This is a genomic window from Bacillus sp. 204(2023) (assembly GCF_037027505.1).
In the GTDB taxonomy this organism is placed as follows: domain Bacteria; phylum Bacillota; class Bacilli; order Bacillales; family Bacillaceae; genus Bacillus; species Bacillus subtilis.
The window spans coordinates 57,672-173,014 of record NZ_JAXCHE010000008.1 but is presented as its reverse complement, the minus strand read 5'-3'; the positions used below and the strand labels follow the sequence as shown (position 1 = coordinate 173,014).

Here is a 115,343-nt window from a genome sequence, read left to right as displayed (position 1 = left end):
TCTGTTCGTAATGGTTTAAATGTCTTCTATGTCGTATTCTTATATAGGGATAAAGGACTTATTTTTATGTAGTGAATGATAAAACAAATAGATAAATGCAGAAAGAGGGGTTCTTCATTGGGTATTTTTTCTGTTAGCAGATCAACGGACGCAAAGAAGCTTGAGGCTTTGCTCGTTGAAGGGGAAAGAATAGAATCGATTTATAAGCTCCGAGTGGACCAAATTTGCTTTACAAATAAGCGGATCATTTTCTTTGACAATAAAATGTTTTCCAAAAAGAAGGTTCGTGTATTTCTTCCATATAAAACAATTGAAAGCTTTGCCATCCAAGAAGCGGGAATGTTTGATCCGGACACTGGGCTTTTATTGATGACAAGAAGCAAAACGTTCGAATTAGAATTTGCGAAAGACACCGATTTAAGCGAGGTTCAGGCGGTGCTGACAAAGCATTTGTGCAGCTGAATATTTGATGAGCCAGCCGTTCAAAAAATGGTTAGGCTTTTTTTATATAAAAACGAGAACAGGGCATGTGCGCCCTGTTCTTATTACTTATTACACCACACTGTTTTTCGCTGAGTTCGAATCAACAAGATCTGCATCTAATACATTTGAAATCGGTACGACAAGAGGAGTAAAGTCGCCATTTTCTTCTCCAAACCCTTGATTTATTTTAGCTGATAAAAAGTAATCGACCTGCTGATATGGACCGAGTGTTAAAGAGGAACCACGGTCCATCGTATTGATTTTAAATCCGCCGACATTCACGACGGAGGGTGAAAAGAACATCTCATCACTTCCTTTTGATTGAGGAGTTAACCGCTTCACTTTCAAAAGAGGCCGGAGAATCAATTTGGTCTCTGTCATCCACATGGCTTCTCGTGCCCATAAATCCGCTCGCATCTCCAAAATTCTGTCCGTAGCCTTGATTTTTTTTATCTGAATTTTGCCATTCTGCCAATAAATTTTGTCCTACGTTAACCGCTGAAGCATTTTCAAAGGAATTAATTTTCAGCATGAAAATATTAATATTGATATACGGAGTTGGTTGAACCACAGGCAAACCTCCTTTCTATAGTTGTATGCTGGCGGTTATAAAGTATGTTAAGACAGGGGGCTTCAAATGGATTTCGAAAAGATGAAGCAGTGGATGGAATTCGCACAGCAGATGTACGGCGGTGACTTTTGGAAACAGGTATTTGATGAAGACCAAAAAACCCCTTTTATGACAAATGGCCAATCTCCGTTTCCGTTTGCGCAGCAAGATCAGCGAGGGAAAGGAGATGCTTCATTTCCGAGCATGGATATTGTAGATACCGTTGCGGAAGTGCAGTTTTTAATTTATCTTCCAGGCTACCGTAAACAAGACGTTCACATATTATCGTACGGAGATTATTTAGTGGTGAAGGGGCAGCGCTTTTCCTATTTTAATGAACAGGACTTTCGCCAAAAAGAAGGGAAATACGGAAGTTTTGAAAAGAAAATTCCGCTTTCCGATCATCTTCATGGAAAGATGAATGCCATTTTTAAAGACGGAATCCTATACATCACTATTCAAAAAGACGAAGGTCAAGCGAAAACCATTGTTATTGATGATTGATTTTCATACTGAGTGCATCTGCCCCATCACGGTCATCAATTGATTCAATCGGAATGACCATGACAATAACATCTGCATTTTGTTCCCCAAAACCGTTATTTCTTTTGATAGCAGAGCGCCTGTTCCTTAACTCCGCAGAACCAAAGGTAAGGGATGAGCCGGTGCCTATCGAGTTAGTCTTGAGATGAGAAATATTGATGTTAGTCGGAAGCATGAAAACCTCTCCTTTCTATGGGATATACCTCATTATATATGTAGACGAAAGAGGAGTATGCAAAGGATCGTGATGTCATGAAAAAAATGTTCCGGTCGCTGATCAGGCATTGCTTGAAACCAGAACTTGACAAACTGCGTGAATGTGAAGAAAGACTCTCAGTGATTGAGAAACAAAAACAAAGCAGCAAACAGGAGTCTGAAGAAACCTATATACATATTGAAACGCTGAATGTCGAAAAAATTGACTATCATCTTGAATTCGGCGAGCTGACCATTGATGAATTGAGCGGCAGATTAAATATAGGCGCAACCTATTATATACCGCCAGAAGAGAAGAACAAAAAGTGCCAACGAAAACCCGAAGCACCATCGACGCCAGCGGTCACGATCCGTTCAAAAAGGCAGTAGCTCATCTTTCCATCGATGTTCCCATGTTTGACAGAAGGCAAAACGGGAAACAGGATAGAAAGGAGAGGATATACATGGCACTGACAAAAGAACAAACACAGCATCTCTATCATAAATTGCTCGATATGCAAAAAGAATTGTCTGGCGAGAAAAAGGAAACAGAATCAATGACGGAAGAAGTAGGGGAGCTTTCCAACGGGGTTGACAACCATATGGCAGACCACGGGACGCTCGTCACAGACCGGATGACAGACCAAACAGTGAGAGAGATTGACCGGGAGCTGTTAGAGGAGGTCAACCGTGCATTACAAAAGATGAAAGACGGAACTTACGGCGTGTGTGAAAAAACCGGCCAAGAGATTCCTTACGAAAGACTTGAAGCTGTTCCTTATGCAAGAATGACAGTTGAGGCCCAAGCTGATGTGGAGGATGATCTGGAGACAGATGCTCCTTCTTATGAACGAGAGTTTCATGAACAGGTAAAAGACTTATCCAACAAAGAAACAATTGATCAAAAAAGCTCGCAGACATATGAAATCTTGGATCGTGAACAAGATTCGAAGTAAAAATGGCAAGCAAGTACACCGATATTAGATGTACTTGCTTTTTTTTTGAAAAAAATCTCATATTCAAAATAAAGTGATTGACTTTGCGTAAAAAAGAAAGTAACATACTATTTGTAAGTAAATATAAAAAGTTTACCGGGAGGAATACAAATGTCTACAGTTTTATTTGTAAAATCAAGCGACCGTACAGCTGAAGAAGGCGTTTCAACTAAACTTTACGAAGCTTTCTTAGCTGCTTATAAAGAAAACAACCCTAATGATGAAGTGGTTGAATTAGATCTTCATAAGGAAAACCTTCCTTACCTTGGCAGGGATATGATTAACGGAACATTTAAAGCAGGTCAAGGAATGGAAATGACAGAAGATGAGAAAAAACAAGCAGCAATTGCTGACAAATATCTGAACCAGTTTGTAAAAACTGACAAAGTTGTTTTCGCATTCCCGCTTTGGAACTTCACAGTGCCAGCAGTGCTTCATACTTATGTTGATTATCTGTCTCGCGCAGGCGTTACATTCAAATACACACAAGAAGGACCAGTCGGTTTAATGGGCGGCAAAAAAGTTGCGCTTCTTAACGCTCGCGGCGGTGTCTACTCAGAAGGACCAATGGCTGCACTTGAAATGTCATTAAACTTCATGAAAACAGTTCTTGGTTTCTGGGGTGTTCAAGACTTGCACACAGTTGTCATCGAAGGACATAACGCAGCACCTGATCAAGCGCAAGAAATCGTTGAAAAAGGTTTACAAGAAGCAAAAGATCTTGCTGCAAAATTCTAATAAAGCCAAGACTCCTATCGTTTCAAATAGGAGTCTTTTTGTATATACACATTAATATAGAAGAAAATAATCATTCGCTTTTAGCGAAAAAGGCTGTTTTTTTTATTGTAATATATTTTTTGTTTGTCGAATTGTCAGGTATTTTGGAGAAAAAGCAGTTTTATTCACTGGAAAAAGTTTTTCTAAACAATTGTTTTGGCCTCTTGATTAAAACCGCCTGATGGTGTACTATATTAAAGAAGCTACTTTGTGCGTATTGTTAATTAAGTTTTAACCTTTAAGCTGTAATAGGGAGTTTTATATCGAAGCCGGAATGTCATGCCTCCATTGCAGAGGACGACAGGAACGTTTCTGCAAACACCCACTTTGAGGAGTGGTGGTTTAAAACTTTCTTACTTGCATACGGCAAGACGTAGCGAAAGCCATTTCCTTTTCGGAAATGGCTTTTTATTTTATCTAAAAAGGTTGGTATAGTGAATATTCCATTTTTGTGTGAAATAAATGAAGGCCGCTTTTTTATGATATGATGGGAGAAATTCAAGGAAAAGCGAGGTTTACACGTTATGTTACATAGAGCCCAATCCCTTCTGGCTCATTATTTTGGTTATGAGAAGTTTCGGAGCGGCCAAAATGAAGCGATCCGCTTGGTGACGGAAGCGAGGCAAAATACGGCCTGCATTATGCCGACGGGAGGCGGCAAATCGATTTGCTATCAAATTCCGGCATTAATGTTTGAAGGGACGACGATCGTCATATCACCGTTGATTTCCTTGATGAAGGATCAAGTTGATGCGTTAGAAGAAGCGGGGATTAACGCCGCCTACATTAACAGCACACAATCCAATCAGGAAATATATGAGAGGCTGAACGGACTCAAAGAAGGGGCTTATAAGCTTTTTTACATTACACCAGAGCGACTAACGTCCACAGAGTTTATCCGGATTTTGCAGGGCATAGATGTTCCTTTGGTCGCAATAGACGAGGCGCACTGTATTTCTCAATGGGGCCATGATTTCAGGCCAAGCTACAGGAATATTGAAATCTTGTTCCGTGAATTACACGACAAGCCTGTCATCATGGCGTTAACAGCAACAGCCACACCCGAGGTTCATGATGATATTTGCAAACAGCTGCATATTCAAAAAGAGAACACGGTATATACCGGATTTTCCCGAGAGAATTTAACCTTTAAAGTAGTAAAAGGAGAAAATAAAGATCGGTTTATAGACGAATATGTGCAAAACAACAGGCACGAAGCAGGAATTGTCTATACAGCGACCAGAAAAGAAGCTGATCGGATATATGAGAGATTGAAACGAAATCAGGTCAGGGCAGGCCGGTATCATGGAGGTTTGGCTGATGATGAGAGAAAAGAGCAGCAGGAAAGGTTTCTTAATGATGAGCTTCAAGTGATGGTGGCAACCTCTGCTTTTGGAATGGGTATTGATAAATCAAATATTAGATTTGTTCTGCATGCACAAATTCCGAAAGATATGGAAAGCTATTATCAAGAGGCAGGACGAGCTGGACGGGACGGCCTTGCCAGTGAATGTGTTCTCCTGTTTTCACCGCAGGATATTATGGTGCAGCGCTTCTTAATTGAGCAATCAGAACATGAAGAGAAACAAAAGCAGGATTTAAAAAAGCTGAGACAAATGGTCGACTACTGTCATACCGAAGATTGTCTGCAGCGTTTTATCCTTATGTATTTCGGAGAAAAGGAGCCTGATGCGTGCGGTCAGTGCGGAAACTGTACCGATACAAGAGCGGCCCATGACGTGACGCGGGAGGCGCAAATGGTCTTATCTTGTATCATTCGCATGAAAGAACGGTTTGGCAAGACGATGGTTGCCCAGGTACTTGCCGGCTCCAAAAATAAAAAAGTTCTTGAAAACGGCTTTTCAGACCTTTCAACATACGGGATATTAAAACACCAATCCGTTGGCGAAATCAGCGATTTTATCGAATTTCTTATTTCTGACGACTTCATCAGGATGTCAGACGGAACGTTTCCGACTCTTTTTGTCAGCAGTAAAGGAAGGAATGTGCTGAAAGGAGAATTATCAGTAGCGAGAAAAGAAGCGTTAAAAGCGGCAGCGATTACTGAAAATGACGAGCTATTTGAACGATTGCGCATGGTTCGGAAAGAAATTGCGGCTGAGCAGGGTGTTCCGCCATTTGTTGTTTTCTCTGACCAAACGTTAAAAGAAATGTCAGGAAAACAGCCCGTAAATGATGATGAACTTTTGTCTATAAAAGGAGTCGGAGAACAAAAAAGAGCAAAATACGGCCGGCTTTTTTTACAAGAAATACAAGCTTATGCAAGGATGACAGACTAAAAAAACAGAAAAACAATCTTTTTTTCTATAAAAAACACATTTTATTTTCTCTGTTTCGCCTCAAAATAAAAAGACCTGCGAAGCCTATTATATCAAGGGTTCAGCAAGTCTTTCCATCAGAGAGAAATCCTTCATGTAAAGGAACTGTAATCTAAATCATATCTTTTTGTTATTGATTTGACATTTACGTGTGTTACGATATCACCTGTTAGCCGCCAATAAAAAGCTAACAAGGGAGGATTTACTTATGAAGAAGACGATTATGTCCTTTGTGGCAGTTGCTGCACTTTCAACAACTGCATTCGGAGCTCACGCTTCTGCAAAAGAAATTACGGTGCAAAAGGGTGATACGCTCTGGGGAATCTCTCAGAAAAATGGAGTGAACCTAAAGGACTTAAAAGAATGGAACAAGTTAACTTCTGATAAAATCATTGCAGGAGAAAAACTGACCATTTCTTCAGAAGAAACAACCACGACTGGGCAATATACAATTAAAGCGGGAGATACGCTTTCTAAGATTGCTCAAAAATTCGGCACGACAGTCAACAACCTGAAAGTTTGGAATAACTTAAGCTCTGACATGATCTATGCTGGATCAACTCTTTCAGTAAAAGGTCAGGCAACAGCAGCAAACACAGCTACTGAGAATGCGCAAACAAACGCACCTCAAGCTGCGCCAAAACAAGAGGCTGTGCAAAAAGAGCAACCTAAACAAGAAGCTGTACAACAGCAACCTAAACAAGAAACAAAGGCTGAGGCAGAAACTTCTGTTAACACAGAGGAGAAGGCTGTTCAATCAAATACAAATAATCAAGAAGCTTCAAAAGAACTAACAGTTACTGCTACTGCTTACACTGCTAACGACGGCGGCATTTCCGGCGTTACAGCTACAGGCATTGACTTAAATAAGAACCCGAACGCGAAAGTTATTGCGGTTGATCCTAATGTAATTCCGCTAGGTTCTAAAGTCTATGTTGAAGGCTACGGGGAAGCAACAGCAGCAGACACTGGCGGCGCTATTAAAGGAAATAAAATCGACGTATTTGTACCAAGTAAAAGTGATGCTTCTAATTGGGGCGTCAAAACTGTAAGTGTTAAAGTCTTAAACTAATAATATAGATTGTGATAAAAGACATAAGCTTTTGGCTTGTGTCTTTTTTTGTTCTGCTTAGAGCTGTTTATATCATATGCTGATAAAAGAAAGTGGTCCCGTTTTTCTCTTTATGTGCGATTCAGGGGCTCTCGGGTTAAAAGATTGATTCCACATTACAGAGACATTCGGCATCATGACATTTATAGCTGGTTGTTACTATCTTTGATCAGCGAAACGAGCTGGTGTTGTATCTTTTTTGGCAGATAATAAGCAGTTGGATGTAGCAGATGCCATTGACGGATTCGGATTGATTTCAGACGGTTCTTTATTGTGTTATTAGGCTCTTGCAGTTGGGCATGGCAGCTTCGGGAGCGAAGTGGCACAACTTTGTCATACTGAAAATACAATATAATCAATATCTGAAATTCTGCTGATGTGCAATGGCCGACCATTTTAATAGGGATAGCATTCAATCCTGTCTTTTATTGGGCTGTTAACCAAGCAATCGTTCAGCGGGCATAGGAGCGAGATATGGATCAGTTTAATTCTTCTGGTTGCGGCGAGGTTCTCAAACGGGAATTTCAGGTTAAAAAAAGGATCCTGGCAGATGCCAAGATCCTTTTTTATTTAAACCAGCCTTTTTCCTTTGACCGGGTAATGGCTTCAATTCGATTTTTCACTTCAAGCTTTTCTAGAATCATTGAGATATAATTCCGCACCGTCCCGCTTTTGATGCTGAGTTCCTGAGCGATTTCTTTTGTGTTTTTACCGTCAGCCACAAGTTCGAGCACTTCTTTTTCTCTATCAGTTAGAGGGTTAGCTTCGCTGTATAAGTCCTCCATCAGCTCAGGTGCATAGATGCGCTTTCCGTTCATGACGCTACGGATGGCGTTGGCCAGCTCTTCACTCGGACTGTCTTTTAACAAATAGCCTTTAACGCCAGCTTTAATAGCTCTCTGAAAGTAACCGGGTCTGGCGAAAGTGGTTAAGATGATAATTTTGCAGCCTGTATCTTTTAGCTCCTCAGCAGCTTCAAGCCCTGTTTTTCCGGGCATTTCAATGTCCATAATACATACATCAGGCTGGCGTTTTTTGACAAAATCAACAGCATCTTGGCCGGTTGTACCTTTGCCTACGACTTCCATATCGTCTTCGAGGTTTAGAAGTGATCCTAAAGCGCCCAGCAGCATTTGCTGATCTTCTGCAATAAATATACTAATCATATAAGCCATCCTTTATGTTTATTTTGAATTATTAGGAATTGCCATGGTAAGCTTGGTTCCGTTTTCGGTATCGATGTGAAGGCTTCCGTTTGCAAACTCAAGCCGTTCTCTCATCCCGAGTAAGCCATGTCCTTTTGAAAAGGAATTTTCTTCTCCTTTGAATGTTCCATCGTCAGACACTGTTATCACAACTTCCTTCCAGAGCTGCTGAATGTCAACTCGGCAAGTTTTAGCCTGGCTGTGTTTGACGACATTTGTGACAGCTTCCTTTAAGCACATGCTCAAAATGTTTTCATTCAGCAATGAGATATTTTCGGGCCATTTCTCTTCTTCATAGATAAACATAATGTCAGCTGCTTCGAGAATTTGTTTGATGTTGATCAATTCATCCTTGAGCCGTATGCCCTTCATAGAGGAAACGATTTTTCTTACTTCATTTAAAGAAGTTCGCGCTGTTTGCTGAACACTTTTCAGTTCACGAGCTGCTTGTTCGGGATCTTTGTATATCAATTTTCTTGCTAAGTCGCTTTTTAAACCGATAAGAGAAAGCTTTTGCCCAAGCGTATCATGGAGATCGCGGGCAATTCGCTGACGTTCTTCTAATTTTACCAGTTCTGCAATCCGTTCATTTGCATCCTCGAGCTTTTCTTCAAGCCGTTCGCGCTCCTTGCGGCTTCTTATACTAAAGGGCAATAAAATTGCGCTGATGAGGGTAATGACGACAAAAGGAATTTGTGTCAGAAAGAATTCCTTTTTTAATACGAGACTGAAATTGGCTGCGACGGCTGCGCTAATTAAATGGACATAATATAAAATATGAAAAGGGACGCGTTCCTTAATGTTTCCAATAAAATACGCGATAAAAAAAGCAAAATAAATATAACTGAACAGGGTAATGGAAGCGGTTGAAATGCCAATTAATAAAAATCCCCACAAATAAATGGTCCAGCCTTTTGAGACAAAAGCAAATCGATATACCGAAAAAAATAAAAGCGTCAAAATGATGCCGACAATAATAACAAATGTAGATGATGATTTCCATATAAAGTAGAAGGGGAGGATGAAAAATATCGTCCATATATACGGCGTAATCCCGTTTAGTTTTTGAAATGTTAAATGCTTTTTAATCATGATCTTACCTCATTTTCAGCTTTTCATCTTACTTGTAACTTTATCATTGTGAAAGCCAGAATGCACCCTCCAACAATAAAAAGGAAGCCTTCTAGTATATTAGAAGACCTCCTTTATCATCAGGCATTCTTCCGCAGCTTCTGTTTTTCTGGTGAATCAGGCGGAAGGTTTACAGGTATATGTTTTATAGCCCGAAATGACACAAACTGTTTGTTATCTTCATCCCAAAGACGGAACGCGAGTGATTGCAGGCTTGTTTTTAAGGTGATTGTCGGTACGTTTTTTAAAGGTTCGTGATGTTCATGAGCAACTTCAAGCTTATAGTTAGGCACCTTTGGACTCAAATGATGAACGTGGTGGTAACCGATATTGCCTGTTAGCCATTGAAGCAGTTTCGGGAGTTTATAAAATGAACTGCCTTCAACAGCAGCCTGAACGTAGCTCCAGTTTTCATCCGCTTCAAAATAAGAATCTTCAAAGGTATGCTGCACATAAAACAGCCAAACACCGATTGAACCTGAAATCAGAAATATCGGGCCTTGCACCAATAAAAACGATTGCCAGCCAAAGATCAGACAGCAAGCAGCAGCCAACGCGACAATTGCCAGATTCGTAAGGTATGTGTTTACACGTTCCTTGCGTCTTGCGCCTTTTTTGTTAAAACGGTTCGTGATCAGAAAAACATAAATCGGTCCGAGAATAAACATGATAAACGGGTTTCTATAAAGTCTGTATGCAAGCTTTGTTCGTCTGGATGCAGCTTTATATTCGTTTACTGTTAACATCCAGATGTCTCCTGTTCCGCGTTTATCCAGATTGCTGCTAGTCGCATGATGAATCGAATGGCTGTGCTGCCATTGAAGATACGGGAATAAAGTCAGGACACCTGTCAGAAAACCGAGAATGTGGTTATAGCGTTTTTGTTTGAAAAAAGATTGATGGCAGCAGTCATGGAAGATGATAAAAATTCTTGTCAGAAAACCTGCGGCAATCACCGTTAATGCTAACGTAAGAAGATAGGAGACATCGAGGCTGAGATAAGCAAGAAACCATAGGCCGAAGAATGGTATAAACGTGTTTAAAAGCTGAATCAGGCTGTTTTTTGTTTCAGGCTGAGCAAATGCAGCGACTTGCTTTGTCAGCTGTTTTTGTTTATGTGCAATGGTTTGTTCAGTCATAGTAAGTATCCTCTCATTGTGTGTCTCGCTTAAGTATACGAAAGAGGAAGATATCTTTGTAGTAGCACACATCATGCCTCCTATATGACATTTGTCATGTCGCGTGCGGCTTGCATAACCGATTACGCTAAAAAAGCTTGTAAAAAAATTTACAAGCTGATTAATGTTTATCAATCCATATTCGTGATGTGCCCGAAATAGCTTCAATCCTGCATGTTCCTCCTATAGGGAACGTGGCAATTGGCGAGGTATGTCCGGCATTTATATTTGCGATGATCGGGATGCCGGATAATTCTTTTTTTGTTTCGATCATGGCTTTTACAAGATCCATTGATACGTTTGATGCTTTCTGAAATCTGCCGATCAAAATCGCCTTTACATGTGAAAAAGCGGGGAGGTGGATGAGTGATTGCAGATCGCGGTCAAACATGTGGATGTCTGACATATAATCATCTTCAATCAATAAAATAGTATGTTCTGTTTCAGGAAAATACTCCGTACCCTGCAGCAAATTAAGCGTGCATAAGTTTCCGCCAATTAAAGTGCCTTCCGCATAACCTTCTTGGATTACAACAGGGCCGTTATTAGAATAAAAACGCCTGTTTTCTTGATCCAAAAACCAGCGGTCATCGCTCCACTCACTTGAAGGGTGAATTTCAAACGGGTCGTCTGAAGCGCAGCAAGAAAGAAAATACTCTTGTGTATAATCAAGCCCTTTTTTCATTGCAAATGTTGAGAAGTGGGGACCTGAATACGTAACAAGACCCGTTTTTTGATAAATAGCGTTGCAAAGAGCGGTTATATCGGAATAGCCGCACAGGATTTTAGGATGTCGTTTGATTTTCTCGTAATCAAGATAGCGCAGCAGCTGATTTGAATTAAACCCTCCGAGTGTCGTTAAAATCGCTTTGACGCCTGGATCAAAAAAGGCAGCGTGCAGATCATTGACTCTTGACTCGATAGAGGATGAATCAAATTCATTACATTCATTTGCGTGTTCAGCGATGGTTACCCGATAACCTAAACGTTCTAACGCCGTTTTTGCTTGGATTTTTGCTTCATTTGATAATATAGACATGCTGGTCGCGGGAGACACGATCCGGATTTCGTCTCCCTTTTTCAGTTTTGAGGCGTACATAGAACCCTCCATCAATGGTTTTATACCATTACAGCATATCTTGGCTCTTTCTTCCAGACTTTTTTTACAAATCAACCCACTTAATGCTGCCGGATTGGGTATCATGATCGATACAAACTTTGAAGTGATGTTTTTCATAAAAGTGAATCAGCCGGTCTACATGATTCCAATCCCGTTTGGCGATGTCTCCGGTGACTTTCGGTATATTATGGTCTCTTGCAATATCTTTTAAATATTTCATGCAAATGGAGCCAAACCCGTGATTCGGAGGGCCTTTTATATCCCCTATATGAATGGCATCGTCCTTGTAAGACGCTACAAGTGAAAAACAGCCTTTTCCTCGGTATGCCGTTTTACAATCAGTTAGCATAATTTTGCATGTTTGGCCATCATCAATCGAGGAAACAATCATCCACTCATCATGTTTCGATTGATCAATACCAAGCACTTTGGCATCTTTAGATAAATCCTTCATATTCTCCTGCATGCGATAAATTTGAAATTCTAAATCATTTAGTTCTTCTTCAAGCTCTTGACGATTTTTTTCTTTAATAGTAAACAAGATCAAACTCCTTTCAAAAAACAGCTTAGAAACACAGTTACCAATTGTATTAGAAGAGAGGCGTATTGTAAACAACAATTCCATTATTACTAGAAATTAGCGGAAAGTCAGGTTTGATCGTTTTTAAGAGAGGAAAAAGAAAACTAACCTGTGAAAAAGGAGGAATCGGAATGGCGATTGATTCATTGATTAACAAATTACAGTATGTCCAATTGGAACCGCCGGATAAAATTCTCTCTCTGTATCTCAATACAGACATGAGAGATCCAGAGCAGCAGGGGGGAGAATGGAAGATTGCCCTAAAGTCAGGATTCAGCCGATTAAAAGAGTATTTGGCAGCTAGTGATCCAGAGGAGGAAAAGTGTCTGGATGGAATCAGGGCTAAAATGAATCAATACTTGAATGCAATGGGAAAAGACATGCCCCGCAGTCTCGTGTTTTTTGTTTCCGACAGCGGCATATGGGAACCTATTAAGCTTCAAGTCCCTGTAGATACAAGATTTTACTGGGAAGAAACAGCTGTCCTGGATCAGCTGAAGGAATTGCGCAAGGCATACCCAAGTACGGCGTTTATTTTAACTCAGCAGCATGAAGTGAAAATTATTGAAACCGTTTTAGGAAAAATTGAGGCGGTGGAGCGTTATGAGTATGATATGATCAATGAGTCTTGGAAGAATAGCCATTCCGCTGTAGACAAAGCGCCACCATTTGAAGAGAACCGGATGAGGGAACATGTAACAGAGAACCAATCGAGACTGTATAAGCGGCTGGCTGCCAGCCTTGATCAAAAAGCTGCCGCGAAAAGATGGGAACGAATGGTTATTGCCGGGGATAAAGACACGGCCGATATCTTGGATCAGCATATGAATAAACCCATTCATTCGAAAATTCAAAAGAACCTGCTGAATGAAAATGAACATAAGGTCATTGAACATTTGATAAAAGAGGCGTAAACCTAACAGGCCGGGGCTAATAGCCTCCGGCCTTAGAAGTGTGTCTAATTTCTGACGAAGCAATCGAAACCGTTGACATCTTCTTTGAATTTGCATACGATTTGGATAGCCAGTACAAATTAGGAGAGGTCACCAAATGAACCAAACAGAAAATAAACCGAAAAATTACACGGGGATTGTCCTTACGCTGACAGTTCTGATTAACGGTTTAATCGCAGTGCTGTTTTTTATGCCTAAATTAGATCAGTTCAGCCATGCGAATATTCACATTTTGCCAATGCTGAATGCGATATTCAACAGCTTTACGTTTATCTTCTTATTGGCCGCGCTGATTATGATTAAACAGAAAAATATCAAAGCTCACAAACGCTTTATTTTGGCCGCATTCACAACAACATTACTATTTTTGATTTGCTATGTGACGTACCACTCGATTGCGGAAAACACGCTCTATGGCGGAGAAGGTATTATGCGCCCGATTTATTTCTTTATTTTAATTACACATATCTGCCTTTCTGCAATTATTGTGCCGCTTGCGCTGTTTACGCTGATCAGAGGCTTCAGCATGCAGGTAGAGCGCCACAAAAAAATTGCGAGATGGACAATGCCTCTATGGCTGTATGTAAGCCTTACAGGTGTTATTGTATATTTGATGATTTCACCGTATTATTAAAAGCCATACTCAGTATGGCTTTTTTTACGTGTAAACATGACAAAAGCCCAAATTCATTTTTGGGCTTTTGTCAGTAAATTGATAGACTCTTATTCATGAGCCTTGGATTCCGTGGTTTCAAGTGTTGCAACCTGCAAAGATTCTTCAACAGTTTTTGTTTTTTCTTTTACTTTTTCTGCATACGTATAATCACCGTAGCAATACGGATAGCGGAAATTTTTCGCATTTCCCCCGCAAGTATACAGATCAGGATTTTTTTTGACTTGCTGCTCGGAGTATTGTTTTGCCAATTCCTCAGTATGCGTTCCTCCATGTTCAGCTACAAAATCAATGTAACCTGCCCCCATGTTGTAGCTTTGAATAATGGTATCCAAATCCACGCCTTTTTCCTTACCGGTCTTGTACATGAGGGTAAATTGCTTGATGCCTTGTTTAACACTGAGTTGAGGGTTTGTTATCTCATTGCGTTTTAACCCCAGAGATTCAGAGGACTGCATGGGATCATTGCCTTTTCCTTTTGACTCCTGATACATCATGCCTAATATGAGTGATGTATAATGAGAGAGTCCTTGGCTTTCAAGCTCTTCTTCCACCAAGGGTTTGTAATCGGTTAAACGTTCTAAAACAATCGTTTTCGTATCGATCGGAAGTTTTTTGATTAAATCCCGGTTGAAAAAAAGCAGGACCAATAAAAAAGAGGCGATGACAAAGACAAAAATCATCATAAAACCCGCAGCAGCGAAACAGCCTTTTCTCTTTTTCTTCACTGTGTTTCACCCTCAATGTTTGGAGCAGTATGACCTTTTTTATTATGACATAAGACGGTATATCAGACCAAGTAAAAACCTGATTTGAAACATAAATTTAAACTATGAGATTGAAATGGAATACAAGCAGGCTGGTTTGCACTCAAGCGCATTTGTTATAAGATAAAACTATGAATAAAGAAAGGTGATACATATGACTGAATTTAGAGAAACAGAACAATCGGCTGCTGATCTGGACGAGGAGACGCTGTTTCTAGTCGCGCAAACATTCAAAGCGCTTTCTGATCCTACCCGAATCAGAATTCTCCATTTATTGTCCCAAGGTGAGCATGCAGTAAACGGAATTGCAGAAAAGCTGAATTTACTGCAATCCACCGTGTCCCACCAACTTAGATTTTTAAAAAATCTCCGGCTTGTCAAATCGCGCAGAGAAGGAACATCGATTTATTACTCTCCGGAGGATGAACATGTTTTAGATGTTCTTCAGCAAATGATCCATCATACACAGCATGATTGAAAAAGACATCCTTGCTTAACTCGCTGTTAGCGGGCAAGGATGTCTTTTTCTTTATTGTATTCGTGCTGTTCGAGTTCGTTTCTGCTGAGCTTGATGACAAAAGAAGAAAAACCGATATAATAAACGGCTATCAGAAAACAGACGCCAATTGTCAGAGGGTCCGTTCCGATTGACTGACTGTATGATCCAAGGCTGTTTAGATCAGGTGAGGTAAGATAAAGCTCCGTCACTCGATACAGAAATCTTGATAGAAATAAAGTTAAGAGAATCACCTCTACCCAAATATGAGTCCGAAAATAGATCTTTCCTCTGCGTTTTTCAAAGGAGATGTTTTTCTTAGCGAAAAAGACAAGGAGCCATCCGCCAAGAATGCCCAAAATGAGATATCCATATAAAAAAGGGTGAATGGCGCTGAAGATTGAAAGGCCAAAAGCAAACAGCGAGAAAAGAATGATACGGGTGAACAGCCAGCGGGGCTTCAGCGGCTGGTATCCGATGGACCTTTTAATTTTTTTATACAGAAAAAAGATGATGATCATGGCAGGATAAACGCTCTGAAGTGTAAGATGCATGATGTGAAATCCCCTCCGTTGAGAAGTGTATGCTTATCCGGTCAGAAATAGTAGCTGAAATAAATACTGAACACAAAAAAGAAGGGGAAACCCCTGTTTTCATAGCATATGCAAGGTGTATTCCGCCGCATAATAGATATGCCCAAGCTTTATCAAAATGTTATGATTGTTTTGTTGGAAAATACAAGAAGAAAAGGTGCGCAGAATGAAACTGGAACGTTTGTTAGCGATGGTTGTGTTATTGATCAGCAAAAAACAAGTGCAGGCTGCAGAGCTTGCTGAGCTGTTTGAAGTATCTGTCAGAACAATTTACCGTGATATTGAGACGATCAATAGGGCTGGTATTCCGATTGTGACCTCACAGGGTTCCGGGGGCGGAATTGGCATCATGGAAACGTATCGGCTTGAAAGAGAGTGGCTGAAGGAAGAGGAATTGTTTGCAATTGCTTCCGCTTTGCAGAGCGTTTCATCTATGTATGAACCCGTTTCTCACAGCACAGCCTATCAAAAAATCAAACACCTTATACCTGAGCAATCTGCTCAAGCATTTAAGCACCAAACAGAAAAATGGTTTATTGACATGACGGCTTGGGGCCATACCGAGGATCAAAAGGCGCTTCGCGAGAAAATAAGCGCCGCCATCGATCGATTGTCAACGATATCATTTACATATACAAGCGCAAGCGGGGAAACACTTCTTCGTGAAACTGAACCTTATACATTGGTTTGCAAGGCGGGGCACTGGTATTTATATGCCTACTGCCTGGTAAGAAATGATTTTCGTTTTTTTAAACTGAACCGGATGAAAGATCTGGCCATCTTACATCAGACCTTTATCAGAAAAGACATTCAGCTGGACACTTTGCCATGGGATAAGAGTTGGTACCAAAAGGACCGTTTAACTGAATTGGTTATTCTTGTTCAGCCGGCAGCACGTCAGCGCATAGGTGAATGGTTCGGATATGATGTCCTTCACTGTGATGAAGATGAAATCTGCCGGGCAGTGATTTCACTTCCAGAAGATCAATGGCTGATCGGTTTTTTACTGCAGTTCGGAAAGGATATTGAGGTTCTGCAGCCTCTTTATATACGGGAGAAAGTAAAAGAAACCATTCATCACATGCAAAAAATATATGAAACCTGACACACTGCTGTCAGGTTTCTTTGTCTATAATCTTAAAAAAAGGAGGAGATCGTATGGGCTTTTCACATATAACACACTTAGACCGGAAACGATTTGCCGGACTGTCACAACGGACAAGCAACGCACTGGAAATGACGGAAGAAAGGAGGATTCCGGCACTGTGGGACCAATTCTGGAAGCAGGATATGAGCGCTCTTTTATCACAGGCTGAAAAAGACAAGAGCATTATTGCCTTATATTCGAATTATGAACAAGAGACGAATGGGTTTTATACGTTTTCAGTCGGAACGTTTCAGGAATACGACGACATTCTTCCGGGACCATATGAAAACATTGATTTGCCGGCTTCCGCTTACGCCGTTTTCACTTCCAGAATCGGCCCTATTGAAGAGATTGTGCTTGAAACGTGGAAGGAAATTTGGACTTGGGATAAGCGGCATCTGCGCACGTTTACAGGTGACTTTGAGATGTATGATCAAAGTGCCGCAGTGCCACAGCAAGCACAAGTTAACATTTATGTAGCGATAAAAAAATAATAAACTCTTGAAAAACTAATGGTGTTAGTTAATAATAAAACTAACACCATTAGTTTTTGTTAGGAGGAATAAAAAGATGAGAATGACTCAGTACCAAACGGTTTGGCAGCTGACTTTTTTTCCAGCATTGTTTCCGGTTAATTGCTATTTAGTAGAGGAAGAAAACGAAGTCACCCTTATTGATGCCGCACTGCCAGGCAGCTATAAAGGGATTATTCAAGCTGTGAATCAGCTTGGAAAACCGCTTCAGCATATTTTACTGACTCATGCACATGGGGACCATGTCGGATCACTGGATACATTGGCACAAACATTTCCGCATGCAAAGGTCATGATCTCGGAACGGGATTCATTCTTGCTCCAAGGTGACACATCCTTGCGGCAAGATGAGCCGCAGACGCCTATAAAAGGAGGTATTCCGAAACACATACAAACAAAGCCTCACCAACTGCTGACGGGCGGTGAAACAATTGGTTCCCTGCTTGCCATTCCAACACCGGGCCATACACCGGGCAGCATGTCATTTCTTGATACAAGAAACGGCACTTTAATAGCAGGAGATGCGCTCCAGTTACGCGGAGGAATCGCTGTATCAGGTCAGATAAAATGGGCGTTTCCTTTTCCCGCCTTCGCTACATGGAATAAGGAGGAGGCCATCAAAAGCGCACAATTGCTCGCCGATAAGGCGCCTACCTGTCTCGCTGTCGGACATGGAAAATTCCTGCGATCACCTTCAGAGCGGATGAGACAGGCGATCCAAAAAGCAAAGAAAGGATGATGAGCATGTCACCGAGAATAGGTTTGACCCAAAAAATGATTGTAGACGCTGCAGCGGAGATTGCCGATCAGGAAGGGGTAAATGGTGTCTCACTTGCCGCACTTTCTAAAAAAATGAATGTGCGCCCCCCGTCATTGTATAATCATATCAACGGGCTGCAAGCGATCAGAGCAGAACTTGCTGTCAGAGGACTGACAAAGCTTTTTGATCAAATGGCGGACTCCGTAACCGAACGAAAGGGAGATTCCGCTATGCTTTCTTTAGCTCATGCATATGTTGATTTTGCAATTGAAAATCCCGGATATTATGAAGCGGCTCTGCTTAAGGTTCAGGACAAACGGACGGAAATCGTCTCTGACCAAATTGTCTGTCTTGTGACGAAGCTGCTCATTGAAAACGGCTATGCAAGTGAAAAGACTGCCATTCATGCGACAAGGGGGCTTAGAAGCCTGCTGCATGGCTTTACTGCTTTAATCGCAAAAGAAGCATTTGAACGTGAGGAGGACATTTTAGAAAGCCTGTCATTTTCAATTCGGACATTTTTGTCAGGATTATTAATAAACAATAAAAATATTATGTAAACAAATAAATGGATGTCTTATATTTCTGAATATTGTATAATATCAAGGGAGTATACATAGGGGGGAGGCATTATGCAATGGATGACATTCACAAGATTGAACGGTTAGCGGCAGCTTCATGGCCGGCTTATTTTCAAAAAAGCATAGGGCAATGGCTTCTCAGAGCGAATTTTGGCGTAACCAAAAGGGTAAATAGCGTATGGACGTCTGCGGATATGCCAGAAGGGGATTTTCAGCTAGAGGCCGAACTTTTTTATCAAAGTTTAGGTTTACCTGTTTGTTTTCATATTAGCAACGCATCACCGAAAGGGCTTGATGACGCTTTGGCAGACAGCCGTTATGAAAAGGTAGACGAGTGCTTTCAGATGACAGCGTTGTGCCGGTCAATTATGAGCCGAACAAATGACAACAGCCGATTTACATACAAGTGGGAACAAGAGCCATCATCTGTTTGGATAGGTGAATTTATTCAATTAGAAGGGTTTTCACCCGAGCGTCACAAAGGTTACAAACACATTTTCGAACGCATGCCGCCGTGTAAAACTTTTTTCAAGATGTATGACAAAGAAAGCCTGACAGCGCTTGGCACGGTTTCTGTCATTGATGGTTATGGCGGACTTAGTAATATCGTTGTAGCTGAGGAGCACAGGGGAAAAGGGGCAGGAACCCAAGTGATCAGGGTGTTGACTGAATGGGCAAAAAACAACGGAGCGGAACGCATGTTTTTACAAGTGATGAAAGAAAATCTGGCGGCAGTTTCTTTATATGAAAAAATCGGATTTACGCCTATATCGGAACACCATTACCGGATTAAAAGATGACCAAAGGAAGGGGGTTGCTGATGGATTCGCTTCAAGAGATGATTTGCGAAAAACGGACATACACACGCCTTTATCATTCACATAAGCACGCATACAGCCAATTTCTTTTTCCGCTTGAAGGGAGTATTGATCTTGAGACTGAAGAGCACCAGGTGAAATTAAAGCCAGATCATTTTTTATATATTCCGCCGGAGTGTGAGCATCGTTTCCGTTCTATCGGAAGAAATGAATGTCTTGTACTGGATGTTCCGCTTCATGCAATGAAAATTGATGAGTATCGTGCAGGATCGGGAATTGAAGCTGCACTCGATCCTTTCTGGTCTTCGATCAGGTACTTGCTGACAGAGGAAGCAAAGGCCGGAACAGCCAACTCGCTTCATATGCTAGTACAATACATAAAAGAAAAGCTTCAATCCCATAGCTATGCCTCAATTGCATACATTCACAGCCATTTATTTGAGCGGCTGACGATTAAGAAGCTGGCAGAAATCGAGCATTATCACCCAGCTTACTATTCAAGCTGGTTCAAAAAACAGACAGGGAAGTCCCCGCAGAACTATATTGCCGAACTTCGCCTTGAGGAAGCAAAAAGAATGCTGATGGAGAGAAATGAAACTCTTACCGTCGTGAGCGAGGCGCTGGGCTTTCAAAACCTTTCTTCTTTTACAAGATGGTTCACGAAAAGCACAGGAATGCCGCCCCGCCTGTATCGAAACACCTTATATTCAGATAAAAAATAATGGCTATTTGGTTAAACAAATCTTGAATATCTCCTTTACAATAGGAGAAAAAGGAGTTATTGATATGGCAGTCATTGAAGACTTTGAGAAATTGGATATCAGAACGGGAACAATTGTAAAAGCGGAAGAATTTCCTGAAGCAAGAGTACCGGCAATCAAGCTTGTGATAGATTTTGGGACTGAAATCGGCATAAAACAATCGAGCGCACAAATCACGAAGCGTTACAAGCCAGAAGATCTCATCAACAAGCAAGTCATAGCAGTCGTGAACTTTCCGCCCCGCCGGATCGCCGGATTTAAATCGGAAGTCTTGGTCCTCGGCGGCATACCCGGCCAGGCCGACGTCGTCCTTTTGCAGCCGGATCAGCCTGTCCCAAACGGCACAAAAATCGGCTAACGCAAAAAAAGACGTTTGCCTAAGGCAAACGTCTTTGCGTATTGAGGCGATGCACCACACGCCACATTCGTGTGTGCCGTAAGGCATGTACATCGGCTTACACAATTCAGCTCATCGCTATATGAATATAGCATGGAGGGCGAAGGAATGCAAGGATTACTTTTAGTAACGGTGAAATGAATTTATAATGGAAAGGGTTTTCATTTTATTTGTAAGAAAAACTCAGTGAGATTTAGGTGTGATCTTAATGCAGTTTGTATCGACTTACAGATGATAAATGAACAATACTTTTAATAAGCCTCATGAAACATTTTCAATTTGTAAATACTTAAAGGATATATATGGTGTATTTGCTATAGAAGTCTAATATGATATCCATTTACTCATTTCAATAGCAACTTTCATGAATAACGAGAAGGAACAGCTGTCAAAATTTTTTTGATTATAATATAAGTTAATTACGATAGTATATTAGGGGTATTTTGGTAGATATTGAAAATTGATAATAACATACAAGGAATAACGAACCTAGAAAAGAGATCTAATTATTTGGATAAACATATATTGAACTGGTCGGCGTATCCACTATTTGATGACGGTTAGAGCGATACCATACCCTTTTTCTGATGTGTAAGCAGAGGTTATTTTCATTACTTTCCAGCTTCCTTCAGCGGCTTTTGTTCCTATTCCATTATGTGCCGTAAGATAATCTCCTTGATTGACAGTTTCGTCAATACGAACATAATGTTGGCCTACCAACCCTACTACGTGCCATTCGTCTCTTGCTGCCCGTGAATGATAATTTGCCTCCAGCGCTGTATCGTAGTCTGGATTTTGTTTGGGAACACGTATGAGTTCACCGCTTTCCTCATCAGTCACCGTTTCATAAATAAATCCGCCGAACTCATTTGTCAAATAACGCCCCTGCCAGACGAAACTGGAGGCTCCTGAAATGAAAGCTGAAGTTTCTGAAATAACGCCAAGCATATAATCTCCAACATTCGCGGGCACAATTTTTTCACCTCTTAAAGTCACGATTGTACCAGTATGGATTAACTGTCCAGTTGAAGTCTCAAAATACTCTCCATATCCACCTAAAGAAGAACTGATTGCACCGTAAAACGTCCCGTTTCCCCGAACAGAGTCAAGAAGCCACTTTATTGATTGATGACCTCCTGCCACGGTGTATGGTTCCTCAAGTGTAATATTTTCAGAAGACAGTATTGTTCTTGACGCTTGGTTTCCTCTAATATGTGCGTTATTTGAAGAAGCGATTAATGCGCGAGAGCCTTCAGTACTGGAGCCTCCAGAAGAGCTAATGACCGCATTTCTTTCTCCGCGGGCCGTAATGTCGCCGGTACCTGCTATAACTGCGCTTGTTTGGTTAACGGCAAAGCCAGAGGTCGTTGCAAGCTGTATGCCTCCTTTCAAATTGATTGGAACTTGTTGGTATGTTTGACCTTTGATTGAGGCTGCCACACTATAACCTTCTGATTGTACACCGAGAATTGTGGCCTGATTATTGGGTGACTGAATTCCAACTGTCCCATTGTCAGTAATCATCGTTCCATTTAGAATATTGACATTGTAGAGGCCTCCACCGATTGAAATTCCTTTTGGAGCAGATTTATAAATATCAAAATTTGAAATTTTAATATAATCAGTTTTATTTGATCCGCCTGATAAATTAATATCAACACCGGCTTTTTTAAACCCGCGAATTTTAATACCATTAATGGTTATATTTTGGCTGCGATATTGCAAGGCTACGACAGGGTTTTCTTTATAATCATAGTCTGGATCACCAATCGCTGTGAATCCGCTTACATTAACGTTTTTATATGCCGAAATAACCAGCGCTCTTGGGGTCACAGCATCGTAAAGCGAGTTGAAAACTGGTTCAACTGCTGAACAATCAATGAGTGTGACATCGTATGCTGTTGTGCTTTCAGGATCTGTAATTTGATGGTGACCAATATGACGAAGATCAAATGCACGAACATCGCGATAAGAAATATGGCCTATGATATGGACGTTTTGAGAGGCCGGCCACAGTTCATGGGCTTTTACTTCAACTCCGCGGATGTTGCCGCTTGTAAAGTTATTCAAAAGCCACACATGCCTAGAGCCGTCGTCAATTTCTATTCCGTTGGAGTTTGAAACACCTTCAGCAAATTCTGTTCCCCGCGGATTTCCTGAGTGGCAGTTTGAAATAAAGATGTATTCGCTATAATGGGTGGTAATGCCGTCGTCTCCTGAACCATATGTCACACAGTTATCGATCCAAATATATCTTGATCCGTCTTTTGTCCAATCGGTATCAGGCAAATGGTCATACGTTGGCGATGTAATATCAATACCATGAAGACCTGCGTTAATCGCTTCCACATCTTTGATCCACCCATATTCAACCTTAGCAAAAGTTAAACAACTGGAGAACTGTCCCCCTGGATTCCTCACACCGCATTGTCTACTTGGATTCCAGTCTAATGACATTCCTTGGACAAAAATATTACGATTTCCATTTTGATAATCATCATTTGTAATCACCCATTCATGCGCTGGAGTGTCTTCATGCAATTTAATCACTGTGATTCCTTTACCTTGTCCAACAATTGTTGTCCAAGATGGAAGTTTAATCCCTTGAACGAGGTATTCTCCCGCTGGAACATGTACTTTGACTCGGCCATTCCCGATTGCTTTTCGAAAAGCTTCAGTATTGTCTCTTCCATCTGGAACAGCGCCGAAGTCAGCCACATTTACTTCCCGGGTGATTTTAGATAAAAGCCTATAGTATTCCTTGTCGAGACGTTCTTTTAAAAGAGAGGTTACCTCTCCTTCGGCCGTCACCCTTGCGTCAGTAACTTCGATATTTTGGTCTGTAACCGAGTGCTTAATAAAGTTTTGCATTCTTGTCTTAATATGTTCTAATTCGGATGAAAATTCGGGGTGAGACTGAGAATTGGCGTTTAGAGAAGGATCAGGGCAGTTTTTAAAATGAACCATTCTAAAGACACCTCTTTCTTTTAATATAAGCGCAGTTTTGTCTTTGAGATGAGGAGTTAGCATTTTTTGGCGCTTCTCTTTCCAATTCTGTATTTGTTACAAAATTCCTTTAGGATTTATACTGGTTTTCAAGAAATGTAAGTCAATGAAAAAAAGAGAGGACAAGTAAAGGATAAAAAGCAACATTAAGAATCGTTATACAGTGAAAGAAAGTTCGCCCGATGGTTAATTAAAACGTTTTCTATGGTTGGGTATTTATTAATGATTATGGAAGAAATGGGAGGTCCGCATTCAAAACGTGTATAAAAATAATAAAGAACCGAATGTTGAGACATCCCATATTTGAATTAATCTTTTAAACAAAGGAGTATAAATTCTTCACTTCTTTTTATATCAACCAGTTTTAACAAGATGTGAGCATGATCTAAGGTAAGCGATTGACCTCATAAGCAACACGTATTCCAGATTCAATCGCGCCTTGCATCCACGCATGAGTGAGTGAGGCGTGTTCTCCGGCGAAATGAACTCTGCCCTCAGGGACAGGAATATAGCGATACAGCTCTAATTCTTGTCCTGGTTCGAAAGCTGTAAAACCTCCCGCAGAATACGGGTACTGGCTCCAGCTAAAAGAAGTGCCAGACACAAATTCAGACCACACAATATCACCATAGATTTCAGATAAATTCAGTAAAGTATACTGGATTCGCTCTCCTTCTGAAAGACTGTCCCATATCAGTGCCTCATCAGCCCAAGTATAACTTGCCAGAATGACGGCATGTCCATTTGCTCCAATATTTCTGCTTGGATAATACGAAAAACGAATCGGTAGATCAGTAATAGATTTGCCGCCGCGCTGCCCGGCTTTTTCCCAAAATCGGCTTTTAAACTCTATGCCGATTTTTGTTGCACTGATATAGTTTAGCTCACGGATGGCCCTCCGTTTATAGTAAGAGAATGAATGGTATGGTTCGACTTTTACAAATCGCAATGTTGAAAAAGGAATGGTTACAATAGCGAGATCTGCTGTGAACGATGCAAATTCTGCCGTTTGTTGATGCTGACAATGGATCGTAACACTATTTTCCCCCTGAGACATTTTCATCATTTTTTGATGGTATAGAATGTTTGTTTTTAATTGAGGAAGAAACGCGTGAGGCAGCAGATCCATGCCGCCAGTTATCTCATAGAAGTGAGCGGGCGATGAAAAAAAGATAGATTCCCGCAATACTTCAACAAGGGACATCCCCATATACGCTTCCATATCCAAAAGTACACCAATCATATCGATCGCGCCATATGAAAAATACGTGTTTAAAAAAGAGCTTAACGAATGATTTTTGTATTGTTCTTCGACAATCCGCCAATTTCTCGCTGGATTTTGATTGATAAAATTTAGAATAGGCTGCAGTAAAGAAAGCATCAGCTCTTCAGACGTTTTCCCTTGTTCATTTGGTGCAACTGGGTATCTCAATATTCCAGGAGCTCGTTCAAAAACTTGGAGACGTGTTTTGATTCCATTTGCATAAATGATGTCCATCGGGGTTCTGTTGATAAATACATTTGTTGGCAATTTGAATTTTTTGATATATTCTAAGGTTAACGAATGGTTATTCGGTATGCGCATCGGGCCAGCGTTGAAATACAAATCATCACTAAAGGGAGATCTCAAAGTGCAGACACGGCCGCCCGCTCTGCCGCTCGCTTCGAGAATCGTTACTCTGTGACCGGCATTTTTCAACAAAGATGCTGATACAAGCCCGGACAATCCAGCTCCTATAACAAGAATGTGCTTTGGATGCTGCGATGCGCTAAGGCCATTTCTAATGATCTTTACCATGTCATCATTCATTAGAGAATTCAATTTTTAGAGACACCTCTTTTTAGAATTTATTGCATTATATTCACTGAAAAGAGCACCTATCACGATCTGTTCACATCTTTTGGAATTTGAAAGGTTATTGTTAAAAGGAAATAAAGGGGTGATGTATGTGACTAACTTTGTTCATAAGACGGTAAATGGCTTGAAAAGTCTTTTAGACGAAAAAGGAGCCATTCAATTGTTTTGTTCTGAAGGGGATATCATGGAGTTCCTTGTTACATTTTCACAGGACAAAGCAACCCTTAACGACATTCAAAGTTTTGAAGCTAAACATCAGATTACCCTTCCAGAGGATTATCAGAAGTTCATGACACTGCATAACGGTGCGAAAATTTTTGAGATTCTTTCTGATGGGGAGAATATAGGTGGAGGACTTTATTTATTTAGCCTTGAAGAGATTGAAGAAGAATTAAAATATGAGGATTTGTTTGAAGGCATCAATGGTATCCCAATTGGTCACTTATTAGAAGGGTGCCATTTGATGATCGACAAAGATAAATTGGATAAAGGGGATCCCAACTATCTTTTTATATTAGAAATAGGGGAATATACACCATTAAATTTAAATTTTGAGATATTTCTAGATCGGTATATAGAATCCAATGGGGCAACTTTTTGGGAATGGTGCTACTATACCGCAGAAAATTATTATAGAACACGATCGCACGATGTATAAGACAGTCAGTTCTGGCTGTCTTTTTCTGTTATTCAAGCAAATAATTGTGGTGAAATTTACATAGAGTAGGCTTGAAAGGAGAATGAAATGAAGGTATTTGAAGCTGATTCATTGCTCTCTGAAGCGGATAAAAGAGCCAAAGAGTACAAGGGACTAAGGTCACAAATGGTGAAGCTAAGAAAAACATTTAAAGCTGTAGCTGATATGATAGTTTGCGAATCGCAAAATTCAAGGCGTAGTCCTAAATTCAACTATTGAGTAGGTGTTGTTTTTAAAACGAAAAGTGAGGATTGTAAATGAAGATTGTTAGCCAAGAAATTCAAGATTTGTCCATTAAATCTTTAGAGTCAACTTTTAGTAAACTTTCAAATGCTTATAAAAGCACGACAGAAAAAGGTTCAAACACAACTGTTGTCAAAAAGAGACTAAACGCTGTAAAAATTGGTTTAGAAAGCCTAAAAGGTACCTGGAACTATGGTTTCCTTTTATTTTTGCGTATTTATCAACATTAAAATTTGACATAACCTTATTAAATGATTTGAGGGATTGTCGATATTTAACATGTGTAAAAATGGAAAAGGTAATACAATTATAAAAAGCTCTGAGAGGATTGTGATTATCTGTGATGAATGTAAACTCAAGCGATCTTATTTATGATCCGAAATTCTTAGCATTTTGCAGTTTGGCTACAGAAGGGTATGGAGGGGATAATCCTACTCTTTCATCAATTAGTTTTAGTGAATTCTGTGAAAAACTTGAGAAAAATGAAGTAGTTAAACCCGAGAACAAAAAAAGCTCACTTGACCTAAATAAGTCTTTAGATTATTGGAAATCAAGATTTAATCCGGGAGGTAATCTCTCTGCATTAGATTCACAGGTATTAGATATTATCAAAAAAGCTTACAACATAGGCATGGTTAACAAAAATAATATGTTGTTGCGAAACGAAGCTATTAATGCTTATAAAAATTCAATTTAAATATGAAACAGTGCCCAGCTCAATAAGTGCTGGGCGTTTTACTTATTGAGATTATTTTCTTGCAAATATTCTTGATGCTCTTTCTCAAGCTTAACAATATCGTCCTTGAATATATAAATCTTATATTTTTCCTTGGCTTCTCTAGACAGATTATCTTTTAAATATTCACGAAGTTTTGCTTCACTTTTGGTTTGATCCATGCCTATTGTAATTGCCGGATCTGTTATTCCAATTTCAAAACTAAATAACCCAAATTCATCCCAAGCACTTTCTAAAACTTCTACAGGGGTCTTTTTGTTTGATTCGATTAAAGTTATACCCGACATAATCAAAGCAGGAACTAAGACCAAAAATCCAATTAACCTCTTCTTCATTCACCATCACACTCTCCCTCGTCGAAAAGAATCTCTCCTTTATTAATACTACGGATATCATTATTGACCTTTATATTTTATTACCAACATTTACATCGAACGTTTGTTCTTATCTGCATTGAATAAGGAACATTAGTTCTGTTGATATTAGATCAATCAAGGAGTGAGTCGATATGTTTAGGGATCGAGGAACAATCAATGGACATCAATGATGCTAGAACATTTAATACAGCTTAAACAAGATTTGATTGATGGATCAAAAATTGAGATGATGGACGTTCTCGTTTCTGAAGCACTTAAATTTTGAAATTCAAACTTTACAACTATGGATTTGTTTGAAAATGCCGCCGGAAGAGTTCATTACATTAATTTTGAACAACACAAGCTTCACGTTAAAGATCAACATAACAACACAGTATATATAACAAGGAGTTACATACAATGATTGATTACTCACAATTTCTACGTAAGAATATACTTTGTGTTTTATACTTCTGTATCGGCTGTTGTAAGAAATATCGAGAGACAGGTAAGTGTAGTATTAGCCGCATCTCCTGCACTTAAAAAAGATTTTGGAATCAAAACAGGATCGAGACTATTTGAGATACCTGAAGATCCAAGAATATACATTGTAAATCCACAAATGAAGCTTTTCATCAGAGTTTCAACTGAGATTACAAAGCTGTTTTACAGATTTGTTCCTGAAAAATGTGTCCACACGTATTCAATTGATTAATCTTTTTTAGATGCAGGAAAAGAGAATCCTGAAGAAATGGCCAAAGCAATCCAAAGCAGCATGTGGAGAGAATTTGGTTTGATGTGCACAGTTGGAATTGGTGACAATATGTTGCTTAGTAAGCTTGCGCTTGACCTGGAGAGTAAGAAAACAAAGAGTGGTATTGCACGTTGGAGATATGAAGATGTGCCAAATAAACTCTGGAAGGTTCACTGTCTAAAATATGGGGAATAGGAGGGAGGATGGAAAGAAACCTGAATCGGATGGGAATATCAACTGTAGGCCAGTTAGCTAAATTTCCTTTAGAGCTGCTTGAAAAGAAGTTCGGAATAATGGGAAACCAGTTGTACTATCATGCGCATGGAATTGATTTATCAGAAATAGGTGCTCAGTTGATACAAGGTCAGATTAGTTTTGATAAGAGTCAGATTTTACTGAGGGATTATACAAGGAGAGAAGAGATTAAGGCTGTTCTTTTGGAAATTTGTGAGGAAGTCGCAAGAAGGGCATGTACACATAATAAAGTTGGTCGAACGATCAGCCTTGGAATTGGTTACAGTAAAGATGAGCTTGGTGGTGGATTTCATCGATCCAAAACAATTGATTTTCCCACAAATATCACGATGGATATTTATAAGTGTTGCTTGATGTTCTTTAATAAGTTTTACTCGGGCAAAACAGTGAGAAGTATCTCAGTTACGTTTGCAGGTACAGCGCTTCACAGAGCTGGGTTGACTGGTGGACATAAATCATAAAATAAAAGCCCACTCAAGTGTATGAGTAGGGCTAAATTAATTAATCAACCTTTTTTAACCTCCGACAGGCCTTTCAGCTACCTGGATGTTAGATGGTGAATCTGTACTCAATTGCGTTAAAGCTACTCCACTTAAAATCACAGCTAAAATAGATACGCAAAGCACAAGTTTTTTCATAAGATTCCCTCCACCTGATTCATTTTCTGTTCAGCCCAAATTTTCGCATTGAAAAAGCTCGTTGCTTCTTCAAAAGCACCTATTGATTCAAACCTTTTTGCAGCTATGTAGGACAATTCATCTACACTTTCAAGTTCATTTTGTTGCTTTAAAAACTCAATATTACTAATACAATTATTGAAATTATTTTTTAATTCACCACAATAAAGGTTGTATAAGATGCTAATTTTGGCTTCGTATACTTTATTCTCCATTAATATGAGTCTTTCCTGTGCTTTATTGTAAAAATTAATGGCTTTCATTTTTTCGTCAATTTTAAAGAGTTCTTTAATTATCATGAATAAAGAATTTATATAATAAATTGAATGTAACCAAGATTCATTTCCTATTGCTTTTTCAAGAGATTCGATGCATTTATCAGGTTTATTCCAATCAGAATAAACGATGCTAAGATTGTGAAATAATTGAGCTTTCAAAAATTCATCTTTTGTCTCTTTTGCAATATCAATTGCTTCTAAGTAATATTTTTCTGCTTCCTCAAATCGTTTCATATCAGCATAGTTCGCAGCTGCAATCATTGTTGATGTAGCAAGTTTGCATTTGTAATCAGGGTGTCGCTTATATATCGAAATTGCATTTTTTATATAATGTTGTGCCACAATGCTTTGTTTAACAAGAGTGTATAAGTAAGAGACTTTAGAGTAAAATTCAGCTGCTTCAATTTCGTCTGGAATTTCTGCAAGCTTTTTCTCAGCTAATCCATATAAGTTAATTGCTCGATCATAGTTTTTGTTGTATGCCTCATACATTGCTTCAAATAGATAAAAGTTGTATTCTAATTTATCATTTGTTTTTTTAATGAAGTTTTGATTGTCTTCAGTAAAATAGGTGTGCTTTTGCAAAGGTTCTCCTCGTGAGGAATGTAGCAACATTTTATGTCTTTCTTCTAATAAACTATAATACGCAAGAACTTCTTGATCTTCTTCCATTTCATCAAAAAGTTTCTTTATCTCTGAATAATATTTTATTGACTCATCAACCTTTTGCTTTTTTATAGCAATGTACCAGTCATTCAGTGTAGTAGCGACAACTTCTGAAGCGATCTTACTCATCCAAACCCCTCTTTCTGAAAATTTCAAAAATCTCTCGAAAACAATCATAACATAGTCATTGAAAAAATTGTAAAAGGATGTAAAGTTTTCTGCAATTTTTTCATTACGAAAAAAATACCCTCCTCAATTAAGAGAAGGGGAGGGGGTTTATCATAATCCATTGCTTGTTCACTATCAGAAATACCTTGAGTTGTTGGGTCAACAATGATTCCCATTGCAGTTAAAAAAGTTAGAAGTGCATTAAATATCTCTGTTAAATCGTCACCAATTACAGTCAAGTCGTATATCGTACACGAATAACATGCTTATCGTAAAAATTTATAATGAGCTAAAAAAGACAGTAAACATAAGGATTTTTGATACTTTAATTAGTGAATAGGGGGTAAACGATCGTAAAACATAAGCGGGAGTAGGGGAAAGTGGTTGTTTTAAGGAGATATTGATAAAAAAGGAAAATTTTTAGAAGGAAAAACGTTGATACTATAGGCTTTTACGATAACGATTATGATGTGAAAAAAGACGATCTAATGTAAAATTAGGAAAATGAAAATTTGGAAAGGGTGTGGAAATGGAAGTGCATGGGTACTTTTGAGTATTTGGATGTTAATAGACCCCCACGTTTTGGTAGTTAAATCCCTATATAATAAGTCTTATACTGCTTTTTAGTAACAAATATTGGATTTCGAGTTTTTTTCGGCTGACTCACAAATTCGAATGAAAATCAAGGGCAAAATTAAAAAAATGAATAATTAAGAGGGTGTATAAGGCTTAATATTATTAATCGTTACCGTAACAGCAAAAAATGAATCGAAGACTTATTTTTATGCAAATTGGCGAATATCAATAACGTCTTAGTCATAATACTTAATAACCTAAAGCAAAGGCTGAATTTATGAAAGGGTTATTTTAGATGGGTACATATAATAGAAGAAACTCGTCACAGATAAATCATTTAGATGGACGGTGAGGAACTTAAATAAGCTGCAGAAGGAAGATATGAAGTTGTTCTAATACCTGCTCATTTACAATTATGGCTTTCAATCAGGGGCACTGATACCCAAAAGATCAAAGACATGCTCATAATTGTTTCGTTTATACTCTCTGAATCCAAATCTTAAGTACATCTTATGTAACACCTTATCAATGTCGCAATCCGTAATGACATTATGCTCTTCAATCTTTCCTTTAAAATAAGTATCCATTAGGTGTTTATTATAGTACAACCGCTTGCTAATCTGTTCTTTTGCGGTGATCATTTCATTTGAAAAGAAGTCGCAGCAAATGGATGTCACGATATCCGCTCATGATACAAAATGCAGACGTCAGACTTTAAAAAGTAAACACGCTCACCGATATTTCTATGTAGAGCTCTAGCCTTATCAAACAGTTCTTCCGTAAGACATCGAAGGACATAAGACTGAGTATATTTGTATCAAATGGTGAGCTCATAGATAGTCCTAGATCCTTTAAACCAGAATTTTCAAAAGGAGCTTTTCTTGGAGCTTTTCTTGAAGAAGAAAAGACAGAGATAGTGAGTATATTAGAAGGTATCAAACGACGATTTGATCCGATTAGAAACAAGAAGATACTCAAGCAAAAAACGTTCTCTGTCATTAAGCAGCAATCTCTGTCATTAAGCAGCAATCTAAATTCCTCCATTATTAAATTTCTGTATGCAATTAATTTAATGAAAAAGATGGTCAGCAACTCCTCTCCAAAAGTTACTAACCGAGTCAAAACCTCAACGTACCTTTAAGACCTAAAGGTGATATAAGCTTTCCATTATTAATTATAAGTACTACTCGTGAATCAGGAAATATTGTAAGTAACTCATTTAACAACAACAAAAGGATTAAGCAGCTTGAAGAATAAAAGAAAGCAGCTGCTTTTAATAATGAATTTGAAAACGGAACAAGAGTAAGGGTTAGGTTCGAAGATCAACATATAAAAACGTTTGAGAAAGAACAAAAGGAAGTCTGTGGAGTAGGAGAATGGATTCTGAAGAATGCTGCTGCTACTGAATTGCAAAAGGAAGTGGATCGTTTGGAAAAGACATATTTCAAGAAGAAAGAGTTGTTAGACACTATTAGACAAGCTGATGAAGTCTAAATAAAAGCTGCATTTTAATGTGATTAAAAGGGAGTGAGAATAATAAAGGAATCAAAACATGGAATGAGTCAATATCGCTTAAATAGAGCAAAAAGTTATGCCCAGTCATTTCTAGAAACAGTATCAAAGATTGAATTTATGTACCAACTTTCTCTTCAAAAGTTGGTTGATCCAGACATTACAGAAACCTATATTGCTAGGAATATTAAAGAAATTGATAGGGAATGGGAGGACTTTAAAAGTTATATTGAGCAGCAGGAGGACATGAGGGAATTAGATTAAAAGTAAAAGAGAAGAGGAGGTTAAAAAAATGAACTTGCTAAAAGAAATAACAGTATTTGATTTAAATAAAATCAAACCTAGCACAAAGGTTAAGGTAACTTGGTACAAGGGATCAGAGATGGAGTACATACATCATGGCGAAGTCATCATCAATAATGGGGAAAAGTTCTTCTATAATTACGTTGATAAAGAAGAAAATGTAGGTCACTGTCATGTAAACGCACTTGATTTAAAAAACTATCCAGACAGTTTAACTGTTGAAATTAAATCAAAATAAAATTGAAGTCCAGATCAAATACATATGAATAATCGATCCAGAAATAAGGGAAATTAACCAAAAAAATATGAGGAACTCTCCATGAGACGATTTATTTTGGTTATATCCTTATTGGCAGCTGCTGTTGCCTATCCAATTCAAGTAAAAGCAAGTACAATGCCTTGTAGTGTAATAATGGAACCTGTTGATCAGAGCCTTAGAAATGTAAAAGGCGTGGCATTAATTTATAAGGTGCAATTAAATCCGCCTAGTGCTCCAAGAACCAATATAAGTATTCTTGCTGTTCATCTTCCGGAACCATCTTCATATGGAAATTACGATACCTACGAAGGTTTTGCTTCTAAACCAGGTGAGATTAGTTGGCGATTTAAACTTTATCCTACACCTGAAGACAGTCCTAGTTGGGCTGGAAGGATTGACTCAATTACAGCCGAAATGAAGAATGTTAAAGTTCAAGTGCGTCTTTCTAATGCTAGAACAGAAAAGTTGGGACCAAGTGTATTAACGAATAAGGTTCAATCTTGTGACTAGATGTTACTTGAAGCACAACGGTGCAATACAAACCTTGATTGGATTGAAGTGAATGATTAAATCAATTATTTTGCCTGAAGATAATATAAAAATAACTGTCAGAAAGTCAGTGAGTGAAGAATCAAATACAAAGGTAGTCGCAATTTATGACTATAGAGATGAACCAGAGGAGGCTTTTTGGATACACTTGTCTGATGGCAGCGAAATGTTTGTTGATGATCATAATGTCTTTGTTGTTTATGAGTAGCACTACACTTGATAAAAAGACTGTTTTAAAGAGAGGGAGATGTATTAATGGGGATGTATACAAAATTGGTATGTGCTTTTGAACTATGTTTAAAAGGATTACTTTAACCAGATAGAGCTGGCAAACTATGAATTTAAAAAGGGAGCTAGATGCCCCCCCCATTTTGATCTTATATTCGTACACCTTCATAGTGGCCAATCCAATTTCCTTCCGAGACTTTTGTAATACCTTTTAAATACCAGCGGATACCGTCTTTTTCAAAGGTATTGGCAAAAATACCAGTAGTACTAGGTAGATCCCATTTGATAGCTTGAGCTTTAAAATCATCACTTGCAACATTTACTATTTCCTTATCGGGACTAGTACTTGCAGCGAACGCTGGAGATGCTGAAACAAGTAAACCTACAGATAATGCAACACCTGTTATTACTTTTTTGTAACTCATGTAAATCCCCCATTCTTATAATTTTTTCTTACAATTACATTATATGGATTTATCTATTGGGGAAATAGCGAAATTACTCCCATATATATGGAAATTGTGTGTCGGTTAATGTCGTGATAGAGGAGAGGGCAAATGGAGAGATGGATTATAGGATGAAATCATAAAAAAAATAAAGAATAAAAATAAAATAAGTGGAGGTTTTTCAGGTGATAAAGAGGAATCTGCTTAGTAACCACGTTGATGAGATTATCGGAGAATATTACGGTTCTAAAGGATATTCAGTTAAGAGTATTGATCGTCAAGAAAACGGTCAACTTATTGTTGTTACTCAGCGAGTAACAGAGGAAAGGGAACCAGAGAAAGTTGATTTAGCATTTGATTTCATACATAAAAGACCGCATAGAAAGAAGCATTTAGCATAAAAAAGGCAAAGAGCTATAACTCTTTACCATTAGTCGATTTCCTTAACCGATTCGCAATGTACTTCATTACATTTACTGCAATCGTTACCAATGCAATAATTAATGCTATTTCAAATAAGAGGGTATATCTAAAATTCACATTAAGCTTTTCAAAGTAATCGCTGGTAAATGAGAGCAGTTGATAAACTCCTAGCATCAAAAGAATAAAGGTAACTCCTAAAATAACAAGTGACTTTTTAGAATAATCCTTAGCATGTTCAAAATTATAAATCATTATTGATACCAATAACAAAGCCGTAGCAATCTTATGCGATAGCGATTCATCGGCCGAAAAAGTTTGCACTAGTATGCTGATAATTAATCCAACAATTCCGATTGTTTTATTCAAGGCAACACCCACTTGTATATAAAAAGTTAAGTATGAGTTTACCAATTAAAGGGGATTTTCTCAAGATGGTGCATATTAAAGTTAAATTAAAATCGTGGTTTTATCATTAAATTAATGAATACATATGAAGTGGATAGTTAATGAGTGGAAAAGTGCAAAATCAAGAAACTTTAACTATTAAAGAGGTGAGACAAGTATTTTTCAAAAGAAGAGGAATGACATGTACAGGAAGATTTTCGATATGGTTAACGGTAGTGAAGAGCAATCAAAAATAACTGATTGGCTATATAAATTAATGATTGAGGATGAAAATTCACTTTACAAAATCGACATTAAAGTTTCGAAAAGGAGGATTTCTGAACAAGGAGATATTTATAGAGAGGAGGGAGAATACATAGAGAACGCAGATCTTCAAACTTTACCAATCGGGACAAAATCCTTTGTGCAAAACGGTTGTTGGAAGGGTGAAATTGTTTCTAATGAAAAGAAACATTTATATATGCCACAGATTGGAGAGATGAGGGAAATCAAAGTTGGATCAACTGGGTTGAATATAGAGATTGAATAAAAGATAGTTTTTAACTAAAAATAAGATAAGGGACTAGTCGCCCTTCATTTATTATTGTCCTAAGTAAACAGTCCCTGTATATTCAACTCTAACTCTAAGATCAGATTGCTGTTTCCAATTAGTTGCAGTCAAGGTTCCGTACCAACCATTCTCTGCATATTGAATCGTATAAGGGATACTACGGGATTCTTCTTGGGTGTAGTATCTCACGACAGTCATTTCCATTTGATCTCCTTGGATTCGGATAGCATCATGACTTTTAACAGAGGTAGCAGGTGTAGCATAAGCGGTAGCAGCGGAAATAAATAAAGACGTTAATAAGAGGGAACTTGTAATAACCTTTTTAATTTTCAATAAAATCATCTCCTGATTTTTTAATGAAATACACTGTAATTATATGTAAATAGATTAGTGTATCCAAGTTACAATTATACTGTATTTTAAGTGGAGGGTATTAAGAAGAGATTATAAAATAGTTATTCTATTTAAAAGCAGTGAGTGAACAGATGAACTTTCAACGAGAGTACTTAGGATATTACATACATAATACTGCTGACATGCTCTGGTTGTGGTATGACTATGACACTGAGATCTTTGACAGGTCATTACCATATACGGTAGCAACTCCAGATGATGAAACTGCTGTAATTCAAACTCGGTTTCCATACACAATCTGGTCATATAATAATGCACAAAAACTGTTAAAAGATATTTATTGGATCGCTAAAGCTCATGAAGTATCTGCAGAAGAAATGTTTCAAGCAAAAATGAGTGAAGAATGAGTAAAGTTAGAGGAAGAAGTAGTTCACAAAATCGGATTGATTTGTTTTTAGAATTAGATAAAAAAGGACAATTCAAATTTATAAAAGACATGAGCAATTAATTCACTAAAGTTCTTATTCGATAGTAACTAATTGATCCATGTACTAAATTTTTACTCGGATTTTAAAAGCTAGGCTCTAAGGAGTTATGTAACGGAGAGATTACACTCTCCAGGATTCGAAGGAAGGTATGCGGAGTTTACCGTGCTTAGTCTTAAATTTATGCTTAACCTTACATAAAATAGGCTCAAAAAATACATATTCTTCAGATTCAGACTTTACTTGTTTCATAGAGTGGACTTCACCACCTCCTTTATCATTAAGAACCTTAACATCGAATAATTTCACTTGAGGAGATATTCCTTGCACTGTTTGTTTATTTAAAGGAGCCATAATAACACCCGCTATGGCTGTATCATGGCCTAAAGAATCTTTTGTAGTGGAATTGTTTTTTATTGCATCATATGAGGTTATTGAACTATTTTCAAAAATAGACAGAGAGTTATTAATCCCACTATCTAATACAGCTACCTTTATAGGACTCTTTGGAGAATAAAGTTTAACTTCTTTACTTGGGAACACAATACATAGTCCCCAGCTTGTTTTGCAGTCATCATTTGACAAGGTAGCTAGAGAATACTTACTAGTGCAACCTTTTTAAGGAGATTAGCACAAGAAAAGTAACAAATAACTTTTTCATTTAATAACCTCTTTCTGCTACTTTTTTAACTATTTTTCATTTAGGTAAATAATACTTTTTTCCATATATAAGTAAAGAGGGAAAGGATAAATTTCGAATATTAAAATTTCTAAATATAGAAAGGTTGAATTTACAAGAGAATGCACGTAGTCGTTTTATGTTCATATATTAAGAAAGAAAGCGTACCAGCATCTGAAGTTAGGAAGCTTTTTTTGTTATGGCATCTAATTAAGTAAACAACAATTTCACACAGAATGGAGAGATTAAAGTGTCATCTGAAAAAGACGTTACCCGGGAGAATGGTTAGGCAATGAAACAAAAACTTGGAAAGGAGAATGTACTGAAACGCCCATGGAATTTTTAAAAATGTTGAGGGGGCGTTCAAGCGGGCAAAAAATCACCTTTTTTCATGAAGCTTTTATTATTAAAACTATATTAAAGAAACTATGAAGTGGCTAGCATCTGCAATGGACGGAAGAGGGAAAGGAACAAAGGACATTATTTTCTGTATAAAACAGCAGTTTTAATTAGATAAGATCACGCTGTATAATAAAGGAAACGGTAAGGTGGGGGGGGTGTCTGAAAATCTTAAACTTTAAATTTGATAATTCTTTCTTTGAATTACATACAGCGTTTACTATTAATTTGGACCTTCTAACTGATAATGATATCCAGATGGATATGCTCATGAGGAGTAAAGCGATACTCAAAACAGTTGGCTTTACAAATTTCTTAATCCAAGATACATACTTTATAGTTGAAGATAGCAACTCAGTTTATTGTACATATCACTTTCAAGTTCAATTAAAATCATTTTGAAATGCATCCAGGTGTAGAAAAAGGAAAATGGAAATCAAGTTATTCTTAGTGATATAGCAAGGTACAAAGGCTAAATATAACATGGACTTGATTCTAAACGAAGAGAGATGTGAGCAATGGTAAATATCTTAACTAATATCTTGAAAAGTGACAGATTGGATGAATATCCATTATTTCAAAAGTTCTGCTCCCTCAAAGAAAAAGGGTTACGTAAGGAATCCTTTAAAGCATTATCTTCTTTTATTAATGAAGCAAAGACGTGGGATAATAATGCCCAACAGAAGTTTGCATGTTGGCTATTTGATTTATTTGAAACATCAGATGATATTCACCATGTACTCGTTCATCCTTTGGAAGAGGAACTTTTAAAGCCTTTACTTGAGGGATGGATGAAGAGTAATCCGGAAGATCCAAGGCCATATAGGTGGTATGGCGTGTTTTTAAATACTGAAAAACGTGTCGATTACTTACACAATGCGCTTAGACTTGGTGGCAGCAATGAACAATTATCCTTATTAACGCTAATCGATATAAATTTGAACGCACTTTGGTATTCATTTCATCATATATCCGAAGATTTGTACCTTGGCGATATTAAAGAAGATACAGCACTTATTATTAAGTCAATACAGTTAAACAACAAGGTAGAATGTCAACAAACAAGAAATAACAATAACGAAGCACTTAACTATTATCAAGATCTGTTAAATGACTGGGTGTTGTTTACAGAAAAACAATCAAAGGGATTTATTGAATGGTGTGAAAATAAGGGAAGAAATTATCATTGGGTCAAATCCTATTATTACCAAAAACATTGAGCGCAGCTAGTGAGAGCTCGTTATGAGTCGAAAAGAATCCTGGTTGTGGGAACGAGAAAATCAAAGGCAAATATGGGATTGACCATGAAGAGCCCGGATTATCCATATTAAGCTTCTTTAGAGTCAAAGCAGATTTAAAGCCTTGGTCATTACTACAAATTCAATGATCATTTTAAGTGATCAAAATTGAGGTGATAACAATGATTAAATCTAATTTAAAGCCCATATTAGACCAAAGAAAGATCAGTATCCGGAAACTTTCCAGGGATATTGATCACGAGTATCCGACTGTCAAAAAGCTATATAATGACGAAATGGATCGGTATCCAAGAGAGCTAACATCGAGCTGCAGGAATTGCAGATATTCGAAAAAAGTCATAATCATATCGATCGCTCAGGATGAAAATGGTATACTAAAGTTAGAAGGATAGAAAGTAATTACAAGTTTTCTAGGTCTGCATAAAATCGTACTTTTGTTGAATTAGAGGAGTACATGGAGATTAATAGAGGATATGTAAAGCTAATTAGGTTTCATAATAATGGTTTTAAAACAACTCCGTATAACTCAACACCTTTTGTCACTCACTCCCGTTTATAAATTTTGAAGTAACTGATTTGGGAATGAAAAATGAAATTATAAAAGAGCATAATGTTATATGACCTAAAATTAATGATCAAAAGTGGAAAGGATGCTTTGTTTTTCTGGAGAAGTATGATAAGCAACTATTGAAAAAAGGTGCACTGGTTATGCGAAAGAACCATAAAAAGAACGTCTATTTTTTGAAAGTAAAGAACAAAACCATATGGGTGAGAAACACTCCTCACACTGGAAAAGAAGATTGTTATGTAAATCAATATGACTGAAGTTATTGAACATGCGGGTAAAAAATATAGTTTCAAAAAATACCTTGGAACTTATTCCAATCTCTATTGGGTTTAGATGAGAATTAATTTAGCTTTAAAAAGATTAGTTTTGGGCAAACAACATTTAGGATATGTGCCTGAATGGTTGTCGGAGGCTTATATTATTATGGATGATCAAGTATATTGTTTAGAATTATCGAAATTATTTGTATTAAAAGAACAGGTTAAAAGAGCAGTGGGGAAAGAAAGAATTTATATTCCTTAAATAGTTGAATTGAGTTAGTAAATAAGAAAGTCTGGTGCTTCATATGCGAAAATTCAAGTTTTGTGAGAGGAATTTAAAATAAATTCATTCTTTTATTTTAATTGGAGGGGTACATTTGGGCATACTCAACTTTTTCAAGAACAAAGTTAAAAATGAACAGAATGAGAGTAGAAATAATAATATTAATACTTCTGAGGTTAATAACGAAACAGAGGTGACATCTAAAAAAGAAAATTTCCCAATCTTGATTCAAGAAACAGCCTTCTCAAGGAAATATGAAGAAAAGTCTGCATTTTTTGAGTATATAGACTTTAAAGTTGCAGGAACATCACACTATCAAAAAGATATTAAGAAAGCCATCAATACTGAGGATGAAAATAGCTTTTCCTTCGATGAAAAATATGATGGTATGACAAATAAAGAGATTTTAGAATCTACTTTTGATGAGCCAATATTTGTTTATCATAATGCCCTTTTCTCTAATTGTGAATTGCGGTTAGAAGAGAATAACGAGTACGATCCGGAAGCTATAGCTGTCTATGTAAATGATTTCAAAGTAGGACATGTTCCTCGAAAGAATTTTCAAGAAGGCAAGAAATACATTTACGATCAGTTAAAGAGTGGTATAAGGCACCCAATCTCAGCAAGTTTGTATGGAGGGAAATATAAAGTTAACCGCGATGATACAAAGATTGAAACAGGTGAAACAAATTATAAAATTGAGTGTCAAATAGTCATTAAGACAGACAAATAGACTATGAAACCACAATTTTGAGGGGAGCGGGTGAGTGAACTATATGGCGGTCAAAATGATAACTGTCTGGTATAAATACAATGATGAAGGCAGCGAAATTAAATCATATTGAAGACGGATGGATAAATGGAGACTATCCAAAACCGAAAGATCCATCATATTCAAATCAAGAAGCGTGGAAGAAAAGTAGTTGGAAAAGAAAACATGCTTATTTAGATGAACAATATCAAGTATTGAACGTTCCAGCAGCTTATTGGATAAAACAATGAGGAGTGACTGACTTTGTAAGATCCAATTAGGTTCTGTCACATTAAAAACGAGGAAATTTACATGGTACATATGGCAGAAGAGACATACATGAAAATCGCTGAAAAAGCAAGTGAATATACGATCTGTGAAAACTCTTGGCTTTTTACAGATGGCGACCTGAAGAGGGAGAAGAATTAAACAAGTTAAATCATTTAACGAGTTTAGTGGATTGCCTGATCGAAGCAAATAATAAAAGAAATGTTTTAAACAAAAAGAGCATTAATCTAAATGCTCTTTTTCATACCGCATCGCCGACATTCACGCAAGAATATTCCACTCTTCGCAGAGCTTTTGAACAAAGTGTAATCACAATTGGCGCAGCGGCCGTATTTTACATCAGAATATTCTTTGTAATCATAAACGATTGAAGTATCATACCCGTTTGTATTTCTCTTCCACAAGATCACCTACATAACTTATTCAACATACTCAAGAATACCAAATTTCGTTCGATATAGGGAAGAAAACAATGATTGGATTAGCTTATTTTTTAATTATCTGGCTTGGAGTTGGATTGTTGACTGGCATTAAGTTTATTTTTGTTGATCAGGTCTATGATGAAGAGTTTAAAGAACTCATGGATAAAGAAACAGCGGCGGGCATGGAAAGGAATTTGGCCAGCCTGTTTTTCAAAAATAAGCTTAATGCAATTGCCTTTTTCATGATAATTGGTTTGCTGCCATTAGCAATGAGGATTACAAAATTATTTAAAAGAGGTTGATTTATACCTTTGCTTGATTATTTTTATGTACTGCAGTTTGAAAACAAGGAATACTTCAAATCAAAGTTAGATGAGGAAGGTTATTTGACATCTAGCTACCGCCACGGAACATCTAAATTGCAAACAATGTATGAAATCATTGAGGTAGCAAATGAGCTTAAATCAAAGTGTAATGTGCAATGTGAGGTAAGGGAAATTCAAGTCGTAAAGCGTTAGAGGGTTTAGGTGTATTGGATAGAGTGGATTGAGAACGAGGAAAAAAAGTCTTATTGCGGAAGGATGGATTGAATGGGCTGCTATACTGGAAGACCGGTATCAAAAGCGGTTTGGGTATGTTGAATGGAAGCGGCTTTAAAAAGGGGTGAAATGCCATTAAAAATTTAGTTTTATTGTCCAGCTTTTTCGGGATTGTGCTATCGCTTATAGGGCTATTATTTGGAGTCCTAACAGATTTCTTTATTTCAGGTATTGCACGGCTTATGGGTGTTTTAGCTGGTCTCCTCGTATTACTTAGCTTGAAGTCAAGAAACACAGAAATGCAGGCATTTATAGTGAGTTCTAGTACCGCGTTAGGAATAATGGGTGCAGGAATTTTATATCTTCCAGCAGCTATTGTCAATGTCTTAATTGGTTTCAAACTAAACAAAAATTTAAAAGAAGAAAACGCTAAGGAACAGATCTGAATAGACTGCTTTTTGTTTAGTATGACCATGGAAAATTGTAGTATAATAGTAATAAAATAATCATTTTATTGTGAGGTTTAGAGGGTGCTTAAAGAAAGAGGACAAATAGGTCAAGAATTTGGCGCGGAAGAAATTGCCGACTATTTAAAATCAAAGAGTTATAAACCAAAAATTTAAGTTAGTCACTATCGAGATCACTTTGGTGGCTCTATAACCTTTTGGTACAGACTTAGGAAATACTATATAGCTCTTATACAATTTGATACCCCCGAGATGGAGATCCGTTAAGCACTAAAAGTGGCTTTACCCAATTAGGTATGGATTCTAAAGGACAAGCAGAAAAATAATGATTCATTTGATTGCCCACTTTAACGGCTGGTACATAACTAACAAAGAGCCAAATCCTCGAGAAGAGCATTGGATTAATTTATATATTGACTATGAGGATCGAAGCTAAACGCTGTTGGGAGGATTAATAATGACTGAAGATTTTTATTGCGATGAAGTATTAAGTGGAAAAACAAAAGTAAATAAAGTCTTTGAAACCGAGAAAGTCTTAGCGTATCATCATACAAGACCTTTTTGGCCAGTCCATATAGTTGCAATTCCAAAAAAGCATATTTCTTCTTTAATAACTTTGGAAGAAGGGGATAACGAGCTACTACTTGAGTTGCTTGGTGTGATAAAAAAGGTTGCAGCTATGGTAACAAAAGAAAACGGTTCTTGTAGAGTACTTACAAACTTGGGAGAATATCAGGATTCGAAGCATCTACATTGGCATATAGCTTCGGGAGAGCCATTAAGATAAAAGAATCCTTTTAATCAAAAGGTGTGAAACTAAATGGATTTGTACATATTTATAATAGTTATTAATTGTTTAGCAGCTATAACTACCATTGTACTTACCTTTTTTAAATCAAAACTTACAATTGTACCTATATTAAACTTTTTGTTTTCTTTGATAACAGCAATAACAACAGAGTATAACGCCTGGACAATCACTTTAATAATTATAAGTTTAATTCTTTTGGGAGTTTTTTCAGCTGTTAAAAAATATGCTCAAGTTGAATACCATTGCTCACAAGCATCTGTCCTATTTGGAGGAGTTCCAACCATAAAAGAATGAATTAGAAAAGCAACTGCAGAAAGAAATCCTAAAGCAATAATCCTCTAATGTTCTCTAAAGGGATTGAGACAGTTGCAAGGAATGGTGAACCGTACACAGTTTTGAACGATTTACTGTTTGCTGCAGGCAATTTACATATTGGTCTGGGGTACGATTATTTAAAGTGCATTGCCTTACTAATCAATGTCAAAAGATTTTTTAGTTTAACAGAGTCATATGGAATATTTATGATAAATTAGCTGTTGCTGCTATGAAGGGTGTGCAATTTGATCAGTTTGAGGAAGCTTACAAAGCTTATAAAGAAACAGTTGAAATAAATCGAAATTGCTTAGTGGACTTTTTAAGTGCTTTAATTACTCTGATAAAACCAGGTGAGAAGCCACAAAAAGCTGGTGAAAGTTTAGCTATCATCATGAATAAACTTCTTGAAATGAGTCCAGAAAATTCAATAAAATAATTGTTTTATGCAAAAGCCCTTATGCGGACTTTACTAATTGTTGTTTGCAGTAATCAACTTCAAAATTTTCCGGATAGGATTTAACATCTCAGGGGTAAGTTTATATCCATCCCAGTGAATATCGGATTTCTAAAAACTCTTTTAGATTCTTTCTTTTCACTTTAGGATCAGGATCATCTGTTAACCTAAGTATGTAATCAACTGAAACATCTTATAGTCTAGCTAAAGTAACCAATTTGTCCAATGGTGGTTTTTTGCTTTCAGCTTCATACCCGCCGTAACTTGATTTTGCAATTCTAATTTTCTCAGCTAACTGTTCCATTGTTAATTTGTGTGCCTTTCGTAATTGACGTAATCTTTGGCCATACATTTTGAATAAACGCCTCCCAAAACCATCTAGTTCAATTATATGAGCTTTCATTTCTCAATAAAATAAAAAATCTCAAAAAAATTTCAAAACTTTCACGATTTCTGGTGGAAAATGCATTATAATGTGAAAGCATTACTTTAAAAATGGCAGCAATGAACTAGGAGGAAGTCATGGTAAGCAAGAAGAACAAAATTGTAGCGGCATTATTAGCATTTTTCTTCGGGGGTCTGGGAATACATAAGTTTTATTTGGGAAGAGTAGGACAAGGTATTCTATATATTTTGTTTTGCTGGACTGGTATTCCGTCTATTATCGCATTTATTGAATTCATTATTTTTCTTTGTGGAAGCGAAGAAGCGTTTGATCAAAAGTACAATTTTTATTACTTCCAGCAGCAATCTAAAGCTTAATTTTAAAGAGGGATATACAGTCCCTCTTTAAATAAAATAAGAATTTTAAAGATATTTATTTTGAATTGGAGGCTCGGTTACATCCCACAGTTACCCTGATTGTCAATTCTTTTTTTTCTTTTTCAGAGCCCTTTCAAATAAAAATCTTTTTGGTCAATAATTCTAATTGAGCAGTTCTTTCTTAGTATAACCTTAATTGTTTTCTTCTTCAGTTCTTCATATTCTTCATAAATTTGCTTCCCTTCATTAGACAAGCGGCAGCTACAATAATTTCACAATCTCTAATGTATATCTCCTTTATTTGAAATGGTTCAATGGGAATTCATTACAGATATTACTCCATCTGAATTAGAAACAAGAGTTGTGATCCTACGAAAAAAGGATCAGGATATGGTGGAAGAAGACCACTTATAATGTGTTTCTAGGTATTTGTAATTAAATTACAAATACTTTTAATATTCACTCGTGAATTCGTGTTATTATACTGAAGGGGACGATCAAAAGCTTTGGCGTTAGTAATTAAGAATGTTTTAAATGTATACGAGTGCTACCTCAAAGTCGGAAAAAATATTATAGGAGGTAACATATGTTTAAGTTTAAAAAGAATTTCTTAGTTGGATTATCGGCAGCTTTAATGAGTATTAGCTTGTTTTCGGCAACCGCCTCTGCAGCTAGCACAGACTACTGGCAAAATTGGACTGATGGGGGCGGTATAGTAAACGCCGTCAATGGGTCTGGCGGGAATTACAGTGTTAATTGGTCTAATACCGGAAATTTCGTTGTTGGTAAAGGTTGGACTACAGGTTCGCCATTTAGGACGATAAACTATAATGCCGGAGTTTGGGCACCGAATGGCAATGGATATTTAACTTTATATGGTTGGACGAGATCACCTCTCATAGAATATTATGTAGTGGATTCATGGGGTACTTATAGACCTACTGGAACGTATAAAGGTACTGTAAAAAGTGATGGGGGTACATATGACATATATACAACTACACGTTATAACGCACCTTCCATTGATGGCGATCGCACTACTTTTACGCAGTACTGGAGTGTTCGCCAGACGAAGAGACCAACTGGAAGCAACGCTACAATCACTTTCAGCAATCATGTGAACGCATGGAAGAGCCATGGAATGAATCTGGGCAGTAATTGGGCTTACCAAGTCATGGCGACAGAAGGATATCAAAGTAGTGGAAGTTCTAACGTAACAGTGTGGTAGCAGATCATCTTTAATCAGGGGTAGCTAACGGGCTGCTGATCGTTCCTTGAGAAGTTTTATAATCAATGATTATTAAAATCGTTAGTATGGTTAAAGGTTGTTTTCTACTAAGAGAACGGCCTTGGCATTGCTGGTGGTAGGGTATTCTCCATCTGGTTTTAAAACTTTTCCTATAGGTTAATAGAATGGTATTTAAATGAGAATGCTATCAATTTTTTGTAGTCAGCGCTTCCTCACAACAGATACCTTTACATAACCCTTCTATATCAAACATAAGCCTTACTCAAAATAAAAATATCTCAGTAGTTAGCCAGATCCTCATAACTTTATACTAGTTAAAGGTGGGACTGTTAAGAACAAAAAGTCTAATTTATAAATGGGGACTCTACGGAACAAGACAGGTTAGTTCGAAAAGAACCCAACTTTAGGATTTCCTTAGAGGGTTGTATCAGCTCGAACCAAGTTTTTTAATGCGAATAGCTATGGAAATTAAGAAAGAACCTGGTGAAATTGCCCAGGTTCTTTTTATTTTTTATATTGCACAAAAATAGCCACGGTGATATAATCACACTACGTGCGCTTTCTAGTTAGAAGTTATAGATGTCCATCTTATAATTTTATTATATCCTGCTAGGAAGCTCTTGTCAATATTTTTTTTGAAGGGGAGATGTAGAATGAGTTCTTTGGTTCTCGGTTTACATGAAATTGAAAAAACACAGCTTTCGCTTGTTGGAGGAAAAGGGTTACATTTAGGGGAATTATCAAAAATTCAAGGTATACAAGTACCAGAAGGATTTTGTGTCACAACAGTAGGATATCAAAAAGCCATCGAACAAAACGAAACGTTACAAGTGTTGTTGGATCAATTGACCATGCTAAAAGTTGAGGACCGAGATCAAATTGGTAAAATCAGCAGAAAGATTCGGCAAATCATTATGGAAGTAGGCATTCCTTCTGATGTTGTGAAAGCAGTTGCTCAATATCTCTCCCAGTTTGGCGAGGAACATGCCTATGCCGTGCGTTCTAGTGCGACTGCTGAAGATTTACCACATGCTTCTTTTGCCGGTCAACAAGACACCTATTTAAATATTATTGGCGTCGATGCAATCTTGCAGCATATCAGTAAATGCTGGGCGTCCCTATTTACGGATCGCGCGGTTATTTACCGTATGCAAAATGGATTTGACCACAGCCAAGTTTATTTATCCGTTATCGTTCAAAGGATGGTTTTCCCTCAAGCTTCGGGGATTTTATTTACCGCTGATCCGATTACCTCCAACCGAAAGGTGTTATCCATCGATGCCGGTTTTGGACTTGGTGAAGCACTGGTTTCCGGCTTGGTATCTGCTGATTGTTATAAAGTACAGGATGGGCAAATCATCGATAAGAGAATAGCAACTAAAAAATTGGCTATCTACGGACGAAAAGAAGGCGGAACAGAAACACAGCAGATCAATTCTGATCAGCAAAAGGCTCAAACACTGACTGATGAACAAATTTTACAGCTGGCACGCATTGGAAGACAGATCGAAGCTCATTTCGGCCAGGCTCAAGATATCGAATGGTGTTTGGCCCGCGATACTTTTTATATTGTACAGAGTCGTCCAATCACTACTTTATTTCCCATTCCTGAAGCGAGTGACCAAGAAAATCACGTCTATATTTCTGTTGGTCATCAACAAATGATGACGGATGCCATAAAACCACTGGGATTGTCTTTTTTTCTGTTGACGACTGCTGCACCCATGCGTAAAGCCGGTGGAAGGCTATTTGTTGATGTCACACATCATCTGGCATCCCCTGACAGCAGAGAAGTTTTCTTAAAAGGCATGGGGCAGCACGATCAGCTCTTAAAAGACGCACTTATGACCATAATAAACCGACGAGATTTCATAAAGTCGATACCAAATGATAAAACAGCACCCAATCCCAGCAGAGGCAATGCAGATATGCCGGCTCAAGTTGAAAACGATCCGACAATCGTGTCTGATTTGATTGAGAGCAGTCAAACATCGATAGAAGAGTTAAAACAAAACATCCAAACGAAATCAGGATCAGATTTATTTCGTTTTATTCTAAAAGATATCCAAGAATTAAAGAAGATTTTATTTAACCCAGAAAGTTCGGTTGTGATTCGAACTGCTATGAATGCTTCATTATGGATTAACGAAAAAATGAACGAGTGGTTAGGTGAAAAAAACGCAGCAGATACGCTTTCTCAATCTGTACCCCATAATATTACTTCAGAAATGGGTCTTGCGCTATTAGACGTCGCAGATGTGATTCGTCCTTATCCAGAGGTAATTGATTACTTACAACATGTAAAAGATGATAATTTTTTGGATGAACTGGCTAAGTTTGATGGCGGAAGCAAAACCCGAGACGCGATCTATGATTATCTCAGCAAATACGGAATGCGATGTACCGGAGAAATTGATATTACAAGAACTCGATGGAGCGAAAAACCAACTACACTTGTCCCAATGATTCTTAATAATATTAAAAATTTTGAGCCTAATGTCGGCCATCGGAAATTTGAGCAAGGGCGACAGGAAGCTTTGAAGAAAGAACAAGAGTTATTAGATCGATTAAAGCAATTACCGGATGGTGAACAAAAAGCCAAAGAAACAAAACGAATGATAGATATCATCCGGAATTTCAGCGGGTTTAGGGAATATCCAAAATACGGCATGGTTAATCGATACTTCGTTTATAAGCAGGCTTTACTGAAAGAAGCCGAACGACTCGTGGAAGCGGGGGTTATTCATGAGAAAGAAGATATATATTATCTCACTTTTAAAGAACTTCACGAAGTCGTACGCACACATAAACTGGATTATCAAATCATCAGCACACGAAAAGACGAGTACAAACTATATGAAAAACTATCTCCACCACGTGTTATCACGTCTGATGGTGAAATCGTTACAGGTGAGTATAAACGAGAAAATCTCCCAGCCGGAGCGATTGTAGGTCTACCTGTTTCCTCCGGAGTGATAGAGGGGCGAGCGCGTGTCATTTTAAACATGGAAGATGCTGATTTAGAAGATGGAGATATATTAGTTACCTCCTTTACCGATCCAAGCTGGACACCATTGTTTGTATCCATAAAAGGCCTAGTCACCGAAGTTGGGGGGCTGATGACCCATGGAGCTGTTATAGCCCGTGAATATGGCTTACCTGCAGTTGTTGGCGTTGAAAATGCTGCCAAGCTGATAACAGATGGGCAACGAATTCGCGTTCATGGTACAGAAGGCTACATTGAAATCTTATAATGTCTGATGTGTGTAGAGAACCATCAGATATTCCGCCATCAGCCCTAACTAGAAGTTGGGAGGCTGCAATTGTACCGAATGATAAAGTTCCCGTTGAACTAACGAAGATCGATAGCCCATTAAGAAAAGCTGGAACCTCTTGGAGGAGGTCTGGCTTCTCTATATAAAATTGGCGTAGTGTGCAAAAGCCGCATTTTGCGGGCGGCGCTTCTTTAAAGTGAATTTTTTATTACCAGCATTTAAACTTGTATTTGTGCTTAAAACAAGAGAAAAAGGAGCTAAAAAGCTCCTTTATAAATTTAAACAACTTTTGTATAAATAGCCGTGTAAAACCCGATTGAGTAATCAAAATAATGACGTGTAAGCTTATAAGTATAACCGTTGTATTCTATTGTTGGCTGGAAGTCCATTGGCAGAGGACTAATGCGGTATATAGTGTCATAATCATATTCATCACTTTTTACTGCAACCTCAGACGAAGTGCCAGCAGCCAATGCGGGAACCGCGGATATGAGCATGCCAAAGGATAAAGCAGAACTCAATAAGATTTTCCTAATCTTCAATTACATCAACTCCATTTACAATTTATACATATATTATGTTGTAATTGGAAGTTTTTTAGAAGTGAATAATGGATCATAAAAAGTGAAAATCTCGATTTTAGCGGAATAAGAGTAAGGGTATGGTTCGAAGACAACCACATACAAACATTTGAGAAAGAACAAAAAGAAGTAGATCCGTTTGGTGAATGTCCCTGTTGTTTATTTTAAAGATCAAAAAGAGTTTAAAATGGCCGGTATTACATTAATGACACGCCAAAATGTTGCTATTTACGAAAACAAAGAGAGGAAGAAAAAATTGGTTCAGGTAGTTTTATCTATAGATAGAGGTGGCCACAAAAGCAGCTTAGAAATAAGCTTAAACAAATAATACTCCCACAAAGGGAGGGTTACTTTACTTTTTAACTAAAGTGTATGTCAATAAATAATGAATAAAAAATACGAAATATAAGATATTGCTTTTGAAGAACTTGTTTTATGTTTTTGGAATGTATAGATAAGTGCAAAACCCAAGAAGAAAACTGTTACAAACCAAGAAGTGTATTGTGGAAAGATGGCGACCACCAATACCATGATTGTTGAAAAAATAAATGAAGAGTAATGAGTTACTTTATGATCATCATTCAATGAAATTACCTCTACGAATTTTTACCCGATTTAGTCTGTGTATTAACAGCTTGTAAAAGATTCAATATGAGAAAATGAAGAAGTTTCTGGATAGATTTACACTACAGTTTATTGATATGTAGTTATGGAGTGAGATTGTTTAACATGACGGGAGGGAGAAAGATGCCGAAAATCGGAGTAAGCTTGATAGTGCTCATTATACTCATTATTTTCCTTGCAGGCTGCAATAAAAATGAACAACACGGAGACGAAACAAAGATGCAGAGCCTAGTAGGCTATGTTGTGCTTAAAGACAATGAAAGGGCAATTCTCATTACCGATACAAAAGCTCCAGTAAAAGAAGATTACAATCTTTCTGAAGGACAACTTATGAACAAGTTTAAAAATAACATAATAATTGTAGGATTAAGTGAGATTGATAACACAGAAGATCTCAAAAGAGGTGAAAAAATAAAAGTGTTGTTCCATACACGAAAAGAGTCAAATCCACCAAGTGCAACGATACAACAATATAAATTATTACAAAAAAAATAATTGAATTCTCGTATAGATAACCTCTGATGGTCTGTTTCAAACTTTACTTGGTTTCATAAATGAAAACTTGCCATTCATGTTAACGATTCGTGTTTTAAGATACTTAAAGAAAGAGAGGTATTAGTGAGAATATGAAAAAACCGTTCATTAAAAATGAACGGCGGGGTTTACAAAAGTAATGTCTTTTTTCCTTTATGGCAAAAGGATAAAGGAATTCGCAATATTGTACTTCAAATTTTTTATTTGAGATCGTTAAGGACGACTTTTGCAGCCTCAGCGATAAGAGCATTATCATAATTAGCATCTTTCGTAAAGCGGTTTGACAGAATTGCCAAAACAATAGGAGCTCTGTTTGGCGGCCAAACGATAGCAATGTCGTTTCGTGTCCCGTAACTTCCGGCTCCGGATTTATCGCCGACTTCCCATCCTATTGGAGCGCCTGCCCGAATCAGTTCGTCACCAGTAGCATTGCCTCGCATCCAATCGGTTAAGATCGTGCGTTTGTCAGTCGTGAGAGTGTTATCTAAAGTGAAAGCTTTAAGATCGGTTGCCAGTGCTTTTGCGGTGCTGGTGTCACGAATATCACCAGGAATCGCAGAGTTTAGATCCGTCTCGAATCGTTTAGCTTTCGTTACATGATCCCCAATCTGTTTCAGTGACTTTTCAAAACCTTTAGGGCCGCCAAGCTGTTGCAACAAGATGTTCCCAGCGGTATTATCGCTGTAACGGATAGCCGCTTCCGAGATTTCTTTTAGACTCATGCCTGTATCTAGGTGTTTCTCTGTGATTGGAGAATATGTAACAAGATCGTCCTTGCTGTAGCGGATGACTTCATTAAGTTTTTCAATTGAGTTTTTCTTCAGGACAGCAGCTGCGGCTAGAACTTTATAGGTTGATGCGTAAGCAAATCGCTCATTCGGCCGATAGGCGATTGTCTTGTTTGAACCTGTATCAATTGCATAAACACCAAGCCTGGCATCAAATTTTTTCTCAAGTTGAACAAATTTTTTATTCGTTATACAGCTTGCCATGTTTGTGTCTTCTATGGATTTTGCTTCGGCATGCGTTGAGCTGTAAAAAGGTGTGAAACCAGTAATGCTTAAACATAAAAGCCCAACACATATTCCGAATTTTATTGACGTTTTATTTTTCAACTTCATCAGGCCTCCTCATTCAAATGATTTTGTATTACCTTCTAATTCACATCACAAAAGCAGGAATGAAATCGAGATATTTCCAATGAAATGTTTCCCATGACAGTTAGTGTAACAAACCCCTTTGAGCTAGTAAACATAGAATCAATTGATCTTATATTTTCAATAAGTTGGGAGAACAAGGGCAATTGCCCACCTACATGGTATTATATAAGAATAGGCAAATCAGATTACATATGCTGACAATGGCTGTCAGCAAAGTCATCTATTAGAAAGCTTTATCAATTGTGATTGGAGTGTTATTGGATGCAAACGAGAAAAGTTTATCTCTACGTATTTCACACAATGTCAGACTGGGAATATGGATATTTAATTGCGGAACTAAACTCAGGGAGATACTTTAAACAAGATGCAGCATCTTTAAAAGTAGTTACAGTAGGGGTTAATAAAGAAATGATAACTACGTTGGGAGGATTAAGCATAAAACCAGATATTTCTCTTGACGAATGTACTCTTGGGAGTCAAAATCTTATCATTTTACCCGGAGGAAACACTTGGGGAGAAGATATTCATCAGCCGATCTTGAAAAAAGTTGGCGACGCTTTAAAGCTCGGCACGACTATTGCTGCAATTTGTGGGGCAACCTTGGGCCTCGCGAATGAAGGATACTTAAATTCGAGAAAGCACACAAGCAATGACCTAGAGTATATGAAAATGGTCTGCCCTAATTACAAAGGAGAAACACTATATGAAAAGGAACCAGCAGTATCTGATAAAAATTTGGTTACTGCATCAGGAATTGCTCCTCTGGAATTTGCGGTAGAAGTATTGAAAAAATTAGATGTATTTGCACCAGATACATTGCGTTCATGGTATAAGCTAAATAAGACTCAAAAGCCTGAATATTTCTTTGAGCTAATGAATACAATAAATCGATAGAAAACACTTTAGCAGTTTTTTGTAGTGCTCCTGAACTTATAGGAGCATTTTTTATATGTGTCTAGGAGCTAAATAAAGAAATGCAGAAACTCTAAAAAAGAATATAGATTGGTAGGCCTTATTTCGAATAGAGTTTGATTTGGGTTAAAACTGTTCTTATTAAGGCTCATTTCATGGTGCTAAAGATTCATTTGGAGAAGACTGTCTTGATCAGAACAGACCCTTCCAATATATTGAAGTAAAAGATATCGGGAGGAACTCTTTTGAAAAAGATGTTGATGTTAGCTTTTACATTTCTTTTGGCTTTCACTATCCATGTAGGGGAAGCTTCGGCCGTTATCGTGAAAGATGAGGAGAAAGTGAGTTTTACAATGACAGAAAATGAAAAATGGTTTATGAAGTCTGATGACCAAAATTCAAACCGTTGGACATCTCACTTTGGGTACAGATTCACCATTTTCGATACTGAAGGATGTACAATTAACGCAAGAATCATGCGAATGACTTTGTCAGGATATGAAATAACCGTTAGTGAAAAAAACTTCTCGGGGGATCATTTTGATTTGAGTGCAACTGATCGAGTTGAGACGATGCCTTATAAGACTCATTATTTGATTTTGACAAAAGATCCAGATTGCGGAGATGTTAAAGTAAAAGGTCTATACGGTTTTCAGTTTGATCAGCCAGAATGGTAATAAAAAAGAATCTGGATTCTCACCAGCCTAAACGCCAGCCAAGCTAATGTCTACATGCAGACATTAGCTTTTTTCATTGTTTAATAGGCTGTCGTCACGATTCTAGAAGACTTATAGTCGTCTCCTGTCACATGAAGCCCAAATGACAGGGGAAATGTATATCATTCACACTTTCCGTCGTGAAAATGTAAATGTATTCATAAAAATCCCGCAGCATATCAGCAGTGCGCCGAGGATAATATTGATGGTGATCTGTTCGTTCAATTGCAGCCATCCAAAGAATAGGGCCAATACGGGAACAAACATTAATGCCATGGATGCTTTTGACGCTTGGATTTGATTGAGCACCCAAAACCATACGACAAAGGTAAAGCCGGTGGAAAGCAAGCCATTAAACAGCAATGACCACACCGCCTGATATGTCCACTCGGCTGAAGGGACCGGCTCCAATATAAAGGAAAACACCAATAACATGACGGCTCCCATCATAAGGTGCCAGGCATTCATGTGAATAATATCGATATGCTTGAATTGTAGCTTGCTGAACACATTCGCGATTCCCCAGCTAAGCGCTGCCGCAAGTACGCACAGCTCCCCAAATAAAGCGCTTTGATCGATATTGAGCATTTCCTTTCCAAATATAAATAACAGTCCGAAGAGGCCGCAGACCAGTCCCATCGTTTTATACACATTCATTTTCTCGTTTAATGAAAAATGGCTGATCACCGTAACAAATATAGGCATTGTATATACTAAAACAGAGGTTTTCCCTGAATCGACAAACTGCATTCCATACGTCAAAATCCCCATATAGCCCAGCCCCATCAACAGGCTCATGATGATATAGCTTTTGAGATGTTCTTTTTGAATTGAAAGCTTTTTTCTTTGGATGAAGAGAATGAGAAATAAAGGAACTGCTCCGATGAACAGGCGCAAACCCGAAAATAAAAGCGGGGGGATGTCATGAATTCCTACTTTCATCGCAACCCAAGTATAACCCCAAATAAGTGTGACAGATATGATTCCCAGCATAACTTTTACCATAATGAAGCCGCCTTTCTTGTTTAAATATCGTGCTGGTTTCTATCATATGTTACATTTATGTATAACTGAAATACATTTTTATTATTGGGGGTATAACCAAATGGTTATGAACATGAACCATCTTCACATATTTGTAAAAGTCGGGGAGAAATTAAATATTACAGAAGCGGCAAAAGAATTGTTCATCTCTCAGCCGGCGGTAAGCAAAGCGATAAAAAACCTGGAGAGCTCACTGCAGCTCAAATTATTGATCAGGGATAAACATCATGGTTTAATGCTGACTGACATCGGAAAAGAAATATTGCTGCTGGCGAGGCAAATGAAGGGAATTGAAAGCAAAATATATCAAGTAGCCAACCGGGAAAACAAGCTGTTAAACGGGAAGGTGAAAATTGGTTCATTTCCTGCAGTTTCAACAAATATCATGCCACAGGCGATTGCGGCATTCAGATCAAACTACCCGCTGATCCGCATAGAATTGATCGAAGGAACCTCTGAACAAATAAAAGGATGGGTTGAAGATCGGACGGTTGATATCGGGATCGCAGCATCTCCATTTGAACCGTTTGAAAATCAGCTATTGTGTAACGACTATATGGTGGCCGTCATCCCGCCACAGCGTGACGAATTAAAACTTGAAAAGCATGTCGACCTTGAAACATATCAAGATGACCTCATTTTTTGTAAAGGCGGTCATGAAATCGCGATGTCAAACGCATTTTCGCAATACAACATCGAATTAAAGGAAAACTTAACTGTGCAAAATGCCGAAACCTTAATTAATATGGTTAAAAATAATTTGGGTATCGGCATCATTTCAAACTTTACACTTTCATCCGTCCCGCATCAATTGATTAAAAAGGACATCTTTCCTAGGGTCACACGCGATATTGGCGTCATCGCACATTCATTTGAAGAGATAACGCCGGCGGCGCATGAGTTTGTCAAAGTGTTGAAAGCAGTTGTAATCTGAATCAGTTATCGTGTTGCGATGAAATTTGAAGAAGATGAATACTCACCGGCAGAGTTACATAAAAGAAAAAAGCAACCATTTGAACGTTGCTTTTCACTCTATTGGGACCTTGTATGCGTATGCTAAGAAAAAGATTCATCCATCTCTGCCTTTGTGGGACTCTGCTCCTTAACTTGTTTTAATGATGCTACTATAAGAAAGCTAACAATCACTAGCAAGAGCCATGAACTTACCTTTCCAAGGTGTACAAGACTCCATGTATCGATTTGGTTTGGATATTTCCAAGCTCCAAAAAACGTAGCGATATTTTCCGCTATCCATATAAAAAATCCGATGAGTACAAAAGAAAGTGCGAGCGGCATACGGTAACGAGCTCCATTCACCTCGTATGTAACCCATGTTTGCCAAAAGACAATGATGACAAGCCCAGATAACCACCATCGAATATCTATAGAAAAATGGTGGGTGAAAAAATTCAAATAAATCGCTGCGGCAAGCGGAACAACTGCAAAAAAAGGCGGCCACTTAACCAGCTCAACCTTAAGCCTTCTCCATGCCTGGCACAAATAACTGGCTACACTTGCGTACATAAAGCCGCTATACAAAGGTACTCCAAATATTTTGGAGTATCCTTCTTCTGGATAAGACCAGGAGCCCATATGGACTTTAAAAAGTTCCAAAGCAAGCCCAATGAGGTGGAATAATGTGATCACTTTTAATTCATCCCGTGTTTCAAGACCGGAACGCACCATCCACAATTGCATGAGAACGCAGATAATGAGCAGCCAGTCATATCGCGGCAAGAAGGGCAGTGGGATGATTTGCGTAATAGCCAAAGAGGCAAAAATAACGGCAGGAAACAAACATGAAAGGGCTTGTTCCCAGCCAAAATGAACGATTTGTTTTATTGCTCTCATGATGTATGCCTCCTCCATAGTTGTATTCTTCGTGTATGGAAGGGACGCTTAGTATAGTAGCTAGATGGATATAAGTTTATGTCCATAAGCTCACCGCCAATCACTTTATTTTTCTGTTGATCTTACCTATTTTTTTACGAATCCTGTGTGGCTTCATTACTTCGGTATTCCAATATATCCCCGGGCTGACATTCTAAAGCCTTGCAAATCGCTTCTAAAGTTGATAATCGAATAGCCTTTGCTTTTCCGTTTTTCAATATCGAAAGATTAGCCATGGTGATGCCAACTCTCTCTGAAAGCTCTGTTACGCTCATTTTCCTCTTAGCAAGCATCACATCAATGTTGATAATAATCGCCATGTCATCACCTCAGACCGTTAAGTCATTTTCTGATTTTATATCTATCGCTTCTTTTAACAGTTTTTGAAGAACAGCAGCAAAGACCGCAATCACCATTGAAGCAAAAATAATAACCAATCCGATCACAATGATACCCGGGGCGTCGTCTATCTCGGCCATCAGATAAAAGACAGGCATGCCTGCTGCGTAAAAGATACTGATAGTGACTGCGCAATATTTTATATTCTTCAAAGCTCTTACAGACAAACCCGAGAAAGCTTTGTTTTTGTCAATATAGCTTAAAAGTTTGAACGCTTGATAAAGAGCAAAGTAAAAAGGTATCGCCGTTACATACAAATAGATGAAAACGAGATATTTTATATAAGCGATATTTGGAAATAATTCTGCTGAATAGTTAGCTATCTTAGGCACTAAAAAAATGCATAAAGCAAGAATTGGAATTCCAATAAGAACCAAAGCTATCTTTAAAAAAATTGTCGACATTCGATTCATAACAAGCACCTCATTTATTTGTTGTCTAATTGAATGTAACAAAAAATTTATCGTTTCTCAATAAAAAAATATTGAAATGGATTGATTTGTTGTTGTTATAGGAGACCCTTTTCATTTTTGACAAGACAAAAAAGCATCCCTCATCACTGGGAGATGCTGAACTACTTCAAACTTGCCGACTGAATGAACCGTGTGCCTCAGTGAGCTCAGGGATCGGTGTGAACATAAAGCTAAGCTCTTTTATGAAGGTTTTTATCAACGTCTAAAGATTCAAACAAACGATGGGAAGAAATACATCAAAGGATAAGCGGCTGTTCATACTAATGATCGGGAGGTAAACCGACTTATGATACAAATTTTGATCACTGGTCTTTTTTTATTGGCTCAGCCGAGTGAGCCGCAGGACAGTTTAACGGTCACACAGCAAGGACGGACGATTGCCACTGTTAACCGTGAAGACTTTACAATGCCTCTTCCCGGCACTCCAATGGTTGACTATGAAAAATACAGTAAATTCATCAAACAGCTTGATCAGAAAGTGTACCGTGAGCCGATAAATGCTGTCCTTAACGATCATGGAAGCATCGTCCCGGGCAGGGTTGGCTACAAACTGTATCAACAGGCGTTTATGGAAAAGTTTTATGCGTATTTTTATGGGCAAGGTCCCTCCAAGATAGAAGTGCCGGAAATGAACATTTATCCGAAAGTTGACAGCGAGCTGCTAGCTCACATCAGTACGCAGCAGCTTGGTCAGTACGTGACGTATTTTAACTCAAGCAATAAAAGCCGTTCACACAATATTTCTCTTTCTGCAAAAGCAATCGACAATCACGTTGTTTTCCCTAATGAGACGTTTTCGTTTAACCAAGTTGTGGGAATGAGAACTCGGAACAAAGGATATAAAAGTGCACCCATTATTGTAAAAGGGGAGTTGTCTGAAGGTGTAGGAGGAGGAATTTGTCAGGTGTCCTCAACTCTATTTAATGCAGTCGATCGTGCAGGACTGCAGATCGTTCAGCGCTATTCTCATACTAGAAGTGTACCATATGTACCGCCCGGACGGGATGCGACGGTAAGCTGGGGAGGTCCTGACTTTCGCTTTCAAAACCAATATAACCAACCAATCTTAATTCGGGCAAAAAGGTATGGCGGAAGTATGATTATTACGCTATACTCTTCTGATGTGATAAACAGCAAATTGAGAAAAATCCCCAAAGCTCCATCTCGGATACCGAAAGAAATAAATGCAGAGCAGTAAAGACAAAACCTCAGGTAAGGTTTTGGTTAAGAGAGCTTGTAGATTGCTCAAAATCAATTCTTTAAGGAACGGCCAGTGAAAAGGAAGGAGGGATAAATGAAGTGAAAAGGGTATTATTTTCTGTAATTGTTTTTACAGCAGTTGGATTTACGTTTTGCCAATCAAAAGCGCATGCCCTGACTTTTACGGTGTTGCCTATTACACAAAAAACAGACCAGTGGTCAGTAAAAGTAAGTGAAGCAAAAAATGCAAAGGAATTTGCGAGACCTCAAAAAGGAGAATATCAAGTATATTCCTTGGAAGTCAAAAATATAGGGGGAAAAGCAGCTACAGTGGATGTGCAATTGTATAGAAATGACCCTAATTCAATCACAAGGTTTTCACTTTTTGGATGCCCCGATGAAAATTGTGACAAACCAAAAGAAGATTCTAAAATGTTAGCTGAAAGTTTAAATGATGGCTCACCGCTGAAGTTCAATCATTTTATGCTGGCAGATAAGGCCTCTGAATTAGAGGTTGTCATTATTTGGACACAGAAGGGGCAAGAAGGACGCAATTTAAAACAGACCTTTAAATTCACTGAAGATGGCGTTAATTAGACAGTAAAGATGGAATGGCTTTGATGATTCGATCTCTTACTTTGCCTGAGGAAAAAACGAAAATAATTGTTGGAAAACCAATCATAGCTGAGTCAAATGTCAAAGTGACTGTGATTTATGACTATAGAGAAGAACCAGAGGAGGCTTTTTGGATACACTTATCCGATGGGAGTGAAATGTTTGTCGATGATCACAAAGTCTTTATTGAATACGAATAGAGACTTTGTGACTGACTGCGCATTTCAACTTAACATTTTACTGATAATGACAGTAACACCTAAACAAGTGCAGCCCGTTCATTATTAAAAAACTCTAATTTCGAAATTTTCAGAGTTCAATTTCAGTTAATTCAGTTATCATCGAAAGAAGAGGCACAAAAGTCACCAGCTATGGACAACTTTTAGCGTTTTTTTTGATGGGAGATTTGTGACTCACGAAATCATGAGTATAAATAAATTTGAAAAGTTACTTAATACACTAGCTTGATTTTTAATAATAAAAAGCCATTTTAAGGTTCTTGACTCAATGAAACAAAAAATGCATTTAAGAGCTGTTATACGTTTTAATCTTGTCTTTAGAGAGCGCTTTAATTTAAGTCAAAAGTTTAGACAGTCATCTGTTAGATCATTAGCCCTTTTTTATTTTCTTTTCAGTAACATTTTGATCATATTTTCCTACTAAAGAGTTAGGAAAGTGGGGAAAAACATGAGAAAAAAGAACAACATTAAGAAATGGCTATTGATCATTGCTGGATTCTTGATCATCTGCATCATCACATTATTTGTAATGGTGTCAGGAAACAAAGTGAAATATGAGGGCAGCGGGAAAAGCGGACTGTGGATGTCTAACCTTGAAAAATCAGGAAAAACTTCAATTGGACCTAATTACTTTTTGAATTTGTATTGGCAGGGGAGTAAGAAAGATGAGAAAAGAACTGTTGTTGAAAGAATTACTCTGTATGTAGATGGCGAAAAGTATCAAGATGATAACGTAGATGAGTACGACTTATCAGAGTACACAGGTGATGAAATGCCGGGTGGGGGACGCATGGAGGACCATATCGCCACCTTTGATTATATGCCTGAAGATGAAGTGATAGGACATGATGTATTATTGAAAGTGGAGTGGAAGACAGGCCAGAAAAAACAGACAGAAGAAATCAAATTACATAAGAAGCCATGGTATAAAAAATAGCTTATTTGATATGTTTGTGATCACATTCGTGGTCACTTTTTTATTTGCGGATTCCTAGGCACAGCAATCTAAGATTCTGCATAGGCTGAAATAAAATCATGTTCATTTTTAAAACGAGGTGCATGCTGTTGGAACAACAACCAATCAACCATGAAGCCAGAAACGTGCCGCAGCCTATTCGAAGTGATGGAGCTGGAGCTATTGATGCAGGCCCGCGAAATATAATGCGGGATATTCAAAATCCGAATATACTTGTTCCGCCTGTTACAGATGAGGGTATGATTCCTAACTTGAGATTTTCATTCTCTGATGCTCCCATGAAATTAGATCACGGCGGCTGGTCAAGAGAAATCACCGTAAGACAGCTTCCGATTTCAACTGCGATTGCAGGTGTAAACATGAGCTTAACTGCGGGAGGCGTCCGTGAGCTTCATTGGCATAAGCAAGCGGAGTGGGCTTATATGCTTTTGGGACGGGCACGTATCACCGCTGTTGACCAAGACGGACGAAATTTCATTGCTGATGTTGGTCCCGGCGACCTTTGGTACTTCCCAGCAGGAATTCCGCATTCCATACAGGGATTGGAACACTGCGAGTTTCTGCTCGTATTCGATGATGGAAACTTTTCTGAGTTTTCAACGTTAACCATTTCAGATTGGCTTGCACACACACCAAAAGACGTTCTGTCTGCAAATTTCGGTGTCCCGGAGAATGCTTTCAACTCTCTTCCGTCTGAGCAAGTCTATATTTACCAAGGGAATGTGCCAGGATCAGTCGCGAGTGAAGACATTCAGTCACCATATGGAAAAGTCCCCATGACCTTTAAACACGAGCTGTTAAATCAACCCCCAATTCAAATGCTAGGGGGGAGTGTACGAATTGTGGATTCTTCTAACTTCCCAATTTCAAAAACGATAGCCGCTGCACTTGTTCAGATTGAGCCTGGCGCGATGAGAGAGCTTCATTGGCATCCCAATAGCGATGAGTGGCAATATTATCTAACAGGACAGGGACGAATGACGGTATTTATCGGAAATGGGACTGCCCGCACATTTGATTATAGAGCAGGCGACGTTGGATACGTGCCTTCTAATGCTGGCCACTATATACAAAATACTGGTACAGAAACATTATGGTTTTTAGAAATGTTCAAAAGTGACCGCTATGCAGATGTGTCACTCAATCAGTGGATGGCATTGACGCCTAAAGAATTAGTGCAAAGCAATTTGAATGCTGGATCAGTCATGCTTGATTCTCTGCGTAAGGAGAAAGTGCCTGTTGTGAAATATCCCGGTACGTAAAGACGTAACAGATCACACAGCTTCCCTTCATATCTTTTTAAAGTAAATAGAGCTGAATTTTGGCCTGTGTTTTACCAAATCCCTATATATACGTTATGTAGGGTTTTTCTGCTTGAATCGTATTGTAATGAGCTTTAAAATGTTAATGTGGAAATGATAACCATTCGATAATGGGAATTCAATGGCCGATTTCTACCAGTTTGATTGGCTTTAAAGGAGGACAAGAATGAAAGTACTCATATTTTTAAACTGCTATTGGGAGCTCTATATTGGGGCGATGGTTAGGGATGCTGGATGATTCTTATGCTGTTGGCGATGCTTGGTTTATAGGTGTTTTAGCTGGATTGATTTCACTTCTATTATTGATTGACAGTCAAACGATGACAAAGAATTACATAGTAAGTTTAAGTACAATACCAGGCATTCTTGGAGTGGGATTTATATATTTTCCAGCTACATTTATCAACATATTATTAAGTATTACACTGGATAAACAAAAGAAAGAAGACCTTCATGTAAGATGAAAGAAATTTCATTTAATTCTTAGGAGGGAAAGTGTATGGATTTACCTCTATGGGCTTATATCATATTTGCAATCACAGGTGCGGCAGGTTTCATAAGTTTAATGTGGTTCAGTTTTTTTGCTGACAAAATAGAAAAGTGAAGCGATTTTATAAAAATGTAAACTATTTTATATGAAAGGGATAACATTGCTTATTTAAGTTTACATAATAAAATTATTTCAAACTGATGCTAAAAATAACTAGTTGATCTATGTACTAAATATTCATAATTACTAGAGGGATTGGCACCTAAGGAACAAAGCGATTTGACAAGTTCTTGCTAGAGAATTTCAATCACTACATATGATTTTCTGCATCAAGAAGCTCAGCTGAATTATTTTTGGGTGAATTTACTAATGATGAAACCTGGTATGCTTCCATGTCATCAGCATCATAAGGCAGCAGCAAACTTTGCAGATAATCAGGGCTTGTATTTTTGGGGTTAAGCCACTCCTTTTTATGATCATGGGCCAATATAACCGGCATTCGGTCGTGTATATCTTTCATGAACTCATTAGGCTCAGTTGTTATGATGGTGCAGGTATAAAGAGGATCTCCTTGATGTGTGCTCCACTTTTCATATAAGCCAGCAAACGCAAAAAGAGCAGATGATTTCAATTTGATCCGCATTGGGATTTTGGTTTTGGAATCAAGCCGTTTCCATTCATAAAAACTGTCTGCTGGTATGATGCAGCGTTTGCTGACAAGGGGTCTTCGAAAGGCCGGTTTCTCGGTAATGGTTTCGGCTCGAGCATTGATCATTTTATAACCGATATTTTCATCTTTTGCCCAAGGTGGAATAAGTCCCCATCTAAGCTTGCCTAAGCGATTATTTGATCCATCATTGATGATTGCAAGGATTTTTTGTGATGGTGCGACATTATAGCTTGGCTGGTATTCATCTTTAGGAAAAAATTGATCGATGTCAAACTGGTCAATAATATCATCAAATGCAGAGTACAAAGTAAACCTGCCGCACATATCCATCATCCTTTTTGGGGGTTTTTGAATAGTGTGTGGGACGAACGTTCATTTAATACAGGTCCAGAACAATGATTTCTTTTTACTTGTGATAAACTGGTATAATAAGAAAGCCATTTAAGAAGTTATTATGGAAAAAAACATATGCTTTTTAATTGGACCGAAGCTGGATCTTGATGGAGTTACAAGGATCGCTTAAAAATAGCCTATAAGTATAAAAAGAGGCACAGCGTTTTTAACGCAGGGCCTCTTTTATATCAGTAGCCAAATACCAGAGTTGTACTTTGTGATCCGGCATATTTCGTGACAAATTCCTTTGTATATTCCGGCGTTTGGACACGATAGCTATAGTTTGACCCGGGATTCCAAGAAGTCAGCGGAGAGGTTTGCTTGTTGAGTGATGGATAGCTGCCTATGTCTTTGAAATAACCAGTGCCCTTGTCGTCAAGGATGCCGCCTTTTTCACTGCCTTTCCCAAAGTAATTATATTCGGAATATATTTTTGCTTTTGTAGCAATTGTAATCGCCTGGTTAAAATTATTGCTGTAATTGTTTTTAACATGAAAGTAACCGTATCTCATCAGACCTGGGCCTCTAACATACAAGTTCTCAAAATAATTATTGGCGATTGTCATGTGGGGGTAGCCGTCATATTGATGCTGAGAATCATCCGGGTATCCTAAAATCAAACCGTATTTATGATTCGCAAATTTTGAGTTGCTGATCGTGATATAATCTGCGGATTTTCCGATATACACGAGTTTGTCCAAATCGCTTCCGCTTGCATTATAGCTATGACCTGAGAATGTGACGTGATCAATCCAATAGTTCATACCGGAATCTAAATAAAGCTGGATATCATTATTTCCGTTAATCTGCGGACTGTGTTCAAACGTTAAATTTTGAAAAATGACATTTCCAGAAGCTGATGAAGTTGTTAAATAAATATTTTTCAGCGTTTTTTTCGCGTAAGAGCCCACGAGTGTTTTATTTGAGCCAATGGTAACTGTTGTTTTCGCAGATGCGGAAAGATCATTTTGAAGCACTAAAATTTTCGGAGTGGATCCTCCTAGATGTGTTTTTAAATCATTTACGCTTTGAATGTAAACAATCTGCCCGTTTTTTCCACCCGTTGTGCCCGTTTTAGAAATGCCTTTTTCATTTTTGGCATTTCCGGCAAAACCTAAAAGGCCATTTGTTGAGGTATTCGGAAAATCGACTGCACCTAATGCTTTTCCAGGCAAGAGAACCAAAAACAAACTAAAGACGGTGAACCATAAACAAAGTCGTTTCATCACAATATGCTTCCTTTCAATTTTAATAATTTCCTTGCGGGGATTATTATTACAGTTAATGGAAAGGAATGATAGGTTCTATCTTCCTAATTAATGTTGGGTTACTTAAAAAATAGAGATTGCGCCAAAAGACATACTAACAATTGAAATAGAAGAAAGGATTGATACACCGTTGACTGCAGCAGCTTATCGAAACACCTTGCTATCACTTTTATGTTTAACAGCTGGAATCGTGGATGTAATCGGGTATTTAAGCCTGGGACATGTGTTCACAGCTAATATGACTGGAAACATTGTATTATTGGGGTTAGCTATCGGCAAATCCATTCAGGTCACTGTTTTTAATTCCTTGACTGCGCTAATCGGTTTTATATGCGGCGTGATCATTGCTACATTGATGGTCGGAAAGGCGGAAAATACCCTTTGGCCTTCTGCTGTGACAAAAGCCCTCGCACTTGAAGCATTCATTTTGTTTGTCTTTGCTTGTCTTTCTTTTTACCGGGCATTTGTTCCTGTGCACATTCTAATTATGCTCATGAGCATTTCTATGGGGATTCAAACTACAGCAGCAAAAAAACTGGGGATTGCAGGTATTTCTTCAACTGTGTTGACCGGCACTTTGGCTTCTCTTTTAGAGGATATATCCGGCCGTTTGTTTTTTAAGAAGCAAAAGAAGACTTTCTTAAGAGATACTGTGTTAAGAGCACTGGCTATTATTTTGTATTGTATAGGGGCTATTATTGTTGCTCTGGCTGAGCCTGATTTTTATCACTTCATTATTTGGGTTCCGATTGTGCTGATATTTGGCATTATGATGACAGCTAAGTTGAAACTGAGCGGGGAAAAATAGCTTTTCCTGTATAGCTGTTATCAGGCCAACAGCCTGTCTCATTTCGTTATTGTTATGCGAATTTTGAGAGGGAAAAATAAGACATTCGGCTGAAGTGCACATTCGTTCATTTGTATTGGCTTTTTCATAAGTACCTACATTTGATATATGAATGATAGTGAATTTGCCTTAAAATCATCTATGAATCTATTTCCTCTTTCAAACCAGATGGATTGAGTCTTATAATGATAATGATTCTCATTTGAAGTCTGGTTTGAGGAGGACCAAATATGAAAAAGATCATGAGTGCATTTGTTGGTATGGTTTTGTTGACGATCTTCTGTTTTTCCCCGCAAGCTTCGGCAGCATATGACGACCTGCATGAAGGTTATGCAACGTATACAGGGTCAGGTTATTCAGGAGGAGCTTTCCTGCTGGATCCCATTCCTTCCGATATGGAGATTACTGCAATAAATCCGGCGGATCTCAATTACGGAGGAGTAAAAGCGGCACTTGCCGGCTCTTATTTGGAAGTTGAAGGGCCAAAAGGGAAAACAACCGTATATGTTACCGATCTTTATCCCGAAGGCGCTCGGGGAGCTCTTGATCTGTCACCTAATGCCTTCCGTAAAATCGGCAATATGAAAGACGGAAAAATCAATATTAAATGGCGTGTTGTCAAAGCCCCAATCTCCGGCAATTTCACGTACCGGATCAAAGAAGGCAGCAGCAGGTGGTGGGCAGCAATCCAAGTCAGAAATCACAAGTATCCTGTGATGAAAATGGAATATGAAAAGGATGGTAAGTGGATCAACATGGAGAAAATGGACTATAACCATTTTGTGAGTACGAATTTAGGTACAGGCTCTCTCAAAGTCAGAATGACTGACATCCGCGGAAAAGTTGTGAAAGACACCATTCCAAAGCTGCCTGAAAGCGGAACGTCCAAAGCCTATACAGTACCGGGCCATGTTCAGTTTCCTGAATAAAAAATACGAAACAGCGGATCTTTTCCCGCTGTTTTTTCATTGTTCTGCATCTGCATGTAAAAATGTTTTAATCATGTTCAACTGCTCCTGCTTTGGATAACTGGTATACAGCCTGCTTGAAATCCGAATAGGATCTCCGAAAAAATATCTTTCGTAGTGAGTTTGTCTAGTTCCGAATGAACTCATTGTTAAATCCCATGCCAAACGGAAAATTTTCACACGTTCTTCAGCATTTGTATTGGTTGCTTGAAGATATTGGTCAAGATCTTCCCGTATCTCTGAGTCAAATGCATTTTCGGTAGGCAGTGTCACCATTCCGCTAGCTCCAATTAATTGTATGATTTCAGTAAATCGAGGATATAGCTTAGGGATGATCGTACTGATGACTTGAAGAGGAATTAAACAGGGGCGCATATAGCCGAATTCATCTAACTGAGCATCATTTTCCGATTTGTCAATGAGCGCTTTGATTGTTTCCAATCCCACAATGATTTCTGAGAGCTTTTCTTGGATGTGCTGATATTCGGAAACATTAATGGTGTCGACAAGAAGTTGTGCAACTCCTAATAGAAATTCAATTTTTATCATTTGCCTAATGACAACCTGGTGAAAGGTAAAGGCATGAAAAGAGCTTTTTGTCATAAAATCTTTAGCTGCTTCCACATTATCGTAAAAAAACACACGATTCCACGGCACTAACACATGATCAAAAACCACAATTGAATCCATTTCTTCATACCTGGAGCTTAAGGGATGATTAAAGGAAGAGTCGCTTAATACAAATGATTCTCTAGTGATGAATTTTACGCCTTTTGTATTAGAAGGGATTGAAAAAGCATAAGCTTCATCTGTTTCAAAGAAAAATTTAGGCGCTGAAAAAACCAAGATTTCATCGGTCAACCCGCCTTGTGTTGCAAGCAGACGTGCGCCATGAATCATTAAACCTTTTTCGGTTCTATCAATGACTTTAGCAGATATCGGTTTTTCACTTAGCCCAAAATAGGACTGTGACCGGTTCACTTGCGGAGTAATGAATGTATGGGTAAAAGAAAGGTCATGCTTAGCAGCTTGTTCATACATATCTAGTATATGTTCAGGAAAGCAATTCTCTTTATCTTTTAGAAGCTCCGCTGACGAAGCAAAGCTCATCATAACCGTATTCATGTAATCCGGACTTCTCCCCATCATTCCATGAGTATGTCTAGCCCAATGTTCAATCATGGTCCTTCTTTTTTTCAAATCATTTTTGGTTTTAGGTTGGAGATAGGAAAGGCCGATTCGATCATCATCTCCAGGAAGGCAATAAGTCATTTCATGTATTAACTCATCCTTTGTTTGCAATTCATAAAGTGAGCTTTTTGTTTTGATTATTCCTTTAAATGCAGGATGCTCAGAAATGTTACCCTTTATTTTTTCGCCATCATACCATATTTCGTTTTCTAGTTTATTCAATCGGTCAATGAATTCTTTACCATTGATGATCCCCATTTAAGTTTCGCTCCTTCATATTATGCTGCGTATTGTATTATATTTTCGAGAAAACAGCCGGTTCAGCCAATTTGAGGTGGGAAAAGCCTTTTTTGTATGCCTAATAGAAAATGAGAATAAGAGTGACTTATACGACAAAAGACACCCAATTTTTCTTGAAGCCTTTCTGAAGATTTAGAGCCGTAAAGAATTTGCTTATTCATATGAAAATAGCACTATAAAACTTGATAACACGTGTCGATATTATGGACATGAGCGTAAGCGAATTGGATTCAAACGCGCTTGAACATATTTTATTTCAGCCATTACATTGTGCGGAAAGGGAAAACGACACATGAAAGTGAAAACAAAATTGCTGGGGATTATATCAATATTAGTTGTTTCAATTATTGGAATTGGAGGCTCCTCAGTATTTATGATTTCTTCTACTGTGAAAAAGAATGAAGAACTTAAAGACAAAATGGAATTCCAAAAAGAGATAAAACACATCCAATATGAATTGACCGGGTTATCAAATGATGAAAGAGGCTTCTTGATTACCGGAGACAAAGAATACGACGAGGGTATGAAGGAAAAAGCAGACGATGTCTTAAAGAGCCTTGACCGGGTTAATGACTTGATTGATGAAGAGAAGTATCAATCCAATATTGAAGACATTAAGACAAGTTTTACTCAGTATAGAGCTTTGAATCAGCAGGTAGTAACAGCCTACTCTTCAAATCCTAAAAAAGCAGAAACCATCCATTTTGGAGAAGAAAGAACATTAAGAAAAGAAGTCGTAGATCCGGCTGTCAATAAGCTGTCTGATCGCCTGGATCAAGAGGTAGAGGATCTAAAGGATGAAATAAGGGGCAATGGGAAAATGAGTCAATCGCTCATTATCATTGTCACAGGGATATCAGTAATATTAGGCATTGTTCTAAGCATAATGCTGTTAAAGTCCATTATGGTGCCACTAAGAAGCATAAATAAGCAGCTGGAGGAAATTGCACACGGCGACGCTGATTTAACCAAAAAAGTCATTGTGAAAAATAAAGATGAATTTGGCCAGCTTGCCCAATCGTTTAATTCTTTTACTCATTCATTAACTCAAATTGTGAAGCAGATCAGCAGCTCATCTGAACAAGTCGCCGCTTCCTCCGAAGAATTATCGGCAAGCGCGGAAGAATCGAAATCAACATCTGAACATATTTCACGAGCCATGCAGATGGCTGCCGACAGCAATGTGAAGCAAAGCTCAATGACAGAAAAGAGCGCAGAATCCATCACTGAATTATTAGACAGTATATCATCAGTCGCTTCAAATACAGGGAACATACGTCAGCAAATACAGAAGCGGTTGCAAAATCATCAGAGGAACAGCTACATTCAATGGAGGAAATCTCCTATGCCGCAGAATCTCTATCTCAGTTGGCAGAAGAGCTTCAAACCGTCATTAATCGTTTTAAATATTAAACAGGCTACTTACGTGCAACCCCCATCTTATTCGGTGGGGGTTTGCTACTTTACTGTGGTTGTTTCTACAAATAGAGCTAACTGACTTCTTTTAAGTTAGCTCCGTTTGTATGGCTAGTCCAAATTTTGATCGATCGTTCCTTCAAAATAGTCATCGCTCACCTGTTCGTGAGTTTCAGCCAATCCTTTTTCTAATTGCGTGCTTCCTTTATAATCTGAGGGCTCAAAGTATTTCCCGGCAACATCTGTTGTGTCATTTTTGTTTTCTTTGTTATGAGTTTGTGTTTCAGTGTTTACACTTTCTGTCTCAGTATTGCTGCTTATAGATTGCTGAAAATCATATTCCTTGTCTAATGAAGAAAATCTTTTATAATCATCAGGTCTGTCTGCACCGTTTTTTTGAGTCACTTTACTTCCTCCAGATTATTGATATTTTAGTGGGGGTAAGAACTTATTTCGTTCTTTTAGGATCATCTGCTTTAAAAGCTGTTTCAGTCTCATGGTCATTTCTCATTTGTTCAATACTTGAATTTTGAATTCCCTTTTTACTCATTGGTTTCACTCCTTTACGAAAAGTGTTGAATATCAACTCTTCTTATTTTGTCTGTTGATCAGGTATTCATTCACTTTTTTCATTCGCGCTTTGGCCAATCAGGAGAGGTATTTTCATGCCAGTCGTATTATTTAATAAAAAGTCGTATTTTTGAAACCTTTTATCATCGCATTGTTAATACAAAGGTTGTGATTTTATACTAACAGCACTGTGAATAAATCAAACAAGGGGGGTGAAAAAATGAAAAAAATCGCATCATATTATTTAATGACATTAGGGCTATCCAGCCTTACATTTGGTTTGTTTTTAGGGCTTTATTCTTTCGTTATGTATGGCGATATGATAATTGCATTGTTTACGGCAGCAATTGCTTTATTATACGGTTTTGTGGTGTATGGCCTTTTTGCTGTTCCGCTCCAAATGAAGTTGCAGAAAAAAGCGAGAACATTCAATGTCATGTACCTCTTGATTTACAGTGTGGTTGCTTTTATCGCAGCTTTCCTGTTTTTTGTTATCAATGAACCTGCGTCAATAGCATGGACATTGCAATCGTACTTTTATTATATGTTAAGTATTGCGGCTGCAGTAATTTACTGGTTATGGGATTCTCTGATCCTTTATAAACGTACAGCTTCCGGTGTATAGGCTGATTTTTACCAATCGGAGAAATATGGAGGTTCAATAAAAATTCAGGATCTAAAAGCTTTAGGTTTCATATTTTTTTTTAAAAATCCTCCGCGGATAAAGGCGCAGTATGGGGGCATAATGAGAGCACACATTCGAACCGAATAGATTTTCTAAGTGTTTTACGATACATACGTTCATCAAGATCATCACGTCATCGGAATATAAAAACTATTGTTTTGAAACGGGCATCTCGAGCCGTTTGAGGAAAGAACATAGATGGTGGTTTATCGTTTTATCAGCGCTTATAAAACAAAGTTTTGGTGGCGGTCAATCCATACACCTAAACAGAGGAGAGCGTGACAATGAATCTCGCTCTCCTCAGATTTGTTTTATTCACCCTGATGTTTTTCAACTAATGTGAATGTCCAATCTTTTAACATATGTTTCTGGACATATTTTTTTCCGTTTATTTCGATGTAAGGCAGGTCTGCCATGTCTCCAGCTAACTGTTTTGCTTCAGTCGTTGTTATTCCTAAAAAAAGTCCGATGTAAAAGTAAATATCCCGTTCTTTTATTAGCAAGATATCATTTTGTTCATTACCTTTGGTTTGGTTCCTCTGCTTTAAGCCTTCACCGATAAAATATCCAGCCAAAGCAATACCAATTCCTAAAAAAACGTCCATGTGTATGCCTCCATTATGTCGATGTTATGTTATACGGGCTTGGCATACTAGGGGTTTCATTATTTTTTCGAACCTTTTCAATCTGTACACGGCCTGAAAAAAAGGTGGCGCCGCCTCCCATATCGGACAGCCGGTCTGGGGTTAGCGCGTTTACAAGCTGTTTTTTTCCTTGCTCATCTGCCCATAATCCTTGGCTGACAACGACACCTGGCAGTACTTGTTCTCCGACTGATGCGGTCAGCTCACATTCTCCCCGGCTGTTCCAAACTCGTACAGGAGCCCCATCAACGATTCCATGTTCTTCAGCATCTTTTGTGTTGATAAAGAGCTTTGGCGTCTTTTCGAGTTTGATGTGTTTTTCATTGTTTGAAAACGTTGAGTTTAAGAAATTATGGTTTGGCGCCGGAACATACATAAACGGATGTTCATTATCGGTTACAAGAGGCGTAAATGTCGGTAAAGCCGGGAAGCCAGCTTGTTTCATTTGTTCTGAATATAATTCTATTTTTCCGCTTGGCGTTGGAAGTTTGCCAGGAAACAGCGGTTTATTGCGTTTCGCTTTCATAAATGAATGCTTAGTAAGCGAATCGTAATTAATCTCTGCCAAATGCGGATTATCTGGATGGTCAAGCGCTTGGCGGATTAATTCTTCATCTGAATCCTTGAGCTCCTGGTCTGTGAATCCCATTGCTTCAGCCAGTAATCGGAACACCTCAGTGTTAGACTTGCTTTCTCCATAGTTCTCAATCACCGGCTGCTGAAGCTGAATGTAATGGTGCCAGTAGGAAGTGTAAAAATCAGTGTTCTCAAAAGCGGATGTTGCAGGCAGTACAATGTCCGCATATGCAGCCGTTTCCGTTAAAAACAAATCATGAACCACAGTAAACAAGTCTTCCCGCAGCAAGCCCTGTCTGACTTTGTTTGCTTCGGGCGCGACGACGGCAGGGTTTGTTCCGTAAATAAATAGAGAGCGGATAGGCGGATCTGTTTCCAAAAGCACCTTGCCAAGCTGATTCATATTAAACGACCTCGGTGTGCGTCCTTTCAATAAGTCGGGCCGCTGCAAGGCATTTGTGTTATATTCTAAAATTCCGCTGTTATGCTTAATTGCGCCGCCCCCTTTATGCAGCCATTGGCCGGTGATCGCCGGAAGACAGGCAATCGTCCTTACAATCATCCCGCCGTTATCGTGATGCTGGGGTCCGTTTCCGATTCTGATAAAAGAAGGGGAGGTTTCCCCGTACATTTTTGCCAGTCGGTAAATATCTTCGGTACTGACACCGGTGATCGTCGATACCTTTTCAGGATCATATTGTTTCACGTGTTCACGGAGCTCTTCATAGCCAACCGTGTACTCGGACAGAAATGCTTCATCATGAAGGTTTTCTTTAAATAAAATGTGCATGATGCCAAGAGCAAGTGCACTGTCGGTTCCCGGTTTTATTGGGATAAACCAATCTGCAAGACGTCCTGTTTGATTTTTATGCACATCGATCACGACAATTTTGGCACCTTGTTTTCGCGCTTTTTGGGCGATCGTAATTTGGTGCATATTTGTGCTGACCGCGTTGATTCCCCAAAAAATAAATAGTTTTGTATGAACGGTTTCCTCAGGATCGATTCCCGCGCTTATGCCCATTGTATATTTATAGCCTTCAGATCCCGCTTTGCTGCAAATCGTCCGTTCAAGCTGGCTTGACCCCATGCGGTAAAAAAAGCGGCGGTCCATTCCTTCAGCTGTCAATTTCCCCATATTTCCGTAAAAGCTGTAAGGAAGTATGCTTTCAGCTCCCTCTGCATCAATCAGCTGTTTCCAGCGGGAGGTGATCGTATCGATTGCCTCTTCCCAGGAAATCGGTTCAAATATCGCTTGGCCTTTCGCACCTGTTCGTTTGAGCGGTGTAGTCAGCCGCTTTTCATCATATATGCGCTCCGTCATATTCCGGACTTTGTTGCATATGTTTCCGGCTGTGACAGGATGATCAGGGTCTCCTTGCATTTTTACGATTTTCCCGTCTTTTTTATGTATTAACAATCCGCACTGATCCGGGCAGTCCAGCGAGCAAACGGATTTGAAAATGCCGTTTTGTTGTGTGGCAAAAGATTTCATGGCCCAGTTCCTCTCTCTAGTTAGATATTTTGTAAGAATTATAACATTTCGGATGATAACGTCAATTCTGAAAAAAGAGATTGACATCAATCTGAGACTTCTTTATGATAAACGTATTCTTCATTCTGAAAATTACATACTCAACATTTTCTATCCAGAGAGGTGGAGGGACTGGCCCTATGAAACCTCGGCAACATTATTGTGCCAATTCCAGCAAGCGCTAGCTTGAAAGATAGGAAAGCAAGGTTTATACCGGCGTCTGCCTGTAACAGAGCGCGCCTATATATGAATCTCTTTCCATCTTTGGAAAGAGATTTTTTTATGAAAAAATACGATGAAAAGGATGTTTTGCACCATGACGGTTTTGGTTACAGCACCGTACAAAGAAGAAGGACGAAAAGAGCTAGAAAACTTGTTTGGCTCAGTTGCTTATCAATCTTGGAAGGAACAAGGCCGGGCATATCGGGAAGATGAACTCATTCAGCTGCTAAAAGCAACAAATGCGACAGGCTTGATTACTGAGCTTGATCAGGTAACAGCCAGCGTATTTGCTTCTGTTCCCGAACTTTCATTTGTCGGTGTTTGCAGGGGAATGCCCTCCAATGTGGATGTGGCAGCTGCCTCAAAAAGAGGCATACCTGTTTTTTATACACCAGGGCGGAATGCACAAGCTGTTGCTGAAATGTTTATTGGAAATGTGATTACCTTTCTCCGCCATACCATCGTCTCCAATCAATGGCTGAAGGATGGAAAGTGGGACAGTGATTACCTACAGGCTTATGTCAAATTTAAAGGAAATGAATTATCAGGAAAAACGGTTGGCATGATTGGGTTCGGGGCGGTTGGTCAAAGGATTGCAAAACTGCTGACTGCGTTTGACTGTAAAATAAAGTATTACGATCCATTCATTCAAGACGATCATCCGCTGTATGAAAAAGTATCTCTTAAAACGGTGTTTTCAGACAGTGATATCGTTTCTGTCCATCTGCCTCGTACTGAGGAAACACTTGGACTTATTGATCGGAAGTATTTTGATCTGATGAAACAGAGTGCGATTTTCGTCAATACTTCAAGAGCAGTTGTTGTAAACCGTGAAGATCTTTTATCTGTATTAAAAGAACATAAAATCAGAGGTGCGATATTAGACGTTTTTTATCATGAACCTCCAGAGGAATCAGATTATGAATTGATTTCATTGCCTAATGTTCTGGCAACACCGCATCTCGCTGGAGCAACATTTGAAGTGGAGGATCATCACGTGACGATACTGAATAAAGCCCTCAAAAAGTGGAAGGGTGAAAAAACTCTCAATATTCCGACAATGTATAACAAGGACGAACTGAAAACAGGGGTATAAGAAAGGAGGCTAACAGAATGAAAAAACAAAAAGGCTATCTCGTTTTTGATATTGGCACAGGCAATGCGAGGGTAGCGGTCGCGAGTGTAACCGGCAGTGTTTTAACAGTTGAACGGGAGGACATCGTATATTCCACAGAGACGCTTTACCCGGACAGCCGTTATTTTTCTCCTCAGGTGCTGTGGAAGCAGGTGATGAATTTGGCAAAACGTGCGCTATCCCGTTCGCATGATATTGACATCATTGGTTTGACATCAACGAGCCAAAGACAGGGGATTGTTTTGATTGATCAAAACGGCAATCCTTTTCTCGGGCTGCCGAACATCGACAACCGCGGCCGAGAGTGGGAGGCGAGCATTCCCGATCGGGAAGAGATATACAGCCGCACAGGCCGCCTGCCAACCGCACTTTTTTCCGCGCTCAAGCTTTATGGATTAAAACAGCGCCAGCCCTCTTTATGGGAAAAGACTGCAAGCTTTACTAGCATCAGTGATTGGGTGACGTACCAACTGAGCGGAAGATTAACATATGAACCATCACAGGCAACAGAAACCCTGCTGTTTGATGTGAAGCAAAACACTTGGTCAGAAGAGATGTGCGACATATTCGGCTTTTCTCCATCTATCCTTCCGCCTCTTGTAAGAGCGGGAACAGCAATTGGAACGATAGCAAATGAATATGCATCCGAATTAGGCCTTTCAATAAATGCTAAGGTTATAGCAGGGGGCGGGGATACACAGCTGGCTGTCAAAAGCACCGGAGCTGGACTTGAGGACATTGTCATTGTATCAGGGACAACAACGCCAATAACCAAAATTACTGCGGATCATGGCGACACAAAACATAAAGCCTGGCTGAACTGTCATACAGATCAAGGGCATTGGCTTGTGGAAACGAATCCGGGAATTACCGGCTTGAATTATCAAAAATTAAAACAGATTTTTTATCCGAATGAAACGTACGAAGTAATGGAGGAGGAGATTTCTGCACTTGCAAAAGAAGACCATGCATGTGTAGCGGCTCTCGGCTCTTATTTATCGGATGAAAAGAATGCATTAACGAGAGGCGGTTTTCTTTTTGATGCCCCGCTGTCAGCACATTTAAAGAGGGCACATTTTGTACGTGCAGCGCTAGAAGAAATCGCATTTTCAATCAAATGGAACTTTGACATTTTAACAGAGGTTACTCCGTTTGAACGTGACTATGTTTGGGTGTGCGGAGGGGGATTCCAAAGCAAAGCGCTCACTCAATATATCGCGGATCTTCTTCAAAAAAAGGTCTATGTCCAAGAGGGATATCATCAGGCATCTGTCGTTGGTGCTGCAGTCATTTGCAATGAAACCTTTCAATTAACGGAGGAGGTGTCAGCAAATGTCCGGGTGATTGAACCGAAGGACTGTCAGACAGAATTGGCTTTATATGAGAAATGGAAGCAAACACAGCGCTTTTTTTCAGGTTCAGAAAGCAAAGTATTGATTTAAGGCGGCAGCATTTTTGCTGTTTTGAGGAATCATTTAATTTTCAACTTTAATAAGGTAATACGGTAATGGATATAAGCATCTAAGGAGGAGACAGATATGTTGGATAAAATAGGAATACCGAAGCGGCTTGCCTGGGGATTTTTAGGGGTTGTTTTGTTTATGATGGGAGATGGCCTTGAACAAGGCTGGCTCAGTCCTTTTTTGATCGAAAACGGGCTCACCGTTCAGCAGTCCGCTTCTATTTTTAGTATATACGGAATTGCGCTTGCCATAGCTTCCTGGTTTTCGGGTGTATGTCTCGAAGCATTTGGCGCAAAACGAACGATGTTTATGGGGCTGTTGTTTTATGTGATCGGTACAGCTGCTTTTATCGTATTTGGATTTGAACAGCTGAACCTGCCTGTGATGTATGTGACTTACTTCGTAAAAGGGTTAGGTTACCCGCTTTTCGCTTATTCTTTCTTGACATGGGTCATTTACAGAACACCGCAAAGCAAACTGAGCACTGCTGTCGGCTGGTTTTGGATAGCATATTGCCTCGGCATGTTTGTGTTCGGCGCTTGGTACTCAAGCTACGCGATCAAAGCGTTCGGTTATTTGAATACGCTTTGGAGCTCTATTTTCTGGGTATGTCTCGGTGCATTTTTTGCATTGTTTATCAATAAAGACCGTTTTGTAAAGAAGAAAAGAAAAAGATCAGAAACAGCCGAGGAGCTTTTAAAAGGGGTTACGATTTTATTTACAAATCCACGCGTGCTTACAGGCGGAATCATCAGAATCATCAACAGCATTGGTACATATGGTTTTCCAGTCTTTTTGCCGATGCACATGGCCCAGCATGGAATTTCAACCAATGTGTGGCTGCAAATTTGGGGAACGATTTTCCTGGGGAACATTGTGTTTAACCTTATCTTTGGTATTGTCGGCGATAAATTCGGCTGGAAAAATACTGTTATTTGGTTCGGCGGAGTCGGCTGCGGCATTTTCACCCTCTTATTATACTACGCACCTGTTTTCTCCGGCGGAAGCTTAGCGGTTGTCAGCGTGATCGGCTTTATTTGGGGCGGTTTGCTGGCAGGCTATGTGCCGATTGGTGCAATTGTGCCGACGGTGGCAGGAAAAGATAAAGGGGCAGCCATGTCTGTATTGAATTTGGCTGCAGGTTTATCAGCGTTTGTCGGCCCTGCACTCGCTTGGCTGTTCATCGGTCTCGTCGGCGCGCAAGGCGTCGTCTGGATCTTTGCGGTCCTTTACCTTGCAAGTGCGGTCTTGACGAAATGTATTCATATACCTGAGGAAAAAGCAGTTAAGGAGGAAGCATCTCCTCAATATGCATCTTAATTAGAAAGCGCCCTGTTTGAGGGGCGCTTTTTTATCTTTTTAAAGGAAAAGGGATGTGGCACAAACCAAGAGAATACCGTCATTCTCTTGGTTTCACAATAGAGTACACATTTGTATCATATGGAGTCCCATTTTGATACATGTACTGTCTTAAAACGCCTTCTTTTTGAAACCCCATTTTTAGAAGCAGACGATTTGATGCTTCATTATCGGTAAATACAACTGCGCCAATACGCGACAGTCCAAGGGCAGAAAATCCGTAAGATACGACCTTTGAAATGACTTCTGATGCAAATCCGTTTCGCCAATGCTCCGGGATGATTTCATAACCGATTTCCGCGCGCCTATGCTTTTGGGCCAGAGCGTGAAAGCCTATTGTTCCGATCAGTTCTTTAGTGTCCCGTCTTTCAATTCCCCACCGTATACCGCGTTTTTCTTGATAGAGGGCAGCAAACGTTTGAATCATTGAAATGGCCTGTTCTATAGATTCCATGTTTTCAAGCCCATAATAGCGTGTCACCTCATCGTTTGAGAAACAAGCAAAAATGGCTTCCACATCCTGATCTGTGATTTGCCTAAGTGTAAGCCGATCGGTTTCTAATATAGGAAACATTCAACCACTCCCCGCGTTTGTGTCTTTGTTTATCATATCCCTTTTATTTCCTCTTTTCTATAGTGAAATCAACCAATGCAGCAAAGGAACGAATTTGTGTTTCTAGTTGCTCTTTGTTTTTGTTGAATTGTTTCAAACGATGGCCGTTCGCGCCTGATGGATGGGGAAAGCCATTAAGGCAAATCAAATTCTGGAGGCTGTGCTGTCTGATCAATGTTTCACATACTGTTTCGGCCGCTTTTCCTAACGGAATGAGAAGAGCTGGTCCCGTCACATGGTTAAGCTCCGCAGGGAAGTGCCCAAAAGCATAAGTGCTAGATAGGAGAATGAGTGATAGCCGGTTTGTATCCGGTATAGTTTTTTTGCTGGATAAAGACAGGATATTTAATAACGGAAGTTGTATGGAGCATATGCCGTAATTCTCCAAAAAGCTTTGCGGCGCTTTGAATGCCGAAAGCTTGCGGCAGCCCGCATAAATCCAGCATGGTGATAAGGTTATGTCTCATCGATCCGGAGAAACCCGCTGCTATTTTTGTATCTACCGCCATTTGCTCAAGAGTGCGGCCTTGCCGCAGACTTTCGACTGCTGTTTCGTACGCTGTTTTCATCTGGGAAAAACCCGGCGTGATCCCGGCAATCACAATCGTAGCAGTCCGATTGATATATTCATTATGAGGTGAATAGTAGATGTCAAGTTCATTTTCTTGATGAAGATGAAATGAAGAAATAAGTAAATCCGACTTTGTAAGTGAAGAGGGAAGAGAATGTAGTTTTTCTGCGAACTCCTTTAAGCAACTGTGGTTTACAATCATGCGAAAGCCTCCTCAAAAAATGATATCCCATTGTCCATTCTGATCGAAACAACGGGATATCATTCATCATGACCTGCTATTTAAATGGCCAGCCTGCCACACCTCTTTAACAGCTTTAGGAACTTCTTTTACTTCAGCTGCGGTCTGCTGAAACGCGGATTTTTTCATTTGGACATCCTGCTGAATCTTCTTTTGTTTTTGCGTCAGCAGCTCTGTTTCTGTTTTTAATCCTTCGATTTGTTTTTGCATAGCCTGCGTAACAGAGGAAAGCTCCTTTAGTGCAGGGTCCATTTTTTTCTTGTTTTGAATCACGGTAACTCCTAAGAAGATAATAGAAACTGCTAATACTGCAAGACTGATATAAACAATAATCATATGTTCACTCCTTTTCTTATGTCATTACCCTGTATCCGTTTTTTTAATCAGAAGAAATGATATTTACACAGTTCGTTTGATTTGCGTATTGGATGTATTGTACTTATAATGTGATATCGTACATATGTAAACAAAGAAAGGGTGCTTCAATTGCAAAATTTACAACATAAAACTGCACTAATCACAGGCGGAGGCAGAGGAATTGGCCGCGCTACTGCTTTGGCGCTTGCCAAAGAAGGCGTGAATATCGGGTTAATTGGCCGGACTTCCGCTAATGTAGAAAAAGTGGCTGAAGAAGTCAAAGCGCTTGGTGTAAAAGCTGCATTTGCTGCTGCAGATGTAAAAGATGCCGATCAGGTTAACCAAGCTGTAGCTCAAGTGAAGGAACAGCTCGGTGATATCGATATTCTCATTAATAATGCCGGCATCAGCAAATTTGGCGGTTTCTTAGATCTGTCAGCCGATGAGTGGGAAAATATTATTCAAGTCAACCTAATGGGTGTGTACCATGTCACGCGCGCGGTGCTTCCGGAAATGATCGAACGCAAAGCCGGAGACATCATTAATATTTCGTCTACAGCGGGTCAAAGAGGAGCTGCTGTAACAAGTGCTTACAGCGCTTCTAAATTTGCCGTTCTCGGGTTAACAGAGTCTCTTATGCAAGAAGTGAGAAAACATAATATCAGAGTCAGCGCGTTAACGCCGAGCACTGTCGCTAGTGATATGTCTATCGAATTGAACTTAACAGACGGTAATCCTGAAAAAGTTATGCAGCCTGAGGATCTTGCTGAGTACATGGTGGCACAATTGAAATTAGATCCTCGTATTTTCATCAAAACAGCGGGATTATGGTCAACAAATCCTTAAAAATGAAAACCTGTCTTTCGACAGGTTTTTTTATTTGAATGAAATCCGTACCGGTAAAATGCGATATGCAAACCCTGGCAATCGTTTAAATTGAAGATAGCAGTGAATGCAGGCTATAATAGAACTAATAAAACTATGTACCAAATGTTCAGTTGGAATTTATTTTTTCCGCTACACCTATAATCAGTAAACATGAAATGACTGGACTATCAGTATTTAATATAAAGAAGGAAAACAATAAAAGAAAATTGAATATTTAGTACATAGTGTTGTCAGTGGCAGAAGAAGGAGTGCATATGATGAAAGAAGAAAAAAGGAGTTCAACAGGCTTTTTAGTGAAACAGCGTGCATTTTTGAAGCTTTATATGATAACGATGACAGAGCAAGAGAGACTCTATGGGTTAAAGCTGCTTGAAGTACTTCGGTCTGAATTTAAAGAGATTGGTTTTAAACCAAATCATACAGAAGTATACCGGTCTTTGCATGAGCTTCTTGATGACGGGATACTAAAACAAATTAAAGTAAAAAAAGAAGGGGCTAAGCTCCAGGAAGTCGTCCTCTATCAATTTAAAGATTACGAAGCTGCCAAGCTATATAAAAAACAGCTGAAGGTAGAGCTGGATCGCTGTAAAAAACTGATTGAAAAAGCTCTCTCAGATAATTTTTAATAGAAACAAACACCCGGCGCAGCAGTATGAACCGGGTGTTTTCTGCTTTTCATTATACATATTTGTCGAAAAGAAACAATACAAATCAATAATGGCCTTCAAACTTGACATCATTTCCTCACGTGGTAACATTTTAAACGTGTGAAAATGCGAACAAAAAAGCGAACAAAGGAGATGTTACCGATCTTTGATCAAAAGAAAGTAGCCTTTATAGGAGCAGGATCTATGGCGGAAGGAATGATATCAGGTATCGTTCGTGCCAACAAAATCCCGAAACAAAACATCTGCGTTACAAACCGCAGCAATACAGAGCGATTAACTGAACTTGAACTTCAATATGGCATTAAAGGCGCCTTGCCGAACCAACTATGTATTGAAGACATGGATGTGCTCATTTTGGCAATGAAGCCAAAAGACGCCGAAAACGCTCTGTCATCACTAAAATCACGTATTCAACCCCATCAATTAATATTGTCGGTCCTTGCCGGCATAACTACCTCTTTTATTGAACAATCATTGCTTAATGAACAGCCGGTTGTCAGAGTGATGCCCAACACTTCCAGTATGATTGGCGCTTCTGCAACAGCTATTGCCCTTGGCAAATATGTGTCGGAAGACCTGAAGAAGCTGGCCGAAGCATTGCTCGGATGCATGGGCGAAGTCTATACAATCCAAGAAAATCAAATGGATATATTCACCGGAATTGCAGGCAGCGGACCCGCGTATTTTTATTATTTAATGGAATTCATTGAAAAGACAGGCGAGGAAGCGGGCCTCGATAAACAGTTATCTCGAAGCATCGGCGCACAGACACTTTTAGGTGCCGCAAAAATGCTCATGGAAACAGGAGAACAGCCTGAAGTTTTAAGAGATAATATCACGTCACCGAACGGAACGACAGCAGCGGGGCTGCAAGCCTTGAAAAAGAGCGGCGGCGGAGAAGCGATTTCTCAAGCGATAAAGCATGCGGCTAAGCGTTCAAAGGAAATCAGCGAAGATATCGAAAAAACTGCAGCGCCGCTATCAGGAGTGATAAAGTGACGCCTGATACAAGCATGAAAAGAGTCGTTGTGAAGATTGGAAGCAGTTCATTAACAAGCCTTCATGGAGAAATCAGCATTCGAAAATTAGAAGCGCTGGTCGACCAGGTCGTCAAACTCAAAGACGCCGGTTATGAAGTGATTTTGGTTTCCTCAGGCGCAGTGGCGGCGGGATATCGGAAGCTCGGATTTATCCAAAGGCCCGAGAAGCTTCCAGAAAAACAAGCATCAGCTTCAATCGGCCAGGGATTGCTGATGGAGGCTTATTCAAAGCTGTTCTTGGCACACGGCTATGTCGCATCCCAAATTTTAATTACGAGAAGCGATTTTTCTGATGAATATCGATACAACAATGTTAGGAATACAATGAATGTACTGCTCGAGCGCGGCATCATCCCGATCATAAACGAAAATGACACAGTTACCGTCAATCGGCTCAAGTTTGGCGACAATGATACACTCGCGGCAAAAGTCGCAGGATTGATTGATGCAGATATGCTTGTGATTTTATCAGATATAGACGGATTATATGACGGCAATCCGCGCACAAATCCAGAAGCGAAAAGGATACAGCGGGTGAGTGAAATAACACCTGACATCGAAGCATGCGCAGGTGACACGGGAAGCATCGTTGGCACCGGCGGCATGCGCTCTAAGCTTGATGCGTTTAAAATTGTAATGGCGTCTGGCATTAAAGGTTTCCTAGGTCAGGCAGATGCTGGCGATATTTTATACCACGCCGTTCATGAACAGGCGGAAGGCACCTATTTTGAAGCAGAAGGAACGCTTCCGTTGAATCAAAAGGAGCAATGGATCGCTTTTAATTCCGGCCCGGAAGGTGAAATGATTTTATCAGATGATTGTTCACGAAAAATAACAAACGGCCAATCGAGTTTATACCTGGACGGTGTACAGAAGATTAAAGGGAAATTCAAAAGCGGTTCAGTTGTTCGGCTGATGGATTCAAAAGGGACGGAAATCGGCCTTGGAATCGTCAATTACTCTTCTGTACAGCTTCAAGAACCGGAAAAGAAAAAGGAACTGACAAACAGAGCTCTAATTGATCAGGAAGCATTTGTTTGCCATGTGGATTTTTCTTTACCTGTAAATTAATTTGCAGAAAAAAACCCGAAGCTTCTATATAGAAGCTCGGGTTCATTTTTTTATTGATACTGCTCCAGCTTAGAGAAAAATTGAATGACAAACTCATAAAAATCATTCGCAGAAGGCGCAAGCTCTCTATTTTTCGGTTTAATGATTCCGACAGTCCGTTTTACTTGAGGGAACTCAATTGGAATTTTCACAGTAAAACGAGGTGTTGTTTCAGCAAAAGTACTTTCAGGCAGAAGGGTAACGCCCATTCCTGCGGACACTAACCCTTTGATAGCATCCAAATCCTCACCCTCCGTGGAAACGAGAGGAGCAAAGCCTGCTTGTTTGCAAGTATCGATTGCCATCTCTCTAAGTACAAATCCTTCCGGGAACAATACAAATTGGTCGTTGCGCAAATCGATTAAATGAACCGTTTTTTGTTTAGCAAGCGGATGATTTAATGGAACAAGCGCGTAAATTTTTTCAGTAAATAATATTTTTCCCGTTATGTCAGAGAAATTCGTCGGCACCGGTCCTAATAAGGCCAGATCAATATCGCGGTTTCTGACAGCTTCAATCAGAAACTTATAGGAGCCTTGGCGCAACAAAAATTCGACGTGCGGATATTCTTCTTTAAACGCTGAAATGACAGTCGGCAAAAGCTGGCTGGCGAGGCTTGTAGGAAAGCCGATCTTTACCGTTCCGCGATGCGGGTCAAGATACTCATCAATTTGCTCTTTCGCATAATCAATGGCTTTCATCGCCGTTTTCACATGAATCAAAAATTCTTTTCCGATTGGCGTGAGTTTGATATTTCTCCCTTCACGCTCAAATAAGGTCACATTTAATTCTTCTTCAAGATTGGCAATTTGTCTGCTGATTGCTGATTGGGCCACATGCAAATGATCAGCGGCTTCTGAAACGTGTTCTCTTTCAGCCACCTCCATGAAATAACGCAGTTGGCGCAGCTCCATGTTTGTCTCACATCCATCTATCTCATTTTGAGATTCTTTTGATCTAAATTATATATTGTTTATATCGTTTTGAAAACCTACAATGATTATAGAGTTGTTAGATTTTATGACCGGTATTATCGGAAATTGATCGGGGGAGAGGAATTATGACGTACAATCAAATGCCAAAAGCTCAAGGTCTCTACCGCCCTGAATTTGAACATGATGCATGCGGAATCGGCCTATATGCACACTTAAAGGGCAAGCAGACTCACGCCATTGTCAAACAAGGACTTAAGATGCTTTGCCAGCTAGACCATAGAGGAGGGCAAGGCAGTGATCCGGATACAGGAGACGGAGCCGGCTTACTGGTTCAAATCCCTGATGCTTTCTTTAGAAAAGAGTGCAAAGACATCAATCTGCCAGAAAAAGAACGTTACGGGGTAGGAATGGTCTTTTTCTCACAGAAAGAAGATGAAAGAAAAAAAATTGAAAAGCAAATCAATGCACTGATTGAACAAGAAGGCCAAGTCGTTCTTGGATGGAGAACTGTACCTGTAAATGTCGGAAAAATCGGAACAGTGGCGCAAAAAAGCTCTCCGTTTGTCCGTCAGGTATTTATCGGCGCAAGTTCTGATCTAAAGGACAATTTATCTTTTGAACGAAAATTGTATGTCATTCGTAAACAGGCTGAAAATTGGGGAGTAACGGAAGGTCTTGATTTTTATTTTGCCAGTCTTTCAAGCCAGACCATTGTTTACAAAGGCCTTTTAACACCTGAACAGGTTGATGCATTTTATTCTGATCTGCAAGACGAAGCATTCGTTTCTGCTTTTGCGCTTGTTCATTCACGCTTCAGTACCAATACATTCCCTACATGGGAAAGAGCGCATCCTAACCGCTATTTGGTTCACAACGGTGAAATTAACACCCTTCGCGGAAATATCAACTGGATGAGAGCACGTGAGCAGCAATTTGTTTCTGAAAGCTTCGGTGAGGACTTAAACAAGATTTTGCCGATCCTCAATGCTGATGGCAGTGACTCTTCCATTTTGGATAACGCATTTGAGTTTTTTGTGATGGCTGGACGCAAACCGGCACATACGGCAATGATGCTCATTCCAGAGCCTTGGACGGAAAATACGCATATGTCCAAGGAAAAAAGGGCGTTCTACGAGTACCATAGCTCCCTGATGGAGCCTTGGGACGGACCGACAGCCATTTCATTTACTGACGGTAAACAAATCGGGGCGATCCTTGACCGGAATGGTCTCCGTCCGGCCCGTTATTATGTTACAAAAGATGATTATATTATTTTCTCATCTGAAGTAGGCGTTATTGAAGTTGAACAGGAGAACGTTTTATATAAAAACCGCCTTGAGCCTGGGAAAATGCTTTTAATCGACCTGGAAGAAGGCCGTATTATCTCCGATGAAGAAGTCAAAACACAAATTGCAACTGAGTATCCGTACCAAAAATGGCTTGAAGAAGAGCTTGTACAAGTAAATCCTGATCCGGAGTCAAGAGAGGAAGAACAATTTAGTGATCTTCTTACTCGCCAGAAGGCATTCGGATACACATATGAGGATATCCAAAAATATCTAATTCCTGTTATTAAAGAAGGCAAAGATCCCCTTGGTTCAATGGGGAATGACGCGCCGCTTGCTGTACTTTCTGACCGAGCGCAATCACTGTTTAACTACTTTAAACAGCTGTTTGCACAAGTAACAAACCCGCCAATCGACGCGATTCGTGAGCAGCTTGTCACTTCAACAATGACTTGGCTCGGTGCGGAAGGCGATCTTCTTCATCCAAGTGAACGAAATGTTCGCCGGATTAAACTGTATACACCTGTTTTATCCAATGAACAGTTTTACGCATTGAAAACGATTGTTCATCCTGATTTAAAAAGCCAAAAAATTGATGTGCTGTTTTCAGAGGATCTTGAACGCGGATTAAAGGACATGTTCACACAGGCAGAGAAAGCCATCAGCCAAGGCGTAAGTTTGTTAATTTTATCAGACAAAAAGATGAATGAACGACTGACACCAATTCCGCCGCTTCTGGCAGTAAGCGCGCTGCACCAGCACTTAATCCGCAAAGGGCTGCGTACGAAGGTCAGCATTATTGTGGAATCGGGAGAAGCACGTGAAGTGCATCACTTTGCAGCGTTAATCGGTTATGGCGCAGATGCGATTAACCCTTATCTCGCTTATGCGACCTACAAGCAGGAAATTGATGAAGGCCGTTTGGATATCAGCTATGAAGAAGCGGTTAGCAAATATGGAAAAAGCATTACTGAGGGCGTCGTAAAAGTGATGTCCAAGATGGGAATTTCAACTGTGCAAAGCTACAGAGGCGCCCAAATCTTTGAGGCTGTAGGAATCAGCCGCGATGTGATCGACCGCTATTTCACAGGTACTGCATCACAGCTAGGCGGCATCGATTTACAAACAATTGCAGAAGAGGCACAGCGCCGCCACCGGGAAGCGTATCAGGATGATTACAGCAAAACGCTTGAACCGGGAAGTGACTTCCAATGGAGAAATGGCGGAGAGCATCATGCGTTTAATCCGAAAACGATTCATACTTTGCAATGGGCGTGCCGCAGAAATGATTACAATCTGTTTAAACAGTATACAAAAGCGGCTGATGAAGAACGCATCGGATTTTTGCGGAACTTGTTCGCATTTGACGGAAACCGCAAGCCTTTGAAGTTGGAGGAGGTTGAATCCGCTGAATCGATTGTCAAACGTTTTAAAACGGGTGCGATGTCATTCGGGTCCTTGAGTAAGGAAGCGCACGAAGCTTTAGCAATCGCAATGAACCGTCTTGGAGGAAAAAGCAACAGCGGTGAAGGCGGAGAAGATCCCAAACGCTTTGTTCCAGATGAGAACGGCGATGATAGAAGAAGTGCGATCAAACAAATTGCATCCGGACGGTTTGGTGTCAAAAGCCATTACCTCGTCAATGCTGACGAGCTGCAGATTAAAATGGCTCAAGGTGCTAAGCCGGGTGAAGGCGGGCAGCTTCCTGGCAACAAGGTATATCCATGGGTTGCCGATGTCCGCGGGTCAACGCCAGGAGTCGGATTAATCTCGCCGCCTCCGCATCACGATATTTATTCGATTGAGGATTTAGCCCAGCTGATCCACGATTTGAAAAATGCCAACCGTGGCGCAAGAATCAGCGTAAAGCTGGTGTCAAAAGCAGGTGTAGGAACAATCGCTGCAGGTGTTGCCAAAGCGACTGCAGATGTCATTGTGATCAGCGGCTATGACGGAGGTACAGGCGCTTCTCCGAAAACCAGTATTAAACATACAGGGCTTCCGTGGGAGCTTGGCCTTGCAGAAGCACATCAAACACTAATGCTGAACGGACTTCGTGACCGTGTTGTATTAGAAACAGACGGAAAGCTCATGACGGGCCGCGACGTTGTGATGGCTGCCTTGCTCGGCGCCGAAGAATTTGGTTTCGCAACGGCTCCGTTAGTTGTACTCGGCTGTGTCATGATGCGTGCCTGCCATTTGGATACATGCCCTGTCGGAGTAGCGACACAAAATCCAGAGCTTCGCAAAAAATTCATGGGTGATCCTGATCATATTGTGAATTATATGATGTTCATTGCTGAAGAAGTTCGTGAGTACATGGCTGCGTTAGGCTTCAAGACATTTGATGAAATGATCGGCCGCACTGATGTACTTCATGTAAGTGAACGGGCGAAGGGGCACTGGAAAGCAAGCCAGCTTGATTTATCTACACTTCTTTATCAGCCTGAAGGGGTGCGGACATTCCAAGCTCCGCAAAATCATAAAATTGATCAATCGCTTGATATCACAACAATTCTCCCCGCTGTACAAGAAGCCATCGAATCTGGAAAAGAAGCTGATATTTCGATTGAAATCAATAATACAAATCGTGTAGCCGGAACGATAACCGGCAGTGAAATCTCAAAGTACTACGGAGAAGAAGGGCTTCCTGAAGATACAATCAAGCTGCACTTTACCGGATCAGCCGGCCAAAGCTTTGGAGCTTTCGTTCCTAAAGGGATGACGCTTTATTTGGACGGAGACTCAAATGATTACGTCGGAAAAGGGCTTTCTGGCGGAAAAATCATCGTCAAGTCACCAGAAGGATTCAACTCTGCTTCGGATGACAATGTCATTATCGGCAACGTGGCTTTTTACGGTGCGACAAGCGGAGAAGCATATATTAACGGACGTGCTGGTGAACGCTTTGCCGTTCGAAACAGCGGTGTGAACGTAGTTGTAGAAGGCATCGGCGACCACGGCTGTGAATACATGACTGGCGGCAGCGTTGTCGTTCTCGGTGATGTAGGAAAAAACTTTGCGGCAGGTATGTCCGGCGGAATCGCTTATGTACTGGCCGAAGATATCAAAGCGTTTAAACGCAAATGCAACCTTGAGATGATTTTATTTGAATCATTAGAGGATGAGAAAGAAATCCAGCAAATCAAAGCAATGCTTGAAAGACATACTGCGTATACAAACAGCCAAAAAGCAGAAGATCTGCTAGATCAATGGGAAGACAGTGTGAAAAAATTCGTCAAAGTCATTCCGAAAAACTATAAACAAATGCTCGCAAGCATCGAAGAGCAAAAAGCTGCAGGTTTATCAGATGAAGAAGCCATCATGTTCGCTTTTGAGGCCAACACGAAGCCAAAGCAGAATACAGCAGCATCGGGACAAAAACAAGCGGTAGTACAGTAAGGAAGGGGAGAGGAACATGGGGAAACCAACTGGATTTATGGAGATCAAACGAGAAAAACCTGCGGAGCGGGACCCTCTCACTCGCTTAAAGGATTGGAAAGAATATTCTGCTCCTTTTTCAGAAGAAGCATCGAAACGGCAAGGGGCACGGTGTATGGATTGCGGTACACCGTTTTGCCAGATCGGTGCGGACATTAACGGATTTACATCCGGCTGTCCGATTTACAACTTAATTCCTGAATGGAATGATCTTGTCTACCGGGGCAGATGGAAGGAAGCATTGGAACGTCTGTTGAAAACAAACAACTTTCCTGAATTCACAGGGCGGGTATGTCCCGCTCCTTGTGAAGGATCATGCACTTTAGCGATTTCAGACCCGGCCGTTTCAATTAAAAATATCGAGCGAACCATTATCGATAAAGGATTTGAGAACGGCTGGATCCAACCTAGAATTCCTAAAAAACGAACAGGCAAAAAAGTGGCCATCGTCGGGTCAGGCCCAGCCGGACTGGCGAGTGCTGACCAGCTGAATCAAGCGGGACATTCCGTCACTGTTTTTGAACGAGCAGACAGAGCGGGCGGCCTTTTAACATACGGCATTCCAAACATGAAGCTAGAGAAGGGCATTGTAGAACGCCGAATTAAATTGCTGACGCAAGAAGGAATTGATTTTGTCACGAACACAGAAATCGGTGTTGACATTACAGCTGATGAGCTAAAGGAGCAATTTGATGCTGTGATCCTGTGCACAGGCGCTCAAAAACAGCGGGACCTCTTAATTGAAGGACGCAACTCAAAAGGAGTCCATTACGCGATGGACTACCTGACACTTGCAACAAAAAGCTATTTAGATTCTAATTTTAAAGACAAGCAATTCATTGATGCTAAAGGGAAGGATGTCATCGTAATCGGAGGCGGAGATACAGGAGCTGACTGTGTGGCTACCGCTCTGCGTCAAAAAGCCAAAAGTGTGCACCAATTCGGAAAACACCCGAAACTTCCGCCAGCCCGCACGAATGACAATATGTGGCCTGAACAGCCACACGTCTTTACGCTTGAATATGCATACGAGGAAGCAGAAGCAAAATTCGGAAGAGATCCGAGAGAATACTCCATTCAAACGACAAAAATGGTTGCGGATAAAAACGGAAAGCTGAAAGAGCTTCATACCATCCAAATGGAAAAAGTGAAAAATGAGCATGGAAAATACGAGTTCCGCGAGCTGCCTGGAACGGAAAAAGTATGGCCTGCTCAGCTTGTCTTTATCGCTATCGGCTTTGAAGGCACAGAACAGCCGCTGTTGAAACAGTTCGGTGTTGATTCAGTAAATAACAAAATCAGTGCAGCATATGGGGATTATCAAACAAATATCGATGGTGTATTCGCCGCAGGGGATGCAAGAAGAGGCCAAAGCTTAATCGTATGGGCGATTAATGAAGGCCGGGAAGTGGCGCGGGAAGTGGATCGATATTTGATGGGGAGTTCAGTTCTTCCGTAAATAAAGGGGATTATCATATAAGAGAAACCGGTCTGGCTGCCAGCCGGTTTCTTTTTTTATTCCATTACGATCCCGATGTTTCCAAACTGTCTGCCTTCCTGCATTCTTTTATATGCTTCATATGCTTTTTCTAAAGGATATATCCGGTCAATTACAGGCCGCAGCTTATGTTTGTCAATGAAAGCGAGCATAGCTTGAAATTCCTCACCGCTTCCCATCGAGGTTCCCAAAACATTGACCTGAGGAAAGAATAAAGAACGCACCGGAAAACTGAGATTATCCCCTGAGCTTGCCCCAAAGCTGACAATACGGCCATTTGGTTTTACATGGCGGAAGTATTCCGAAAAGAGGGCAGGTCCTATGCTGTCAAGAACAACATCTATCTTTTTTCCCTGCAACTGCTCATCCCAATTGTTGTAGCTGTCAAATGCGTAATCAGCACCTAATTGCAGCGCCCTTTTTCTTTTCTCCTCACTGCGGGAGGTCACGCTTACTGTTGCCCCAATCGCTTTAGCCATCAATAAAGCGTAGGTTGCCACACCGCTGCCGATGCCGGGTATCAATAGATGCTCGCCTTTTTTTAATTGCCCCTTTGTAAACAGAGCCCGATATGCGGTTAAAGCGGATAAAGGTAGAACGCCCGCTTCTTCCCAAGATAAATAAGCAGGTTTTTTGATTGCATTTTGTGAAGGAATGATCACATATTCAGCAAGTGTTCCGTCCGAAGGACCTCCCAGAATCTCAGGTACAGGTGGAACATTTTCTGTCAAATCCCAGTTCAATGTCGGGAAAATGACTACTTCTGTCTGAACAGCAACATTTTTCACGCCTTCACCAATCTCTTCGATGATACCCGCGCCGTCAGAACCCAGTATCATGTGAGGATCTTGTTCAGATTTGTTTTTCATAAGAAACAAGTCACGATGATTCAGGCCTGCAGATTTCAATTTAACCTTTACCTCTCCGTATCCAGGCTTTGTTGATGGAACGTCCTGAACTGATAACCCCAGAAGACCGGCTTTTCCGTTGTGAATTACAGCTTTCATGCTGTCTGCCTCCTCATTGAATTGTATTTTCATATCTTTACATATTTTACATAGCGGTTTTCTTCGAGTAAAATGAACAAATATGATAGCCACTATCACTTTTCATCATAGCAAGCAGGTGAGAGCGCGTGGAAAGCGGAGATTTAAAGATTTTTCAGGCTGTTGCTCGCGAAGGAAGCATAACGAAAGCAGCCCAAATGCTGAATTATGTTCAGTCGAATGTGACAGCCAGAGTGCATAACCTTGAGGAAGATTTGAATATCAGGCTTTTTCATCGAACGAATCGGGGAATGAAGCTGACTGCTGCAGGAGAAAATCTTTTACAATATGCAGATCAAGTATTATCGCTGTTAGACCAAGCTGAAAAATCGACCCGAATGAGCAGACAACCAAAAGGGCCTTTGCGGATCGGATCACTGGAAACGACGGCGGTAACGCATCTGCCTGAGCATGCAGCATCCTTCCTCAGGCGTTTTCCTGAAGTGGATTTATCAGTGAACACAGCTGATACGCATCATTTGATTCAACAGGTTCTTGATCATAAAGTTGATGGCGCTTTTGTATATGGGCCGGTTGAGCACGCTGCAGTTAGACAACTCCATGTCTCCCATGATGAATTAGTTTTGATTTCATCACGAGAAGGGACGGCAGAAGACATGCTTCAGCAGCCGATGCTCTTTTTTGGGGCTGGCTGTTCTCATCGTGACAGGGTCAAAAGATTACTAGAGGAAGCAGGCATACACAATCAAAAAATCATAGAGTTTGGCACATTGGGGGCTATTATAAAAGGTGTTTCCGCCGGGATGGGTACGGCCCTGCTCCCAAAGTCCGCTGTTGACTGCTCCGAGCATCGTACAAATGTATGGATTCATAAACTGCCGCCAGCATATCAAGACTTAGAGATCGTCTTTATATACAGGAAAGACTTTTTTATTACGAGTGCGTTTCAGACATTTCTTGATGAGATAAACGAAATGAAAAGATGAAGATAGACGTGCATTAGCAGAATAAAGATTTTGTCAAAGAAGCAGTCATCATTCTGTCATTTTGGATTGCAATCAGGGATACAGAGCATTACCAATGCCCGTTGTTATTAAAGATCTGCATGAAAAAACTGTACTCATTTGAAGCGAGTACAGTTTTTTAATTTATTTACGTTTTAAATTAATGCCGATCGCCGCGCCGTTTCTGCTTGAATCAGCTACGCCTTTAAAGGTGCCGTTTTCATGGTCGATCGATATGCTTTGCACGTTTCCGATATCCACCGGACTTGTGCCGAATTTGTGGCCCATGCCGTTTAGCTTGCTGAGGACATCTTTAGGAACTCCGTCTTCGTAACGGTAAGAGCTCATGCTGTTTGTATAAATTCTCGGCTCTTCAACAGCCGCTTTTAATTCCATACCATATTCAATGTGGTAGAGAATGGTTTGCAAAACGGATGAAATAATCGTGGCCCCGCCAGGAGATCCAACAGTGAGGACAGGCTTGTCATCCTTAAATAAAATCGTCGGGGTCATGCTGCTTAAAGGCCGTTTGTTTGGCTGTACTTCGTTAGCTCCGCCTGGTATCGCATCAAAATCCGTTAATTCATTGTTTAAAATAACACCGTAATCAGGGACCATAATACCCGTTCCGAATAGCTGTTCGATTGTTGTTGTGTAAGAAACAACATTTCCCCAACGGTCAGCAACTGTAAAGTGGGTTGTTTGGCCTTCTACTTTGTCTTTCGGCTGTTCAACTTGTTTATAGTTTGCTGATCCTTCTTGGTATTTCCAAGGGTCACCGGCTTTCGGTTTTTTATTCACTTGATCTAGGTTGATTAATTGCTGGCGTTCTTTAATATAATCGGGATGAAGCAGGCCTTTGAGAGGAACATTTACAAATTCGGGATCACCTGCGTAAGACGCACGGTCGGCATATGACAAATGCATCGTTTCAGCAAGCAGCTGATATTTTTCCCATGAGCGGACATCGTATTGTGAAAGGTTAAAATCATCAAGGATTTTCAGCATTTGCAATAAGAAAATACCGCCGGAGCTTGGAGGAGGAGTAGTAGCGATTTGATAGCCTTGATAGTCTCCCCAAATCGGTTCATCAATTGTAATGTCGTAATTTTCTAAATCTTTTTCCGTCATTGATCCGCCGAAATCCTGGACAGTGTCAGAAAGCGTCTTAGCGAATTTTCCTTTATAAAAAGCGTCAGTGCCTTTGGAGCGAATAAGCTTAAATGTTTTAGCCAAATCCTTTTGAATAAGGGTATCTCCTTCTTTAAGCGGTTCGCCATTTGGTAAAAATACATCTTTTGCGGCAGTCCGTGAAAGCTTTTCCTGATAATCAGAAATGGCCTCTGCCAACACCGAATCAATCGGAAAGCCTTTTTCAGCGAGTTTAATAGAAGGGGTAATTAATTGCTTCATCGAACGGGTTCCCCATTTATCCAAGGCTTCTTCCAGCCCTTTCAGAGTGCCTGGAACACCAACGGCAGTACCTTTTGTTACACGTTCAGAGAAAGGAATTGCTTTGCCGTTTTCGTCCAGAAACATATCAGGAGTTGCGCCTGCTGGAGCACGCTCACGGCTGTCGATTATCGTTGTATCCTTCGTTTTTCCGTCATACACCATCATAAAACCGCCGCCGCCAATACCTGACATCATCGGCTCTGTTACATTGAGTGCAAATTGAATGGCAACCGCTGCGTCAATAGCATTTCCTCCTTTTTTCAGCACATCAGCACCGATTTCAGAAGCAAGAGGATGTGCGGTCGCAACCATGCCGTCTTTTCCAACATCTACTTGTTTGTACTCATCGTAGCTTTTGGGCGGTTTTTTAGCTTCCGCGTGAAAAGGGACACTTCCAGCGACTAACAGAACACTAAGCAGAGCTGTTAAACAGACGTTCCACGTTCTTTTCATGTTCTCCCTCCTAAATGAAGCTGTATTGTTACAATCTTAGCGTAAAAAAATTACAGCGTTTTCACAAGTGACAAATGGTATATTATATAGTACATAAAGCCGTTTTTCTGTGCAAAATTGATTATATTGATATGAGCCATGTGCTATATTAGAATCAGCATACGGATTAAGAAGGGACTGCTATATGTATTTAACGATTGAAGAAACAGCAGAATATACAAATCTTTCAGAGGATTATATTAAAAGCTTGGTGCTCGAAGGGAAAATCAGAGCCGTTCATGACGGGGAGCAATTTTTGATTTATAAGGAACAGTTCAAAACGCATCTCGAACAGCTGGAGAATTACAAAGCACTGGTGCAGGAAATATTAAATGAACCGATCCCGGAAGATATTGATGTAAAGGATGAGGATTAGGACACAATTTGAAATTGTGTCTTTTTTTGTATATTTTTGCGGAAGCTCCAGAAAATTGGGAGTGTCAGATTTCGTTTTAAGAGGATTTTTGATGATTAGTAGGGTGATGAGTATCCAAGAGGTTAAAAGCTTTATAAGAGGCTTTAAAGCTTATTTTATAGGGTGAAGGTTGGAAGAAGCTTTTTTAAAAGCTTATGTAACACTATGTATATTATGTTACATAAATGCCGCCGCACTTTGACATTCAACGTTTTTCAGCTATAATAGTAACATAGACCTCAAAACGTTACATGACGGTTTTTAAGGAGTTTTTTGATGCATATTGTACAGCCGATTCGCAGTCTAGAGAAAATCCAAGAAGTCAAACAGTATTTACTTAACAAAAACAAGCGGGATTATTTTCTGTTTATTTTCGGCATCAACAGCGCGCTTCGCATTTCTGATATTCTGCCGCTGCAAGTGAAGGACGTTCAAAATAAAGATCATTTATGGGCGACTGAAAGCAAAACGAAAAAGAAAAGAAAGATTCTTATTTTAGAATCGCTGAAACAGGAAATATACGAGTATACGAAAGACATGAAGGAAAACGAATATCTTTTTAAATCAGTGCGGACCAGGAAGCCGATTTCCCGCATTCAGGCCTACAGAATTTTAAGAGAGGCCGCTGCGGCGTGCGGACTTGAGGAGATAGGGACGCATACACTCCGGAAAACGTTTGGCTATCATTTTTATCAGCGAACGAAAGACATCGCCGAGCTGCAGAGAATACTGAATCATTCATCACCATCAATTACAATGCGGTATATCGGTATTGATGAAGATACAACTAGAGCCGCATATAAGGTTTTTGGAGGGCTTTAATACAAATCGCTTGAAAATATTGATCATCAGAGCTACTATATAAATACCAAAAGCTCTAGTAGCACAGCGGATAGTGCAGCAGTTTCCTAAACTGCAGGTCGGGAGTTCGAATCTCTCCTAGAGCATTATATTCACAAAAAGACAACAGGCACTTTTCGCCTGTTGTCTTTCTTTATGCAGACCAAATAAAAAACGCCCGCTTATCCCGGGCGTTTTTCTTATATAACTGCGTCAAATTGATTGACTTTCCATTTTTTATTTTCTTTCACGAATGTCACTTTCCGTTTTGCAGAAGGGGATCCGTCTAATGTAGGAACGGTAAATTCGTATGTGATTGTGCTGCCTTTTTTAGAGATCAGTTTAGCAGTTGATTTTTTCCAATTCAAAAGATTGTCTCCGTCACCGATTGGAACAGCAAGTTTTCCTTTTGAAACAGTGAAATGATAATCTTTAAAGCCTTTTTCGATTGCTGTTTTTGTAAAAATAGGAGTTAAATAATTCACCGCTTTTGCTTTAGTGCCTAGATCACTGCACATGTATACATATTGAAGATTTTGATACTCGAATGTGCCTGATGGGCAAACTGCTTTTTTCACCTTCGGATTGTGGCCGCTCATGGTGTTCCAAAAATGTTCTCTAGCGGATAATGCCAACTGTAATGCTTGTTTTTGTGATAAATCGCCTGATGTATTTTTCGCAAATGCATTTGTGCTTAATGACAGAATAAGTGCAATGGTTGTTAGAAATAGAAGACATTTTTTCATTATCGCTCTCTCCTTCAAAATCTCTTTCTCTTATGTTACAAATGTTACAATAATTACGGATAGATTACAATACTTTTGCATAAATTATTTTTTATTCTTTCACTCACAAAAAATACGCCATTACTTGCTAGTTTATTCTTCATAAGCTAAAAAGATGTGTAAAATTAGAAGAATCGGGAAGGGTTTCATATGTGCAGTGATGAATAATAACATGTTACATATCCTGTTTTTGTCAAAAAATGAGGGCATGTTTAAAAACGATTTCAAATAAAGGAGTCCTTTAATATGGAAACATCACAAGAACCTCTTGTAACTCAAAAGAAAAGCAAACCATCAGTTTGGCGGTCGATGTCACTCTTTTTAGTGCCGCTTCTGCTGAGCAATGTGCTGCAATCAGTCGGCCAGCTAGTCGGGATGATGGCTGTAGGCAGATGGCTCGGTGTTGATGCAGTGGCAGCTGTATCATCCTTTTTCCCGTTATTTTTTCTTTTAATCTCATTTACGATTGGGATCGGTTCAGGAAGTTCGATTCTGATCGGACAAGCTTATGGAGCGAAAAATGAGGAACGGCTAAAGGCTGTTGTCGGGACGACGCTCACGTTTACATTTTTATTAGGCGTTGTGTTAGCCGTCATCGGCAGTATTTTCACCCTCGATATTCTTCGTTTAATGGGAACACCTGAAAATGTCATTCATGTCAGCGCTAACTATGCACGTATTTTATTTTATGCTATGCCGTTTATGTTTTTATATTTTGCATATACTACCTTTTTGCGTGGAACAGGGGATTCTAAGACACCGTTTTATACGCTGATTGTGAGCACGGTCATCAACATTGCGCTTTTGCCTGTCTTAATCCTTGGCATGTTTGGATTTCCGAAACTGGGCATATACGGCTCGGCATATGCAACTGTCATTTCCACGATTGCGACTTTTCTCGTGTTAATGGTGTATTTACGAAAGCGAAAACACCCGCTGCAATTTGATAAAACAGTGCGTCGTTATTTGAAAATGGATAAGGAACTGCTGGTTCTCCTGCTGCGTCTAGGGGTCCCAGCAAGCATCAATATGATTCTTGTCTCATTATCAGAGATAGCGGTTATTTCATTCGTCAATCATTACGGCTCTAATGCAACAGCTGCATACGGAGTGGTCAACCAGGTGGCCAGCTATGTACAGATGCCGGCCGTCAGCCTTGGTATTGCGGTTTCTATTTTCGCTGCGCAATCGATCGGAGCGAACGAGTTTGACCGCTTGAAGCAGGTCATTCGTGTGGGGATTTGGCTGAATTATATTATTGGCGGCGTACTGATTATTCTGATCTATGTTTTTTCACATCAGATTTTATCGTTATTTTTAACCGAGCAAGAGACGCTTTACATTGCGCACCGTCTTTTGATGATTACATTGTGGAGCTATTTGCTGTTTGGAAATGCCCAAATTATTTCTGCAACGATGCGAGCAAGCGGAACGGTTTTATGGCCGACCGTCATCAGTATTTTTGCAATCTGGGGAGTTGAGGTGCCTGTCGCGTTCGTGCTTTCTCACTACACACAGCTTGAAATACTCGGCGTTTGGGTTGGCTATCCGGCTGCGTTTGCCGTCAGCCTGCTGTTGATTTATGGGTATTATCAATTCGTCTGGAAAAAGAAACAAATCACACGTCTCATCCAATAGCCTCCGAATCACACCGTTCATAAGTTTGAACGGTGTTTTTTTATTTGATAGGGGAAACTATAAAATGGAGGAAATATGGTACAGTACATTGAATTCTTATACTAGCAATGAATCAAGGAGAGGTTGAGTAAACATGGCAAACTTTATTGAGAAAATCACGTATTTGGGAACGCCGGCCATCAAAGCGGGCAACGAACATCTAGAAATGATTGTTGTCCCTGAGTGGGGGAGCAACGTCATTTCTCTCGTGGACAAAAAAACAAAAGTCCAGCTTTTGCGTGAACCGGAAACAGCAGAAAATTTTCACGACACACCAACATTGTATGGCATTCCAATCCTATTCCCCCCTAACCGCATAAGTGACGGTACATTCAGTTTCCGGGGCAGAACGTATCATTTTGATATCAACGAGAAGGATAAACACAACCATCTTCATGGGTTTCTTTACCATGAAAAGTGGAATGTCGTGACCACGAAGCAAACTGATGAAGAAGTGACTGTTGAAACAGAAATTGATCTTTCTGAGCTTCCCCATGTGCAGAAGCAATTTCCTCATCATGCCGTCGTTCGGATGACATACACGATCAAGGGGAATACCCTATTTAAACATGCGACGGTCATGAACAAAGGAAAGGAAGCGTTTCCTTGGGGAATTGGTTATCATACTACATTTATATTTCCGGCAGAAAGCTCATTATTTTCCCTGACAGCAGATCAGCAATGGGAGTTGGATGAACGCTTGCTGCCGACCGGGAAGCTGATGGATGTCCCGTATAAAGAAGCTTTGCATGAAGGAATGGATTTGCGCCACAAGCAGCTGGATGATGTCTTTTTATCTTCTTATCAGAAGAGAGGCGGAGAAAATCAGGCTGTCATTTATCATCAGCATGCACATATCAGCATTATTTATAAGGCAGATGCACAGTTTAACCATTGGGTTGTATACAATGCGGACGGAAAACAAGGGTATTTATGCCCTGAACCTTACACATGGGTGACAAACGCTGTGAATCTTGATTTACCTTCGTCACTCACTGGTTTACAAGTGCTGGAGCCGGGAGAAGAAACGACAGCTAAAAGCAGTATCACCATTGAACTGAATCATCAATAGCCAATGATGAAGCGCAGAGAGGCGGGGAAATGAATGAAAAAAAGCATAAAGCTTTATGTTGCTGTTTTACTGCTTTTCGTCGTTGCTTCGGTGCCTTATATGCATCAGGCTGCGCTTGCCGCTGAAAAACAAGATGCACTTTCCGGGCAGATCGATAAGATTTTAGCTGATCATCCTGCCCTCGAAGGCGCAATGGCCGGCATCACCGTTCGCTCTGCGGAAACAGGTGCTGTTCTATATGAACATTCAGGAGAAACCCGAATGAGGCCTGCCTCTTCTCTAAAGCTTTTGACAGCGGCCGCGGCACTTTCTGTCCTTGGCGAGAACTATTCTTTTACAACCGAGGTCCGGACGGATGGAACACTGAAAGGGAAAAAGCTGAATGGTAACCTTTATTTGAAAGGGAAAGGCGATCCGACACTTTTACCATCTGATTTTGACAAAATGGCTGAGAAATTGAAACATTCCGGCGTAAAAGTAATTAAAGGCAATCTGATCGGTGATGATACGTGGCATGATGACATGCGATTATCACCTGATATGCCTTGGAGCGATGAATACACATATTATGGCGCGCCAATCTCCGCTCTAACAGCGTCTCCAAACGAAGACTATGATGCAGGCACTGTGATTGTTGAGGTCACCCCAAATCAAAAAGAAGGGGAAGAGCCTGCCGTGTCTGTCTCTCCGAAAACCGATTATATAACGATAAAGAACGATGCTAAAACGACTGCTGCCGGTTCAGAGAAAGACCTCACAATCGAAAGAGAGCATGGAACAAACACGATTACTATTGAAGGGAGCGTACCGGTTGACGCAAACAAGACAAAGGAATGGATTTCTGTCTGGGAGCCTGCCGGATATGCCTTAGATTTATTTAAGCAGTCACTAAAAAAACAAGGTATTACTGTGAAAGGGGACATCAAGACGGGTGAAGCACCTAGTTCTTCAGATGTGCTGCTCTCTCATCGCTCAATGCCTTTATCGAAACTTTTTGTGCCGTTCATGAAATTAAGTAATAACGGACATGCCGAAGTGCTCGTAAAAGAGATGGGGAAAGTGAAAAAAGGAGAAGGGAGCTGGGAAAAGGGGCTCGAAGTGTTAAACAGTACGCTTCCGGAATTTGGTGTTGATTCTAAATCACTCGTCTTAAGGGACGGATCAGGAATCTCACATATTGATGCTGTATCCTCAGATCAACTTTCACAGCTGTTATATGACATTCAGGATCAGAGTTGGTTCTCGGCTTATCTAAATTCTTTACCTGTTGCGGGCAATCCTGACAGAATGGTGGGCGGAACGCTGAGAAACCGCATGAAAGACACTCCTGCACAAGGAAAAGTAAGAGCAAAAACCGGATCGCTCAGTACGGTAAGCTCTCTATCGGGGTACGCAGAAACAAAGAGCGGAAAAAAACTTGTATTCTCTATTCTTCTAAATGGATTGATTGATGAAGAGGATGGAAAAGATATTGAGGATCAAATCGCTGTCATTTTGGCAAATCAATAATAGCGGCAGACCTGTTTTCCAAGAGAAAACAGGTTTTTTTTATGTCTGTAATAACGCTTTGTCGAACCTTCCAACAATTAGAAGAATGATGCGCAAAAGCAAATTAGTTCGATTAAAAAGTAGTGTATAAGACCTTATACAAAACAATACTTTTATCACTTTATATCCGGAAATTTGATAAAAAAAGAAACGAAAAATAAAGAAATAATACTATATTCAAAAAAATGTTATAAAAATTTAATGTTTTTTATTGTACTTTAAAAAATATCCGTTAATATAGTGCATATATGGATTATATAGTCATATAATTTCTTTTATTGTCATTTTTCTGCTTTTTTCTACTTTTTCTTATCCTCTTATTATGAGAACTGGAGGGAATCCGTTGAGCGAACATACTTATTCTTTAACCCATGCCCAAAGGAGAGTGTGGTTTACCGAACTGCTGGAGCCAAATACCAGCATTTGCAATCTCACAGCCTGTGTGAAATTCAAAGGCAATATTGAGCTTGATACTCTGGAGGGAGCGCTGAATCATTCCATCTCCCGCAACGACGCCATTAGATTTCAGCTGTTAGAAGGAGAAGAGCTTGAGCCGCGATTGCACCTTACTGAATATAAATATTATCCACTTAGAATAATTGATTTTTCAAAAATTGAAATGATAGAAATAGAGCAATGGATTCAGGATCAAGCGAGCATTCCATTTAAACTGTTCAACTCGCCTCTTTATCAATTTTACCTCCTTAGAATTGACTCTCATGAAGTTTGGCTATTTGCGAAATTCCATCATATCATAATGGATGGAATCTCTTTAAACGTGATGGGAAATCAAATTATAGATCTTTATCAAAAAATGAAAAAGAAAGATCCTTTACCTGATCAGCCGGAACCTTCTTACTTGAGCTACATCGAAAAAGAGAGTCAATATCTACAATCTCCGCGGTTTGCAAAGGACCGTTTATTTTGGACGCAAACCTTTGAGCACCCGTTGGAATACCACTCGTTAGCCGACCAGGCGTCCTTACAAAAACAGAGCACATCTGCATCCAGAGATACCATCATTCTTTCACCTGATCTAGAGCAAACGATTCGAATCTTCTGCGAAGAACACAAGATCAATATCATTTCCTTATTTATGGCTTCATTTTACATATGCATCAGCCGAATCACTTCTAAAAAAGATCTTGCCATTGGCACCTACTATGGCAACAGAGGGTCAAAGGCTGAAAAAGAAATGCTCGGCATGTTCGTTAGTTCTCTTCCAATCAGAATAACGGTTGATCCTGACACAGATTTTCTTTCCTTTGTCCGCACAATAGGCAGGGAACAGCTTTCTGTTATGCGTCATCAACGGTTTCCTTATAATTTGCTTGTAAATGAATTAAGAAATGAACAGAAGGATTTACACAACCTTATCGGTATATCTATGCAGTATCAGCCACTTCAGTGGCATAATGCAGATGATTTTGACTATGAAACAGCGCTTTATTTCAGCGGATACACCGCGAACGAGCTTTCAGTTCAAATACAAGAACGGATAGACAATGGAACCATTCAATTAAATTTCGACTATCAAAATACCTTGTTTTCTCTTGAGGATATTAAACGAATACAATCTCATCTGCTTACCATACTGGAAAACGCCCTTCAACATCCGCACAGCTTTATAAGAGAATTAGATATGACGAATACAAGAGAAAAGCAAAAATTGTTGTATGAGTTTAACAAGACGGAAGCTGTTTCGCCTAAAGCTTTCACCCTGCATGGGCTGTTTGAGCGACAGGCAGCTTTCACACCGGAGCGGCTGGCCATTCGCTTTTCAGGCGGTTCGCTGACATACGCTGAGCTTGATATGTACGCCAGCCGGCTGGCTGCGCACCTTGCGGCACGCGGCGTCACAAACGAAAGTATCGTCGGTATCCTGTCTGAACGCTCACCTGACATGCTGATCGCTGTCCTTGCTGTATTGAAGGCCGGAGGGGCGTATTTGCCGCTTGATCCTGCGTATCCAAAGGAGCGGCTGAGCTACATGCTGAAAGACAGCGGGGCATCGCTCTTGCTGACACAGCCGGGATGCTCCGCACCGAACTTTTCTGGCGAAACGCTTGAAGTGGACATGACATCTCTCGCGAGCGAAAAAGCAGAAAACCATGAGTTTACTCCTGCTGACGGCGGATCTCTCGCCTATGTCATCTATACATCGGGCTCTACCGGGCAGCCGAAAGGAGTGGCCGTTGAGCACCGCCAGGCTGTTTCTTTTCTGACCGGCATGCAGCACCAGTTTCCGCTTTCGGAAGATGACATTGTCATGGTGAAAACCTCTTTTTCCTTTGATGCGTCTGTCTGGCAGCTGTTTTGGTGGTCGCTTTCCGGCGCTTCGGCGTATCTGCTTCCGCCCGGCTGGGAAAAAGACCCCGCGTTGATCGTACAAGCCATTCATCAGGAAAAAGTGACAATGGCTCATTTTATTCCGGCTATGCTGAACAGCTTTCTCGATCAAGCGGAAATGTTAGCGCTCGGTGACGGAACAAACCTAAAGCGTGTATTCGCCGGAGGTGAACCGCTTGCGCCGCGTACGGCAGCCCGTTTTGCTTCTATCTTGCCGCAGGTATCATTAATCCATGGTTACGGGCCGACAGAAGCAACGGTAGACGCGGCATTTTACGTGTTGGACCCAGAACGGGACAGGGACCGTTTGCGGATTCCGATTGGGAAGCCCGTACCCGGTGCGCGTTTGTATGTTTTAGATCCACATTTAGCCGTACAGCCTTCTGGTGTCGCCGGCGAACTGTACATTGCCGGAGCGGGTGTTGCCAGAGGTTATTTGAATCGGCCGGCATTAACGGAGGAGCGTTTTCTTAAGGACCCGTTTTACCCGGGTGAACGCATGTACAAAACCGGGGATGTGGCGCGCTGGCTCCCTGACGGGAATGTTGAATTCCTCGGGCGCACGGATGATCAGGTAAAAATCCGCGGCTACCGGATTGAGCCGGGAGAAATTGAAGCGGCACTAAGAAGTATAGAAGGTGTAAGGGAGGCGGCCGTTACCGTACGGACAGACAGCGGCGAGCCGGAATTATGCGCTTATATAGAAGGGCTCCAAAGAAACGAAGTGCGAGCACAGCTTGAGAGACTGTTGCCGGGCTACATGGTCCCAGCCTATATGATAGAGATGGAACAGTGGCCGGTTACGCCAAGCGGAAAGCTCGACCGAAACGCCCTGCCAGCTCCTGGCGGAGCGGCAGATGCGGAGACCTACACGGCGCCGAGAAACGTGACTGAGATGAAGCTTTCTCAGCTGTGGGAGGACGTGCTGAAAAATGGCCCTGTCGGGATTCACGATAACTTTTTTGACCGCGGGGGGCATTCCTTAAAAGCAACAGCGCTTGTCTCACGGATCGCCAAAGAATTCGATGTACAGGTGCCGCTAAAAGATGTGTTTGCCCATCCGACGGTAGAAGGACTGGCTACCGTTATCCGTGAAGGAACGGACAGTCCATATGAAGCGATTAAGCCCGCTGAAAAACAGGAAACCTATCCGGTTTCCTCTGCCCAAAAGCGGATTTATGTCCTTCAGCAGCTGGAGGACGGAGGAACAGGCTACAATATGCCGGCTGTGTTAGAGCTCGAAGGGAAGCTCAACCCTGAAAGGATGGACAGAGCTTTCAAAGAGCTGATCAAGCGCCACGAGTCGCTTCGAACCGCCTTCGAACAGGACGCAGGAGGCGATCCGGTGCAGCACATCCATGACGAGGTGCCGTTTACGTTACAGACTACAGTTCTCGGCGCACGAACCGAAGAGGAGGCCGCAGCCGCATTTATCAAACCGTTTGATCTCAGCCAAGCGCCGCTGTTCCGTGCCCAAATCGTAAAGGTATCAGATGAGCGGCACCTGTTGCTGGTTGATATGCATCACATCATTTCAGACGGTGTTTCCGTCAACATTCTGATTCGGGAATTCGGCGAGCTGTACAATAATCGGAAGCTTCCGGCACTGCGCATTCAATATAAAGATTATGCCGTATGGCAAGAAGGATTCAAAACAGGAGACGCGTACAAAACGCAAGAGGCGTACTGGCTGAAGCAGCTCGAGGGCGAGCTGCCTGTGCTGGATCTTCCGGCTGATCATGCCCGCCCGCCGGTGCGAAGCTTCGCGGGTGACAAGGTCTCATTTACGCTGGATCAAGAGGTTGCATCAGGCCTTCACAAGCTGGCACGAGAAAACGGAAGCACACTGTACATGGTGCTCCTCGCGGCTTACACCGCGTTCTTGTCACGCTTAAGCGGACAGGAAGATATCATCGTCGGCTCGCCAATTGCCGGCCGGCCGCACAAGGATCTTGAGCCGATACTCGGCATGTTTGTGAACACGCTGGCGCTTCGGACACGTCCGGAGGGCGGGAAACCGTTTGTGCAGTATTTGCAGGAAGTGCGTGAGACAGCATTGGAAGCCTTTGAGCACCAAGATTACCCGTTCGAAGAGCTTGTCGATAAGCTTGAATTGACACGAGATATGAGCCGGAACCCAGTGTTTGATGCGATGTTTATCCTTCAAAATGTGGAAAAACAGGACATAGATCTGAGAGAAATAAAAGTCCGGCCTGCCAATTTCGCACATCACATTTCTTTATTTGATATCACATTAATAGCTACGGAAATAAGTGGATCTATTTGCTGCGAAATGGAATTTAGTACAGAAGTATTCCTAAAAGCTACGATTGAACGGTGGGCTGATCATTTTATCGAATTTCTGCATGCGGCACTTTCAACCCCTGAAACAAGCCTTGCACAAATAAACATACTTAGTGATAAAGAAAAACAAAAAATAGTCTTTGAATTTAACAAAACTCAGGTTGAATTTGCTCAAAAAGATGTTCCTTTTCATCGCATATTTGAAGCGAAAGCTGAAGAAATTCCAGAACATATAGCTGTTATTGATAACGAAACAGAGATTAGCTATCGCCTTCTAAATGAAAGAGCCAATCGTCTGGCACGAACATTGCAAAACAGAAAAGGACCGAAGCCAACTGTGGCTGTTTTAGCCAAGCGGTCCATTGATGCAATTGTTGGGGTGCTGGCAGTGATGAAAGCTGGCGGAGTGTATATCCCAATCGATTCACATTATCCAAAAGCTCGTATTGAATACATTCTTCGTGATAGCGGGGCAGATATTCTTCTTTTACAGAGAGAGTTGAAGCATTTGATTTCGAACTCGCCCGAATCTGAAATGTCTCACATCTTCCTTGACGATGAGGGCTCTTCTGAAGAAAGTAACTGCAACTTTAACTTATCTCCTGCTCCTGAAGAGCCGGTATATATCATTTATACGTCAGGAACGACGGGTGCGCCTAAAGGTGTTATTGTCACCTATCAGAACTTTACTCATGCTGCTCTTGCTTGGCGTCAAATTTATGAACTGGATCGGAAGCCTGTCAGACTGCTTCAAATCGCGAGCTTTTCATTCGATGTCTTCTCAGGAGATTTGGCGAGAACATTGACCAACGGCGGGACTCTAATCGTTTGCCCAGATGAAACACGGCTGGAACCTGCTGAAATATATAAAATCATGAACTCTCAGAGAATCACGGTGATGGAGTCGACACCGGCTCTCATTATCCCGGTGATGGAGTATGTATACCGTAACCAGTTCAAGCTTCCTGACTTAGACATACTGATTCTTGGCTCCGACATGGTGAAAGCTCAAGATTTCAAAACATTGACAGATCGCTTTGGCCAAAGCATGCGCATCATTAATAGCTATGGTGTCACAGAGGCAACCATTGATTCGAGCTTCTATGAAACCAGTATGGGTGGAGAGTGTACGGGAGATAACGTACCAATCGGCAGCCCGCTGCCGAATGTACACATGTACGTACTCAACCAGACTGATCAAATTCAGCCGATCGGTGTTGCCGGCGAGCTGTGCATCGGCGGGGCAGGTGTTGCGAAAGGCTATCATCATAAACCTGACTTAACGCAAATGAAATTTACAGAAAATCCATTTGTCTCTGGAGAAAGGCTGTACAGAACCGGTGATCGAGCATGCTGGCTTCCAAACGGAACGATCCGGCTTCTTGGCCGAATGGATTATCAAGTAAAGATAAATGGATACAGAATTGAAACAGAAGAAATTGAAAGTGTTCTGCTTCAAACGGGGCTTGTCAGAGAAGCTGCTGTTGCCGTTCAGCATGATAAAAATGGACAGGCTGGTTTGGCAGCATATATTGTGCCTTCAGACGTCAATACGAATGCTCTCCGTGCTGCTTTAACAAAGGAGCTGCCAGCGTATATGATTCCTGCACATCTGATTCCTTTAGAAAACATGCCGCTAACCCTAAACGGAAAGCTGGACAGAAATGCCTTGCCGGCTCCAAATAATGTGTTATCGCGTCCATATACCGCACCAGTTAACGACATACAAAAAACTATGGCGTATATATGGGAAGATGTACTGAGCATGTCACGAGTCGGCATTCACGATTCCTTTTTTGAGCTTGGCGGAGACTCAATTAAAGCATTACAAGTAGCAGCACGTCTGGCAGCTGAAGGCTGGAGCATGACAATACGCGACTTATTCCGTTATTCAACGATTCAGGAACTATGCGGACATATCACACCATTGGCATCTCAAGCGGACCAGGGACCTGCGGAAGGTGAAGCTGAACTCACCCCGATTCAGCGAAGATTTTTCGGACAGGTACATGCTTTTCACTATCATTACAACCAGTCCGTCATGCTTTTCAGTGAAAAAGGATTCAATGCTAACGCGCTTCATCTAGCGCTGCGTAAAATAACCGAGCATCATGATGCCATTCGCATGATTTTCCAGCGTGACCAAAACGGCCATGTCATTCAGTTTAATCGCGGAATCAATCACAAGGATCATGAACTGTTTGGCCTCTATATTTCAGATTGGACAAAAGCATCGCTGGAAAGGACTCACCTTGATGAAAAACTTGCCGCTGAGGAAACCGTCATTCAAAGCAAAATGAATGTAGAAAAAGGGCCTTTGCTGCAAGCAGGTTTGTTTAAAACGGCAGAAGGGGATCATTTGCTGATTGCACTTCATCATCTTGTGATAGATGGCGTTTCTTGGAGAATTCTGCTTGAAGATTTAGCTGCAGCATATCAACAGGCTTTAGAAAAGAAAGAAATCCAATTACCGCCAAAAACGGATTCTTATTTATCCTACGCCGATGGTCTTACCCAAATAGCTGAAAGTAAACAATTGCTTTCAGAGAAACCGTATTGGCAAACGATTTTAGACGCTCACACTGCTTTTCTTCCTAAGGACATAGAAAATGTGCCGGACAGACTCCAAAAGAACAGCGACGCAGCAGCGTTTGTACTATCCGGGGACTGGACTGAAAAATTGCTGTTTGAAACCCAGCAAGCCTATGGCACTGATGCCAACGAACTTTTGCTTACGGCTTTAGGAATGGCGCTTTCTGAATGGACTGGGCATGACCAAATCGTGATCAGCACTGAGGGACACGGCAGAGAAGGGCATGTGCCAAACATTGATATTTCAAGGACCGTTGGATGGTTTACTTCCATTTATCCTATTCTGCTAGACATGGGTATTCCCGAGCCTTTCGAGGATCAGCTCGCATACCGAATTAAGACGACTAAAGATATGCTGAGAAGAGTACCGAACAAAGGAACTGGATACGGATTGTTAACACAGATAGGAGAACTGCGGCATAAAGAGCCTGAGGTCAGCTTTAATTATCTCGGTCAATTTAGCGAAGAGAAGGAAGCTGAAACGTTTCAATTATCATATTACCAGCCCCGTTACGAAATAGCGGGTGAGAGAGAACGAGAGTATGAGCTGGACATCAATGCTCTCATTACGGACGGACGGCTTCAAGTAAAAGCGGTATACACCCAAGTGTTCAGCAAACACTCAATTGAGTGCTTTATGGATCGTTTTCACAGGCATCTTATCGAGACGATTGAGCATTGTTCGCAGAAAAAAGCACGCGAAAAAACACTGAGCGATTTCAGCAATAAGGAATTAACGTTGTCTGCATTATCTAGCATCGAAGATCTCGTGAAAGATCTTTAACTTTTGAAAAGGTGTGTGGAATTGATGGCACAATCGGCACAAATTCAAGATATTTATCCGTTATCGCACATGCAGGAAGGAATGCTGTTTCATTCACTAATGGATTTCAGCTCGAAAGCATATATCGAACAGACCTCGTTTACGATCACAGGGAATCTATGCGTCGACTCGTTTCAAAAGAGCTTAAACCTTCTTGTTTCTAGATATGATATTTTCAGAACGATTTTCATTAAAGAAGTACCAGATCTTACAGGTCCGCAGCAGGTAGTCTTATCAAACCGGGAATTGACAGTATATAGAGAAGATATTTCTCGCAAGGCTGATCAAGAACAGCAGACGCTGATTGATGCTTTTATGACTAAGGATCGGGAAAAAGGATTTGATTTGCAAAAAGATCCTTTAATGCGTCTTGCCCTTTTTGATAGAGGAGACAGCCAATATACATGTGTCTGGACACATCACCATATCATCATGGATGGCTGGTGTCTCGGCATTATTCTTAAAGAGTTTTTCAGCATGTATGATTCGCTCAAAAATAACTCACCTGTACAGCTTGGCAGCACGGTGCCGTACAGCCGTTATATTGAATGGCTCGGAGAACAAGATCAAGAAGAGACTGCTGCCTACTGGAGCGAATATTTGAAGGAGTACGGCAATACTGCTTCTATTCCCCGGATAAAGCGCCGCACGGCAGACGGGGATTATAAAGCCGACCAGGTCAGCTTTTCATTAGCGCCGGATATGGTTGAGAAACTGACAGAGGCTGCCCAAAACTGGGGAGTGACATTAAACACGCTGTTTATGAGTATTTGGGGCGTGCTGCTCCATCGATATAATGCTGCAGATGATGCCGTTTTTGGCTCCGTCATTTCGGGACGCCCGTCAGCGATTGACGGGATTGAATCAATGGTCGGCTTGTTTATTAATACAGTCCCAGTGCGAATTCGATCTGTGGAGGGCATGACGTTTTCTTCGCTGGTCAAAGCCGTGCAAGAGGATATTTTATCATCTGAACAGCATGGGTATTACCCGCTTTATGACATTCAAAACCATAGTCCATTAAAGCAAGGTTTGATCGATCATATTTTTGTATTTGAAAATTATCCTGTACAGCTTGATCAGGCATTACGCATTGAGAGTGAGAATGACGCAAATGTGCTGAAGCTGGGTGATATTTCAATGTCGGAGCAAACAAATTACGACTTTAATATCGTTATCGTTCCGGGAGAATCATTTTATATCAAATTCAGCTACAACGCAGCCGTTTACGAGCGGGAGGAGATGCTGAGGATTCAGGGGCATCTAAAGCAAGCACTAGATTGCATTTTGACAAATCCCGATGTTGCCGTCAGTGACATCAATATCGTGCCGCCGGAGGAGCAACAGATTATCCAATTGTTTAACGAAACTGAGCGTCCTTATGTGAACAAAACGATACCCCAATTGTTCGAGGAACAAGCTCACAAAACACCTGAAGCTGCTGCATTGAAAATGGGAGACGAATGCTGGACCTATCGCCAATTACATGGAAGAGCCAATCAGATTGCGCACGCCCTGATAGAAAAAGGCGTTGGATCTGGAGATATCGTGGCTGTGATGATGGGACGGTCAATGGACATGCCTGCAGCTCTGCTTGGGATTTGGAAAGCAGGCGGCGCTTATATGCCGCTTGATCCACATTTTCCAGCAGAACGTCTTTCTTTCCTGCTGAAGGACAGTCAAGCGGCTCAATTGCTGATAGAAGAAGACCTTATTTCCTTGATCCCTCCGTCCTATGAAGGAAATACGATAACGATAGAACATACAGAAAGTTACCAAACAGAAGCGCCAAATATGCCGCCAGGTGACCTAGCCTACTTGATCTATACGTCGGGAACGACGGGGCGCCCTAAAGGGGTTTTAGTAGATCATCACGGTATTGCCAATACATTGCAATGGAGACGGGAAGAGTATGGCATGGCCGAACAGGATATATCCCTCCATTTGTTTTCGTACGTGTTTGACGGCTGTGTAACGAGCTTATTTACCCCGCTTTTGTCTGGTGCGTGCGTACTGCTGACAACAGATGACGAAGCGAAGGATGTGCTGGCCCTTAAGCGAAAAATAGCCCGTTATAAGGTCAGCCACATGATCATTGTTCCTTCCCTGTACAGGGTGTTATTGGAAGTGATGACTGCTGACGATGCAAAAAGTCTTCGTATTGTGACATTTGCGGGTGAAGCGGTCACGCCTGATCTGCTTGAGTTGAGTCAAATGATTTGTCCTTCTGCAGAACTGGCAAATGAATACGGGCCCACAGAAAACAGTGTGGCAACAACAATATTGCGGCATCTGAATGAAAAAGAGAGGATCACGATCGGACACCCGATCAGAAACACAAAAGTATTTGTTTTGCACGGAAATCAAATGCAGCCGATCGGCGCGGCGGGTGAACTGTGTATTTCCGGCGCGGGTCTTGCGAGAGGATACTACAAACAGCAAGAGCTGACACAGAAAGCATTCTCCGATCATCCATTCCTTGAAGGGGAACGTTTATACCGAACAGGTGATGCAGGCCGCTTTTTGCCTGATGGAACGATTGAATATATTGGACGTTTTGATGATCAAGTAAAAATTAGGGGTTACCGTATTGAACTGAGAGAGATTGAAACAGTTCTTCGACAAGCACCGGGGGTAAAGGAAGCCGCGGTACTGGCCCGTGATGTTTCTGCTGAGGAAAAGGAGCTTGTTGCTTATATCGTTCCAGAAAAGGGAAACAGCCTCCCAGATTTGTATCAGCATCTTGCCGGGACATTGCCGTCCTATATGATCCCAGCAAGTATTATCAACATCGGCCGGATGCCATTAACATCCAGCGGCAAGCTTGACAGGTTTGCGCTTCCTGAACCAGAAAACAATACGAGTGTCACATATATGGCGCCCCGAACCTTAATCGAAGCTGATCTCGCACATATTTGGGAAGATGTGCTGAATAAACAGCAAATCGGCATTCGTGATGATTTCTTTCAGTTAGGCGGACAGTCCTTAAAAGCGGCCGCACTAGTATCAAGAATACATAAAAAGCTTAATGTCGAGCTGCCGCTCAGTGAGGTGTTTTCATATCCGACGGTTGAAAGCATGGCGGGCAAATTGATGAGCTTAAAAGAACACGCTTTTACACAGATTGAACCTGCGGATCAAAGAGATGTCTATCCGCTGTCTTTCTCGCAAAAACGATTATATGCTCTTCATCAGCTGGCAGATGACAGCACAGGCTACAACATGCCAGCTGTACTTGAATTACGCGGAAATCTGAATCGCCAGCGGTTGAGAAGCGTTCTCACAGAACTTGTAAATCGGCATGAAGCATTACGGACTGTTTTTGTGCTTGACAGAGACGAGCCTGTGCAGATCATTTATCCAGAGATAGCTTTTGATCTAAAAGAGCTTGAAATGGAATCAGAACAAATGCTTGAGTCTGCAATCGAGACTTTTATCAAACCGTTTGATCTATCATCCGGTCCGCTTTTTAGAGCATGTGTCATTAAAATGGGCAATAATCGCGGCTTTTTGCTGCTCGATATGCACCATATTATTGCCGACGGTGTCTCGATGAGCACTCTTGTCCAAGAATTTACTGACTTATATTGCGGAAAAGAGTTGCCAGCTTTAAACCTGCATTATAAGGATTTTGCTGTTTGGCAGCAAGAGAACTACCCGAAAGAGCTATACAAAAAACAGGAGGCCTACTGGCTCGGTCAGCTTGGCGGGAGTCTTCCTACACTAGAATTACCGCTTGATAAAACAAGGCCGCGTCTCCCTGATTTCAGCGGTGGAACAATTGAAGTCAACATTGATAAAGACATGGCTGATGAGCTGCACCGTTTAATGGCTGAAACGGGAACAACATTGTATATGATTCTTCTGGCTGTCTATTCTATTTTGTTATCTAAGCTAAGCGGGCAAGAGGATATTGTTGTCGGTTCGCCTGCTGCCGGAAGACCGCACGCTGATCTGGAGCGCGTCATCGGGATGTTCGTCAATACATTGGCGATGCGCAGCAAGCCCGAGGGCCACAAAACGTTCAGCTCCTATTTGCAGGACATTCGCCACCTGGCTCTGACCGCTTACGAGCATCAGGATTATCCTTTTGAGGAGCTGGCAGATAAGCTCGATACAAATCGGGAGGTAAATCGCAACCCGCTGTTCGATGCGATGCTTGTGCTTCAAAGCAGTGAAGATTTCCGGTTCGAAGTGCCTGGTCTGTCGATTTCGTCTGTCACTCCTAAACATGATATATCTAAATTCGATTTAACATTACACGCTGAGGAGCATCCGAGTGGAATACGCTGCCGTTTTGAATACAGCACTGCTCTTTTTGAAGAAGAAACCATTACGCAGTGGGCATCCTATTTTATTGAATTGGTGAAAGGGGTAACGGCGGATACCGAGATGAGAATTTCGGACATGCAATTGCTTCCTGCTGCAGAGCGTAGGTTGCTCCTTGAAAAAATGGGGCAGTATGCAGCTTATCCCAGAAATGAAAACATAGTAAGCTTATTTGAAAAGCAAGCCGCTAAATATCCGGAGCATATCGCAGTGGTGTGCGGCCATTCTCAGCTTACGTATCGAGACCTGAATGAAAAAGCCGAGCGGGCAGCTGCTATGCTGATCAAACAAGGAGTCAGCACTGGGGATATCGTCGGTCTGATGCTCGATCGGTCACCTGATATGATCATTGGCATTTTATCGATTTTAAAAGCTGGAGGGGCCTATTTGCCGATTGATCCTGAATATCCTCAGGAGCGTATTAGCTTTATGCTCAATGACAGCGGAGCAAAACGGCTGCTGACAGAGCGCGGTCGAAACAAACCTGCAGACTACACCGGACATATTTTGTATATCGATGAATGTGAAAACGACTCAATTCCGGCTGATGTAAACATTCAAGAAATAGTAACGGATCAGCCCGCATACGTGATATACACATCTGGAACGACTGGCCAGCCAAAGGGCGTCATTGTCGAGCACCGCAATGTGATCAGTCTTTTAAAACATCAAAACCTGCCTTTTGAATTTAACCATGAAGACGTCTGGACGTTATTTCATTCTTATTGCTTTGATTTCTCTGTATGGGAGATGTTCGGTGCACTATTGAACGGAGGTACATTAGTCGTGGTCTCTAAAGAAACAGCCCGTGACCCCCATGCATTCCGTTTATTGTTAAAAAAAGAGCGCGTCACTGTACTCAATCAGACCCCGACTGCTTTTTACGGCTTGATGCTTGAAGATCAAAATCATACAGATCATTTAAACATCCGCTACGTGATTTTTGGCGGCGAAGCCTTACAGCCCGGATTGCTTCAAAGCTGGAATGAAAAATATCCTCATACTGATTTGATTAATATGTACGGTATTACAGAAACAACGGTCCATGTAACATTCAAAAAATTGTCCGCAGCAGACATTGCAAAAAATAAAAGCAATATCGGACGGCCGCTTTCAACTCTGCAGGCTTATGTGATGGATGCTCATATGAATCTGCAGCCGATCGGAGTTCCAGGGGAGCTGTATATAGGCGGCGAAGGTGTGGCACGGGGATATCTCAACAGAGATGAGCTGACCGCTGACCGTTTTGTATCCAATCCTTATCTTCCGGGAGACAGATTATACCGAACAGGAGATCTTGCTAAGCGCCTGTCAAATGGCGAGCTGGAATACTTAGGCCGCATTGATGAGCAGGTGAAAGTCAGAGGGCACCGTATTGAGTTAGGCGAAATCCAAGCGGCACTTCTTCAGTATCCAATGATTAAAGAGGCGGCTGTCATTACCAGAGCAGACGAGCAAGGGCAAACAGCTATATATGCATATATAGTGATAAAAGATCAACAGGCTGCGAATATATCAGACATCCGAACTTACCTAAAAAACGCCTTGCCTGACTTTATGCTGCCTGCCCGTATGATACAAATTAACAGCATCCCAGTGACTGTTAATGGAAAGCTCGATCAGAAAGCCCTGCCAGAGCCTGAAAAACACGCTTATACAGCTGATGATATCAGTCCTAGAAATGAGATTGAAACGGTGATGGCTGAAATTTGGGAGGAGCTTCTTAATGTAGATGAGCTGGGTGTAAGCGCCAATTTCTTTGAGCTTGGCGGAGACTCTATTAAAGCGCTGCAGGTTTGTGCCAGACTGAAGCAGCGCGGATTTGAAACGACAGTACGTGAGATGTTTGAACATCAGACTCTTGGTGAACTGTCCGCCCGGGTTCGAAAAAACGTACGCGCCATTGATCAAGGCCCGGTCGAAGGCGAGATGACTTGGACACCTATCCAGCAGTGGTTTTTCTCGCAATCTCTGGAAAGCCATCATTTTAACCAGTCCGTTATGATCTACCGGGCTGAACGATTTGATGAGGCTGCGCTTAGAAAAGTACTAAAAAGCCTTGTGACTCATCATGATGCACTGAGAATCGTATGCCGGCATGAAGATGGCAGGCAGGTGCAGATAAACAGAGGGATAGATCTTTCAGATGAGGAGCTATATGCACTTGAACTGTTTGATGTAAAGGATAGCCTAACAGAAGCACGGAACACGATTGAGGAAGCAGCCAGCCGGATGCAAGAACATATTCGTTTGGAAACCGGCCCCTTGCTTCACGC

Annotated in this window: 105 protein-coding genes, 1 tRNA gene, 1 other RNA gene, 16 pseudogenes and 1 riboswitch (1 of these 124 only partly in view); of the genes and pseudogenes, 80 read left to right on the top strand and 43 right to left on the bottom strand. The window is 40.3% G+C overall.

Features of this window, described 5'->3' with window-relative positions; all coding sequences use genetic code 11:
• Nucleotides 1-117 precede the first annotated feature (117 nt).
• Nucleotides 118-462 (top strand): PH domain-containing protein, encoded by a 345-nt coding sequence (locus WA279_RS16660; RefSeq protein ID WP_003220141.1) that lies wholly within the window; start codon nt 118-120, stop codon nt 460-462.
• Between the two features lie 90 nt (nt 463-552).
• Here the strand turns inward: WA279_RS16660 and WA279_RS16655 are convergent, their stop codons facing one another.
• Nucleotides 553-786 carry a hypothetical protein gene (locus WA279_RS16655; protein ID WP_003231251.1) on the bottom strand — a complete coding sequence of 78 codons (234 nt, stop codon included), beginning with the start codon at nt 784-786 and terminating at the stop codon, nt 553-555.
• A 4-nt stretch (nt 787-790) separates the two neighbouring features.
• Nucleotides 791-1,054, bottom strand: coding sequence for a hypothetical protein (locus WA279_RS16650; RefSeq protein WP_004399338.1), 264 nt, complete (start codon nt 1,052-1,054; stop codon nt 791-793).
• A 66-nt stretch (nt 1,055-1,120) separates the two neighbouring features.
• Here WA279_RS16650 and yocM point away from each other — a divergent pair, with 66 nt between their 5' ends.
• Complete coding sequence (gene yocM / locus WA279_RS16645; protein WP_003231255.1) at nt 1,121-1,597, top strand: salt stress-responsive protein YocM; 477 nt, start codon at nt 1,121-1,123, stop codon at nt 1,595-1,597.
• Here the strand turns inward: yocM and WA279_RS16640 are convergent.
• A complete protein-coding gene (locus WA279_RS16640) occupies nt 1,584-1,811 on the bottom strand; it encodes a hypothetical protein (protein ID WP_014480021.1) in 228 nt (75 codons plus the stop codon). The genes yocM and WA279_RS16640 overlap by 14 nt on opposite strands.
• A 77-nt stretch (nt 1,812-1,888) precedes the next feature.
• On the opposite strand from WA279_RS16640, the gene WA279_RS16635 reads away from it, so the two are divergent.
• From WA279_RS16635 to WA279_RS16610, 6 genes are all read left to right on the top strand, one after another.
• A complete protein-coding gene (locus WA279_RS16635) occupies nt 1,889-2,221 on the top strand; it encodes a hypothetical protein (RefSeq protein WP_123373202.1) in 333 nt (110 codons plus the stop codon).
• Between the two features lie 74 nt (nt 2,222-2,295).
• A complete protein-coding gene (locus WA279_RS16630) occupies nt 2,296-2,787 on the top strand; it encodes a TraR/DksA family transcriptional regulator (RefSeq protein ID WP_014477068.1) in 492 nt (163 codons plus the stop codon).
• 150 nt (nt 2,788-2,937) lie between these two features.
• Entirely contained in the window at nt 2,938-3,564 is a 627-nt protein-coding gene (azoJ, locus tag WA279_RS16625; protein ID WP_336156048.1) for an FMN-dependent NADH-azoreductase AzoJ, read from the top strand.
• A gap of 236 nt (nt 3,565-3,800) precedes the next feature.
• A non-coding RNA gene (gene ssrS / locus WA279_RS16620) (6S RNA) lies at nt 3,801-3,987 on the top strand.
• 140 nt (nt 3,988-4,127) lie between these two features.
• Nucleotides 4,128-5,903: a DNA helicase RecQ gene (recQ, locus tag WA279_RS16615; protein WP_336156046.1), complete on the top strand. Its 1,776-nt coding sequence runs from the start codon at nt 4,128-4,130 to the stop codon at nt 5,901-5,903.
• 247 nt (nt 5,904-6,150) lie between these two features.
• A complete protein-coding gene (locus WA279_RS16610) occupies nt 6,151-7,014 on the top strand; it encodes a LysM peptidoglycan-binding and 3D domain-containing protein (protein ID WP_003231267.1) in 864 nt (287 codons plus the stop codon).
• Between the two features lie 605 nt (nt 7,015-7,619).
• Here WA279_RS16610 and desR read toward each other — a convergent pair.
• The 5 genes from desR to WA279_RS16585 form a co-directional block, all read right to left on the bottom strand.
• A complete protein-coding gene (gene desR, locus WA279_RS16605) occupies nt 7,620-8,219 on the bottom strand; it encodes a two-component system response regulator DesR (RefSeq protein WP_004399356.1) in 600 nt (199 codons plus the stop codon).
• Between the two features lie 18 nt (nt 8,220-8,237).
• Nucleotides 8,238-9,350, bottom strand: a complete 1,113-nt coding sequence (gene desK, locus WA279_RS16600) for a two-component sensor histidine kinase DesK (protein ID WP_029318043.1) — start codon at nt 9,348-9,350, stop codon at nt 8,238-8,240.
• A 119-nt stretch (nt 9,351-9,469) separates the two neighbouring features.
• Entirely contained in the window at nt 9,470-10,528 is a 1,059-nt protein-coding gene (desE, locus tag WA279_RS16595; protein WP_003231272.1) for a fatty acid desaturase DesE, read from the bottom strand.
• 160 nt (nt 10,529-10,688) lie between these two features.
• A complete protein-coding gene (locus tag WA279_RS16590) occupies nt 10,689-11,666 on the bottom strand; it encodes a S66 family peptidase (RefSeq protein WP_336156044.1) in 978 nt (325 codons plus the stop codon).
• A 64-nt stretch (nt 11,667-11,730) separates the two neighbouring features.
• Nucleotides 11,731-12,228, bottom strand: a complete 498-nt coding sequence (locus WA279_RS16585; RefSeq protein ID WP_015714090.1) for a GNAT family N-acetyltransferase — start codon at nt 12,226-12,228, stop codon at nt 11,731-11,733.
• A 170-nt stretch (nt 12,229-12,398) separates the two neighbouring features.
• On the opposite strand from WA279_RS16585, the gene WA279_RS16580 reads away from it, so the two are divergent.
• Both WA279_RS16580 and WA279_RS16575 read left to right on the top strand, forming a co-directional pair.
• Nucleotides 12,399-13,181, top strand: coding sequence for a VLRF1 family aeRF1-type release factor (locus WA279_RS16580; RefSeq protein WP_336156043.1), 783 nt, complete (start codon nt 12,399-12,401; stop codon nt 13,179-13,181).
• 136 nt (nt 13,182-13,317) lie between these two features.
• Entirely contained in the window at nt 13,318-13,854 is a 537-nt protein-coding gene (locus tag WA279_RS16575) for a DUF420 domain-containing protein (protein WP_003231280.1), read from the top strand.
• A gap of 89 nt (nt 13,855-13,943) precedes the next feature.
• Here the strand turns inward: WA279_RS16575 and WA279_RS16570 are convergent, their stop codons facing one another.
• Complete coding sequence (locus WA279_RS16570; RefSeq protein WP_336156041.1) at nt 13,944-14,621, bottom strand: lysozyme family protein; 678 nt, start codon at nt 14,619-14,621, stop codon at nt 13,944-13,946.
• A 193-nt stretch (nt 14,622-14,814) separates the two neighbouring features.
• On the opposite strand from WA279_RS16570, the gene czrA reads away from it, so the two are divergent.
• Nucleotides 14,815-15,138: a Zn(II)-responsive metalloregulatory transcriptional repressor CzrA gene (czrA, locus tag WA279_RS16565; RefSeq protein WP_003231284.1), complete on the top strand. Its 324-nt coding sequence runs from the start codon at nt 14,815-14,817 to the stop codon at nt 15,136-15,138.
• Between the two features lie 26 nt (nt 15,139-15,164).
• Here czrA and csk22 read toward each other — a convergent pair whose 3' ends face one another.
• Nucleotides 15,165-15,710, bottom strand: coding sequence for a mother cell-specific sporulation protein Csk22 (csk22, locus tag WA279_RS16560; protein ID WP_014480010.1), 546 nt, complete (start codon nt 15,708-15,710; stop codon nt 15,165-15,167).
• A gap of 205 nt (nt 15,711-15,915) precedes the next feature.
• On the opposite strand from csk22, the gene WA279_RS16555 reads away from it, so the two are divergent.
• The 7 genes from WA279_RS16555 (at nt 15,916) to csaA (ending at nt 20,707) form a co-directional block, all read left to right on the top strand.
• Entirely contained in the window at nt 15,916-16,854 is a 939-nt protein-coding gene (locus WA279_RS16555; protein ID WP_336156040.1) for a helix-turn-helix transcriptional regulator, read from the top strand.
• A 53-nt stretch (nt 16,855-16,907) separates the two neighbouring features.
• Nucleotides 16,908-17,390, top strand: coding sequence for a GyrI-like domain-containing protein (locus WA279_RS16550; protein ID WP_336156039.1), 483 nt, complete (start codon nt 16,908-16,910; stop codon nt 17,388-17,390).
• A 76-nt stretch (nt 17,391-17,466) separates the two neighbouring features.
• Nucleotides 17,467-18,168 (top strand): MBL fold metallo-hydrolase, encoded by a 702-nt coding sequence (locus tag WA279_RS16545; protein WP_064671117.1) that lies wholly within the window; start codon nt 17,467-17,469, stop codon nt 18,166-18,168.
• A 5-nt stretch (nt 18,169-18,173) separates the two neighbouring features.
• A complete protein-coding gene (locus WA279_RS16540; protein WP_017697555.1) occupies nt 18,174-18,749 on the top strand; it encodes a TetR/AcrR family transcriptional regulator in 576 nt (191 codons plus the stop codon).
• Nucleotides 18,750-18,826: 77 nt separating this feature from the next.
• The gene (locus WA279_RS16535) at nt 18,827-19,570 is read left to right on the top strand and encodes a GNAT family N-acetyltransferase (RefSeq protein ID WP_336156038.1); all 744 of its coding nucleotides are present in this window, start codon (nt 18,827-18,829) and stop codon (nt 19,568-19,570) included.
• Nucleotides 19,571-19,584: 14 nt separating this feature from the next.
• Nucleotides 19,585-20,310: an AraC family transcriptional regulator gene (locus tag WA279_RS16530; protein WP_336156058.1), complete on the top strand. Its 726-nt coding sequence runs from the start codon at nt 19,585-19,587 to the stop codon at nt 20,308-20,310.
• A 64-nt stretch (nt 20,311-20,374) separates the two neighbouring features.
• Entirely contained in the window at nt 20,375-20,707 is a 333-nt protein-coding gene (gene csaA, locus WA279_RS16525; protein WP_032725963.1) for a chaperone CsaA, read from the top strand.
• 585 nt (nt 20,708-21,292) lie between these two features.
• Here the strand turns inward: csaA and WA279_RS16520 are convergent.
• Both WA279_RS16520 and WA279_RS16515 read right to left on the bottom strand, forming a co-directional pair.
• On the bottom strand, nt 21,293-23,713 hold the full coding sequence (locus WA279_RS16520; RefSeq protein ID WP_336156037.1) for a peptidase G2 autoproteolytic cleavage domain-containing protein: 2,421 nt from the start codon (nt 23,711-23,713) through the stop codon (nt 21,293-21,295).
• Nucleotides 23,714-24,137: 424 nt separating this feature from the next.
• Nucleotides 24,138-25,574 (bottom strand): flavin monoamine oxidase family protein, encoded by a 1,437-nt coding sequence (locus WA279_RS16515; RefSeq protein WP_336156036.1) that lies wholly within the window; start codon nt 25,572-25,574, stop codon nt 24,138-24,140.
• A 127-nt stretch (nt 25,575-25,701) separates the two neighbouring features.
• Between WA279_RS16515 and WA279_RS16510 the strand changes: the two genes are divergently transcribed.
• The 4 genes and pseudogenes from WA279_RS16510 to WA279_RS16495 all read left to right on the top strand — a co-directional run bounded on the left by WA279_RS16510 (nt 25,702) and on the right by WA279_RS16495 (nt 27,247).
• Entirely contained in the window at nt 25,702-26,268 is a 567-nt protein-coding gene (locus WA279_RS16510) for an SMI1/KNR4 family protein (protein WP_046663338.1), read from the top strand.
• A gap of 87 nt (nt 26,269-26,355) precedes the next feature.
• A pseudogene (locus WA279_RS16505) lies at nt 26,356-26,475 on the top strand (hypothetical protein); the annotation flags it as partial.
• An 89-nt stretch (nt 26,476-26,564) separates the two neighbouring features.
• Nucleotides 26,565-26,747 (top strand): annotated as a pseudogene (locus WA279_RS16500) (hypothetical protein); the annotation flags it as partial.
• Nucleotides 26,748-26,893: 146 nt separating this feature from the next.
• The gene (locus tag WA279_RS16495; RefSeq protein WP_395532698.1) at nt 26,894-27,247 is read left to right on the top strand and encodes a hypothetical protein; all 354 of its coding nucleotides are present in this window, start codon (nt 26,894-26,896) and stop codon (nt 27,245-27,247) included.
• A 38-nt stretch (nt 27,248-27,285) separates the two neighbouring features.
• Here WA279_RS16495 and WA279_RS16490 read toward each other — a convergent pair whose 3' ends face one another.
• On the bottom strand, nt 27,286-27,621 hold the full coding sequence (locus tag WA279_RS16490) for a hypothetical protein (protein ID WP_088326237.1): 336 nt from the start codon (nt 27,619-27,621) through the stop codon (nt 27,286-27,288).
• Between the two features lie 208 nt (nt 27,622-27,829).
• On the opposite strand from WA279_RS16490, the pseudogene WA279_RS16485 reads away from it, so the two are divergent.
• Both WA279_RS16485 and WA279_RS16480 read left to right on the top strand, forming a co-directional pair.
• Nucleotides 27,830-28,066, top strand: a pseudogene (locus WA279_RS16485) (YolD-like family protein).
• Nucleotides 28,063-29,112: pseudogene (locus WA279_RS16480) on the top strand (Y-family DNA polymerase). Before WA279_RS16485 ends, WA279_RS16480 begins: the two co-directional pseudogenes overlap by 4 nt.
• Nucleotides 29,113-29,166: 54 nt before the next feature.
• Here WA279_RS16480 and phrK read toward each other — a convergent pair.
• Genes phrK through WA279_RS16465 form a run of 3 tightly spaced genes read right to left on the bottom strand, consistent with a single transcriptional unit; the run spans nt 29,167 to nt 30,688 of the window.
• Nucleotides 29,167-29,289: a phosphatase RapK inhibitor PhrK gene (gene phrK / locus WA279_RS16475; protein WP_004399440.1), complete on the bottom strand. Its 123-nt coding sequence runs from the start codon at nt 29,287-29,289 to the stop codon at nt 29,167-29,169.
• Nucleotides 29,286-30,401 (bottom strand): response regulator aspartate phosphatase RapK, encoded by a 1,116-nt coding sequence (gene rapK / locus WA279_RS16470; RefSeq protein ID WP_033884009.1) that lies wholly within the window; start codon nt 30,399-30,401, stop codon nt 29,286-29,288. The genes phrK and rapK overlap by 4 nt, the downstream gene beginning before the upstream one ends.
• Before the next feature lie 44 nt (nt 30,402-30,445).
• Nucleotides 30,446-30,688 (bottom strand): phage holin, encoded by a 243-nt coding sequence (locus WA279_RS16465; protein ID WP_263870031.1) that lies wholly within the window; start codon nt 30,686-30,688, stop codon nt 30,446-30,448.
• A 1,585-nt stretch (nt 30,689-32,273) separates the two neighbouring features.
• Between WA279_RS16465 and WA279_RS16460 the strand changes: the two are divergent.
• The 5 genes and pseudogenes from WA279_RS16460 to WA279_RS16440 all read left to right on the top strand — a co-directional run.
• Nucleotides 32,274-32,510: pseudogene (locus WA279_RS16460) on the top strand (hypothetical protein); the annotation flags it as partial.
• A 63-nt stretch (nt 32,511-32,573) separates the two neighbouring features.
• On the top strand, nt 32,574-32,792 hold the full coding sequence (locus WA279_RS16455) for a hypothetical protein (protein ID WP_080529413.1): 219 nt from the start codon (nt 32,574-32,576) through the stop codon (nt 32,790-32,792).
• 28 nt (nt 32,793-32,820) lie between these two features.
• Nucleotides 32,821-33,069 (top strand): hypothetical protein, encoded by a 249-nt coding sequence (locus WA279_RS16450; protein WP_033884007.1) that lies wholly within the window; start codon nt 32,821-32,823, stop codon nt 33,067-33,069.
• Between the two features lie 81 nt (nt 33,070-33,150).
• A complete protein-coding gene (locus WA279_RS16445; RefSeq protein ID WP_033884006.1) occupies nt 33,151-33,600 on the top strand; it encodes a hypothetical protein in 450 nt (149 codons plus the stop codon).
• A 52-nt stretch (nt 33,601-33,652) separates the two neighbouring features.
• A complete protein-coding gene (locus WA279_RS16440; RefSeq protein WP_033884004.1) occupies nt 33,653-33,847 on the top strand; it encodes a hypothetical protein in 195 nt (64 codons plus the stop codon).
• 169 nt (nt 33,848-34,016) lie between these two features.
• Here WA279_RS16440 and WA279_RS16435 read toward each other — a convergent pair whose 3' ends face one another.
• Nucleotides 34,017-34,292 (bottom strand): LCI fold-containing protein, encoded by a 276-nt coding sequence (locus tag WA279_RS16435; protein ID WP_033884003.1) that lies wholly within the window; start codon nt 34,290-34,292, stop codon nt 34,017-34,019.
• Between the two features lie 206 nt (nt 34,293-34,498).
• Here WA279_RS16435 and WA279_RS16430 point away from each other — a divergent pair, with 206 nt between their 5' ends.
• Nucleotides 34,499-34,714 (top strand): hypothetical protein, encoded by a 216-nt coding sequence (locus WA279_RS16430; protein ID WP_080529412.1) that lies wholly within the window; start codon nt 34,499-34,501, stop codon nt 34,712-34,714.
• A 13-nt stretch (nt 34,715-34,727) separates the two neighbouring features.
• Here WA279_RS16430 and WA279_RS16425 read toward each other — a convergent pair whose 3' ends face one another.
• Nucleotides 34,728-35,102: a YoqO family protein gene (locus WA279_RS16425; protein ID WP_033884000.1), complete on the bottom strand. Its 375-nt coding sequence runs from the start codon at nt 35,100-35,102 to the stop codon at nt 34,728-34,730.
• A 220-nt stretch (nt 35,103-35,322) separates the two neighbouring features.
• Here WA279_RS16425 and WA279_RS16420 point away from each other — a divergent pair, with 220 nt between their 5' ends.
• The gene (locus WA279_RS16420; protein ID WP_004399296.1) at nt 35,323-35,670 is read left to right on the top strand and encodes a hypothetical protein; all 348 of its coding nucleotides are present in this window, start codon (nt 35,323-35,325) and stop codon (nt 35,668-35,670) included.
• Between the two features lie 51 nt (nt 35,671-35,721).
• Here WA279_RS16420 and WA279_RS16415 read toward each other — a convergent pair whose 3' ends face one another.
• Nucleotides 35,722-36,024 (bottom strand): hypothetical protein, encoded by a 303-nt coding sequence (locus WA279_RS16415; RefSeq protein WP_250622439.1) that lies wholly within the window; start codon nt 36,022-36,024, stop codon nt 35,722-35,724.
• 152 nt (nt 36,025-36,176) lie between these two features.
• On the opposite strand from WA279_RS16415, the gene WA279_RS16410 reads away from it, so the two are divergent.
• Nucleotides 36,177-36,452, top strand: a complete 276-nt coding sequence (locus WA279_RS16410) for a hypothetical protein (RefSeq protein ID WP_225722012.1) — start codon at nt 36,177-36,179, stop codon at nt 36,450-36,452.
• Nucleotides 36,453-36,653: 201 nt separating this feature from the next.
• Here the strand turns inward: WA279_RS16410 and WA279_RS16405 are convergent.
• Nucleotides 36,654-36,788, bottom strand: a pseudogene (locus tag WA279_RS16405) (ATP-dependent DNA ligase); the annotation flags it as partial.
• Nucleotides 36,789-36,836: 48 nt separating this feature from the next.
• Nucleotides 36,837-37,073, bottom strand: a pseudogene (locus tag WA279_RS16400) (S8 family serine peptidase); the annotation flags it as partial.
• 1,053 nt (nt 37,074-38,126) lie between these two features.
• Here WA279_RS16400 and WA279_RS16395 point away from each other — a divergent pair.
• The 4 genes and pseudogenes from WA279_RS16395 (at nt 38,127) to WA279_RS16380 (ending at nt 40,980) form a co-directional block, all read left to right on the top strand.
• Nucleotides 38,127-38,828 (top strand): hypothetical protein, encoded by a 702-nt coding sequence (locus tag WA279_RS16395; RefSeq protein WP_336156024.1) that lies wholly within the window; start codon nt 38,127-38,129, stop codon nt 38,826-38,828.
• Nucleotides 38,829-39,028: 200 nt separating this feature from the next.
• Nucleotides 39,029-39,231 (top strand): annotated as a pseudogene (locus WA279_RS16390) (helix-turn-helix domain-containing protein).
• Between the two features lie 841 nt (nt 39,232-40,072).
• A complete protein-coding gene (locus WA279_RS16385) occupies nt 40,073-40,711 on the top strand; it encodes an HIRAN domain-containing protein (RefSeq protein WP_336156021.1) in 639 nt (212 codons plus the stop codon).
• An 80-nt stretch (nt 40,712-40,791) separates the two neighbouring features.
• Complete coding sequence (locus tag WA279_RS16380; RefSeq protein WP_336156019.1) at nt 40,792-40,980, top strand: hypothetical protein; 189 nt, start codon at nt 40,792-40,794, stop codon at nt 40,978-40,980.
• Nucleotides 40,981-41,244: 264 nt separating this feature from the next.
• On the opposite strand, the gene WA279_RS16375 is transcribed toward WA279_RS16380, so the two are convergent.
• Nucleotides 41,245-41,424, bottom strand: coding sequence for a hypothetical protein (locus WA279_RS16375; protein ID WP_151262527.1), 180 nt, complete (start codon nt 41,422-41,424; stop codon nt 41,245-41,247).
• Between the two features lie 65 nt (nt 41,425-41,489).
• On the opposite strand from WA279_RS16375, the gene WA279_RS16370 reads away from it, so the two are divergent.
• The 6 genes and pseudogenes from WA279_RS16370 (at nt 41,490) to WA279_RS16345 (ending at nt 44,007) form a co-directional block, all read left to right on the top strand.
• On the top strand, nt 41,490-41,741 hold the full coding sequence (locus WA279_RS16370; RefSeq protein ID WP_029727209.1) for a hypothetical protein: 252 nt from the start codon (nt 41,490-41,492) through the stop codon (nt 41,739-41,741).
• A 3-nt stretch (nt 41,742-41,744) separates the two neighbouring features.
• Complete coding sequence (locus WA279_RS16365) at nt 41,745-41,957, top strand: hypothetical protein (protein WP_033883988.1); 213 nt, start codon at nt 41,745-41,747, stop codon at nt 41,955-41,957.
• A 9-nt stretch (nt 41,958-41,966) separates the two neighbouring features.
• Nucleotides 41,967-42,096: pseudogene (locus WA279_RS16360) on the top strand (hypothetical protein).
• 806 nt (nt 42,097-42,902) lie between these two features.
• On the top strand, nt 42,903-43,232 hold the full coding sequence (locus WA279_RS16355; protein ID WP_336156018.1) for an HIT domain-containing protein: 330 nt from the start codon (nt 42,903-42,905) through the stop codon (nt 43,230-43,232).
• A 33-nt stretch (nt 43,233-43,265) separates the two neighbouring features.
• Nucleotides 43,266-43,550, top strand: coding sequence for a hypothetical protein (locus tag WA279_RS16350; protein WP_029727212.1), 285 nt, complete (start codon nt 43,266-43,268; stop codon nt 43,548-43,550).
• Between the two features lie 101 nt (nt 43,551-43,651).
• Nucleotides 43,652-44,007 (top strand): annotated as a pseudogene (locus tag WA279_RS16345) (hypothetical protein).
• A 33-nt stretch (nt 44,008-44,040) separates the two neighbouring features.
• Here WA279_RS16345 and WA279_RS16340 read toward each other — a convergent pair.
• Nucleotides 44,041-44,377, bottom strand: a pseudogene (locus WA279_RS16340) (helix-turn-helix domain-containing protein).
• A gap of 170 nt (nt 44,378-44,547) precedes the next feature.
• On the opposite strand from WA279_RS16340, the gene WA279_RS16335 reads away from it, so the two are divergent.
• The 3 genes from WA279_RS16335 to ppsA (WA279_RS16325) all read left to right on the top strand — a co-directional run bounded on the left by WA279_RS16335 (nt 44,548) and on the right by ppsA (WA279_RS16325) (nt 49,290).
• Nucleotides 44,548-44,787, top strand: a complete 240-nt coding sequence (locus tag WA279_RS16335; protein WP_014477028.1) for a TM2 domain-containing protein — start codon at nt 44,548-44,550, stop codon at nt 44,785-44,787.
• A gap of 586 nt (nt 44,788-45,373) precedes the next feature.
• Nucleotides 45,374-46,015: an endo-1,4-beta-xylanase XynA gene (gene xynA / locus WA279_RS16330; RefSeq protein ID WP_015251938.1), complete on the top strand. Its 642-nt coding sequence runs from the start codon at nt 45,374-45,376 to the stop codon at nt 46,013-46,015.
• 674 nt (nt 46,016-46,689) lie between these two features.
• Nucleotides 46,690-49,290: a phosphoenolpyruvate synthase gene (gene ppsA / locus WA279_RS16325; protein WP_336156015.1), complete on the top strand. Its 2,601-nt coding sequence runs from the start codon at nt 46,690-46,692 to the stop codon at nt 49,288-49,290.
• 299 nt (nt 49,291-49,589) lie between these two features.
• Here ppsA (WA279_RS16325) and WA279_RS16320 read toward each other — a convergent pair whose 3' ends face one another.
• A complete protein-coding gene (locus tag WA279_RS16320; RefSeq protein ID WP_080529402.1) occupies nt 49,590-49,853 on the bottom strand; it encodes a hypothetical protein in 264 nt (87 codons plus the stop codon).
• 178 nt (nt 49,854-50,031) lie between these two features.
• Between WA279_RS16320 and WA279_RS16315 the strand changes: the two genes are divergently transcribed.
• Nucleotides 50,032-50,220: a hypothetical protein gene (locus tag WA279_RS16315; RefSeq protein ID WP_336156012.1), complete on the top strand. Its 189-nt coding sequence runs from the start codon at nt 50,032-50,034 to the stop codon at nt 50,218-50,220.
• A 419-nt stretch (nt 50,221-50,639) separates the two neighbouring features.
• On the top strand, nt 50,640-51,011 hold the full coding sequence (locus tag WA279_RS16305) for a DUF3221 domain-containing protein (RefSeq protein WP_336156010.1): 372 nt from the start codon (nt 50,640-50,642) through the stop codon (nt 51,009-51,011).
• 239 nt (nt 51,012-51,250) lie between these two features.
• On the opposite strand, the gene bla is transcribed toward WA279_RS16305, so the two are convergent.
• Nucleotides 51,251-52,171, bottom strand: coding sequence for a class A beta-lactamase (bla, locus tag WA279_RS16300; RefSeq protein ID WP_336156008.1), 921 nt, complete (start codon nt 52,169-52,171; stop codon nt 51,251-51,253).
• A 300-nt stretch (nt 52,172-52,471) separates the two neighbouring features.
• On the opposite strand from bla, the gene WA279_RS16295 reads away from it, so the two are divergent.
• Entirely contained in the window at nt 52,472-53,104 is a 633-nt protein-coding gene (locus tag WA279_RS16295) for a type 1 glutamine amidotransferase family protein (RefSeq protein ID WP_336156006.1), read from the top strand.
• Nucleotides 53,105-53,367: 263 nt separating this feature from the next.
• Nucleotides 53,368-53,799 (top strand): hypothetical protein, encoded by a 432-nt coding sequence (locus WA279_RS16290; RefSeq protein ID WP_336156005.1) that lies wholly within the window; start codon nt 53,368-53,370, stop codon nt 53,797-53,799.
• A gap of 165 nt (nt 53,800-53,964) precedes the next feature.
• Here WA279_RS16290 and WA279_RS16285 read toward each other — a convergent pair whose 3' ends face one another.
• Entirely contained in the window at nt 53,965-54,843 is an 879-nt protein-coding gene (locus WA279_RS16285; RefSeq protein ID WP_327829484.1) for a DMT family transporter, read from the bottom strand.
• Between the two features lie 100 nt (nt 54,844-54,943).
• Here WA279_RS16285 and WA279_RS16280 point away from each other — a divergent pair, with 100 nt between their 5' ends.
• Nucleotides 54,944-55,816: a LysR family transcriptional regulator gene (locus WA279_RS16280; protein WP_336156003.1), complete on the top strand. Its 873-nt coding sequence runs from the start codon at nt 54,944-54,946 to the stop codon at nt 55,814-55,816.
• 122 nt (nt 55,817-55,938) lie between these two features.
• Here the strand turns inward: WA279_RS16280 and WA279_RS16275 are convergent, their stop codons facing one another.
• From WA279_RS16275 to WA279_RS16265, 3 genes and pseudogenes are all read right to left on the bottom strand, one after another.
• Nucleotides 55,939-56,733, bottom strand: a complete 795-nt coding sequence (locus WA279_RS16275) for a DUF817 domain-containing protein (protein WP_070549131.1) — start codon at nt 56,731-56,733, stop codon at nt 55,939-55,941.
• Between the two features lie 126 nt (nt 56,734-56,859).
• Nucleotides 56,860-57,092: pseudogene (locus WA279_RS16270) on the bottom strand (helix-turn-helix domain-containing protein).
• Nucleotides 57,093-57,101: 9 nt separating this feature from the next.
• Nucleotides 57,102-57,584 (bottom strand): DUF2975 domain-containing protein, encoded by a 483-nt coding sequence (locus WA279_RS16265; RefSeq protein WP_015251949.1) that lies wholly within the window; start codon nt 57,582-57,584, stop codon nt 57,102-57,104.
• A gap of 346 nt (nt 57,585-57,930) precedes the next feature.
• Here WA279_RS16265 and WA279_RS16260 point away from each other — a divergent pair, with 346 nt between their 5' ends.
• The 8 genes and pseudogenes from WA279_RS16260 (at nt 57,931) to WA279_RS16225 (ending at nt 62,460) form a co-directional block, all read left to right on the top strand.
• On the top strand, nt 57,931-58,842 hold the full coding sequence (locus WA279_RS16260) for a VanW family protein (RefSeq protein WP_015714063.1): 912 nt from the start codon (nt 57,931-57,933) through the stop codon (nt 58,840-58,842).
• A gap of 101 nt (nt 58,843-58,943) precedes the next feature.
• Nucleotides 58,944-59,441: a hypothetical protein gene (locus WA279_RS16255; RefSeq protein ID WP_336156001.1), complete on the top strand. Its 498-nt coding sequence runs from the start codon at nt 58,944-58,946 to the stop codon at nt 59,439-59,441.
• Between the two features lie 104 nt (nt 59,442-59,545).
• Nucleotides 59,546-59,779: pseudogene (locus tag WA279_RS16250) on the top strand (hypothetical protein); the annotation flags it as partial.
• Nucleotides 59,774-59,927, top strand: a pseudogene (locus tag WA279_RS16245) (YoaP domain-containing protein); the annotation flags it as partial. The pseudogenes WA279_RS16250 and WA279_RS16245, both read left to right, overlap by 6 nt.
• A gap of 39 nt (nt 59,928-59,966) precedes the next feature.
• Entirely contained in the window at nt 59,967-60,122 is a 156-nt protein-coding gene (locus WA279_RS16240) for a hypothetical protein (RefSeq protein ID WP_336156000.1), read from the top strand.
• A gap of 24 nt (nt 60,123-60,146) precedes the next feature.
• Nucleotides 60,147-60,635 (top strand): DUF4944 domain-containing protein, encoded by a 489-nt coding sequence (locus WA279_RS16235; protein ID WP_336155999.1) that lies wholly within the window; start codon nt 60,147-60,149, stop codon nt 60,633-60,635.
• A gap of 122 nt (nt 60,636-60,757) precedes the next feature.
• The gene (gene oxdD / locus WA279_RS16230) at nt 60,758-61,936 is read left to right on the top strand and encodes an oxalate decarboxylase (RefSeq protein ID WP_336156056.1); all 1,179 of its coding nucleotides are present in this window, start codon (nt 60,758-60,760) and stop codon (nt 61,934-61,936) included.
• Between the two features lie 254 nt (nt 61,937-62,190).
• Nucleotides 62,191-62,460: a hypothetical protein gene (locus WA279_RS16225; RefSeq protein ID WP_442894667.1), complete on the top strand. Its 270-nt coding sequence runs from the start codon at nt 62,191-62,193 to the stop codon at nt 62,458-62,460.
• Between the two features lie 336 nt (nt 62,461-62,796).
• On the opposite strand, the gene WA279_RS16220 is transcribed toward WA279_RS16225, so the two are convergent.
• Nucleotides 62,797-63,480 (bottom strand): SOS response-associated peptidase, encoded by a 684-nt coding sequence (locus WA279_RS16220; RefSeq protein WP_336155998.1) that lies wholly within the window; start codon nt 63,478-63,480, stop codon nt 62,797-62,799.
• A gap of 257 nt (nt 63,481-63,737) precedes the next feature.
• Nucleotides 63,738-64,775, bottom strand: a complete 1,038-nt coding sequence (locus tag WA279_RS16215) for a polysaccharide lyase family 1 protein (RefSeq protein WP_004399365.1) — start codon at nt 64,773-64,775, stop codon at nt 63,738-63,740.
• Nucleotides 64,776-64,947: 172 nt separating this feature from the next.
• On the opposite strand from WA279_RS16215, the gene WA279_RS16210 reads away from it, so the two are divergent.
• Together WA279_RS16210 and exlX are read left to right on the top strand one after the other, a co-directional pair.
• Complete coding sequence (locus WA279_RS16210) at nt 64,948-65,625, top strand: YoaK family protein (RefSeq protein WP_336155997.1); 678 nt, start codon at nt 64,948-64,950, stop codon at nt 65,623-65,625.
• 269 nt (nt 65,626-65,894) lie between these two features.
• The gene (gene exlX / locus WA279_RS16205) at nt 65,895-66,593 is read left to right on the top strand and encodes an expansin ExlX (protein ID WP_336155996.1); all 699 of its coding nucleotides are present in this window, start codon (nt 65,895-65,897) and stop codon (nt 66,591-66,593) included.
• A gap of 36 nt (nt 66,594-66,629) precedes the next feature.
• Here the strand turns inward: exlX and hpaB are convergent, their stop codons facing one another.
• Entirely contained in the window at nt 66,630-68,081 is a 1,452-nt protein-coding gene (gene hpaB, locus WA279_RS16200; RefSeq protein WP_268555313.1) for a 4-hydroxyphenylacetate 3-monooxygenase, oxygenase component, read from the bottom strand.
• Nucleotides 68,082-68,415: 334 nt separating this feature from the next.
• Here hpaB and WA279_RS16195 point away from each other — a divergent pair.
• Nucleotides 68,416-69,399: pseudogene (locus WA279_RS16195) on the top strand (methyl-accepting chemotaxis protein); the annotation flags it as partial.
• Between the two features lie 251 nt (nt 69,400-69,650).
• Here WA279_RS16195 and WA279_RS16190 read toward each other — a convergent pair.
• Together WA279_RS16190 and WA279_RS16185 are read right to left on the bottom strand one after the other, a co-directional pair.
• Nucleotides 69,651-69,944, bottom strand: a complete 294-nt coding sequence (locus tag WA279_RS16190; RefSeq protein ID WP_014477001.1) for a YozQ family protein — start codon at nt 69,942-69,944, stop codon at nt 69,651-69,653.
• A gap of 43 nt (nt 69,945-69,987) precedes the next feature.
• Nucleotides 69,988-70,089: a biofilm-forming protein gene (locus tag WA279_RS16185; RefSeq protein WP_336155995.1), complete on the bottom strand. Its 102-nt coding sequence runs from the start codon at nt 70,087-70,089 to the stop codon at nt 69,988-69,990.
• A 240-nt stretch (nt 70,090-70,329) separates the two neighbouring features.
• Here WA279_RS16185 and WA279_RS16175 point away from each other — a divergent pair, with 240 nt between their 5' ends.
• Entirely contained in the window at nt 70,330-70,734 is a 405-nt protein-coding gene (locus tag WA279_RS16175) for a UPF0715 family protein (protein ID WP_159376836.1), read from the top strand.
• A 371-nt stretch (nt 70,735-71,105) separates the two neighbouring features.
• On the opposite strand, the gene WA279_RS16170 is transcribed toward WA279_RS16175, so the two are convergent.
• Both WA279_RS16170 and WA279_RS16165 read right to left on the bottom strand, forming a co-directional pair.
• On the bottom strand, nt 71,106-71,399 hold the full coding sequence (locus WA279_RS16170; protein WP_085187581.1) for a hypothetical protein: 294 nt from the start codon (nt 71,397-71,399) through the stop codon (nt 71,106-71,108).
• A gap of 13 nt (nt 71,400-71,412) precedes the next feature.
• On the bottom strand, nt 71,413-73,509 hold the full coding sequence (locus WA279_RS16165) for a molybdopterin oxidoreductase family protein (protein ID WP_336155990.1): 2,097 nt from the start codon (nt 73,507-73,509) through the stop codon (nt 71,413-71,415).
• A gap of 147 nt (nt 73,510-73,656) precedes the next feature.
• Nucleotides 73,657-73,748, top strand: a riboswitch (SAM riboswitch).
• A 95-nt stretch (nt 73,749-73,843) separates the two neighbouring features.
• Here WA279_RS16165 and WA279_RS16160 point away from each other — a divergent pair.
• The 3 genes from WA279_RS16160 to WA279_RS16150 all read left to right on the top strand — a co-directional run bounded on the left by WA279_RS16160 (nt 73,844) and on the right by WA279_RS16150 (nt 77,688).
• Entirely contained in the window at nt 73,844-74,866 is a 1,023-nt protein-coding gene (locus tag WA279_RS16160) for a 2-hydroxyacid dehydrogenase (protein ID WP_336155989.1), read from the top strand.
• Between the two features lie 17 nt (nt 74,867-74,883).
• Complete coding sequence (locus WA279_RS16155) at nt 74,884-76,347, top strand: FGGY-family carbohydrate kinase (protein WP_336155988.1); 1,464 nt, start codon at nt 74,884-74,886, stop codon at nt 76,345-76,347.
• 96 nt (nt 76,348-76,443) lie between these two features.
• Complete coding sequence (locus WA279_RS16150; RefSeq protein ID WP_336155985.1) at nt 76,444-77,688, top strand: MFS transporter; 1,245 nt, start codon at nt 76,444-76,446, stop codon at nt 77,686-77,688.
• 79 nt (nt 77,689-77,767) lie between these two features.
• Here the strand turns inward: WA279_RS16150 and WA279_RS16145 are convergent, their stop codons facing one another.
• The 3 genes and pseudogenes from WA279_RS16145 to WA279_RS16135 all read right to left on the bottom strand — a co-directional run bounded on the left by WA279_RS16145 (nt 77,768) and on the right by WA279_RS16135 (nt 79,488).
• Nucleotides 77,768-78,301 carry a GNAT family N-acetyltransferase gene (locus tag WA279_RS16145; RefSeq protein ID WP_335388571.1) on the bottom strand — a complete coding sequence of 178 codons (534 nt, stop codon included), beginning with the start codon at nt 78,299-78,301 and terminating at the stop codon, nt 77,768-77,770.
• Nucleotides 78,302-78,344: 43 nt separating this feature from the next.
• Nucleotides 78,345-79,113, bottom strand: a pseudogene (locus WA279_RS16140) (hypothetical protein).
• 66 nt (nt 79,114-79,179) lie between these two features.
• Nucleotides 79,180-79,488, bottom strand: a complete 309-nt coding sequence (locus WA279_RS16135; protein WP_021481395.1) for a DUF948 domain-containing protein — start codon at nt 79,486-79,488, stop codon at nt 79,180-79,182.
• Nucleotides 79,489-79,638: 150 nt separating this feature from the next.
• Here WA279_RS16135 and WA279_RS16130 point away from each other — a divergent pair, with 150 nt between their 5' ends.
• The 4 genes from WA279_RS16130 to proB all read left to right on the top strand — a co-directional run bounded on the left by WA279_RS16130 (nt 79,639) and on the right by proB (nt 83,176).
• A complete protein-coding gene (locus tag WA279_RS16130) occupies nt 79,639-80,355 on the top strand; it encodes a 3-ketoacyl-ACP reductase (protein ID WP_015483302.1) in 717 nt (238 codons plus the stop codon).
• 299 nt (nt 80,356-80,654) lie between these two features.
• Nucleotides 80,655-81,023 (top strand): replication termination protein, encoded by a 369-nt coding sequence (gene rtp, locus WA279_RS16125; protein ID WP_003220337.1) that lies wholly within the window; start codon nt 80,655-80,657, stop codon nt 81,021-81,023.
• A gap of 147 nt (nt 81,024-81,170) precedes the next feature.
• Nucleotides 81,171-82,064, top strand: coding sequence for a pyrroline-5-carboxylate reductase (gene proC / locus WA279_RS16120; RefSeq protein WP_133954588.1), 894 nt, complete (start codon nt 81,171-81,173; stop codon nt 82,062-82,064).
• Nucleotides 82,061-83,176: a glutamate 5-kinase gene (gene proB, locus WA279_RS16115; protein WP_042975927.1), complete on the top strand. Its 1,116-nt coding sequence runs from the start codon at nt 82,061-82,063 to the stop codon at nt 83,174-83,176. Before proC ends, proB begins: the two co-directional genes overlap by 4 nt.
• A 50-nt stretch (nt 83,177-83,226) precedes the next feature.
• Here the strand turns inward: proB and gltC are convergent, their stop codons facing one another.
• Nucleotides 83,227-84,129 (bottom strand): glutamate biosynthesis transcriptional regulator GltC, encoded by a 903-nt coding sequence (gltC, locus tag WA279_RS16110; RefSeq protein ID WP_004399246.1) that lies wholly within the window; start codon nt 84,127-84,129, stop codon nt 83,227-83,229.
• 146 nt (nt 84,130-84,275) lie between these two features.
• Between gltC and gltB the strand changes: the two genes are divergently transcribed.
• Nucleotides 84,276-88,838: a glutamate synthase large subunit gene (gltB, locus tag WA279_RS16105; RefSeq protein WP_336155981.1), complete on the top strand. Its 4,563-nt coding sequence runs from the start codon at nt 84,276-84,278 to the stop codon at nt 88,836-88,838.
• 16 nt (nt 88,839-88,854) lie between these two features.
• Nucleotides 88,855-90,336, top strand: coding sequence for a glutamate synthase small subunit (gltD, locus tag WA279_RS16100; RefSeq protein ID WP_121591904.1), 1,482 nt, complete (start codon nt 88,855-88,857; stop codon nt 90,334-90,336).
• Nucleotides 90,337-90,392: 56 nt separating this feature from the next.
• Here gltD and WA279_RS16095 read toward each other — a convergent pair whose 3' ends face one another.
• Nucleotides 90,393-91,382 (bottom strand): zinc-binding dehydrogenase, encoded by a 990-nt coding sequence (locus WA279_RS16095; protein ID WP_336155978.1) that lies wholly within the window; start codon nt 91,380-91,382, stop codon nt 90,393-90,395.
• Nucleotides 91,383-91,510: 128 nt separating this feature from the next.
• Between WA279_RS16095 and yofA the strand changes: the two genes are divergently transcribed.
• The gene (gene yofA / locus WA279_RS16090) at nt 91,511-92,368 is read left to right on the top strand and encodes a LysR family transcriptional regulator YofA (protein ID WP_336155976.1); all 858 of its coding nucleotides are present in this window, start codon (nt 91,511-91,513) and stop codon (nt 92,366-92,368) included.
• A 162-nt stretch (nt 92,369-92,530) separates the two neighbouring features.
• On the opposite strand, the gene ggt is transcribed toward yofA, so the two are convergent.
• Nucleotides 92,531-94,294: a gamma-glutamyltransferase gene (gene ggt / locus WA279_RS16085; RefSeq protein WP_014476980.1), complete on the bottom strand. Its 1,764-nt coding sequence runs from the start codon at nt 94,292-94,294 to the stop codon at nt 92,531-92,533.
• Nucleotides 94,295-94,478: 184 nt separating this feature from the next.
• On the opposite strand from ggt, the gene WA279_RS16080 reads away from it, so the two are divergent.
• The 3 genes from WA279_RS16080 (at nt 94,479) to WA279_RS16070 (ending at nt 95,695) form a co-directional block, all read left to right on the top strand.
• Nucleotides 94,479-94,709 (top strand): excisionase family DNA-binding protein, encoded by a 231-nt coding sequence (locus WA279_RS16080; protein WP_003231472.1) that lies wholly within the window; start codon nt 94,479-94,481, stop codon nt 94,707-94,709.
• Between the two features lie 315 nt (nt 94,710-95,024).
• Complete coding sequence (locus tag WA279_RS16075) at nt 95,025-95,570, top strand: site-specific integrase (protein WP_003231473.1); 546 nt, start codon at nt 95,025-95,027, stop codon at nt 95,568-95,570.
• A gap of 52 nt (nt 95,571-95,622) precedes the next feature.
• Nucleotides 95,623-95,695 (top strand) — tRNA-Arg (locus WA279_RS16070).
• 93 nt (nt 95,696-95,788) lie between these two features.
• Here WA279_RS16070 and iseA read toward each other — a convergent pair.
• Nucleotides 95,789-96,334, bottom strand: coding sequence for a DL-endopeptidase inhibitor IseA (iseA, locus tag WA279_RS16065; RefSeq protein WP_004399558.1), 546 nt, complete (start codon nt 96,332-96,334; stop codon nt 95,789-95,791).
• A gap of 285 nt (nt 96,335-96,619) precedes the next feature.
• Between iseA and WA279_RS16060 the strand changes: the two genes are divergently transcribed.
• From WA279_RS16060 to ppsB, 5 genes are all read left to right on the top strand, one after another.
• Nucleotides 96,620-98,011: an MATE family efflux transporter gene (locus tag WA279_RS16060; RefSeq protein ID WP_251187700.1), complete on the top strand. Its 1,392-nt coding sequence runs from the start codon at nt 96,620-96,622 to the stop codon at nt 98,009-98,011.
• A gap of 133 nt (nt 98,012-98,144) precedes the next feature.
• Entirely contained in the window at nt 98,145-99,122 is a 978-nt protein-coding gene (gene galM, locus WA279_RS16055) for an aldose 1-epimerase (protein WP_336155973.1), read from the top strand.
• 33 nt (nt 99,123-99,155) lie between these two features.
• Nucleotides 99,156-100,631, top strand: coding sequence for a D-alanyl-D-alanine carboxypeptidase/D-alanyl-D-alanine endopeptidase (gene dacB / locus WA279_RS16050; RefSeq protein ID WP_015714036.1), 1,476 nt, complete (start codon nt 99,156-99,158; stop codon nt 100,629-100,631).
• A gap of 382 nt (nt 100,632-101,013) precedes the next feature.
• A complete protein-coding gene (gene ppsA, locus WA279_RS16045) occupies nt 101,014-108,699 on the top strand; it encodes a plipastatin non-ribosomal peptide synthetase PpsA (RefSeq protein WP_336155972.1) in 7,686 nt (2,561 codons plus the stop codon).
• 24 nt (nt 108,700-108,723) lie between these two features.
• Nucleotides 108,724-115,343, top strand: the 5' portion of a protein-coding gene (ppsB, locus tag WA279_RS16040) for a plipastatin non-ribosomal peptide synthetase PpsB (protein WP_336155970.1). It continues 1,063 nt past the right edge of the window; only the first 6,620 of its 7,683 coding nucleotides appear in the window; it begins with the start codon at nt 108,724-108,726; the stop codon falls past the right edge of the window.

Coding starts and splice junctions, on each gene's coding strand:
- iseA (WP_004399558.1), bottom strand. CDS start 96,334: ATGAAAAAATGTCTTCTATTTCTAACAACCATTGCACTTATTCTGTCA.
- WA279_RS16540 (WP_017697555.1), top strand. CDS start 18,174: ATGTCACCGAGAATAGGTTTGACCCAAAAAATGATTGTAGACGCTGCA.
- WA279_RS16175 (WP_159376836.1), top strand. CDS start 70,330: ATGAAAAAAATCGCATCATATTATTTAATGACATTAGGGCTATCCAGC.
- WA279_RS16395 (WP_336156024.1), top strand. CDS start 38,127: ATGGTAAATATCTTAACTAATATCTTGAAAAGTGACAGATTGGATGAA.
- WA279_RS16555 (WP_336156040.1), top strand. CDS start 15,916: ATGAAACTGGAACGTTTGTTAGCGATGGTTGTGTTATTGATCAGCAAA.
- WA279_RS16435 (WP_033884003.1), bottom strand. CDS start 34,292: ATGAGTTACAAAAAAGTAATAACAGGTGTTGCATTATCTGTAGGTTTA.
- WA279_RS16610 (WP_003231267.1), top strand. CDS start 6,151: ATGAAGAAGACGATTATGTCCTTTGTGGCAGTTGCTGCACTTTCAACA.
- WA279_RS16080 (WP_003231472.1), top strand. CDS start 94,479: ATGTATTTAACGATTGAAGAAACAGCAGAATATACAAATCTTTCAGAG.
- WA279_RS16150 (WP_336155985.1), top strand. CDS start 76,444: ATGTTGGATAAAATAGGAATACCGAAGCGGCTTGCCTGGGGATTTTTA.
- WA279_RS16450 (WP_033884007.1), top strand. CDS start 32,821: ATGAACTTGCTAAAAGAAATAACAGTATTTGATTTAAATAAAATCAAA.
- WA279_RS16220 (WP_336155998.1), bottom strand. CDS start 63,480: ATGTGCGGCAGGTTTACTTTGTACTCTGCATTTGATGATATTATTGAC.
- dacB (WP_015714036.1), top strand. CDS start 99,156: ATGAAAAAAAGCATAAAGCTTTATGTTGCTGTTTTACTGCTTTTCGTC.
- WA279_RS16075 (WP_003231473.1), top strand. CDS start 95,025: ATGCATATTGTACAGCCGATTCGCAGTCTAGAGAAAATCCAAGAAGTC.
- desK (WP_029318043.1), bottom strand. CDS start 9,350: ATGATTAAAAAGCATTTAACATTTCAAAAACTAAACGGGATTACGCCG.
- WA279_RS16155 (WP_336155988.1), top strand. CDS start 74,884: ATGAAAAAACAAAAAGGCTATCTCGTTTTTGATATTGGCACAGGCAAT.
- csk22 (WP_014480010.1), bottom strand. CDS start 15,710: ATGCATCTTACACTTCAGAGCGTTTATCCTGCCATGATCATCATCTTT.
- WA279_RS16305 (WP_336156010.1), top strand. CDS start 50,640: ATGCCGAAAATCGGAGTAAGCTTGATAGTGCTCATTATACTCATTATT.
- WA279_RS16285 (WP_327829484.1), bottom strand. CDS start 54,843: ATGGTAAAAGTTATGCTGGGAATCATATCTGTCACACTTATTTGGGGT.
- WA279_RS16490 (WP_088326237.1), bottom strand. CDS start 27,621: ATGAAGAAGAGGTTAATTGGATTTTTGGTCTTAGTTCCTGCTTTGATT.
- recQ (WP_336156046.1), top strand. CDS start 4,128: ATGTTACATAGAGCCCAATCCCTTCTGGCTCATTATTTTGGTTATGAG.
- WA279_RS16275 (WP_070549131.1), bottom strand. CDS start 56,733: ATGAGAGCAATAAAACAAATCGTTCATTTTGGCTGGGAACAAGCCCTT.
- proC (WP_133954588.1), top strand. CDS start 81,171: ATGCGAACAAAAAAGCGAACAAAGGAGATGTTACCGATCTTTGATCAA.
- azoJ (WP_336156048.1), top strand. CDS start 2,938: ATGTCTACAGTTTTATTTGTAAAATCAAGCGACCGTACAGCTGAAGAA.
- WA279_RS16215 (WP_004399365.1), bottom strand. CDS start 64,775: ATGAAACGACTTTGTTTATGGTTCACCGTCTTTAGTTTGTTTTTGGTT.
- gltD (WP_121591904.1), top strand. CDS start 88,855: ATGGGGAAACCAACTGGATTTATGGAGATCAAACGAGAAAAACCTGCG.
- WA279_RS16145 (WP_335388571.1), bottom strand. CDS start 78,301: ATGTTTCCTATATTAGAAACCGATCGGCTTACACTTAGGCAAATCACA.
- WA279_RS16260 (WP_015714063.1), top strand. CDS start 57,931: ATGATACAAATTTTGATCACTGGTCTTTTTTTATTGGCTCAGCCGAGT.
- WA279_RS16420 (WP_004399296.1), top strand. CDS start 35,323: ATGTACAGGAAGATTTTCGATATGGTTAACGGTAGTGAAGAGCAATCA.
- WA279_RS16630 (WP_014477068.1), top strand. CDS start 2,296: ATGGCACTGACAAAAGAACAAACACAGCATCTCTATCATAAATTGCTC.
- phrK (WP_004399440.1), bottom strand. CDS start 29,289: ATGAAAAAACTTGTGCTTTGCGTATCTATTTTAGCTGTGATTTTAAGT.
- WA279_RS16440 (WP_033884004.1), top strand. CDS start 33,653: ATGATTAAATCAATTATTTTGCCTGAAGATAATATAAAAATAACTGTC.
- bla (WP_336156008.1), bottom strand. CDS start 52,171: ATGAAGTTGAAAAATAAAACGTCAATAAAATTCGGAATATGTGTTGGG.
- WA279_RS16410 (WP_225722012.1), top strand. CDS start 36,177: ATGAACTTTCAACGAGAGTACTTAGGATATTACATACATAATACTGCT.
- hpaB (WP_268555313.1), bottom strand. CDS start 68,081: ATGGGGATCATCAATGGTAAAGAATTCATTGACCGATTGAATAAACTA.
- WA279_RS16160 (WP_336155989.1), top strand. CDS start 73,844: ATGAAAAGGATGTTTTGCACCATGACGGTTTTGGTTACAGCACCGTAC.
- WA279_RS16165 (WP_336155990.1), bottom strand. CDS start 73,509: ATGAAATCTTTTGCCACACAACAAAACGGCATTTTCAAATCCGTTTGC.
- WA279_RS16590 (WP_336156044.1), bottom strand. CDS start 11,666: ATGTACGCCTCAAAACTGAAAAAGGGAGACGAAATCCGGATCGTGTCT.
- czrA (WP_003231284.1), top strand. CDS start 14,815: ATGACTGAATTTAGAGAAACAGAACAATCGGCTGCTGATCTGGACGAG.
- WA279_RS16240 (WP_336156000.1), top strand. CDS start 59,967: ATGAAACAAAAAATGCATTTAAGAGCTGTTATACGTTTTAATCTTGTC.
- WA279_RS16455 (WP_080529413.1), top strand. CDS start 32,574: ATGAGTCAATATCGCTTAAATAGAGCAAAAAGTTATGCCCAGTCATTT.
- WA279_RS16060 (WP_251187700.1), top strand. CDS start 96,620: ATGGAAACATCACAAGAACCTCTTGTAACTCAAAAGAAAAGCAAACCA.
- WA279_RS16335 (WP_014477028.1), top strand. CDS start 44,548: ATGGTAAGCAAGAAGAACAAAATTGTAGCGGCATTATTAGCATTTTTC.
- WA279_RS16380 (WP_336156019.1), top strand. CDS start 40,792: ATGATGAAGGCAGCGAAATTAAATCATATTGAAGACGGATGGATAAAT.
- exlX (WP_336155996.1), top strand. CDS start 65,895: ATGAAAAAGATCATGAGTGCATTTGTTGGTATGGTTTTGTTGACGATC.
- WA279_RS16235 (WP_336155999.1), top strand. CDS start 60,147: ATGAGAAAAAAGAACAACATTAAGAAATGGCTATTGATCATTGCTGGA.
- ggt (WP_014476980.1), bottom strand. CDS start 94,294: ATGAAAAGAACGTGGAACGTCTGTTTAACAGCTCTGCTTAGTGTTCTG.
- WA279_RS16655 (WP_003231251.1), bottom strand. CDS start 786: ATGTTCTTTTCACCCTCCGTCGTGAATGTCGGCGGATTTAAAATCAAT.
- desR (WP_004399356.1), bottom strand. CDS start 8,219: ATGATTAGTATATTTATTGCAGAAGATCAGCAAATGCTGCTGGGCGCT.
- WA279_RS16370 (WP_029727209.1), top strand. CDS start 41,490: ATGATTGGATTAGCTTATTTTTTAATTATCTGGCTTGGAGTTGGATTG.
- ppsA (WP_336156015.1), top strand. CDS start 46,690: ATGAGTTCTTTGGTTCTCGGTTTACATGAAATTGAAAAAACACAGCTT.
- WA279_RS16445 (WP_033884006.1), top strand. CDS start 33,151: ATGAGACGATTTATTTTGGTTATATCCTTATTGGCAGCTGCTGTTGCC.
- WA279_RS16635 (WP_123373202.1), top strand. CDS start 1,889: ATGAAAAAAATGTTCCGGTCGCTGATCAGGCATTGCTTGAAACCAGAA.
- WA279_RS16185 (WP_336155995.1), bottom strand. CDS start 70,089: ATGAGTAAAAAGGGAATTCAAAATTCAAGTATTGAACAAATGAGAAAT.
- WA279_RS16495 (WP_395532698.1), top strand. CDS start 26,894: ATGAATGTAAACTCAAGCGATCTTATTTATGATCCGAAATTCTTAGCA.
- WA279_RS16580 (WP_336156043.1), top strand. CDS start 12,399: ATGGCGATTGATTCATTGATTAACAAATTACAGTATGTCCAATTGGAA.
- csaA (WP_032725963.1), top strand. CDS start 20,375: ATGGCAGTCATTGAAGACTTTGAGAAATTGGATATCAGAACGGGAACA.
- rapK (WP_033884009.1), bottom strand. CDS start 30,401: ATGAGTAAGATCGCTTCAGAAGTTGTCGCTACTACACTGAATGACTGG.
- yocM (WP_003231255.1), top strand. CDS start 1,121: ATGGATTTCGAAAAGATGAAGCAGTGGATGGAATTCGCACAGCAGATG.
- WA279_RS16135 (WP_021481395.1), bottom strand. CDS start 79,488: ATGATTATTGTTTATATCAGTCTTGCAGTATTAGCAGTTTCTATTATC.
- oxdD (WP_336156056.1), top strand. CDS start 60,758: ATGCTGTTGGAACAACAACCAATCAACCATGAAGCCAGAAACGTGCCG.
- rtp (WP_003220337.1), top strand. CDS start 80,655: ATGAAAGAAGAAAAAAGGAGTTCAACAGGCTTTTTAGTGAAACAGCGT.
- gltC (WP_004399246.1), bottom strand. CDS start 84,129: ATGGAGCTGCGCCAACTGCGTTATTTCATGGAGGTGGCTGAAAGAGAA.
- WA279_RS16295 (WP_336156006.1), top strand. CDS start 52,472: ATGCAAACGAGAAAAGTTTATCTCTACGTATTTCACACAATGTCAGAC.
- WA279_RS16265 (WP_015251949.1), bottom strand. CDS start 57,584: ATGAATCGAATGTCGACAATTTTTTTAAAGATAGCTTTGGTTCTTATT.
- WA279_RS16280 (WP_336156003.1), top strand. CDS start 54,944: ATGGTTATGAACATGAACCATCTTCACATATTTGTAAAAGTCGGGGAG.
- xynA (WP_015251938.1), top strand. CDS start 45,374: ATGTTTAAGTTTAAAAAGAATTTCTTAGTTGGATTATCGGCAGCTTTA.
- gltB (WP_336155981.1), top strand. CDS start 84,276: ATGACGTACAATCAAATGCCAAAAGCTCAAGGTCTCTACCGCCCTGAA.
- WA279_RS16095 (WP_336155978.1), bottom strand. CDS start 91,382: ATGAAAGCTGTAATTCACAACGGAAAAGCCGGTCTTCTGGGGTTATCA.
- WA279_RS16535 (WP_336156038.1), top strand. CDS start 18,827: ATGGATGACATTCACAAGATTGAACGGTTAGCGGCAGCTTCATGGCCG.
- WA279_RS16355 (WP_336156018.1), top strand. CDS start 42,903: ATGACTGAAGATTTTTATTGCGATGAAGTATTAAGTGGAAAAACAAAA.
- WA279_RS16350 (WP_029727212.1), top strand. CDS start 43,266: ATGGATTTGTACATATTTATAATAGTTATTAATTGTTTAGCAGCTATA.
- WA279_RS16575 (WP_003231280.1), top strand. CDS start 13,318: ATGAACCAAACAGAAAATAAACCGAAAAATTACACGGGGATTGTCCTT.
- WA279_RS16520 (WP_336156037.1), bottom strand. CDS start 23,713: ATGGTTCATTTTAAAAACTGCCCTGATCCTTCTCTAAACGCCAATTCT.
- WA279_RS16550 (WP_336156039.1), top strand. CDS start 16,908: ATGGGCTTTTCACATATAACACACTTAGACCGGAAACGATTTGCCGGA.
- WA279_RS16640 (WP_014480021.1), bottom strand. CDS start 1,811: ATGCTTCCGACTAACATCAATATTTCTCATCTCAAGACTAACTCGATA.
- WA279_RS16545 (WP_064671117.1), top strand. CDS start 17,467: ATGAGAATGACTCAGTACCAAACGGTTTGGCAGCTGACTTTTTTTCCA.
- galM (WP_336155973.1), top strand. CDS start 98,145: ATGGCAAACTTTATTGAGAAAATCACGTATTTGGGAACGCCGGCCATC.
- desE (WP_003231272.1), bottom strand. CDS start 10,528: ATGACTGAACAAACCATTGCACATAAACAAAAACAGCTGACAAAGCAA.
- WA279_RS16170 (WP_085187581.1), bottom strand. CDS start 71,399: ATGGACGTTTTTTTAGGAATTGGTATTGCTTTGGCTGGATATTTTATC.